Here is a 115,343-nt window from a genome sequence, read left to right on the forward strand (position 1 = left end):
GAACATCGAGCCAACGGCTCAAGATTGGGTCAAGCATTCATGTCTCTCCTTTTACAGCAGGTGGACCAACGCCGATTCAGCTTGCCGGTTTTTCCCAGCGGTACTGCGCCAGTTCCGGGTTCAGCGGGGTACGGGCAAACACGTTAGCGAAATTGCACAGGGTTGCCAGGCTTACGCCCAGGATGACCTCCAGCGCGTGGCCCTTGGTATAGCCGGCCGCGAGAAACGCCTCAAAGCCGGCATCGCTGACATCACCCCGAGTGGCGATCACTTCGCGGGTAAAGGCGGCGAGTGTCTCATAGCGAGTATCAGGCAGCTCACCCAGCCGGCGCAGGGCCTCGATCACGTTCTCGGGCAGCTTGGCCTTGTTGCGCGCAACGGCGGTGTGGCCGGCGACACAGAAATCGCACCCGTGGGTAGTAGCAGCAATCAACTGCACCACTTCGCGGTCGGCCAGGCTCAGTTCGGCCTTGGCATTCAAGCCGGAGACAGTGATATAGGTTTCCAGCGCCGCCGGTGCATTGGCCAACACCGCCAGCAGATTAGGAATGAAACCCGAGGCCTTCTGCGCATTTTCCAGGAAAGGTTTCGCCGCTTCCGGGGCGGTGTCAGGGGTGAGCAACGGTACACGGGACATGGAGTGGTCTCCTGTTGGGTTCGAGTGCGCCAGTCTGTTGGTTCTAAAAAAATCGCTCAATAGGCTAAAGTAGCGATTACTTGCTCTTGAGTCTTTCCATTAGATGAATTCGTCCAGCACTCTTGTCGATTGGTTATTAGATAGCCTTGAACTCAATACCAATTTGTTTCACGTCGGCCGCTACTGCGGTGACTGGCACGCCAGCACGCACAGCCTGGCCCAGGCAAGCTTCCATTTGATCGTGCAGGGCGATTGCTGGCTGCATATCGACGGTGATCCAACGTCCCGGCACCTGAACAATGGTGACGCCGTGTTTCTACTGCGTGACCTGGCCTATCGGTTGTCCGGGGAAAGTATCGCGGCAAGCGCCCAAGAGTGCCCTCGCCGGCCGATGCTGCCCCTCGATAGCAGTGCCATGGATGGCGTGGGCCTGGTTTGCGGCTTCTTCCATTTCCAATCCGGCTTGTCGGCGATGATTGTCGACAGCCTGCCCGCCTGGATCATCCTGCGTGCCGGTGATCCATCGTTGACCGCTGCGCGCAATCTGTTCGAATTGATCCTGCAGGAGTGCGAGCGCCTACCCGCGCCCTCCTCGGCCTTGCTCGAACGTCTTTGCCACTTGTTGTTTTTATATGTACTGCGCCAGCAAGTCATCGACAACACCGAGCTGGGCGGCCTGGCAGCGCTGGGCCGGCAACCGGCATTTGCCGGCCTGCTGGAGCAGCTGATTGCGCGCCCGGCCGAGCCCTGGAGCCTGGAAAGCATGGCGGCGTGCACGGGGTTATCCCGTTCGGCGTTTTTCAAGCGTTTCAGGGAGTTATGCGGGCAGTCGCCGGGGCAGGTATTGCTGGTGATACGTATGCGCCATGCCTGTGGGCTGCTCAAGGCGGACCAGACCGTGGCCGAGGTCTCGCTGGCAGCCGGGTATCAGTCGGTGGCCGCATTTACCCGGGCCTTTAATAAAGTCACCGGGCAGCAACCTGGCGCCTATCGCAGGGCACAAGCCTAACCTTGTAAACCCGTGCCGGGCCGAGCACGCAAGTGCACCAACCAATCCGTGACGGCCGAGCAACTGGCACTGGCCTGGGTATTGGCCCAAGGTGACTACATCATCCCAATCCCCGGGACCAAGCGGCGTACCTACTTGCAAGAGAATGTCGCGGCGGTATCGATCACCCTCAGCAAGGACGAACTGGCTGGGCTGGATGCAATCTTCCCGGCCGATGCAACCGCCGGTTTGCGCTACCCCAAGGAAGTGATGGCCCTGTTGGATATCTAATTTTCAGCGTGCTGATCAACGGCCTGAATACTCCCGTGCGAAGCGCGGGAGCCAGACTATTCTGACAGCTCCCAGTGTAAAAACCCGCCACACAGGAGGTGTGTCATGCACGCGACTGAGCAGCCGATCCGCTTGGAGCAGATCAGTCAGGAACGCTTCATCCAGGCCCCAATCGAAATTGTCTACGACTATGTTACCCAGCCCGACCGCTGGCACGAATGGCACCCCACCTCCCTCAGCGCCGACACCGGCACCCGCGGCTCATTACCGGTCGGCTCGCGCTTTACTGAAGACATCGACCTGCTGGGCATTCGCGTATCCATGAGCTACCGCGTGCAAATTGCCCGCTGCCCCGATGAGTTCAGGACCGTGTTCACCTCACTGGCGGTGGACGGTTGTATCCATTATTTTTTGCAAGCCCATCAGGGTGGCACTCGGTTCAAGCGCGTATTGACGTATGAAACCGAACTGCAACTCGCTACCTTGCACAAACGCATGATCAAACTCTCCGCCATTGCCCTGGACCAGCTCAAGCAGCGGTTGGAAAGCCCAGGCTTCGTATAATTTAGAAACATTACCAGCGCGTATCAGTGTAAAAAGCAGGGAGAATGCGCGGTTTATTGCTGCGCTTTCAGTGAGACCCCTGATGAAAAACCCATTGCGACTGGCCTTGCTCTGCACCCTGCTTGCCACCCCCCTGGCCCAGGCCGCCGAGCTGATTCCCATCGATGTACACCGCGATGCCAATTGCGGTTGCTGCAAAAAATGGATCAGCCATCTGGAAAACAACGGTTTCAAGGTCAACGACCACGTTGAAGCAGACATGAGCGCGGTCAAGCAACGCCTGGGCGTCGCCCCGCGCCTCGGTTCGTGCCATACCGCTGTGATCGACGGCAAGTTCGTCGAAGGCCATGTACCCGCCGAGCAGGTGTTGGCCTTGCGCCAGCGTCATGACCTGCTGGGTCTTGCCGCACCGGGCATGCCTTTGGGCTCGCCGGGTATGGAAGTGGAAGGGCGTAGCGAGGCGTATCAAGTCATCGGTCTGACCCGTGAAGGCAAGGATGTGGTGGTGGCCGACTACCCGGCCCACTGACCGGTGCTGACGGGTTACCTGGGGCTGTTCGTCGCGGCGTTTGGCGCCGCAACGTTATTGCCCCTGCAATCTGAAGCCGTGCTGGTCGGCCTGCTGATCAGCGGGCATTACAACCTGTGGCTGCTGCTGGGTATCGCCACGTTGGGCAACGTGCTGGGGTCGGTGGTCAATTGGCTGCTGGGGCGTTCGGTAGAGCGCTTCAAGGAACGGCGCTGGTTTCCGGTGAGTGCCAAGCAGCTGGATAGAGCCCGCGGGCATTACCTGCGTTGGGGGCATTGGACGCTGTTGCTCAGTTGGGTACCTATCATCGGCGACCCGCTGACCTTGGTGGCCGGGGTGATGCGAGAGCCGTTGTGGCGTTTTTTGCTGCTGGTAACCCTGGCCAAGGGCGTGCGTTATAGCGCGCTGACACTCATTATTCAGTAGCTGACCGCTCGTCGCCACTGTCATTTCTCACAGCTAGACGGTGACCACTCTCTCATATTTGCTGACCCTGTTTGGCACGTTTCTCAAATCAGCCTGAAGGGTCACCACCATGTCCGATAAACGCACAGACAGTCCACCCATCCTGCACCCACCACGCATCGCAGACCTGGAGCCGCCGCCCTACAACGACAACACTGTACGTCCCCTTCCCGAACTTCTGGCTGATGTAGGGGTTGGCATACGCAGCCTCGAAAACCGTTTGCTGATTACCTTCGAGAGCTGGACCACGAAGAACGTCGGCGATTCTTACGAATGGTATATGGGAGATCGGCGTTTTCCGGTCGCCTGGGGGGAAATTGTTGCTGGCGAGGAAACGCAAAGACGCTACCAACTCTCGGTACTACGCGAGCATGTACCGCTAGGTATTGTGTACCCCTGCTATGGCCTGGTCAGGCGTAACGGGTCTGGCACTGAAAGTACATCGGAGGAAGAAACCTGGTTCTTGAAAGATACTCGGCCAGGGGGCGTGGATCAGGACCCAGGACTCCCCTACCATTCGGCGCTGGTCCTTCACCTGCCAGAGGACTTGAGTGGCTCAGATGCCGTACTCGACCCCGAGCGCGCACGTGATGGTGTGCTCATTACCATTGATCACTACCCAGATGCATTTGTAGGGGACACCATCGAGTTGTATTGGAACGGTCGTTTGGTAGAGCTGCAGTTGGACGCGGATCAGGCCGAGGGACTGACGCCTATCGAGGTGTTCGTCCCGTGGGAGGTCATCGAATTGGGCGGTAGCGGTCTGTTGACTATCCGGTTCCGGATCTACGACTTGGTGCTGAACTTCTCAGGGGAAGTGCAGCAGTGGTCTCAGGTCGTAAACCTGAACAGTAACCTGGATCCAGACGCACTCATGCGCCCCCACTTTTTGGTGGATGGAACAGACAATAATAACGTCGATTTCGACCAGTACGCAGAGAGTCACTTCGAACTCGAAGTGGTTGCGCCCACACGGCTCCCGAATGGCTCCCCAACGCCAGCAGGCACTCAGATCGTAGCTACCATCGTGGGTACACGCGAAGATAAAACGAAAGTCACCATCCCATTGCCAGCGTTTGCTGCCCGGCCCGGGCGTTCGGCATATACCACCGTCGAGAACAGCATCCTCGAAGACCTGATCAACGGCTCGATGCAAATCTCCTATACGCTGCAATTCCCGCTAGGCACTGAGATTGGCTATTCCCAAAGTCTGTCTGTCACAGTTTTTGGTACTGTTTCCAACATGCCTGCAGTTGAAATCGAGGAAAACGAAGGCGGCTTGATCGATCCGACCGTCCCCTACCTCAAAGTCAACTTCCCGGCCTTCGTGCCATACAGTCCGAACTATCCCGTCACCTTGCGCTTTGAGGCGCACCGACCCGGCGGCGGCCTAGTGTTTTATGAACAAACCCAGCAGGCCGGCGACCCACCACCACCCACACGCTTTCGGATTGTGACGCCGGCAAATTTCGCACAGTTCGTCGGGCTCGGGCCGATCGACGTCTTTTATCGCGTCAATGACGGTGTGAACACGATACAGGAAGCCGATGTGCTGACGGTGCGCGAATCCGAGCACCTGATAGTAGAAATAGGCGAACGTCGCGCCGACCTGCCTGCGCCGCACATTGAGGGAGTAGATGAAAATGGCAACCTCGATCCGGCCGATGTGATCTTCCAGGTCAATGTCACTCTCCCCTATACCTTCCAACGAGGTGACACCGTCGTGTGGCGCTGGGTAGGCTCTGGGGTGGGTGGCAACACAGGCGACACGATTAACGTCGTGGTAGGAGGAGAGATTTCGTTTCCGGTAGATCGAAATTATGTCGACGTGAATAACAACGGCTCCATTCGCTTGAGCTATTCCCTCATACGCGGCAACACAACACTGCGCTCTGAGACGCTTGACGTGACGGTCGGTAAAGCAATAGGTGAGCTGTTGAGGCCGGAAGTGCTTGAAGCCTCACGAGACCCAGACCTACTAAGGCCGGAGTCCGCAACGACCGGAGCAACGATTGAAGTATCGTTTCTGAACATGTCACCCAGCGACCGGATCCTGGCAGTGTTCAGCGGCGTACCGGGCATTGGCACTTATGAAGAAACCAAGAATGGCAACACCTCAAGAACAGTGCACTTTGACGTACCGAGCGAAGTAGTAGGCGCCAACATTCTTTCCGAAGGCCGCCAGATTCCCGTGCAGTACTTTGTGCTGCGCGGCACGCGGAGAATACCGTCGCCCATACTGGATCTGCTGTTACTGCCCCTGACCACGCTACCGATCCCCACCATCGAAGGGCATGATAACCCGGTATTGGTAATTTCCCAGCTTACTGGCCGGGAGCGCACCCTGATCAATATCTGGCCGTTCATTCACCGGTTTCAGCGGATGTGGATGCGATATGAAGGTATCTACGACGATGGCGCGGATTACATTGAGGATACCTACAGCGAGAACCTGGTAACGCCTGAGGGCGAGAGTCAGGGCATCATGCCACCGACGCCGCCGGATCTGCGCAGACTCAAGGATGGAATGCCGCTGTTCATCGATTTCTGGGCCAGTTTCGATCGTAGCACCAACAAAGCCAATGCAGTGCACTTCCGTCGGCGCACGTACACCATTCAGGCATTATCAGGAGATCTTCCCCACCCGTTTATCAATGGCACCACCGATACAGGGCCGAATGTGACAGTGGACCCGCTGCCCATTCAACACAATACGACGGCAACGGTTCGCTATGACGGTATGAGTAGCCAAGACTTCATCACGCTTGACTGGTTTTTTGCCGACGGCACCTCTTATTCAACCAGCCAGAATGGGCTGGATGGAGGCACGGTAGTGTTCAACCTGACCTCGGCCAAGGTCTTGCACCATAGTGTGAACAGTACCGTGTGCTTGAAGTATTCGGTGGTGAGCAGGGGCGTGGCTGCCCCACGCCCGTCGCAGGTGCAGACGGTGAAAGTCAATACGATTCCGGCCACGGACTTACCGCAGCCACTCATCAACAGTATTATTGATGGAGGCACGCTGAACCTGGGTAGTTTTACCGGCGACGCCAAGGCATCAGTGGATAAGTGGCCTTTGAGCGACAAAGACCAACTAGGGTGGATGATACTCAGCAGCGACGGTATAGAAGATCTACTGGTGATGGAGGGCGAACTGATCAGCGCCACGGAGGCCGCCAATGGTTTGAGAGATAAAGCTGTGCTGCGTAGTTGGTTGGACAGGGTGGCAAATAATAGCCAGGTAACGTTGAGTTTTTACGTGGCCTATAATGGTATCGACGATCAGAGCCGGGCAGTTGAGTTTCCAAAGACGACCTATACCGTCGTCGAGTCTAAACCTCTTATCATTGACACCTCAACCATGTACCTGAATGGCTGGCACTTCAACTCCACAGGCGCATTGCAGATTGCTGATTTTCCTGGAGCCGCACTTACTCGTCAGCCAGCAAGTGGAACGCCTCCTTATTACTATTCAATTCGACCACAAAACTCTCCAGTAGCAGTTGTAGATGCCAATGGAAACGTCAGAAGCAAAAGTAACGGCACCACTCGAGTCTACGTGAGGGACAGTGCGAGTCAAGAGGTCAGCTATCCTGTCACAGTATCAAACTGCTGGTATGTAGTTATATTGGCCGGTGACAAATATCCCTTTGGCCACCACAACTTCAGTGAAAGGGTCCAACCACCGTATACGCAAATCCCGGAAGATAAATGGCCTTCTATCTACACGGCGTATGGCCAGGTACCTATCAGATGGAGTGGCGGGATCCAACCCGCTTGGATAACTCCTGTGGTTCAGGGTGGCAGGTCTAAAACCTATAACATGTATACGGGAGTCAGCCAATCCGCGGGCGTTAACGAAAACATCAGGTACGCTTTGGCCGTACTTCCTTCAATTTCATCAGGGAACTAGCCCCAATGTAAAATAAAAATATCAGGAGAATTAGAGGGGGCAGTTCTATTTAACCGTAGACTGTCCCTTTTTTCAGGGTGAATGGCAGCACTCAGCAAATACTAACAACGTTTCAAAGAGGTCGCGGAAATATATCTAAAGCCAATGGAAAAACCGAAGGTAGTCGCCCTGACATATCGCCTGAAAAGGGCTTTCCAGAACAAATGTTAATTCTCACTTAATCCCATCCAAACAGCATCCGAATACCCTACTCGGAGCTCCGTCCATGCCCCTGGCCCGCATTATCTGCATTGCCGCCCTGCTCACAGCCAACACCGCCCCTGTGCTCGCTGCCACTGAAGGGCCCAGCTACGGCCCTGAACTCCAGGGTTTTCAATACCCCCATCCCGTTGAACATTTCACCTTCCAGTCCCAAGGCAAATCCCTGCAAATGGGCTACATGGACGTGCCTGCCAAAGGCAAAGCCAACGGCCGCAGCGTGGTGCTGATGCACGGCAAGAACTTTTGCGGTGCCACCTGGGAAGGTTCGATCAAGGCCTTGAGCGACGCCGGTTACCGCGTGATCGCGCCGGACCAGGTGGGCTTCTGCACCTCCAGCAAGCCCGATCACTACCAGTACAGCTTCCAGCAATTGGCGGCCAACACCCACCAACTGCTGGAAAAACTCGGCATCCAGAAGGCCACGGTGATCGGCCATTCCACCGGCGGGATGCTTGCCACCCGCTATGCCTTGATGTACCCCGAGCAAACCGAACAGCTTGGACTGGTGAACCCTATCGGCCTGGAAGACTGGAAAGCCCTCGGTGTGCCCTACCAGAGCGTCGACCAGTGGTACCAGCGCGAATTGAAACTGAGCGCCGACGGGGTGCGCAAATATGAACGCGACACCTATTACGTGGGGCGCTGGAAGCCGGAATACGAACGCTGGGTGGATATGCTCGCCGGCCTGAACAAAGGCCCGGGGCATATCCAAGTCGCATGGAACTCGGCATTGATTTACGACATGATCTTCACCCAACCGGTGTACTACGAATTCAAGGATCTGAAGGTGCCCACCCTGTTGCTAATTGGCACCAGCGACACCACAGCCATCGGCAAAGATGTGGCGCCGCCGGCGGTCAAGGCCAGGATTGGCAATTACCAGGTGCTGGGCAAGCAGGTAGCCAAGCTGATTCCCCACGCCACACTGGTGGAATTCCCCGGCCTGGGCCATGCGCCACAGATGGAAGAACCGGAGCAGTTTCATAAAGCGCTGTTGCAGGGTATGAATGCCCTTTGATTTCGAGGCCCATGGCATGTCGATACAGATCGCAGTGATAGATGACTGGCAGAACGTCGCCAGTGACGTGGTGGATTGGTCGGCGCTGGACGGCGTGGGCCAGGTACATTTTCTCCACGACTACCCCGCTGATACGGCGACAATGGTTGAACGCTTGAAGGGCTTCGAGGTGATTTGCGTCATGCGCGAACGGTCCACCTTCGACGAGGCCCTGCTGCGAGAGTTGCCCAAGCTCAAACTGCTGGTCACCGGCGGTATGCGCAATGCTGCCATCGATATTGCCGCCGCCAAGGCCCTGGGTATTCAGGTGTGCGGCACCGACAGCTATAAACACGCGGCGCCGGAACTGACCTGGGCGCTGATCATGGCCTCTACGCGCAATCTGCTGGCCGAAGCCAACTCGCTGCGCGCAGGCGGATGGCAGGTGGGCCTGGGCGGTGACCTGCATGGCAAGACCCTGGGCGTGCTCGGCCTGGGCAGTATCGGCCAGAAAGTCGCGACGTTTGCCCAGGCATTCGGTATGCGGGTGATCGCCTGGAGCGAAAACCTCACGCCGCAACGGGCGGCTGAAGCAGGCGTGACATGGGTCAGCAAGCGCGAGTTGTTTGAACAGGCGGATATCCTCACCATCCATCTGGTGCTCAGTGAGCGCAGCCGTGGGCTGGTGGATGCCCAGGCTCTGGCGTGGATGAAGCCCACGGCGCACCTGGTGAACACCGCGCGCGGGCCGATTGTGGATGAGCAGGCGCTGGTGCAGGCATTGAGCAGTGGCCGCCTGGCCGGGGCGGCGCTGGATGTGTATGCCCAGGAACCGCTGCCGACTGATCATCCATTTCGCCGCTTGCCCAATGTGCTGGCCACGCCACACGTGGGGTATGTGAGTGAGCACAATTACCGGCAGTTCTATCAACAGATGATTGAAGACATTCAGGCCTGGGCCGATGGCGTGCCCATCCGCGTGCTGGGCTGACGCATCAAAAAGGTGCGGCCCTGCCTTCCTGTAGGAGCGAGCTTGCTCGCGAAAATCGTCAACGATAAAGCATGTTTCTTGAATAAACGCGGCGTCTGTGAGTCTTTCGCGAGCAAGCTCGCTCCTACAGAGAACACGCTGCATATCGTTAGATTTATTTTGTCCTACAAAAAACCGCGCTAAACCCTGCAGGCTCTGGGATCTGGCCTAGACTCATGACCGATGGGTCCGTTCCAAAACAAAAACCCCGCAAAAAATCTAAACTTTCCAACTCCGCCTCAGGTCAAGTTTTAGGTAAGGACGTGCACGAGCGTTTCACGCCGAATGCCCGTTCATCCAATCTTTTTCAGCCGACGTTGCAACTGGCATACGCCTTGCCAGCTTGTATAGCGCTGGTGTGCCTGGCCGCAGGATGCGGCCACTTGGAGCTGATGGCAGCGGGCCATTAGCGAACCAACAAATGGGAGTGCATTATGATCAGTGCCGCAGTAGATACTCAGGGAGAGCGTTTTAGTCAGCCGGTAGGGGGGCCAACGTCTTTGGTCGACCTGCCCAACACTGTGCGGCCGATCGTGAGTCAGAATCCGAATCGAAAGAAAGTCTTGTTCGTCACTTCCGAGTTCGCCGACCTGGTGAAAACCGGTGGCCTGGGCGATGTGTCCGCCGCCCTGCCCCGCGCCATGGCGCATTTGCACGATGTGCGGGTGCTGATCCCCGGGTACCCGCAAGTGATGGAAAGCGACAATCCGATTCATATCGTCGGTGAGCTGGGCGGCCACGCGGCGCTGCCGCCTTGCAAGATCGGGCGTATGGACCTGGCGGACGGCCTGGTCATCTATGTGCTGATCTGCCCCGAACTGTATGAGCGTGAAGGCACGCCGTACGGCGCCAATAACGGCCGCGACTGGCCGGATAACCATATTCGCTTCGCCCGCCTGGGCCTGGCCGCCGCCGACATGGCCGCCAACCTGGCACAGATCCATTGGTGCCCCGACCTGGTGCACGCCCATGACTGGCCCGCGGGCCTTGCGCCGGCGTACATGCACTGGCGTGGGTCACGCACGCCAACACTGTTCACCATTCATAACCTGGCCTATCAGGGTGTGGTGAGCCTGGCGTCGACGCCCGAACTAGGCATCCCACCCCACGCCCTGCAGCAGGAAGGCATGGAGTTCTACGGCAAGATGTCGTTCCTCAAGGCGGGCATGGCGTATTCCAGCCACATCACCACCGTGAGCGCCACCTACGCCCAGGAAATCACGACGCCGGAATTCGGCTGTGGCCTGGATGGCTTTCTTGCCAGCAAGACTCAACAAGGTTTGCTCAGCGGTATTCCCAACGGCATCGACGAAAGCTGGGAAACGTCCACCGATACGCACTTGACCCACAATTTCAATATCGGCGACTGGGAAGGCAAGGCGATAAACGCCACCCATGTGCGCGAGCTGTTTGGACTGCACGCGTCCAACGGCCCGCTATTCGCCGTGGTGTCACGCCTGGTTTATCAGAAGGGTCTGGACCTGACTGAAGCGGTCGCCGGCTTTATCGTCGAAAACGGTGGCCAGATCGCGATCATCGGCCGTGGCGAACCCGAAGAGGAACAGGCCATGCGCGAATTGGCGCTGCGCTTCCCGGGCCAGGTGGGTGTGCGCATCGGCTTCAACGAGACCGATGCCCGTCGCATGTTTGCCGGCAGCGACTTCCTGTTGATGCCTTCGCGCTATGAACCTTGCGGCCTGAGCCAGATGTACGCGCAACGCTTTGGTTCGTTGCCGGTGGCGCGTAATACCGGTGGCCTGGCGGACACCATTGAAGATGGCGTCACCGGCTTCCTGTTCAATGAATCGACGGTGCAAAGCTACGAAGAAGCCCTGCGCCGTGCCTTCAAGGTATTCGCCTTCCCCGGCCTGCTCAACGCCATGCGCAGCCGCGCCATGACACAACCGTTCAACTGGTGCCAGGCGGTTGAACCCTACGCCGAGCTCTACGAACAACTGGTGGCCAAGGCCTTGGGGAAACCAACCAAATAGCCACTTGAACCAACCCGGGAGGTCTTCATAGATGCCGTTACGGACTCTGGACACCTGGCCCCACGGCGCAATCATGCTGGACGCGCAACACACGCGTTTTGCCTTGTGGGCGCCAGACGCTTTTTATGTCAGCGTTGAATTGCAACACGGTAAATCCATCACCCTGCTGCCCCAGGCGGATGGCTGGTTCGAAGTCGAAGCAGCCTGCCCTGCCGGCACGCTCTACCGCTTTAACATCGATGGGGAAAACGCGGTTCCCGACCCCGCTTCCAGGGCCCAGGCCCAGGACGTGCACGGTTGGAGTCAAGTGGTCGACCCCAACGCTTACCCATGGCGCCATACCCAGTGGCAAGGCCGCCCTTGGCACACCGCGGTGATCTACGAACTGCATGTGGGCGCCATGGGTGGCTACGCCGAAGTCGAGAAGCACCTGCCACGTCTGGCTGAGCTGGGAATCACTGCGATCGAGTTGATGCCACTGGCGCAGTTCCCCGGTGAACGCAACTGGGGCTATGACGGCGTGCTGCCCTACGCACCGCACGCCGCCTACGGTACGCCCGAACAGCTCAAGCACTTGATCGACACTGCCCATGCCCATGGTTTGGCGGTGATGCTCGATGTGGTCTACAACCACTTCGGGCCCGATGGCAATTACCTGGGCCAGTACGCCACGGGGTTCTTCCAGGAGGACGTGCATACCCCGTGGGGCGCCGGTATCGATTTCGAGCGCCGTGAAGTGCGGGATTTTTTCCTTGATAACGCGCTGATGTGGCTGCTGGAATACCGCTTCGACGGCCTGCGCCTGGATGCGGTACACGCCATCGATAATCCCGGGTTCTTGCAGGAACTGGCACACCGCGTGCGTCAGCAGGTGCACGACGACCGGCACGTCTGGCTAGTGCTGGAGAACGAGCTGAACCAGGCCAGCCTGCTGAAGGAAGATTTCAACGCCCAGTGGAATGATGACTTTCATAACGTGCTGCACGTGCTGCTGACCGGTGAAACCGATGCCTATTACAGCGATTTCGCCGAACAGCCCACCGCCAAACTGGCGCGTTGCCTGGGCGAGGGCTTTATATATCAGGGCGAAACTACCCGCCACGGCCATGCACGCGGCGAACCCAGTGCAGATCTGCCGCCCAGCGCTTTCGTGGCGTTTTTGCAGAACCACGACCAGATCGGCAACCGCGCCCTGGGCGAACGCCTGCACCAACTGTGTTCGCCCCAGGCGCTGAACGCGGCGACGGCTCTATTGCTGCTCAGCCCGATGATCCCGCTGATGTTCATGGGCGATGAGGTGAATGCGGCCGAACCCTTTCTGTTTTTCACCGACCATCACGGCGAACTGGCCGAGGCGGTGCGCGAAGGCCGGCGCAACGAGTTCGCCGATTTCGCGGCGTTTCACGACCCCGAACAACGCGAACGTATTCCCGATCCCAATGCACTGGAAACCTTTGTGCAATCGGCACCCTCTTTCGTCGAGAACGAGCACACCCAGCTCTATCGTCAGCTGTTGAGCCTGCGTCACCAACACCTAGTGCCGCACTTGCCGGGCACTGTGGCCTTGGGCGCGCAGGTGATGGCCGAAGGAGCTGTCACGGCGCGTTGGCGCCTGGGCAACGGCAGCCTGTTGCAAATCGACCTGAACCTGAGTGAACAGCCTCTGGATCACCCCGCGCCACACCCCATCATTTTCCAGACGCCTGCCCAGCAAGGTACGCAGTTACCACCGTTGAGCGCACGCGTTTGCTTATCACCTGCCGGAGAACACTTTTGAGCGAAGCGAACCTGGAACTACTCGCCAGTCGCGCGGGCCTGGCCGTCGATTGGATCGATGCCAACGGTCGCCCGCAACACGTGCAGCCCGAAGCCTTGCGCGCCGTTCTCAAAGGGCTGGGGCACCCGGCCGATACCGACGCCGAGATCGACGCCAGCCTGCAGGAACTGGAGCAGGTGCAACAAGACACGCACCTGCCGCCCTTGATCACCATCGACAGCGGCGCAAGCCTGGACCTGGCGCGCTACTTCGCCCCGGACACCCCGTGTCGCGTCAGCCTGGAAGGTGGTGAAACCCTGGAGCTGCGCCTGGACGGCAATGCGGTGCTGCCCGGGGTGATTGCCCTCGGCTACCACCAGGTGCATATCGATGGGCAAACCTTCACCCTGGCCGTTGCGCCCAGCCACTGCTACAGCGTGGCCGACGCGGTGGACAGCCGCCCCGCTCGCGCCTGGGGCTTGAGCGCCCAGCTGTATGCCTTGCGTCGCCGCGGCGATGGTGGCTTCGGGGACACCCTGGCCCTGGAGCATCTGGTGCGCTCGGCGGCCGAGCGCGGTGCCGACGCGGTGGCGATCAGCCCCATGCACGCAATGTTCAGCGCCGACACCGAACGTTTCAGCCCTTATTCACCGTCCAGCCGCCTGTTTCTCAACAGCCTGTACGCCTCGCCCGCCTGCATCCTTGGCGAGCGTGAAGTGCACGACGCTACCGAGGCCGTCGGCCTGACCGACGAACTGCGGGATTTGGAGCAACTCACGCTGATCGACTGGCCCACCGCCGCCAAGGCCAAGCAACGCCTGCTGCGTGCGCTGTATGAGGACTTCCGCCACGGCGCACATCCGCAACATGCCGACTTCCAGAGCTTCCGCCAGGCCGGCGGCGAGGCCCTGGAAAACCACTGCCGCTTCGAAGCCGTGCAAGCGCAACGTGCCGCCGCCGGCGAAGAGCTCGACTGGCGCCACTGGCCCGAAGACTGGCGCACGCCGCAGAGCCCGGCGCTGGCGCAGTTTGCTGAAGAAAACCGCGATGAGATCGGCTACTTTGCCTTCACCCAATGGTTGATCGCCCGCAGCCTGGCGCGCGCGCAACAGGCCGCCCGTGGCAGCGGCATGGGCATCGGCCTGATTGCCGACCTGGCGGTGGGTGCCGACGGTGGCGGCAGCCAGGCATGGAGTCGCCAGGATGAACTGCTGGCCGACCTCACGGTAGGCGCACCGCCGGATATTCTCAACCGTGCAGGCCAGGGTTGGGGCATCTCCGCCTTCTCCCCGGAAGGTCTCAAGCGCAATGGCTTTCGTGCGTTTATCGAAATGCTGCGGGCCAACTTCGCCCATGCCGGTGGCTTGCGCATCGATCATGTGATGGGCCTGCAACGCCTGTGGGTCATCCCCCTGGGTGCCTCGCCCCGCGAAGGCGCCTACTTGTATTACCCGGTGGACGACCTGCTGCGTTTGCTGGCGCTGGAATCGCACCGCCACCAGGCCATCGTCCTCGGTGAAGACCTGGGTACGGTGCCCGAGGGCCTGCGTGAAAAGCTCAGCGCCCGCTCGATTCTGGGTATGCGCGTATTGCTGTTCGAACAGGACCACGAAGGCCGGTTCACGCCGATTCTTGACTGGCCCGACAACGCCTTGGCCACCACCAGCACCCACGACCTGCCCACGCTCAATGGCTGGTGGCACAGCCGTGATATCGAGTGGAATATCCAGCTCGACCTGATCGACCCTCCCACCGTGGAGCAATGGAGCGAACACCGTCTGCGCGAACGTCATGCACTGCGTCAGGCCTTGAGCCAGGACCCGCAGAACTTTGTCGATGAGATCCGCAACGACACCGATCACGTGATCGACGCCAGCGTGCGCTACCTCGGCCACACCCGTGCGCCACTGGTATTGCTGCCGCTGGAGGACGCGCTGGGCATCGAAGAGCAAGCCAACCTGCCCGGCACCCTCGATACCCACCCCAACTGGCGCCGACGCTTGCCAGGCGAGGCCGCCAGCCTGCTCGACCACGACAGTGCTGCGCGCCGCCTCGAACTGTTGGCCGTGGCGCGCAACCAAGCCTATGAGCGTGACCGATGAACGTACTGCCCCTGCGCGCCACCCAGCGCCTGCAATTTCATAAAGGCTTTACCCTCGATGATGCGGTGCCGCTGGTGCCGTATTTTGCCCGACTGGGCATCAGCCACCTGTATGCCTCGCCGCTCCTGAGCGCCCGCGCCGGCTCCATGCATGGCTACGATGTGGTCGACCCCACTCGCGTCAACCCGGAGTTGGGTGGCGAGGCAGCATTGCGTCGCCTGGTCGCCACCCTGCGTGAACACAACATGGGCCTGATCCTGGATATCGTTTCCAATCACATGGCCGTGGGTGGCGCGGATAACCCCTGGTGGCTGGACCTGCTGGAATGGGGGCGCTTGAGCCCCTACAGCGAGTTTTTCGACATCCAGTGGCACTCGCCCGACCCGTTGCTCAAAGGCCAATTGCTGATGCCGTTCCTGGGCAGCGATTACGGCGAAGCCTTGCAGAGCGGAGCGTTGACGCTCAAGTTCGACGCCGCTCACGGCAGCTTCTACGCCGAGCATTACGAGCATCGCTTCCCGATCTGCCCACGGGACTACGCCTTGATCCTGGGCGGCGATGAGGTGCTCAAACCGCTGGCCGAGCGTTTCGCCGCCCTCGCCTATCACGACGATGCCTACACCGAAGCCGCTAGGCTCAAGCAGGCGCTGACCGAACGCGCCACCGAAGTCTTACCGGCCATCAAGCAACGGCTGGCCGCTTTCGATGGTCGCCAGCCTGAGGGTTTCGAGCGCTTGCATCATCTGCTTGAGCAACAGACCTACCGCCTGGCCAGTTGGCGCACCGCCGCAGACGACATCAACTGGCGGCGCTTCTTCGACGTCAATGAACTGGGCGGCCTGCGCGTGGAGCGCACGGCAGTGTTCGAAGCCACCCACGGCAAGATTTTCGAGCTGATCGGCGCGGGCTTGATCGATGGCCTGCGCATCGACCATATCGACGGCCTGGCCGACCCACGTGGTTATTGCCGCAAACTGCGCCGCCGCGTGGACGCGCTGTCGCCACAGCGCCATTTGCCGATCTTCGTGGAGAAGATCCTCGGCGAAGGCGAAACCCTGCGCGAAGACTGGCAAGTGGACGGCACCACTGGCTACGAATTCATGAATCAACTGTCGTTGCTGCAACACCATCCTGACGGTTTTGCTCCGCTGGCCGACCTGTGGACGCGCCACAGCGAACGGCCCTCGGAGTTTATCGACGAAGCCCGCTTGGCGCGCCAGCAAATCCTCAATGGCTCGTTGGGCGGCGACTTCGAAAGCGTGGCCCAGGCCCTGCTGCAAGTGGCCCGCGATGATGTGATGACCCGCGACCTGACCCTGGGTGCGATCCGTCGGGCCTTGCAGGAGCTGATTGTGCATTTCCCGGTGTACCGCACCTACATCAGTGCCAGGGGCCGCAGCACCGCCGACGACAAGGTGTTCCAGCAGGCCATGGACGGTGCGCGCAGTACCCTTAACGAAGGCGACTGGCCGGTGCTTGAGCACCTGGAAAAATGGTTGGGCGGCCAGCCTTGGCGCAATCGCCCGGTGGGCCGTGAGCGCAAGATCCTCAAACATGCCTGCGTGCGCTTCCAGCAGCTGACATCACCCGCCGCAGCAAAGGCCGTGGAAGACACCGCGTTCTATCGCTCGGCCGTATTGCTGTCGCGTAACGACGTGGGCTTCAGTACCGAACAATTCAGTGCGCCGTTGGCAGATTTTCACCAGGCCAATCAACAGCGCCTGGCTACCTTCCCGAACAATCTGCTGGCCACCGCCACCCATGACCACAAGCGCGGCGAAGACACCCGCGCACGCCTGGCGGTGCTCAGCGAGTGCGCGCCCTGGTATGCCGAACAGGTCGAACACTGGCGCAACCTCGCCGCGCCCTTGCGCGAGGGTACCGACAGCCCTTCGGCGGGTGATGAGCTGATCCTGTATCAGGTGCTGCTCGGCAGTTGGCCGCTGGAGCACAACCCGGACTTTGAGGCTTACCAGCAACGGCTCTGGCAATGGCAACAGAAAGCCCTGCGCGAAGCCAAGTTACAAAGCAGCTGGAGCGCGCCCAACGAAGCCTATGAGCAGGGTGTCGAGCGCTTCCTCAAGCGTCTACTGCTCAGCGAAGCCGGCCAAGCGCTGCGCGATGCGCTCGACAGCGCCGTTCAAGCCATCGCCCCCTCCGGCGCTCTGAACAGCCTGGCGCAAACTTTGCTTCACCTCACCGTGCCGGGTGTACCGGATGTGTACCAGGGCGACGAGTTCTGGGACTTCAGCCTGGTGGATCCGGACAACCGACGCCCGGTGGATTTCGATGCGCGCCAGCGTGCCCTGGATACCCCACCCGACATCGGTGAGCTGTTGTTCAACTGGCGCGATGGGCGTATCAAACAAGCGTTGATCGCCCAGGTGCTGAACGCGCGCAGAGCCTGTCCCGAGCTGTTTCGCAAAGGCAGCTATACGCCGCTCGAAGTGGTGGGTCGGCACGCGGAGCGCGTGGTTGCGTTTTACCGTGAGCACCAGGGCCAACAGCTGTTGGTGGTGGTGCCGCGCTGGCCTTATCCGTTGCTGGAAAACGGTGTATTTCCCCACATCAATGCGCAGGTGTGGGGCGATACCCGGGTGAAATTACCGTTCGCCACCACAACACAAAACTGGAAGGGACTTTTTCAAACAGGCGCAGTCACACCCAACAAGGAGCTGTTGATCAGCGCTGCCCTGGGGGATCTCCCGGTCAATGTCTTTATCAATCCTGATAATCAAGAAAGCTGAACATTTTCTGTGAGGAGTTTGTGATGAGTAAAGAAGACAAACGTATTCGCGAACTGGCGCATCAGATCTGGGAGTCTGAAGGCAAGCCGGACGGTGCGCACGATCGCCACTGGGAGATGGCGCGCAAACTGGCCGAAGCCGAGGCGCTGACGCCCAGCAAGCCCAAGCCTGCCGCCAAGCCGAAAACCGCGCCCAAGGCGGCCGCCAAACCCAATCCGGTAGCCGCCAAGCCCGCGCCGAAAAAACCGACCGCCCCGAAGAAGCCAAAACCACCCGCCCCATGATTTCTCGGGCCTGCAGCCGTTATCCCAGGCTGCAGGCCCTTTTTCGTCCATGTCCTTTGCTGAAACACCGTCAGCACGGCCGCGTTCGGCCCGAGAAAAGACCCCTTGCAGGAGCAACACCATGAGCAGACCCGAGAACACCACAGCGACGCCGGATCATGAACCGTCGCGGATTCGTGAAGGTTTGCCCTTCCCGCTCGGCGCCACCTGGGATGGCCTGGGCGTCAACTTTGCACTGTTTTCGGCCAACGCCACCAAAGTGGAGTTGTGCCTGTTCGATGACACCGGCGAAGTCGAGCTGGAGCGCATCGAACTGCCCGAATACACCGACGAGATCTTCCACGGTTACCTGCCCGACGCCCACCCCGGGCTGATCTACGGCTACCGCGTGTACGGCGCGTACGACCCGGCCAATGGTCATCGCTTCAACCACAACAAGCTGCTGATCGACCCCTACGCCAAGCAACTCGTGGGCGAACTAAAATGGTCGGAGGCGCTGTTCGGCTACACCATCGGCCACCCGGATGACGACCTCAGCTTCGATGAGCGCGACAGCGCACCCTTCGTGCCCAAGTGCAAGGTTATCGACCCGGCACACACCTGGGGCAACGATCAACCCGTACGGGTGCCTTGGGACCGCACGATCATCTATGAAACCCATCTGCGCGGTATCAGCATGCGCCACCCTTCGGTGGGCGAGTCCGTGCGCGGCACCTGCGCCGGCTTGATGGAAGACGACGTGCTCAAACATATCCGCCAGTTGGGCGTCTCTTCGGTCGAGCTGCTGCCGGTGCACGCCTTCGTCAACGACCAGCACTTGCTGGAAAAAGGCATGACCAACTACTGGGGCTACAACAGCATTGCCTTCTTCGCCCCCGACCCGCGCTACCTGGCCAGCGGCAAGATCGCCGAGTTCAAGGAAATGGTCGCGCACCTGCATGAGCAGAAGCTGGAAGTGATTCTGGACGTGGTCTACAACCACACCGCCGAAGGCAACGAGCGCGGCCCGACCCTGTCCATGCGCGGCATCGACAACGCCTCTTACTACCGCCTGATGCCCGACGACAAGCGCTTCTACATCAACGACTCCGGTACCGGCAACACCCTGGACCTGAGCCACCCTTGCGTGCTGCAAATGGTCACCGACTCCCTGCGTTACTGGGCCACCGAGATGCATGTGGACGGTTTCCGCTTCGACTTGGCAACCATTCTGGGCCGCTACCGCGACGGGTTCGACGAACGCCACAGCTTCCTGGTCGCCTGCCGCCAGGATCCAGTGCTGCGCCAGTTGAAAATGATTGCCGAACCCTGGGACTGCGGCCCCGGCGGCTACCAGGTGGGCAACTTCCCGCCAGGCTGGGTGGAATGGAACGACCGCTTCCGCGACACCGTGCGTGCGTTCTGGAAAGGCGACGACGGCCAACTGGCGGATTTTGCCGGGCGCATGACCGCCTCGGGCGAGATGTTCAACCATCGTGGGCGCCGGCCTTACAGCTCGGTGAACTTCATCACCGCCCACGACGGTTTTACCTTGCACGACCTGGTCTCTTACAACGACAAGCACAACGAGGCCAACGACGAAAACAACCAGGACGGCAGCAATAACAACCTGTCGTGGAACCACGGTGTCGAAGGCCCGACCGACGACCCTGAGATCAACGCACTGCGCCTGCGCCAGATGCGCAACTTCTTCGCCACCCTGCTGCTGGCCCAGGGCACTCCGATGATCGTCGCCGGTGACGAGTTCGCCCGCACCCAGCACGGCAACAACAATGCCTACTGCCAGGACAGCGAAATCGGTTGGGTCAACTGGGACCTGGACGATGACGGCAAGGCCCTGCTCAAGTTCGTCAAGCGCTTGATCAAGCTGCGCCTGGCCTACCCGATTCTGCGTCGTGGACGCTTCCTGGTCGGCGACTACAACGAAGACATCGGCGTAAAAGACGTCACCTGGCTGGCGCCCGATGGCAACGAAATGAACACCGAGCAATGGGAAGACAGCCAGGGTCGCTGCCTGGGCATGTTGATGGATGGCCGCGCCCAGGAAACCGGGATCCGCCGGGCGGGTGCCGATGCTACGCTGTTGCTGGTGGTCAATGCCCACCATGACATGGTCAATTTCCGCCTGCCGCCGGTGCCGGAGGGTGAGTTCTGGACGTGCATGCTCGATACCAATGAGCCGGCGATACGCGGCCAGGAGCGTTTTGACTTTGAGCATGAGTACGCCGTGACCGGCCGCTCACTGCTGTTGTTTGAACTGCAGCGTGAAGACGAGGTGTGAGATGGCGTTGCACAGTTTCCTTCAGGGCTACCGGGGCTACGCGGATACATACGCCCTGGGTACGGCACTGAAGGCACTTCAGGAAGAAGGCCTCGATCAACTGCCGCTGCCGGGCAGCGGCGCAACCCTGGCCCGCTTCAGTCGGCTGGCCCAGGTGGCCGGCCATGACTTGCGCCTGTGCAAGTTGTTCGAAGGTCATACCGACGCGCTGGCGATCATGGCCGAACTCGACAGCCCCGCGCCGCCGCTTGGCAGTACGTGGGGCATGTGGGCGGCCGAACCACCCGCAGCCAAGGTGCGCGTACGGCGCGACGGTCAGTGGCTGATCGTCGATGGACGCAAAGCCTGGTGTTCCGGCGCGGCGGTGGTCAGCCACGGCTTGCTGACTGCCTGGGACGAGGATGATCGGCAGCAGCTGGTGGCCGTGGCGATGGATCAACCCGGCGTCACGGTGTCGGACGAGGGTTGGAATGCGGTAGGCATGGCTGCCACCGGTAGCGTTGACGTTCTGTTCAACGCGGCCAGGGGTATCGCGGTGGGCGGGCCGGGTGATTACCTGTCGCGCCCCGGTTTCTGGCAGGGCGGAGTCGGTATCGCCGCGTGCTGGTATGGCGGCGCGCAACGCCTGGGCGAAGCGCTGCGCACCCACTGTGCGCAACGCTCGGAGCCTCATGCGCTGGCCCATTTGGGGGCGGTTGACAGCGCACTGAACAGCGCCGCTTGCGTACTACGCGCCAGCGCCGAGCAGATAGACCGCGAGCCTCGCGCCGATGCCAGGCAACTGGCCCAACAGACACGCGCATGTATTGAAGACACCGTCGAGCAGGTCATGCGTCATGTCGGCCATGCGGTAGGCGCCGGCCCCTACTGCAAAGACCCGCACTTTGCCCGGTTGATGGCAGATTTGCCGGTGTATGTGCGGCAAAGTCATGCCGAACGCGACCTGGCTGCCCTCGGCGAACTGGTCACCGGCGACGACTCGGGACGGTGGCAGTTATGAAACCCAATCCGATTGTCGGCCAGGGCACCCCACTCAATCATTGGCAAACCTCGGCACGGCTGGCCGAGTTGCCGCACATCAGCGCCGCGCAGTTGGTACCGCAGGGGCACCGCGCGGTGATCATCGCACCGCACCCGGACGATGAAGTGCTCGGCAGCGGTGGCCTGCTGCAAGGTCTGGCCGTATTGGAGCGCCCAATCCTGTTGATCTCCGTCACCGACGGCAGCGCCAGCCATCCCGGCTCCAAACGCTGGCCGGTGGCACGCCTGGGCGTGGTGCGCCCGCAGGAGTCGGCCCAGGCTCTGCACCGCCTGGGCCTGCCGTTGCACAGCTTGAAGTGGCTGCGCGGCGGCTTTACCGACAGCAAGGTGGCCGAGCGCGAAGCCCAACTGTGCGAGTTCATCCAGCGTCACCTCAAACCCACCGACATCGTGTTCGCCACCTGGCGCGAGGATGGCCATTGCGACCACGAAGCGGTGGGCCGTGCCAGCGCCAAAGCGGCCCAGGCTGTCGGCGCCACCCTGTGCGAACTGCCGGTGTGGACCTGGCACTGGGCGACTGCCGAAGACCACCGGGTGCCCTGGCATCGGGCGCGCAAGATTGCATTGACGCCCGAGCAAGTGGCACGCAAACGCCACGCGATCCACGCGTTCGCCAGCCAGTTGGAGGGCGACCCGCAGGTCGGCCTGCCGCCGGTGCTGGCACCCTACGTAGTGGAACGCTTGCTGCAACCTTTTGAAGTGGTGTTTGTATGAGTGTGGCCACCCCGTACTTTGATCAACTGTTTGCTGGTAACGACGACCCCTGGGCGTTTCGTCAGCGTTGGTACGAACAACGCAAGCGCGCACTGACCCTGGCCGTGCTGACCCGACCGCGCTATGCCTCGATCTTCGAGCCTGGTTGTGCCAACGGCGAGCTGAGCGCCGAACTGGCGACCCGTTGTGAGCGCCTGCTGTGCTGCGACACCGCTAGCGCCGCCGTGCAACTGGCACAGACGCGCCTGACCGCGTTTGCTCATGCTCATGTAGAACAGCGCCGGCTGCCCCAGGAATGGCCCGCGGGTCAGTTCGAACTGATCGTGTTGAGCGAGCTTTGTTACTACCTTGATGTAAATGATCTGAATCGTCTGATCGATCACGCCCTGGCGGCCTTGACCGATAACGGCCAACTCCTGGCCTGCCACTGGCGCCCGCCCATTGACGGTTGCCCGCAAACCGCCGAACAGGTGCACGCCCTGCTCCAGCACCGACTGGGTATGCCACCGCTGGTACAGCACCATGACAAGGATTTTCTGCTCGATTTGTGGAGCCGCGATGGCACCTCGGTCGCGCGCCATGAGGGGTTGCGATGATCGGCATCTTGATTCCGGTGCACAACGAAGAAGCGCTGCTGGATGACTGCCTGAGGGCTGCGCAGATCGCCGCCAACCATCCGGGGTTGCACGGGGAAACGGTGCAGATCCTGGTAGTGCTCGACAGTTGCAGCGATGCCAGTGCAGCGATCGCCCAGGCGCATGATGTGCAAAGCGTCCAGGTGCAGGCACGCAACGTAGGGCGAGCCCGAGGCGTCGGCGCACGGCACTTGTTGAACCAGGGTGCGCGCTGGATTTCCTGTACCGACGCCGACAGCCGCGTGGCCCCCGACTGGCTGGTGGCTCAACTGGCCCTGGGCTGTGACGCGGTGTGTGGCACCGTGACCGTGGACGCCTGGAGTGAGGGGTTTGACCCCGCGGCGCAGATTCGTTATCACCAGGCTTACCAGGCGCGTGATGGCCATCGGCACATCCATGGCGCCAACCTGGGCGTGAGTGCCAGTGCCTATGTGCAGGCCGGCGGCTTTGAACCGCTGGCGTGCCACGAGGATGTGCAATTGGTGCGTGAACTGGAACGTTGCGGTGCTTCCATTGCCTGGAGCCATGCGCCGCAAGTGGTCACCAGCGCACGCCTGGATTGCCGCGCCCAGGGCGGTTTCGGCGATTACCTGAAAAGCCTGATGATGGTTTCGTAAAAAAACGACAAACCTGTGACACATCCTTGTCTATGCTGAGAGTGCCTTGCATAGCATCCCAGGATTGGAATGCCGTGCACTCACCGCAGCGGAGCCTGCGCTGAAGTCAAGAGCATTACCCACCGACAAGGACGTGACACCCCATGAAGCCTGCCTCCTCAAGCGAAGGCCGTCGCGGCCCCGCGCAAATCTGGAACAGCGCGCCGCAGTTGGCGCAAATCCCCTGCATCGCACTGGCTACCCTGGTGCCGCCCGGTGCCCGGGTTGTGGTGATAGCGCCCCACCCTGGCGATGAAGTCCTGGCGTGCGGCGGTTTGCTGCAACTGCTCAGCACGCGCGAGCATCCGCTGAAATTGATCTCCATTACCGATGGCAGCGCCAGCCATCCAGGCTCCCAGGTGTGGCCGGCCAGGCGCTTGAGCGTGGTGCGCCCCCAGGAAAGCGCCGAGGCCTTGCGCCGCCTCGGTATGCCGTTGCACAGCCTCAAATGGATTCGCGGTGGTTTTTGCGACGACGCGCTAGCTGCCCACGAGCAGCCGATGAGCCAGTTCATTGCGCGCTACTTGCAACCTGGAGACGTGGTGTTTACCACCTGGCGCAATGACGGTAATGACGACCACGATGCAGTCGGTCGGGCGAGTGCAAAAGCTTGTAGCCTGGTGGGCGCGCGACTGTATGAACTGGCGATCTGGGCCTGGCATTGGCCGGCACGCGAGGGTGCGGTGATTCCCTGGCAACGCGCACGCAAGGTGCGCCTGGACACCTGGAGCGTGGCGCGCAAACTGCACGCCGCCCATGCCTATGCCAGCCAATTGGTCGGCGACCCACAGATCGGCTTACCGCCCATGCTCGCCCAAGTGTTGCTTGAGCGTATGCGCGAACCCTACGAGATCGTGTTCACCTAGGCATTGGCTCGTCTATACCTGTCAGGTTTTACAGTGGCGGCCTTTTCGATCTGCAACTAAGGTGCGACAAGTGCTGCGCCAGTTGAGGTGCAGTCGAGAAAGCCATGCCAACCCATTGCATTGCCCGGTGTTTTCAGATGCAGGTAACTCGTAGTCCCTGATCCGTATCGCGTTCGTTGTTGCCATGGTTTTGAACCGCGCCCGCTGTACCGGGCGACGGGACATCATTGTGCTCAAGCGAGGACGGATCATGCGCACACGGATAACTTCTTTGTTGTACTCAGCGATTATTCTGACGGCATCGCCGTTTGCCTCGTATGCAGCGTGCACGGTCAACAACACGCCAGGCAACGACACCTCCAGTTGTGACAGCGCCACCGCGCCGGGCTTTACCGATACCGGCGGCGACGACACCCTCGAACTCACCGCCACGGGTCGAGTAAGCGGGAATGTGATCTTTGGAAGCGGCAATGATCACGTGGTTGTCAACGGCCCGAGCGCGGGCATCGATGGCAACCTCAACCAGGGTGATGGCAATAACATTTTCCAGCTCAACCAGGGCAGTATCACCGGATCCATCAGCCAAGGCGCGGGCGCTGATGTGGTGGAGATTTCCGGGGGCCAGGTAGGCGCTGTCAACCAGGGCTCGGGGATCGACCGTTTTGACATGCGCGGCGGCACCATTGCCTCGCTGGAACAGGGCGACGGCCTGGACGTCTTCAACATGAGAGCAGGCACCATCACCGGCGGCTTCGACGACGGCGACGATGCGACGATGACCGGCGGCACCATCGGCCGGGTCAACATGAAACTCGATGACAACCGGTTCGATATGTCTGGTGGCCGGATCATCGGCAACCTGGTGACCGGCTTCGGCAAAGACACCATCCTGATTTCAAACAACGCGTTCGTGGGCGGCAATATCAGCGTCAGCGGCGGTGACGATCAGGTGATCATTTCCGGTGGTGAGGTTAACGGGCAAGTGTTGCTCAGCTTCGGTAACGATGAATTTATCTGGTCCGGCGGCAACCTGCATTCCTCCGTGTTAATGGGGGCCGGCGACGATACGGCGCTGCTTCAGGGGCTGGTGGCTGAGCAAGTGGCGGCGGCGCAACTGATAGATGGTGGCGTGGGGATTGACGCCTTGACCCTGGACAACACCAAAACCGCTGATCCCGGCCTGTTTGCCAACTGGGAAAGCATTCGCCTGGACAACGGCTCACAAATGAACCTGGGCGGGACGTTGACTCTGGGGGACAGCGAGACTGGCACCGGCGCCCTGCTCATTGATAGCACCAGTTCGCTGCTGGTCAACACGGGCGGGATCAATCCGTTTACCGCCGGCCAGTTGGTCAACGTGACCAACAGCGGCACCCTCGACATGGTCACTGGCAGCACCACCGCCCGTGACACCTTGACCATCAACGGCAATTACACCGGCAACGGCGGGCGTCTGGCGCTGCAAACCGTGTTGGGAGCAGACGACTCGGCCAGCGACAAACTGGTGGTCAGCAGCGGCACACTGCAGGGCAACACCACCCTGTTGATTACCAACCTTGGGGGCGCCGGCGCGGCGACGTTACAAGACGGCATCCAGGTAGTGCAGGCGCTCAATGGCGCCAGCGGGCCTGGCACTGCCTTTACCTTGGGCAATACGGTAACGGCCGGGGCGTTTGACTACTACCTGTTCAAAGGCGCGGGCACGGCTGGAACCGAGCAGAGTTATTACCTGCGCTCCACGATTCCGGGCACACCGCTGCCCGAACCAGAAGGGCCGGTCACGCCAGTGCCTGAGCCGGTGGTTGGAACCCCGCCCCTGCCGTCTAACCCCACTGACAAGGAGGTCCCGATCTATCGCCCCGAAGTACCGCTGTACTCTGTGTTGTTTCCTGCCGCGCAGCAAATCGTGCAGGGCATGCTCGGCACGTATCACGAGCGCATGGGCGATCAGAGCCGGCAACAGCAAACCGGCGTCATGCCGGCAGGTTGGGGCCGGGTCTACGGCAGCAGCAGCCGCCAGAGTCTCGCCGGTGCGGTCAACCCTACGTTGGACGGTTCGCTGACAGGGTTCCAGGTCGGCACCGATGTGTTCGCCAGCCTGCTGGACAACGGCCTGTTGCAGCGCCTTGGGTTCTTTGTCGGTCACAGTCGCCTCAAAGGCAATGTAAAAGGCTTCAACGGCGGCTGGGAGAACAAGGACGCCGGCAAAACCACCTTGCGCGGCGATAGCCTGGGGGTCTACTGGACACTGATCGGCGCCAACCAGGCTTATCTTGACCTGGTGTTGATGGGCACCCGCTTTGATGGCAACAACGAGTCAGCGCGTGGCGTCAAGATGAAAACCCGCGGGCATAACGTTACCGCCTCCGCCGAAGTGGGCTGGCCGTTCGCGCTGAGCGCTCGCTGGATTCTGGAGCCCCAGGCGCAGTTGATCGTCGGCAAAGCCAAGCTCGATAGCCAGAACGACGGTATTTCCGACGTTTCCTATGACGCCGATACCAACGTCACTACGCGCCTGGGTGTGCGCTTGCGCGGCGATTACACCGTCAATGGCCTGCCGCTGCAGCCTTATGTGCGTGCGAATGTCTGGCATTCCAGCGCTGGGGACAACAGTGTGATATTCAACGATGTGACGCGTATAGACACCGAACAGAAATCCACCACGATTGATGCCAGCCTCGGGGCAACCCTGCAAGTTGCCCAGGGCATCAGCCTGTACGGTGAAGTCGGTTATGACCGCAACCTGGACAGCAATAGCTACAACGGCCGCCATGGGACGCTCGGCGTAAGAATGGATTTCTGACCCAGAAACCGCTGTAGGAGCGAGCTTGCTCGCGAAAAACTCACAGACGCCGCGGTCATTCAGCCAACACGCGTTATCGTTGAGATTTTTCGCGAGCAAGCTCGCTCCTACACGGCCATGTAAGACTTTTTCCCAGAGCTTGGATCTGCCACACTGATGCGAATAATTATCAACAGATTTTTTATTTGCCACGGATGGCCTTTGGGAGCTCTCTATCCATGTTCGTGCAACAACGCGCCAGCAACGTTTTTTCACCCAGCCTGATGGCGATGGCTATCTGCCTGACAACCTCGCACGCGGCCCTGGCCGCCGACGCCGAAGCCCCGGCCACCATTGAGCTGGGCGCCACCCAGGTGTCGGGCCAGCAGCTTGGCGCAACCACTGAAGGCAGCGAGTCATACACCACCGGCTCGATGAAGACTGCAACCAAACTGCCGCTGACCCTGCGTGAAACCCCACAAGCTGTCACCGTGATTACGCGCCAGCGCATGGATGACCAGGCCATGACCAGCATCAACGACGTGGTCAACGCCACGCCCGGGTTGTTCCTCAACTACTCCAACGGGCCTGGCCGCCAGAGCTACACCGCTCGCGGTTTCGACATCGACAACCTGATGTATGACGGTATCCCCAGCGGTTACAACGGCGCGTCGGTGGGCGCCCAGCCAAACCTGGCGATGTTCGACCGTGTCGAGGTGGTGCGCGGCGCCACCGGCCTGGTGACCGGCGCGGGCAACCCCTCGGCAGCCATCAACCTGATCCGCAAGCGGCCCCTGGACGAACAGAAAGTCACCCTCACCGGCGCCGCCGGCAGCTGGGATGACTACCGTGGCGAATTCGACGCCTCCAGCCCACTCAACCCCAGTGGTACCTGGCGCGGTCGCGTCGTCACGTCCTACCGCGACGCCAACAGCTTTATCGACAAGGCCGAGCAGGATCACGGCCTGTTCTACGCCGTCACCGAAGCCGACCTGAGCGAAGACACCACTCTCACCCTCGGCTACTCGAACCAGAAGGACAAGACCAACTACTTCTGGGGGGCTTCGATGGTCGGCCTGGATGGCCGTCACCTGGACCTGTCGCGCTCTTACAACCCCGGTACCGGCTGGGAAAACAAAGACCAGGAAATCAATACCGTGTTCGCCGAGTTGCGCCAGCGCCTGGCCAATGACTGGAGCCTGCAGGTCAACGCCAATTATTCCGAACAGGACGCATTGTTCTCAGGCTCCTACCAATCGCGCTGGACGAACAAGACCCTCGCCCGCACGGTGTATCAGGCCCGCTATGATGAAAACCAGGCCGGCGTCGACGCCTTTGCCAGCGGCCCGTTCGAGGCGTTCGGGCGCACTCATGAGCTGGTGGTGGGCGCCAGCAAGCGCATCTACGACATGACCACTCATAACTACAGCCCGTATGAAATGAACTGGCCGATCAATGCCGGCAAACCGAACTTCACCCGCACCAACAACGCTCGTGAAGTCACCACCCAGGACGGTTTCTACCTGACCTCGCGCCTGAGCCTGGCCGACCCGTTGAAGCTGATCCTTGGCGGGCGCCTGGACTGGTATGACTATGACAACCGTGATGGCGACGGCGACTACAAGGTTACCCGCAACCTCACCCGCTACGCCGGCTTGATCTACGAACTGAACGACCAGCACTCGGTGTATGTAAGCTACAGCGACATCTTCACGCCACAGAAAGAGAAGAGCACTGCCGGCACCCCGCTCAAGCCCATCGTCGGCAAGAACTATGAAATCGGCCTCAAGGGCGAATACCTGGGGGGCGCGTTGAATGCGAGCGTGGCGCTGTTCCGCGTTGACCAGGAAAACCGCGCCGTGCAGATCGTTGTGCCGAACTGCCCACAGGCCTCTTGCAACCAGGCCTCGGGGGAAATCCGCAGCCAGGGCATCGACTTCGAACTGCAAGGTGCCTTGACCGAGAACTGGCAAGTCGGCGGTGGCTACACCTACGCGCGAACCCACACCATCAAGGACGACGCCAACCCGCAGAAGGTCAACAAGCAGTTCGACACCGACACCCCCGAACACCTGTTCAAAGTCACCACTCGCTATAACTTCCAGGGCCCGCTGGAAAAACTCCGGGTCGGCGGCAACATCTCCTGGCAGAGCCGCATGTACAACGACATCAAGCTGGCCGATGGCAGCACCTACCGGCTCAAGCAAGGCGGTTACGCCGTCACCGACCTGATGGCCGGCTACCGGGTCAACCAACACCTGGACCTGCAAGTCAATGCCAACAACATCTTCGATCGCCGGTACTACCAGTCCATTTCCAACGATGTGGACTATGGCGGCGATTCCTATGGCAGCCCACGCAACATGATGCTGACCGCCAAGTACAGCTTCTGATTCCAGGCTGTACCGTGGGAGGGCCTGCGCCCTCCCACTCAAGTCCCCTTCCCGCCTGCCGATAACCGATTGCCGGATCTGATCCGGTAAAAAACGCTGCACCTGACTTGCTATCGACCAGCGGCCATCGTGGCACGCCACATGCTTGGTTGCTGGCATCACTACATGGAGTAACCGTGAATGCCCCTTCGCACACGCTTCCAGGAGCACTATCGCAAGGCCGACCGCATTATGCTGGCATTGATCTGGCTGATGTTCCTGTTCTCCCTGGGGTTGGCGTTCTGGCATGACACCTTGCTCCAGGCGCTGATCGTCGGTGGCGGCACCGGCATGGTGCTGACGGCTCTCTACCGTGTCATCGGCGGCACCCGCGTGATGCGTTGCGCACTGGGCGCCGGCTTGATGGTGATGGCGGCGTTGCACATCAATCAGGCACACGGGGTGATCGAATCCCACTTCGGCATTTTCGCGCTGTTGGCGGTGTTGACCTTCTACCGTGACTGGCTGCCGATCCTGGTGGCGGCGCTGACCATCGCCGTGCACCACCTGGTGTTCCATGCGCTGCAGCACCAGGGTTTGCCGGTGTTTGTGATGGAGCATCACGGCGGCTGGACGATGATCTTCGTCCACGCCTTCTATGTGGTGATGGAAACCGTGGCCCTGTTGTACCTGGCGGTCCACAGCCAGGCGGAAGCTGTCGAAAGCCAGGAAATGCTTGAGAAGATGCTCGCTGTAACTTCACAGTTCACCGAGCAAAGCGCGCACGATGAAGACAAGGTGCGCGTGTCCCTGGCCAAGCGCTTCGACCACTTCCTGCAACAACTGACTCACCTGATCGACGGTGTCGCCCGCGACTCCCACGGCCTGGGGCAACTCGGCCAGGAACTGGCCTGCGCCAGTGGCACCCTGGAAAAAGGTGCGCGGCATCAACTGGTGCAGATCGGCGAAATGAACGGTTCGATGCAGCGCATGGAAGACGCCATGGGCCACATTACGGTGCAAGTCGAACAAGCCGTGGAACACGCCGGCCAAGCCAGTCAGCAAATTGTTCGCGGCCAGGAGAGCGTCGGCCGCGCTCAGCTTGAAATCAGCCAGTTGGCCTCACGCATCAACGGCACTGAATCCACCGTGCAATCGTTGGCCGTGCAGGCCGAGCAAATCGGCTCGGTGCTGGAAGTGATCAGCAGCATCGCCAACCAGACCAACCTGCTGGCCCTCAACGCGGCCATCGAAGCCGCCCGCGCCGGCGAGCAAGGCCGCGGGTTTGCCGTGGTCGCCGACGAAGTGCGCAGCCTGGCACAGCGCACCGCCCTCTCCACCCAGGAAATCAAAACCATCATCGAGGGCCTGCAGCATGGCAGCCGCGAGGCCGTCGAAGCCATGCACGCCAGCCGCGAAGGCGTGGAGCGTTGCGTGCAAGACAGCCAATTGGCGGTGCAGATGCTCCGGGCGGTCGGCGAGGACATTGCGCATATCGATCAACTTAATGGCCGCATCGTCGCGACCACCCGCGAGCAGACCTCGGCCAACCTGGAGATCGTCGAGCGCTTGCAGTCGGTGCAGAGCATCGCCCAAAGCACTGCCGACGATGTGGAAACCCTGGCCCGCAGCAGCGAACGCCTGCCGCCGATTGCAGTGCGCCTGGATGCATTGGGGCGCAGGTTTCATCCTTGAATGCGCCGGTACGCTCCCCGTGAGGCTTTTCGCTGCACATCATCGCCTTCCGCTCGCACACAGCGAAACTCCTGCACCGTCTTTCGGTCGATGCTTTCAAGAGACCGATAGCGCCTCAGATGCCTTGTGTGTGCGTGTGTGTGTGTGTAATGAATGCTGCGGAGACAGCCATGAAAGAAGCCTTCAACGATTTGCCCGGCCCCATAAAGCGACAGGCTGACAGACTCCTTCGCGAGATCGAACTCGCGGGGTCGATGATTCTTGCAGTAAAAGGGGGGGCCAAAGCCCAAGGGTTTGTTCTGGGAATAACCTGCTGCAAGGGGCTGACATCCGAGCGCTGTGAGCAACTGGCAAGCCATTTTGACAGCATTGTAGAGCGCAAGCTGAGGTCGCTGACACTCGGGTTTTAGCGTCAGCGGGATGAACTCTGTCGGCACGCAGAGTGGATCAATGCTATCGCTACCCCCGGCCGCGCTTTTAAAGCTGCGAACAACCTCCTACACTGCCGGGAATTTCCCTGCATCTGCGCAGCCTCGCTCTTGTGCCCTACCCTTCAGGATTACAGACATGCGCCTGGCCGATTTCATCCTTGAGCACCTCGAACCGATTCTGCAAGCCTGGGAAGATTTCGCCAGAACCCTCGACACCCCGGGCGAGGACCTCGACAGCGTGGCGCTGCGCGACCATGCCGAGCAGATGTTGCGAGCCATCGTCAGCGACCTGCGAACCAAACAGACCCGCCAAGAGCAAATCGCCAAGGCCCAGGGCCTGGCCCCCGCGGAGGAGCAGGAGACCGCGGCAGAAATCCACGCCATCACGCGGTTGATGGCCGGCTTCACCATCGATCAGATGGTGTCGGAATACCGCGCCCTGCGCACCAGTGTGGTCAGCCAGTGGATGCGCCAGATCAAGGACGGCACGCCGATCAACGTTGACGACATGACCCGTTTCCACGAGGCCATTGACCAGGCCCTCGCCGAGTCCATCGCCAGCTATTCACGCGCGGTCGAGGCATCGCGCAACGTGTTTCTGGGCATCCTCGGCCACGACCTGCGCACGCCGCTCGGCGCGATCCTGCTGGGTGCCGACGTGCTGCGGCGCTCCCAGGATGCAGGCCCCAAGGCGAACAAAGTGGCCAACCAGATCTACACCAGTGTGCGTCGAGCGAGCAAGATCGTCGGCGACTTGCTCGACCTGACCCGCTGCCAGATGGGGCCGGGCATTCCGGTCAGAACGGCCGATATAGATCTCTCACCGCTTTGCCAGCGTGTCGTAGAGGAAATCCGCACGTTTCATCCTGAAGCGATCATCCTGTTCGATTCGAAGACCCAGGCGTCGGGCCAGTTCGACGGCGCCCGAATGGAGCAGGTGTTCTCGAACATCGTCAGCAACGCCGTGCAGCATGGCGACACCACGCGGCCTATCCAGGTCGAGTTGGAGTTACAGGAAGATTTCGCGGTATTTTCCGTGCACAACAGTGGAGAGGCGATACCTGAGGATGTGCTGCCGTTCATCTTCAACCCCATGGGCCGCTTCTCTCAGCGTACTGCCGTCAATCACGGCCCCACAGAGGGCTTGGGCCTGGGCCTGTTCATCGCCTCGGAAATCGTCGCTTCCCATGGCGGATCGATTGAGGTCAGCTCTGATACCGAACACGGCACGGTGTTTCATGTGCGGCTTCCCCTCAATTCGATAGCCTAGGTATCAACACAGCTTCGGCGCGACCCTGAACCGATGGGAAAGGGCAAGCCCTAATACCAGTCAGTTAAGCGAACGAAATGCTCAAAGCAGCGCAGATCAAATGTGGGAGCGGGCTTGCCCGCGAAGACGTCGGCCCAGCAAACATTGGTGTTGACTGACCCACCGCTTTCGCGAGCAAGCCCGCTCCCACAGGAGATCTACGTTTAACTGACCGGCATGGTTATATTCTGAACCCGGTCAACAAGAACAAGTCGATTTGGTTGACGACGCAAGGGCTGGAGCGAGGCCGGCAACTGGTTGATCGGTTGTTTGGAACAAAAACTCAGGTAAAGGACAACCTGTACCGCACCTCCACCAGTGTGACGCCGCCCCTCTCAATCTTGAGTTCGCTGCCTGCGTCCTCGACACAACCGACCCTGCGATAAAAGCGCATGGCCCGTTCATTGCGGGCCAGGACCCAAAGCGTCAGGCAGTCATACCCCTGCTGAACCAACGCCTGCAAGCCCGCGTTCCACAGCGCCAGCCCGACGCCCGTTTGCCAATACCTGGTCAGAACATAGATGGCCATAACCTCCCCTGCATTTGCCCCGGCGGCCTCTTCGTCACGGCTGGCGCCAACGGCTATCCACCCGACAATCTGCTGGTCCACCTCTGCGACCCATACTTCCGGTTCGCCCGCTGTTATCGAGCGACACCAATAGGCTTCGCGCTAAGCCAGGGTGGCTTGCAACCCGTTCAAGTAGTCGGTGGGCATCAGGTCGCGATACGCCTCTTGCCAACTGCTGATATGCACTTGGGCAATGGCGTTTGCGTCGGTGGATAATGCTCTGCGAATCATGCGGGCTCCTTCCATCGTGCACTGAATCTTGTCTTCGCAGTGTGCCTACGGGCCTATGACAAAATCAGTTACGCCGGGGATGAAATAAAGATCTTGCGCTCCGGCACGCAGATGCACTGCCAGCCTCATTGCTGTCACTGCCGACTGCCCCTATCCTCAACGCTCTCGTCCGACCAAACCCGGAGCCGCCATGGACCTCGCCACCCTCGCCCTCTTCTTGCCTGCCTGCTTCGCCCTGAACATGGCGCCTGGCCCCAACAACCTGCTGTCGGTAAGCAACGCCACCCGTTACGGCTACCGTACCTCCTGCCTCGCAGGTCTCGGTCGGTTGCTGGCCTTTGCCGGCATGATCGCCCTCGCCTCCGCCGGGTTGGCGGTGGTGCTGCAAACGTCGGAGTTGTTGTTTTACGGGATCAAGATACTTGGCGCGGCGTACCTGTTTTATCTGGCGTACCAGCTATGGCGTGCGCAACCACAGACAGAGTCACAAACAGCCGCTCACCAGGTCGGCTTATGGGCCCTGGCACGGCAGGAGTTTCTGGTGGCGGCGGGCAACCCGAAAGCCATCCTGATCTTCACCGCTTTCCTGCCGCAGTTCGTGGTACCTGGCCAACCCATCACCGCACAGTTCGCCCTGCTGGGCGCGATGTTCCTGGCCCTGGAATGGATCGCCATCAGCGCCTACGCCTACATGGGCCTGCATATGCGCCGCTGGTTTGCCGAGCCAAGGGGCAAGCGCATCTTCAATCGTTGCTGCGCGGGGCTGTTGTCAGCGGCGGCGGCAGTGTTGTTAACGGCGCGCAGGGCGTAACCCAACCACTGTAGGAGCGAGCTTGCTCGCGAAGGCCGCCAACGTTGGCACGGGGTGCCTGGATAAAAGGTGGCGCTCTTGGGTTTGCGTGAGCACGTTGACGCAGACAGGCATTGACCTAGAATCGCCACCCCAAAAATTCAGCGCGCACAGCGAGAAGGAGCTTAGATGCGACGGGTGATGATTGTGGGTCAACCTGGGTCAGGCAAAAGCACCTTGGCGCGCAAGCTTGGTCAGTGCACGGGTTTGCCGGTCGTTCATATCGACACTATCCACTGGCAGCCAGGGTGGATCGAACGCAGCCGCGACGCGAAGACCCAGCTTTGCCTTGAGGTCGAGGCCCGTGAACGCTGGATATTCGAAGGAGGCCATTCAACCACTTGGGACAACCGGCTGGCCCGCGCAGATCTGTTGATATGGATTGACCGTTCGGCGACGCTCCGATTCTGGCGCGTATTGCTCAGGACGCTGCTCAAACGCGGTCAGACTCGGCCTGACTTGCCGGAGAACTGCCCCGAACGACTGGCGAACCTGCCGGAGTTTTTTAGATTCATGTGGCAGACCAAAGAGTCAGCACGAGTAAAGATGCAACAACTCGTGGAGGCTGCCCCACCCGCCTGCCGTGTGGTTCATCTGCGGTCCAATCGGGACACCCGGATATTTCTTGCGAGCATTGGACGTTCGATTGGCCGGACAACGCCAGATTGATCGTCGGCTGACGGCTTCACTCCGTCGTTAATGTTGCCGCACCCCGCATAAGCGTGGGTGCTCAACATCAATAACATCGCAATGATGCTCCAGGCGGCGTCATTCCTTGGTCAAATCAACCAACGGCGTCTGCCGCACCTCAGTCTCACGCCCATCCTGAATTTCGCTGACCTGCTTCAAAGCCTTATCAACAGCGGCCTTGTCCGCCAACAGGCTGTAGCTGATGCGGAACTGCTTGTGTTCCTTCGGCCCGATTGTCGGCACCAGATTCAGTGGCCGCTGATAACGACGGTTGTAGGAAAAACTCGTCCCTGGCTCCAGCCCCGTGACATAGCCCTGGCCTTGGGTGTCGGTGTTTTTCCAGAGGGAAAACACCGGCAGTGTCTGCGTATTGAAGCCAACCGAAACGCCCAGGCTGCCGGCCTTGTTATGCAGCACGGTCAAGGTATCGCCCTTGGCATCGGCATACGGCACCACGTTGTAGACTGTTTCGTCATAGTCTTTGGTCGGTGCGCGATAGGTTTGCCAGTCGGCCAATTCGCCCTTGGCCTTGTCGTTGAACGGCGACACCTGCTTCACCGGCGCGACAAACCGCGCGCCCTGCTCCAGGAACGGGGTGCTGAAGTTACTGTGATACAGCGCCTGGTATTCCTTCGGATAGTCGCCGTTGTTGGTCAGGGTGTCATTGAGGGCAAACACCACACTGCCGGGTTGAGTGACCAGTTCGGTCGCGACAGAGAAGTCGACCTTCTTGAACGCCTGCTCTTTCAGCTCGCCGCGCAGGGTGATGGCATACGGTGGTTTTTCATCGATATGCAGCGTGACTTTATTCGCAGGAATATTGGCGGCCCGCCCGTGCAGGGTCAGCAGTTCGCCGTTGTCCATGCCAGGGTGGCCGACCCACTCGTAGCCGCAGCGGGTGACCAGCTCGTTGAAACCTTCCAGCCAGCCCAACCCACCGCGGCCATTGAGCTCGATGAACGACGGATTGACCACTTCCTTGACCGGCGAATCCCAACCCATGCGCACATCGCCGACCGAAGCCTGCAACACGTTCATACCGCGAGTCGGCACCACCGAAAGCTTCATCGTGCCGTTATCGATATCAACGATGCTCACCCCCTCCTGCCGACCACCGTGCAAGGTGCGCAGGGTAACGCTGAAGGGCTTGGCGGTTTGTACGCCGAGCTGCTGGCTGGTGATCTGCCAGTTCTGGGCGGCTTTGTCGTTGTCGAGGAGCACGTAATCCCAGGCCATGGCGTGGGAGGTGACGGAGAGTGTGCTTAGGGCAACGAGGAGTTTTAGCGGGGTCATAGCGGTGGCCTTTATTGGAGTTGTGAGGGTTTTATAAACTCGATGAAACGTTTCAGCAAGCTTAAAAAGCGTGATGGTGTGGGGAAATATCAAGAAGGGAATGAGGCTAGTCGGGGGCAGACTGCAGCGAGAATGTGGGGTGAGCGGCGTTCGAGCTTCAGTCCATCCGTGCCGGTTACAACCTTTGCGTTGTTCGTCGGCTGCAACGACGCTGATAGTTTCCCGGTCGCCCATGTGGCGATCAGGTTTGGCGACCTGATTATCGGTAAATCATTGCATTTATCGGAGTTTCAAAAATGGAAAGATATATCCCTCTTACTGGAATCGATCGGGTTCCAACGTCCCTGCTCATTGACTCGCAAGCACCGCTCGATGTGCTGCAAGCGATGGCTGACTATCGCATTCGCACCGTGACTCAAGTATTGGAAAACATCGCTTTTCGGGGTGAAGTGGAGGCTGACTGCGTGGTGCTTTCGGATTTTGCTCAACTACTGGCGATACCGTTGCGGGATGGGTGTGATCTGATGGATGTTATCGCGCGTCGATTGCGGGAGCAGGCTTCGGAGGTAGAAGCGCACTCTACAGCGGTTAGCTAGAAAGGGCTCCGTGCGCTGGAGCAAGGCAGGCCAGCGCGTGGAGGAGAAACTGGTTATTTCTCACGGGCCGTAAACGGCCAGTTCCGGTCTTTTGCGACCGGCTACAATCGACCCAGAGTTGCCTCTCAGAGAGCTAAAGCTGAGGTTGTCACTCGTCAAACAGAGTCCAGCCATGGCAAATGCCGTCAAAGTCTTTTGCCGTAAAAAATAATACAAGTTCCTCGGGGTCAAATTTTGTGTACAGCCAGTGCCCAGGAACAGGGCCTCTCGTTATCACGTATTCCAAGCGGTACTTTTGAACGGCTGCAGAACTGAGAGAAGCTGAATTCAACTCAAATCTGTCACCTTGATTGAGCGCCCATAGCTTTCCAACAAGGCTGTCATCAAGTACCACCTCTTCAGCTGTCTCCATCAGATGCCGTGTATGCAGTTTTTTTTGAAGCCTAACGCTTCTGGCCATGGATCAACCTACCAATAAACAGTCCGAAGATCGGCATGATAATACTGGAACGCGGAGATGACCGCTCTGGGGCTATTTCAGCCGGTTCCGACAGGCAGCTATTGGCCGAAATCCGCCGATCCCCCCCTCCCAACAAATCCAGACCTAAACCCGCACCTCCTCAACCCCCATGCCGCTCCACCAAAAAATCCACAAACGCCCTAACCCGCGCCGGCATCGCCCCTCCCCCCACAAACACCGCATGAATCGGCTCCACATCCCCCGGGTTAAAGTCCTCCAGCAACACCACTAACTCCCCCCGCTTCACCTCCTCCACCACACTAAACGCCCCAATCCGCGCAATTCCTGCCCCCAGCTTTGCCAACTGTGCCAATGCCTCGCCACTGTTGCCCTCAATCGTCCCCGCCACCTTCAACGAAAACTCCCGCCCATCCGCCCTGAACGGCCAATCCGGCGCCGCTCGGCGGAAGTTGAAGCGCAGGCAGTTGTGCTGGAGTAGATCCTGCGGCGTTACCGGGGTGCCATGCCTTGCCAGGTACTCCGGTGAGGCGACGATAACTTGCCCGGTGGAGCCGATATGCCGGGCGGTCAGCGGGCTGTCGGCGAGGGGGCCGAAGCGGATGGCGACGTCGGCCTGGCCGCCGAGGATGTCCACCACCTCATCGCCGAGCATCAGGTCGACGACGATGGCCGGATAGCGGGCGCTGAAGGCGGCGATCAGCGGGACGATGGTCATGCGGCCATGGGCCAGGGCGGCGCTGACTCGCAGGCGGCCGCGTGGGGTGCCTTGGTCGGTGATGGCGTCTTCGACTTCGGCCATGTCTGCGAGGATGCGCCGGGCGCCGCGCAGGTAGGCTTCGCCTTCGGCGGTGAAGGTGATGGCGCGGGTGGTGCGCAGCAGCAGTCGGGTGCCGATGCGCTTTTCGGTGCGAGTGATGATGCGGCTGATGGACGAGGGTGTCAGCCCCAGGGCTCGCGCCGCGCCCGACAGGCTGTCGTGCTCGGCAACCATGGCGAACACTTCCATCTCTCCTGACCGACCGCCGATGTCCATTTGTGCCTCCTGCGCAAAGCTGTAGTTCCCGAGCAAGGGCTACTGCTTGAAAAGGCTGGATTGTAGCATTCGGCACACAGATGAGGAGTCAACCATGCGTATCAATCCACCCCTTGTAGCCTTGTCCATCGGTGCCTTCGGCATCGGGGTCACGGAGTTTGCGCCCATGGGCATGTTGCCCGGTATTGCCGCCGATCTTGGCGTATCCATTCCAGCCGCCGGGCTGCTGGTGAGTGCCTATGCCATGGGCGTGCTGATCGGCGCGCCGATCATGACCCTCGCCACGGCGAGAGTGCCGCGTCGTTATTTGCTGATCGGGCTGATGGCGATTTTTACCCTGGGCAATTTATTGTCGGCGCTGGCCACCAACTACCAGACCTTGATGATCGCAAGGCTGGTGACGTCGCTGAACCACGGGGCGTTTTTCGGCATTGGTTCGATTGTGGCAGCCAGCGTGGTAGCGCCGGAGAAACGCGCGGGAGCGGTCGCGGCGATGTTTCTCGGGCTGACCTTGGCGACCATCGGCGGCGTGCCGCTGGCGACCTGGTTTGGCGAGAACTTTGGTTGGCGCACGGCGTTCTGGGGGATCAGCGGCCTCGGTGCGGTGGTGATGGCGGCGCTGTGGTGGGCGTTGCCGAATGCACCCGCGCCTAAAGGTGGCAGCCTGATGGCGGAAATCCGCGTATTGGGCCGCGGGCCGGTGCTGGCCGCGCTTGCGCTGACCGTGGTGGGCTCCAGTGCGATGTTCACGGTGTTCACTTACATCGCGCCGATTCTGCGCAACGTCACCCACGCCTCGACCAACTTCGTCACCGGGATGCTTGTGCTGTTCGGGATCGGGCTGACCCTGGGCAACGTGTGGGGCGGCAAGTCGGCCGACCGCTCGGTGGACCGTACCTTGATCACCTCGCTGGTGGTGTTGATTGCCGTGCTGCTGGCCTTCTCGGTACTGATGCAATGGCCGCTGCCTGCCGCCGTGTCGATCCTGCTATGGGGTGCCGCCAGTTTTGCGCTGGTACCGCCGTTGCAGATGCGTGTGATGGAGGCCGCCAAGGATGCGCCTAACCTGGCGTCGGCGATGAACATCGGCGCGTTCAATTTTGGCAATGCGATTGGTGCGGCGCTGGGTGGCGCGGTGATCAACGCCGGTCTGGGCTACCCGGCCATTTCCCTGGCCGGTGCAATCATGGCGGGCCTGGGCTTGCTGATGGTGCTGGGTTTGGCCTGGCGCTCGCGGCGTGCGGGTTTACGCACTTGCCGGGAAGCCGTGCAAGCCTGAACAGCAGGCTGGAAAGCCCCACCCAACTGCCTTATAACTACGCCCTTCAGTCAAGGAGACGCGTAATGAAAACCATGGTAGTGGGCGCCAGCAAAGGCCTGGGCAAGGCGCTGATCGAGGGGTTGGGCGAACCCGGGGATACGCTGATCGGTGTATCCCGCAGCCGTCCAGAACAGCTCAACCACAAGGCTGATGTGCAGGTGCGTTGGATCGAAGCCAACCTGGCCGAACCCGCCAAAGCTGCCCAGGCCATTGAAGCCTCGGTGGCCGAGAGTGGGCTGGATACCTTGATCTACAACCTGGGTATCTGGGAAGAATTTGCCTTCGACCCGGCGTACAACTTTTTGGCCGACAGTGATGAGCAGCTCGAAGCCATTGTCACGTGCAACATCACCGCTACCTTGTTGCTGATCAAACGCCTGCTGCCGGTGCTGCTCGACAGCGCCAACCCACGGATCATCCTGACTGGCTCGACCTCCGGCCTGCCGCAAAGTGGCCGCCCGGAGGTGGCCTTCGGTGCCTCCAAGTTTGCGCTGCGCGGGATTGCCGATGCCTTGCGTGAAGGCTATCGGCATCAGCGCCTGGGCGTGACCTGCCTGAACCTGGGCTACCTGAACACCGAAGACCCGTTGAGCACACCGCTCGCAGTGGCGGCGCAACGCGGTGAAGGCCAGTCGATTCCGGTGCATGACGTGGTGCAAGTGGTGCGCATGACGCTGAACTTGTCGCCGGCCAGTTTCGTCAAGGAAATTACCTTGCCGGCGATCCTGGATGAGCGGTTCTGAACGGGGCGGAACGCCCGCGGTTATCGTCTAGACTTCACGCACCTTCCAACCCGAGGAGCCTTGCGATGAACAACAAAAATACGATCTGCCTCTGGTACAACAACGATGCCCTGGAGGCGGCGACCTTCTACGCCAACACCTTTCCCGACAGTAAAGTGGGGAACGTTCACCATGCGCCTGGCGACTACCCGGCCGGCAAGCAGGGCGAAGTGTTGACCGTGGAATTCACCGTGCTGGGTATCCCCTGCGTCGGCCTGAATGGCGGCCAGATGTTCAAGCACAGTGAGGCGTTTTCCTTTCAGGTGTCTACGGATGACCAGGAAGAAACCGATCGCTTGTGGAATGCCATCGTCAACAATGGTGGGCAGGCAAGCGCCTGCGGCTGGTGCAAGGACAAGTGGGGGTTGTCGTGGCAGATCTCGCCACGGGTGTTGGTCGATGCGGTCACCAGCAAAGATCCTGCCGTCGCCAAGCGTGCGTTTGAGGCGATGATGAAAATGACCAAGATTGATATTGCAACCATAGAAGACGCTGTGGCCGGACGTTGATGTGCATGATGTCGATCCGAACTTGAAGGCCGCCACCTTTCATACAGATCACAAACATCCTTATTCGCAAAGGAGATTAAAATAATAAATTCAAAAACTATTTAATATAAAATACTGTGAACTCTTACAGTTATCGCAGGCTTACCGGCCGTGTAGTTTTCAAGTCGTACATATCTCCCCCACGAAGGGGGCCTACTACGACATAAGGAAATGAACATGGCCCACAATCCAATGGGTACGGACCCTAGCGATTCCGAGAACGATCCGATTTTTAACGCCACCACTCAAAAACGCAACGTGGTCGATCCACGCACAGGCCTGTTCGAGGCCTTTATTCCCCTCCCCTCAATCGTCGGTAACGACGGCAGCGGCCCTGTGTTTGAAATGGGGCTTCACTGTGCCCCCACCTTCAATAACCTGTTCGCATTGGGGGATGGCTGTTTTTTTGGGCTAACCACTTATAGCACTGCGCATAACCGTTTAACATTGCACTCCGGCGAAGTACTAAATATAAAAAAAGGTATCGATCCTGACCCACAAAACGATGCCGTTAATGTCTCCTGGTTCAACAACCAACTGACCGTGATGCGCAAGGACACAAGACATGAAGTATTGGAATTGCTGGACAACACAGGCATCTATGTACCAAAAATATTGACAACCTATAATCCCGACCTCAAGGAGTCGAAAAACTTATATTTCACATGGACATCAACGCCCCACGTTATAGAGGGCAAAACGTATTATCAACTTCAATTAACAGGCATCACGGACAGCACCAAGCGAAACCTGCTCAAGATTGAATACACGCCCCCCGCGCCCGATACATCGCCGGCCATTGGGACAGTCAAGATTATGTTCTGGCCTGATGATGCAACTCAAACCCTCACCTACACGTTGGCACTTAAAGATTACGCCCTGCAGTCCGTTACCCTCGGGAATACTCACAAAACCACCTTGGAGTATTTGGACCATCCGGTGTGTGGTTGGCTGTTGAACAAGATCACCAATGTCGACGGACTCCAAGAGGCGGTCGAATATAAAGACAACGGACTGACATTTCCGGACAACCCACAGTTGTCAGCGTTGCCTTGCGTCAGTACTCACACGCTCACCCCAACGGGTGGCGGCACGCCTGTTATTACAACCTATGCGTATGAGCGTCAAGATGAAAAAAAATACCGGACGATCATGGCTGAGGGCGTACCGGCCATTCGCACCACGGTTTATCAATACGACGATGAACATGACGTCAAGACTGAGACGCTCTCCCAAGGTTCTGCCAAAACCCTGACAGCGTATAACATGAGTAAGGATGATGACCTTGATAGTCGTGAAACCCGAGTAACTTACCAACAAGCGAACAGAAGCCGGACAACGACGAACAAGAATACTTTTAACGATAGTTCTGGCCTTATCAAAAACCAACAACAGACCATTACTACCGAGATGGACTATCTACGCTCGTTTACAGACCCGATTTACAATTTTTTGAAACATAGCAACGGTACGCTAAAAGCCCGCGAATTACTAAGCGCAATCGCACGCGCTTCCAAGGAAGAACAAAATGACAAACCGGGCACTCAGTGGGAAACCGCAGACTATACATATGAGAGCCTGTTCCCATCTGCCGCGCTGGATACCAAGTTTGTCGAAACACCCGGTTTACTGGCAATCATCCCTGGGCTGTCCGACTTGATCCCCGGCTTGCGTAATGTTGCCGAGTTCGAACTTCACCGATATGAAATGACCCCCTCGCTGGAGGCCAGACTTTACAGTACGTTGCAATGCAGTTTAGCGACGGATAAATTTGCCGATGCCGCGCTGGTAGGCCAACAGTACGAATACTTCGAGGCTAACGTTACAGAGGAAGGCAATGTCATCGAAGACTTTCGCACCGGACGTGTGAAGAGCATCCGCCGGTCGACATTGGGCAATAAACATTTGGCGCCCCTGGTGAGTGACCCTCTACGTTCGTTCGCCTATGCCTTGGGGGGCGTGGGTAATATCGAACTTACCACCACAACGACCGAAACCGATGAACAAGGTAACAGCCGCACCTCTTCGGAAACCAAGAGCACTCTTGACGGACGCCTCATTCGCCAAGTCGACGTTGATGGCAACCGCACCGAGTACAGCTACAACAATAACGGCCAACTGAGCACTTTGACAGTGTGCGCGCAGAGCACTACCTATCGCCAAGTCACCACCTACACTTACCCGGCCCCCGGGCAGATACAAATGACCACCCCCAATGGGCAAACCCGCTTGAGTCAATACGATGGCCAAGACCGACTGGTCAGTGAATACTTGATCGAAGATGGCCAAAAAAAGCTGATCAAAGCCGTCAGCTACGACCGTATTGGGCGTGAACTACGTACCACCCAGTATGATTACCAGAATATGCCACTCCAACTCCTTGAATGGCAGGAGTTGAAATATGATGACTGGAATCGGGTCAGCGGACGACGCTACAGCAACGGCAGGGAAGATTTCGACCTCAAAGACCCCATCGCACTGACGCTTACACAATGGACCGGCAAGGCAACCGACAAGCACAGAACAATTACCACCTATAACTTGGATGAGACCATCAAGAAGATTGAATGGAGAGGCAAGGAGGGCAACATTTATCAGACCCAGACTGCCACCTATACCCGCGCCAGGCAGATCAAGCAACTGCACACGGATGGTGAACTGGGCGATACAACCATTGATTACGCTTACGATGGCGGTGGCCGTCTGTTGAGCGAAAAACATAGCGAAAAGAACAACGGAATACTGGCCCCCAGCCTGGTCTACACCTATTACTACACTTACCCTAAACACTGGCTGATGACCGAAGCCACCCAGATCGATATCGAATTCTCGAATAACCGCCACATACTGGGCAAACGCACCATCGACAGTTGGGGCCGAGTCACCTCACTCACCCGCGGCAAGTGCACTGAAACCTATACCTATATAGGCGCCAGCTCAGTCCCTGCGTCAACCCAAACCGCCGATGGCACTCTACTCCAACATGAATACATCAAGGAACTTGGCAACCGCTTGGCAAACACCGGCACGACCAACCGCACCGAGCAGCAATCTTACACCTACGCGTATGGGGCACAGAAGATCTCGTCAGCGAGCGAGGGCGAAAAGTTTCTCGAGTACAATCATGACGCCAACCTGTATATAACTAATCAGCATATACAAACTCAGCCCGGTCAAACCAAAGAGACATTTTCCGAGTATTCACACGGTGGACGCCTGCTCACCAATACAGACCCTACAGGTAATAAGACACTGTTCCTTTACAGCGGAGATCAACGCTATGCAGCCAACAATTTCCACTTTACGTGTAGCCATAATTATGACAGTCAGGGACTTTTGAGTAAGGAGCTGATTATTGGTCCTATTAACTCAACCGATCCGAAGGTCACTTTCGATGTGACATATACCTACGACGCAGAACGGCGTGAAACCAGTCGCCGATTTACACTCAGTGGCAAAGTTGATCTCAAAATAGAGAGTGCGTATTACGGCGACGGCAAACTGAAATCGGTGTTCTTGAAACAGGACAACATCGTGCTGGGGTCACGCATCATGGCTTACACGCCGGGTGGGCGACTCAAGTCCTATACCACCACGGGCGTATGGCGACCCAAGACCCCAAAAAACCAGGACATCGACAAGCAAGAGTTCACTTACGATGCATTGGGAAATGTCACCACTTGCGTCACAAGCTTTGGTGGGTTCAAGAACACCACAACCAACAGCAACGATAGTCTGAATGGTTTTCGGTTGGCGACAGTCTACAACAGCCATTCGGACTACCCCGAAGCCGCCACATTGAGGTACGACGCAGCCGGGCGGGTGACACAGGACGCTTCGGGAAAAAAATACACGTATGACTGGCTCGGTCGATTGATCCAGGCCGGGAGTATCCGTTATAGCTATGATCCCTCCGACCGCCTGATGATCCGGGACAACAACGGCGTGCAAACTCAACTCATCTATGACGGGCTAACGGTGTGTGGAGAATATTCGACTGCCAATAACGACAGCAGCCGGGAGCTGAATCCCGGGAGCGAGGGCTGTACGGTTCTACAGATCAAACGCTCGGGCGTGAAAAGAACCCTGTTTGAACTCAGAGACGTCCATGGCACGGTATGGGCCAGCTATGACCTTCAGGCCCAAACTCTCAGGCATCACGCCTATACGGCATACGGCGAGCAATCCCCGGCCGAGACCGATTCCATGCTGGGTTTCAAGGGCGAATTCCTTGATGCCGATACGGGTCAATACGTTTTGGGGGCGGGCGGACAAGGACGCTATTACTCAGCTTCCAGCATGTGTTTCTACACTCCGGACAGCCTCAGCCCTTTCGGGCCAGGTGGCCCTAATCTGTATGCCTACTGCGCCGAGGGTGATCCAGTCAATTTCAGCGACCCCAGCGGACATTTTTCAGTGAATGACGCTTTGTGGAATCAATGGCAGGGCCAAGGGCGCGAGCCTGGACCCATCTCGCTCGGGCCCGATAATCCATTGGGCACCTGGATTTTCGGTGCGATTGGCATATTGGCCGCCATCGTGAGTGGGGGCACATCTTTACTGCTTACGGCTGCGCTGGTCGGGCTCGCGGTCGTGTCATTAGCGGCTAATATCGCGTCGGTGCTTACCCAAGATACCAATCCTGAACTCTCGAGTATTCTCGCCTGGGTATCCTTGGGCACAGGAGTATTGGGAGGCGGGGCCATGCTCGTTAAAAAAGTCGCCTCTCTTGCCCTGTACCTGGGGCGCTCTGGAATCGCGATGGCCAGAAACCTTCTTTCTAGAACCGTCCCGAACTTGATCCCAAGACTTAGACGACTCGGACAATTCAAAGACTATCGTCGCTTGTACGGGGATTTTGCAAATGGCAAGCCCCCATACATGGTCGGGCGGATACCAGGCAAGGCTGTGAAGGCATTGGAAGAAGGAAAGCGGGCCAAAAACTTCTTTACTGCGGCTGAAGCCAACACGGTCGCATTCTTTACCACTGGGACGCTTGGAAATACTGAAGCCTTTGACTCTGATGTGGCTAACCAAATCAATAACACCATTGGCGACTTAACATGGTTACCTTGGGGCTCTTTTATGAAACTTTGGCTGAAGGTTCGATAGCTCGTCCGATAGAGCCATAAAAGCGTCCGGCTATGCCTAGAAATGGCCATAGCCGAACGCCGATGTGGGAGCGCTCGAGCTTTAGCGAGGCCGCGATGGCGGTGGGTCAGGCAACATAAATGCCGACAGTGCCGCCGCCTTCGCAGCCTCGCCAAAGCTCGACAACTACCATATTTGATCTCCACCATCTCCCCTCCTGCGCATCACCCATGCGCCAAAAAAAGTCATGCATCGGACCGCCCGGTTGCGACCCGGGCGATACCGGCCTATGTTTCAAGCCATGCTGTGATTTGCTGTCCCCCACCCTGTGCCCATCCCGTAACCAGGTGACGACATGCCCACCCTATCCCGCCCTGCCGTACTTGAACTGATCGGTAACACGCCGCTGGTCAAGGTCAGCCGCTTCGATACCGGCCCTTGCACGCTGTTTCTAAAGCTTGAATCGCAAAACCCTGGCGGTTCCATCAAGGATCGCATCGGCTTGGCCATGATCGACGCCGCCGAGCGTGATGGGCGCTTGCGTCCTGGGGGTACCATCATCGAAGCCACCGCAGGCAATACCGGCCTGGGCTTGGCGCTGGTAGGCCGGGCCAAGGGGTATCGGGTGGTGCTGGTAGTGCCCGACAAGATGTCCACGGAGAAAGTGCTGCACCTGAAGGCCATGGGCGCCGAAGTACATATCACCCGCTCCGATGTGGGCAAGGGCCACCCGGAGTATTACCAGGACGTGGCGGCACGGCTGGCCAAGGATATTCCGGGCTCGTTCTTTGCTGATCAGTTCAACAACCCGGCCAACCCACTGGCCCACGAAACCAGCACCGCGCCGGAGATCTGGGCGCAGACCCAACATGACGTCGACGCGATTGTGGTCGGCGTCGGCTCGGCCGGCACCCTCACCGGCTTGACGCGTTTTTTCAAGCGTGTGCAGCCCGATCTCACGATGGTACTGGCCGACCCGGTGGGTTCAGTCATGGCCGAATACAGCCGCAGCCGGCAACTTGAAACGCCTGGCTCCTGGGCCGTGGAAGGCATCGGCGAAGACTTCATCCCGTCGATTGCCGATCTGTCCAGCGTGCGCCACGCCTACTCCATCAGCGATGAAGAGAGCTTCGACCACGCCCGCCAATTGCTCAAGGCCGAAGGCATTCTCGGCGGCTCGTCCACCGGCACCCTGCTCGCCGCTGCCCTGCGCTACTGCCGCGAGCAAACCGAGCCCAAGCGCGTGGTGACCTTTGTGTGCGACACCGGCACGCGTTATTTATCGAAGGTTTACAACGACCAATGGATGAACGACGCCGGCCTGCTGCAGTACAAACATTACGGCGACCTGCGCGACCTGATCGCCCGCCGCTTCGAAGACGGCCGTGTGATCAGCGTGAGCCCCGACGACACCCTGCTCACTGCGTTCCAACGCATGCGCCTGGCGGATGTGTCGCAACTGCCGGTGCTGGTAGACGGCCAACAATTGGCGGGCGTGATCGACGAATCGGACATTCTGCTGGGCCTGCACCATGACGCGGCGGACTTTTCCATGACCGTCGCCAGCGCCATGACCGACACCTTGCACACCCTGCCCCCCAGCGCCAGCCTGGCCGAACTGCAGGCAGAACTGGATCGCGGCCTGGTCGCCATTATTGCCGACGCCTCGGGCTTCCATGGCCTGATCACCCGCGTCGACCTGCTTAATCACCTACGGAGATCCCTTGCATGAGTCAGCCCGATAAAAGCGCGTTTGCCACCCGTGTGATCCACGCCGGGCAGTCACCCGACCCGACCACGGGCGCGCTGATGCCGCCGATCTACGCCAACTCCACTTACCTGCAAGACAGCCCCGGTGTGCACAAGGGCTTCGACTACGGCCGCTCCCACAACCCCACGCGTTTTGCCCTGGAGCGCTGCGTGGCCGACCTTGAAGGCGGCAGCCAGGCGTTTGCATTTGCGTCGGGGCTGGCGGCGATTTCCACCGTGCTCGAATTGCTCGATGCCGGTGCGCATATCGTTTCGGGCAATGACCTGTATGGCGGCACCTTCCGGCTGTTCGACAAGGTGCGCCAACGCAGCGCTGGGCACCGTTTCAGCTATATCGACCTGAGCGACTTGTCGGCCTTTGAAGCGTCGTTGCAGGACGACACGCGCATGGTCTGGGTCGAGACCCCGAGCAACCCGCTGCTGAGCCTCACCGACCTGCGCGCCGTCGCACGCATCTGCCGTGCCCGCGGAATTATCTGCGTGGCCGACAACACCTTCGCCAGCCCGTGGATCCAGCGGCCGCTGGAACTGGGTTTCGATATCGTGGTGCACTCCACTACCAAGTATCTGAACGGGCATTCCGATGTGATCGGCGGTATCGCCATTGTCGGTGACAATCCGGACCTGGCCGAACGCCTGGGCTTCCTGCAAAACTCGGTCGGTGCCATTGCCGGGCCGTTCGATGCGTTCCTGACCCTGCGCGGCGTGAAAACCCTGGCGCTGCGCATGGAGCGCCATTGCAGCAATGCCCTGGAGCTGGCCACCTGGCTGGAACAGCAACCGCAAGTGGCGCGAGTGTATTACCCCGGCCTGAAATCCCATCCACAGCACGCGCTGGCCAAGCAGCAAATGCGCGGTTTTGGCGGGATGATTTCGGTGGATTTGAACAGTGACCTGGCCGGTGCCAGGCGCTTTCTGGAGAACGTCAGGATCTTCGCCCTGGCCGAGAGCCTGGGTGGTGTGGAAAGCCTGATCGAACACCCCGCGATCATGACGCACGCGAGCATCCCGGCGGCCACGCGGGCGCAGTTGGGGATTGGTGATGGGCTGGTGCGGTTGTCGGTGGGGGTTGAGGATGTGGAGGATTTGCGAGCGGATTTAGCCCAAGCCTTGGCACACATCTAACGTCAAATATCGAGCAAAATGTGAGAGGGGGCTTGCTCCCGATAGCAGGGTGTCAGTCACTGTATTTGTTGACTGATACACCGCTATCGGGAGCAAGCCCCCTCCCACATTAAATCAACTGCGTAATCAGCCTTGGGTGATGTTGGCTCGTGCACTGTGCAGCTTCTTGTAGCTGTCGATCAAGCGCAGATGCCGGTCCAGCCCTTCGAGCTTCATGCTGGTCGGCGTCAACCCGTAGAACCGAACACTGCCGTCGACCGAGCCGATCACCGCGTCCATGCGCTCATTGCCGAACATGCGCCGGAAGTTGGCCTCGTAGTCGGCCAGCTCCAGGTCGTCATCCAGCTCCATCTCCAGCACCGCGTTCATCGCCTGGTAAAACAGGCCGCGCTCGACAGTGTTGTCGTTGTACTGCAGGAACATCTCCACGCATTCCTTGGCTTCTTCATACTGCTTGAGGGCCAGGAATATCAGCAGTTTCAGCTCAAGGATGGTCAACTGGCCCCACGCGGTGTTGTCGTCGAACTCGATGCCGATCAGGGTGGTGATGTCGGTGTAGTCGTCCAGCTCGCTTTCAATCAGGCGTTCGACCAAGGCTTGCAGCTCGTCCTCGTTGAGGCGATGCAGGTTGAGGATGTCTTCGCGAAAGAACAGCGCCTTGTTGGTGTTATCCCAGATCAGGTCGTCCATCGGGTAGATTTCCGAATAGTCCGGCACCAGGATGCGGCAGGCGGTGGCGCCCAGGTGTTCGTACACCGCCATGTAGCACTCCTTGCCCATGCCTTCAAGAATGCCGAACAGCGTCGCGGCTTCTTGGGCGTTAGAGTCTTCACCGTGGCCCGAGAAGTCCCACTCGACGAACTCGTAATCCGACTGGGCGCTGAAGAAGCGCCACGACACTACGCCGCTGGAGTCGATAAAGTGCTCGACGAAATTGTTCGGCTCGGTCACCGCCTGGCCTTCGAAGGTCGGCTGCGGCAGGTCGTTCAAACCTTCGAAGCTGCGGCCTTGCAGCAGCTCGGTGAGGCTGCGCTCCAGTGCCACTTCCAGGCTCGGGTGCGCACCGAAGGAGGCAAACACGCCACCGGTGCGCGGGTTCATCAAGGTCACGCACATCACCGGAAATTCACCGCCCAGGGATGCATCCTTGACCAGCACCGGGAAACCCTGGGCCTCCAGCCCCTCAATACCGGCGAGGATGCCAGGGTATTTGGCCAACACCTCGGCAGGTACATCCGGCAGGGCGAATTCGCCTTCGATGATTTCGCGCTTCACCGCCCGCTCGAAAATCTCCGACAGGCACTGCACCTGAGCTTCGGCCAGGGTGTTGCCGGCACTCATGCCGTTGCTCAGGTAGAGGTTTTCGATCAGGTTGGACGGGAAATACACCACTTCACCATCGGACTGGCGCACGAACGGCAGCGAGACAATGCCTCGGGCTTCATTGCCCGAGTTGGTGTCGAACAGGTGCGAACCGCGCAACTCGCCCTCGCGGTTGTAGATCTTCAGGCAGTAGGCATCGAGGATTTCACTCGGCAACTCATCGTCCGGGCCCGGCTGAAACCAGCGCTCATCCGGATAATGCACGAACGGCGCATTGGCCAGCTCTTCGCCCCAGAACTGGTCGTTGTAGAAGAAGTTGCAGTTGAGCCGCTCGATAAACTCGCCAAGCGCCGACGCCAGTGCGCCCTCCTTCGTCGCGCCCTTGCCGTTGGTAAAGCACATCGGCGAATGCGCATCGCGCACATGCAGCGACCAGACGTTGGGCACGATATTGCGCCACGAGGCGATCTCGATCTTCATGCCCAGCCCGGCGAGGATGCCGGACATGTTGGCGATGGTCTGCTCCAGCGGCAGGTCCTTGCCAGCAATGTAGGTGCCCGCCTCGGACGTGGAATTGGGCATCAACAACGCCTGGGCGTCGGCGTCGAGATTTTCCACCTGCTCAATCACGAACTCCGGCCCGGCCTGCACCACTTTCTTCACGGTGCAACGGTCGATGGAACGCAGGATGCCCTGGCGGTCCTTGTCCGAGATGTCCGCCGGCAGCTCGACCTGGATCTTGAAAATCTGGTTGTAGCGGTTTTCCGGGTCGACGATGTTGTTCTGCGACAGGCGAATATTCTCCGTGGGAATATTGCGCGTCTGGCAGTACAACTTCACAAAGTACGCCGCACACAACGCCGACGAAGCCAGGAAGTAATCGAATGGCCCCGGTGCCGACCCATCGCCCTTGTAGCGGATGGGCTGGTCGGCAATGACCGTGAAGTCATCGAACTTGGCTTCAAGCCGAAGGTTGTCGAGAAAGTTGACCTTAATTTCCATGCGGGCACACCAGAATAACGAGCTAAACAAATTGGCGGCCATTATGAAGCGTTTCGCCGGGAAGTCTCAGGGTTTTGCGTGTGGGTTGCCGATCGGTGGTAACGTCCAACCGACCTGTAGGAGCGAGCAAGCCCGCTCCCACACTTGAATCGCGATACTCATCCCTACAAGGACAGGCCATGGAACCGATAGCGACGAACGCTGCACTGGTGATCATTGATATGCAGAGAGGCATGGCCGATCCCGCCCTGGGCCGCCGCAACAACCCAGACGCCGAACTGCGCATACAACAGTTGCTCAATGCCTGGCGACAGGCGCAACGCCCGATCGTCCATGTGCGGCATATCTCCCGCTCTCCCGGCTCGGTGTTCTGGCCAGGCCAACCAGGCTGTGAATTCCAGGACACGCTGCAACCCCTGGGTCACGAGCATGTGGTGGAAAAAAATGTACCGGATGCCTTCATCGCCACGGGCCTGGAACGCTGGCTGCACATGCGCTCGATCAAACAACTGGTGATCGTAGGCGTCATCACTAATAACTCAGTGGAGGCCACCGCACGCTCTGGGGGCAACTTGGGGTTCGACGTAATCGTGGCGGCGGATGCCTGTTTTACTTTCGATCAAACCGACTTGTCGGGACGCCTGTGGCTCGCCGAAGACGTGCACGCGTTATCGCTCAGTAACCTCGCGATGGACTATGCCAGGGTGCTCCAAAGCGGTGAAATCCTCACCCATTGTTAACAGAGAGGGCGGACATGAATCAGGGCAAGCGCATTGTGGTCATTGGCGCCGGTATCGTCGGGGCTTCACTGGCCTATCACCTGGCCGGCAAGGGTGCGAAGGTGACGGTGGTCGATGCCGGTGACGTTGCTTGCGGGGTCACGGCTACTTCGTTTGCCTGGATAAACACTACCTGCGACGCACCCGACCCCATCGCCTCATTGCGCAGTGCTGCGATTGACGCGTATCACCGCCTGGAACATGAGTTGCCCGACGTGAAGATACGCTGGACAGGCGCCCTGTGTTACGGCCCAAACATTCAACCCAGGGCGAACTCACGGATCACTCGTGAGCGTATCCAGGCACTTGAGCCGCAGTTGAAAAACCCGCCTGAATACGCTCAGTTCGAAGCCGAGGAAGGCGCACTGGACGCTGTACAAACCACCCATGCGTTAATAGCCGCCGCCCAGGCCCTCGGTGCCAGGCTGCTGACACACAACCCAGTGCTGGGCTTCAGCAGGCAGGGTTCGCAGGTCACCGGCGTTGAAACCCGCCGGGGCGTCATCCATGCCGACAGGGTGGTGCTCGCAGCCGGAACGGGCACGGCAGCACTGACAAGCCTGCTGGGTTTGCCCTTGCCGATAGACGCCTCGCCAGCGATTTTCATCCGCTACAGCGCCCCGCCCGGGATTGTGCACACGCTCATTTCCAACCCTGAAATGGAAGTACGCGAAAGTGCAGAGGGTATTTGGCTGGCAGCCGAAGACTACCTTGGCAACGCCCCGGAACATCAGCCCGCCGCCATCGCCCGCCGCACCGCCCTGGCCATTGCCGGTGAGCTTGAGGGCGTCCCTTCCATCCAGCCACAACTGGCGTGCGTCGGGCTCAGGCCCATCCCCGTCGATGGCCTGCCGATCATTGGCGAGTTGCCGAGTGCCAACGGTGTGTATGTCTGCGTGATGCATCCAGGCGTGACACTTGCGGCCATCGTGGGGCAGTTGGTCAGTGAAGAGATCATGGAGAGCATAACGTCCCCTGCCCTGGCGCCTTGCCGACCCGAGCGCTTTTTCAATCCTGAAAAGAGTTAGACGATTGCGGGCGCTCACGCATTCGATTGATTCCTGTCTCCAGCCGCTGAAACCATCCAACTTAAAAATGCGCGCAATCGCGTGCTGAACATCTCGCACTCGGCGCTTGGGTTGCGTGCTTCAAACAGGAAATAGGCAATGTGTACGCGCATCGAGGGGTAATGCTCTACGAATAGCGCGACGTATTCTTCCAGCGTATGCGGCCACATCCGTGCTTCTTTCGGGCGCAGGGTATGGGTGGCGCGGATCAAGGCCCGCGAAGCTTCCCGCTGCAAGCGATGGCGTATGTGTTCAGTGCTGGCCTGTTCGATGCGCACCAGGTAGCCGGTGAGCGCCTGCTCGAAATCACCATTGACCGCCAAGGCGATAGCCCGGGACGGGCGAAACGCTTCGAAGTGCTGTGACAGGTCTTCGCCCCAGACACAACGGCAATGATGTTTGAGCCAGAAGCCCCAACTGTTTCGGTTTTCATGTGCCAAGACTTGAGCACGATGACCGATGTCGAAATCGATCTTGGTGACTTGCCGATGCCGTTGCTCCAAGGCGATTCGAGCCGCCTCCAATTGCTCAAGCACGGGCGCATCCGGTGGTTCGATCAGTATCAGCGTGAGATCCAAGTCGCAAATCCCGACCTCGGCCTGGCCCCGTGCGACGCTGCCATACAGGTAAATCCCGTGCAGCCCCAACGCGGGCTGGGACAGGGTGGCGCAGATATCCACCAGCACGGGCTTGAATTCGGGTTGTATAGGCGCATCGGCGACGGTGAGGATAAAGCCGTCGGCATCGATACCCGCAGGTTGTTGGGTGCTCATGGCCGATGCACCTTGATCACCAGCCCTTCTTCTTCACTCGGCACGCAGAAGCGGCGAGTGAGCAGGTCGAACTCGGCGTCGGTCGCGGCAAAGTCATGCTCACCCCGGACGTTACGCTCATTCAGGCGGGCGCGGCAGCAGTGGTCTTCGCTGAGCACAATGGCCGCGTGCTCGGCAGCCAGGGTTTTGGCGAGCGTGGACTTGCCGGAGGCGATCTTGCCGCACAACAGATGCAGGGTTGGCATAAAACGATTCCTTGTTGGGGCCAAGCAGGATGAGTCATGGAGCTGGCGTCGTAAACACATCCAGGTACATCTGCCAGGAAACATCTCCACCTCTCAATGAACTTTCTGACAAATGACAGGCTCCTTTCCTATGCGAAGTCAGCGCGCCCTGAGTCCAGGGTGCAGAACGATAAGGAGCCGCCACCGACATGACTACCCTACCCACCTACCCCGTCGTCAGACCTGGCCCGCTGCATGGGACCTTACTGGCCGGCACCGTGCCGTTGTTTCTCGGCGCCTTGCTCAGTGATATCGCCTACGGCCAGAGTTACCAGATCCAATGGGCCAACTTCGCCTCCTGGCTGATCGCCGGGGCGCTGGTGTTCTGTGGTTTTGCCCTGTTGTTTGCGCTGGTCAACCTGGTGCGTGCCGAACACAAGGGCGGGCGCCCCGTGGCGTATTTCCTGCTGTTGCTGGCTACTTGGGTACTCGGGCTGATCAATGCCTTCCAACACGCCAAGGACGCGTACGCCATGATGCCCACCGGCCTGGTGCTGTCGGCGATTGTCACCGCCCTGGCGATCATCGCCACCTGGATCGGCTTGACCAACCTGCGCTCAGGAGCTGCCCGATGAAACCACTCAACACATTGACCGTGCTCAGCGCTGCCCTGTTGCTGAGTGCCTGTGGCGGCGAAGGTGACAAGACCCAGGCCCGCGGCCCCGATCCCAAGCTGCCCGAACAACAAAGCAGCCTGCTGCCGAGCATGAAGATCGCCGAGCCCACGCCTTGGGGCGAACAAAAGCCCAAGGTGCCCGAAGGCTACAGCGTGACCGCCATCGCCACCGACCTGGCAATCCCCCGCCAAACTCTGGTGTTGCCCAACGGCGACATCCTCGTAGCCGAAGGCCGTGGCGGCAGTGCGGCCAAGCTCAAGCCCAAGGACGTGATTGCCAGCGTGATCAAGGCTCAGGGCAACACCAAGGTCAAAGGCGGCAACCGCATTACCCTGCTGCGCGATGCCGACGGCGACGGCACCTATGAACTCAAGACCGTGTTCGCCGACAACCTCAACGCCCCCTATGGCCTGGCATACGCCGACGGCAAACTCTATGTGGCCAACCAGGACGCGCTGGTGCGTTTCGATTACGCCGACGGCCAGACCAAGGCCAGTGCGCCACCGGTCAAAGTCACCGACCTGCCGGCGCAGATCAATCACCACTGGACCAAGTCCTTGGCGGTCAGTGATGACGGGCGCCAGCTGTATGTGGGCATCGGCTCCAACAGCAACATCACCGAACGCGGCATGGAAGTGGAGATTGACCGCGCCATGGTCTGGCAGATCGACGCGGCCACTGGCGCGCACAAACCCTACGCTACCGGGCTACGCAACCCCACGGCACTGACCATCCAACCGGGCTCCGGGCAACTGTGGACGGTGGTCAACGAACGCGATGAACTCGGCCCCGACCTGGTGCCGGACTACCTGACGTCAGTGCGCGAAGGTGCCTTCTACGGTTGGCCCTACAGCTACTGGGGCCAGAACGTCGACCCACGCGCCCAACCGCAGAACCCAGCCAAAGTAGCCTCGGCGATCAAGCCCGATTACAGCCTGGGTTCCCATGTGGCCGCGCTGGGGGTGGACTTTTCCATCCCGGCCATGGGTGAAAAATTCGCCGAGGGTGTGTTCGTCGGCGAGCACGGCAGTTGGAACCGCGACGCGCCGGTGGGCTACAAGGTGATCTTTGTGCCGTTCAGCAATGGCAAGCCGGCGGGCGAGCCTATCGACTTCGCCACCGGCTTTCGTGGTGACGACGGCAAGACCCGTGGGCGCCCGGTGGGCGTGACGGTGGACCCCAAAGGTGCGTTGATCATTGCCGACGACCTGGCCAATACCCTTTGGCGCGTCACCCGTAATAAATAACCGGGTGTGACAGGGGCGGCGACGCCCCTGTCAGTCGTCCTTGTGCAATTGCGCTTCAAGCCAGGCCAGCAACGCAGCCACCTCCCCCCGACTGCTTGCCCCATGCTGCCTGTACACCGAAATAGCCTCCGGCAGAAACACGCTTTCAGCACAGGGGCGCACCAGTGCCCCACTGTCAATCAGCCTGCTGGCGGTGCGACGCCAGCCCATCGCAACACCGTGCCCTTCCACCGCCGCCTGCAACATCAGCGGGTAGCTGTCGAAGGTGGCACTGCGCGCATCTTTGGCCAACACCCGCCCGAACACCTGCAGCCACTCATCCCACTCCATCAAGTGTGGAGGCTCAGAGCTATGGTGCAAAAAGGTGCACGGCTGTAACTCACCGAGCGGTAACGGCTGCTGCGGGCACAGGTAGGCGGGACTGCACACCGGAAACACTTCATCAGAAGCGGTAAACATCAGCGTATGGGCACCACTGGCGCGCCGGGTACTTTGCAGGGCTACATCGAAGTGGCCCTCGAATTGCGTGATGGGCCGCGTGCAGGTCACCACCTGGATCTCGACCTGCGGGTATTGCTGGTGGAAGGTCGACAGGCGCGGCATCAACCAATAAAACGCCTCGCACAACTGGCACAACAGCACCACCCGATTGCGTTGCGGCGCCGTGCGCAGCTGAGCCGCGCCATCACTGATGCTTTGCAACGCGGCACTGACCACCCGCCCCAATTCACGCCCCTCTTGCGTCAGGAACACCGCACGGTTGCGCCGACTAAAGAGTTTCACCCCCAGGTTATCTTCCAGCCCGCGAATCTGCCGGCTGACAGCCGCCTGGGTGATGTGCAGCTCATCGGCCGCCTTGGAAAAACTTTCCAGGCGCGCAGCGGCTTCAAACGGCAACAGGCTGGCGAGGGGCGGTAAGGTTTTGCCAAGTAGATTCATAATCTGAGGTAATGCATCAAGGGCCGAGAACTCGTTTGTAGCACAGCCGTGCGGCTGGGCACCATGGATCCATTACTTCATGGATCAGCCTGATGAGCACTTCCCAAGCTTCAGTCTTTACCGGCGTGATATGCGCGGTGGTCGCCACCCTTGGCTGGGCACTGAACTTCATTGCGCCCTACGTCACCGGGGCCTACAGCCTCTACGATCTGATGGCTGTGCGCTTTCTGATAGCCGGCGGGCTGGGCATCGTCTGGATGATTGTGTGTCGATCGCAACTGCGGATACTCAGCCATGGCCAGTGCCTGCTCGCGGCACTGCTGGGCGCACTGGGTTGCCTGGGCTACGGCGTATGCATTGCAGGCGGCGTGATCGTCGGCGGCCCGGTGCTGACGCCAGCGTTTGTCGGGATGGTCCCGGTGCTGCTGGCGCTGATAGGCAACGCCAGCGATAAAACCCTGCAGTGGCGTCAACTGGTGATGCCGTTGCTCTGTCTCTCGGTGGGGCTGCTACTGGTCAATATCAGCAGTCTGCACCAGCCCTCTTCGGGCAGCGGCTCCTGGTTGGCCGGTCTGTTTTTTTCTTTGGGCGCCGTCGCCTTATGGATGGCGTTCAGCGTGATCAACCAACAGCAACTGGCGCACCTGCCGGCCAAGGTGACAGGTGTGTGGACCGCCCTGATGCTAGTGGGGGCCGGTGCCGCTGCGCTGATCATCCTCCCGTGGCTATACGTGTTGGGCGTGTTGCGGTTGCCCACCCTTGGCGCTGGCTGGAGCCAGGCATGGCCGCTGTATGCCTGGAGCCTGGTGATCGCCGTGATGTCCACCGTCGTCGGCGCCTGGGCCTGGAACGCCGCGACGCGGCGCCTGCCCATGGTATTGAGCGGCCAGTTGATTGCCCTGGAATCACTGTTCGCCAGCCTGCTGGGCTTGTGGTTTCACCAGCGCTGGCCAACGCCCATGGAAACAGCGGGCCTGGCCGCGGTATTGATCGGCGTAGTAATGGCAGTTCGTATCATCTTGGCGGACGTAAAGACCGTCACAACCCACGATGCTTTAGGGGAGATTCAATCATGACCCACGCAAGTGATGCCTTGGCACTGCGCGAAACTTTCGACTTTCACGGGCAGGCGGTGCGCTGGGGCCAACTCGGCACTCAGGGCCCGGCCTTGGTGATGGTGCATGGCACGCCCTTCTCTGCCCATGTGTGGCGACGCATCGCGCCATTGTTCGCCCAGCACTGTCGAGTGTTCTATTACGACCTGCTCGGCTACGGCCAGTCGCAAAAGGCACCGGGGCAGGACGTCTCCCTCGGCGTGCAAAACACCTTGCTGGCCGCACTGCTTGAACATTGGGGCCTGGAACGTCCTCATCTACTCGCCCATGATTTCGGCGGTGCCACGGCACTGCGCACGCATCTGCTGGATGGCTGCGACTACGCCAGCCTCACCTTGATCGATCCCGTTGCCCTGGCGCCCTGGGGTTCGCCGCTGATTCAGCATGTGCGTCAACATGAACGGGGCTTCAGCGATGCGCCGGCATACATCCATGAAGCGATCGTGCGTGCCTATCTTCAGGGCGCCGCTTTCAAGTCGCTGCCTGCCGAGGTATTGCAAGCTTATGTCACGCCATGGACGGGCGAGATTGGCCAGGCCGCCTTTTACCGACAGATCGTGCAAATGGATCAGCGTTATACCGATGCGATAGAAGATCAACTCGCCAGCGTCCGCTGCCCGGTGCTGCTGCTGTGGGGTGAAGAAGACCGGTGGATCCCGCTGGCGCAAGGCGATGCACTTGCTGGCAGATTGGCCGGGGCACGCTACCTGCGTATCCCCCACGCCGGGCATCTGGTACAAGAAGATGCACCAGAAGCCATCGTTGCCGCGCTGATGGCGTTTCTACGGTTGCCTGAAGCGGCCCCTAAAGATCAGTAATTTCCTTGTGACGGGGCACCAATGCCTTCATCACGCTCCAGGCCACCAGGTAAGCCAGGGCGCAGATGGCAAACATGATCATGTAGCCGGTGTGGATGTCGTTGATGGACTTGTAGTAGTCGAACACCCAACCGCCGATCTTGGTCATGACCACACCGCCCAAGCCCCCTGCCATGCCACCAATGCCGACCACCGAGGCCACGGTTTTCTGCGGGAACATATCGGACACGGTGGTGAAGATATTGCACGACCACGCCTGGTGCGCCGAGGCCCCCACGCCAATCAGCAGCACCGGTACCCAGAAGCTCAGGTAACCCAGAGGCTGTGCCAGCAACACCACCAGCGGGAACAGCGCAATCACCAGCATGGCTTTCATACGCCCGTCATAGGGTGCATCGCCGCGCGCCATGAAGTAGCTCGGGAACCAGCCGCCACCGATGCTGCCGACCATGGTCATGCTGTACAGCACCGCCAGCGGCATGACGATATCCGCGCCTTTCATGCCGTACTGCGCCGACAGGTAGGTGGGCAACCAGAACAGGAAAAACCACCACACACCGTCAGTCATGAACTTGCCAAAGGCGAACGCCCACGTCTGGCGGTAAGTCAGCAGTTTGAACCAGGAGACTTTCTTTGCGTTGGCGCCCGTAGGCTCCGGAGTGAAAGGCTGTACGGTCTGATCGCTGCGGATATAGGCCAGTTCTTCAGCGGACAGTCGTTTTTGCTGTTCCGGTTTTTCGTACACGGCGGCCCAGACTGCCACCCACACAAAGCCCAACATGCCAATGACCATAAACGCCGCTTCCCAGCCCCACCAGCCTGCGATCAACGGCACGCAGATCGGCGCCAGGATCGCGCCGACGTTGGCACCGGAGTTGAAGATGCCGGTGGCCAGTGAGCGTTCCTTCTTGGGAAAATATTCAGCGGTGGCCTTGATCGCGATAGGGAAATTACCCGCTTCGCCGATCGCCAACACGGCACGTGACAGCATGAACCCGGCAATCGACACCGGAATCACCGCCAGGCCGACAGCGCTGCTGACCGCCGCAATGCCCTCGCCCATCGGCACCGAAAACGCATGCATGATCGCCCCAGTAGACCAGATGCCGATCGCCACCACATACGCGGCCTTGGTACCGATCTTGTCGACAAACCGCCCGGCAAACAGCATGGCAATCGCGTAGACGAACTGGAACACCGCGGCGATGTTGGCGTAATCGGTGTTGCTCCAGCCAAATTGTGTCGAGAGTTGCGGCGCCAACAGGCTCAGCACCTGACGGTCGAGGTAGTTGACCGTGGTCGCGAAAAACAGCATCGCGCAGATCGTCCAGCGATAGCTGCCGACCGCCTGGCCGACACGATAGGCACTGATGGGCTCGTTCAGATTCATGGCATCACTTTTTTATTTTTGTTAGGTAGGACACATGTAACGTCATATGTCGTCGTACAACTGTGACTTTTATATCGGGACGCCTGCGCAGTGTCAATCTGAACAAGCACCGTTTATCGAGGAATTACGTAAGTACGAAAAACGTCAGGTGCCAGCAGTTGTAGGATGACAAACCCGCAACACCAAGCTGGGAGCTTGGCCAGGTACGTCGTCCAGCAGGCCGAAGGGCTGCATGCCAATCTTCTCCAGTACGCGGATCGACGCGGCATGATCGGGTCGTACCAGACCGAAAACCTCGGGCAAACCCAAGGTTACAAAAGCCAGCTCCAACGCGTCACGGCCCACCTCGGTGGCGTAGCCCTGCCCCCAGGCTTCGACGGCAAAGCGATAACCGAGGTTGATGCGTCGTTGGGTCAGATAGTTAAGCGGTGCAATGCCGCCAAACCCGATGATGTGTTCGGGCGCTTCTTTACGGGCAATCGCCCACCAGCCGTAGCCGTGAGTGGCCCATTGCGCCATCCAGTGAGCCAACAAGCGTTGAGCCGTCGCAAGATCGGGCATGGGCCCGGCCGGGTTGAACAGATTGGTCTGCGGATCACCGAAGATCGCAAACAACCGCTGGACATCGGCCAGTCGTGGTTGGCGGTAGATGAGGCGTGAATAGCGGTTTGGCATACAAATGACGTCTCCATTTGCGGCATGAGCCTGCGAGCGGAGTTTAGCCAATATCGCTATCGTCGCCGCAGTCAGTTAAGCGAACGAAATGCTCAAAGCAGCGACGACCCAATGTGGGAGAGGGCCTGCCCCCGATGGCGGTGAGTCAGTTAATAATAAGCGTCTGGCAGCACTGCTATCGGGGCAAGCCCCCTCCCACATTTAAATTTGGTTGAGGCGTGGATTCGCACGCCGCCGCGAGGGCACTCACACGATATTTTCGCTAATGCGAGAAAAAACACCCGATGCGGTGAATTTTTTCGTGTCCACTTGTATCTGAACTGACAGAGCGGTGCCATCGTAGCGATGGCACCTCCCCGTTCAGCTTTAGAGTGGCCCGCATGAAACTACGGAAAAAACGCGTCAAACCCATCGGCTTGAAAGACATCACCATTGTCGACGACAACAAGATGCGCAAGGCGATCACCGCCGCCGCCCTTGGCAATGCCATGGAATGGTTCGACTTCGGCGTGTATGGCTTTGTCGCCTATGTGCTGGGCAAGGTGTTCTTCCCCGATGCGTCCCCCAGCGTACAAATGATCGCCGCATTGGGTACCTTCTCGGTGCCCTTCCTGATTCGCCCATTGGGCGGTCTGTTCTTCGGTGCCTTGGGAGATAAGTACGGACGGCAAAAAGTCCTCGCTGCCACCATCGTGATCATGTCCCTGAGCACCTTCGCCATCGGCTTGATCCCCGGCTATGCCTCCATTGGCATTTGGGCGCCAATCCTGCTGCTGCTGTGCAAAATGGCCCAGGGCTTCTCGGTAGGCGGCGAATACACCGGTGCGTCAATCTTCGTGGCCGAATACGCCCCGGACCGCAAGCGCGGCTTCCTCGGCAGTTGGCTGGACTTTGGCTCGATTGCCGGTTTCGTCCTCGGCGCGGGTGTGGTGGTACTGATCTCCACCGTGCTCGGCGAAGCGGAATTCGAATCCTGGGGCTGGCGCCTGCCGTTCTTCCTTGCCCTGCCCCTGGGCATCATCGGCCTGTACCTGCGCCACGCACTGGAAGAGACCCCAGCGTTCCAGCAGCACGTCGACAAGCTTGAACAGGGCGACCGCGAAGGCCTGAGCCATGGCCCTAAAGTCTCGTTCAAGGAAATCGCCACCAAACACTGGCGCAGCCTGTTGACCTGCATCGGTATTGTCGCGGCCACCAACGTGACCTACTACATGTTGCTCACGTACATGCCCAGCTACCTGTCGCATAACTTGCACTACGCCGAAAACAGCGGCGTGTTGATCATCATCGCGATCATGGTCGGCATGTTGTTCGTGCAGCCATTCATTGGCTTTGTCAGCGACAAGATCGGCCGCAAGCCGTTCATCATCGCCGGCAGCATCGGCCTGCTGTTTCTGTCGATCCCGGCGTTCATGCTGATCACCAGCGGCAAGACCGGCTTGATCTTCAGCGGCCTGCTGATCCTGGCGATCGTGCTGAACTTCTTTATCGGCGTGATGGCCTCGACCTTGCCAGCAATGTTTCCAACGCACTTGCGCTACAGCGCCCTGGCCAGTGCATTCAACGTCTCGGTGCTGATCGCCGGCGTCACGCCAACCGTCGTCGCCTGGCTGGTGGAAAGCACCAACGACCTGTACATGCCCGCCTATTACCTGATGGTGTTCGCCGTGGTCGGCCTGGTCACGGGCCTGACCATGAAAGAAACCGCCAACAAGCCACTGCGCGGCGCGGCGCCTGCGGCATCCGACATGGAAGAAGCCAAGGAGCTGCTGCAGGAGCATCACGACAACATCGAGCAGAAGATCGAAGACATCGACGCCGAGATTGCCGCGCTGCAAGCCAAGCGTGAAAACCTGGTGCAGCAGCATCCACGGATTAACTAAGACCTGACTGTGCGTGGTCGCGCCAAGCGACCACGCCACTGGAGTGCCCAGCATGGTTTCAAGCGTCACCGCACAATCGTTACTCAGCGCAGACGAACGCGCCGCTATTGCAGAAATCGAAGCGACTACCAACATCCTCAAGCTGGTCACGCGCCTGACCGGGATGAGATTTGCCGGCATTGCCAAATTCACCGACCTGGAATGGGTGGTGTGTTCGGCCTACGACCCTCTGCAAATGGGCATCAATGTCGACGACGTACTCGACCTCGAAACTACCCTGTGCAGTGAGTTCTGCATCGACCCTCAAGCCCTGTTCATCCCGCAGATCAGCCATAACGGCCGCTTTGCCTCGCGCCCGGTGGTCAAGCAATACGCCATCGAAAGCTATGCCGGTGCACCGATCTTTTTACCCGATGGGCGCCTGTTCGGCGCGCTGTGCGCGCTGGACTCACGGGCAATGCTGTTCGATGACCCCAACCTGCCCGAAACCCTGAGCCTGTTTGCGCGGCTGATCGGCTGCATTTTCTACGCTAACCTGGCCCCGGATCAGTAACCCCCGCCCTGCCCCGCAGGGCGACCATGTCGCGCTTGGGTGGCACGCCAAACAAGCGACTGTACTCACGACTGAACTGCGACGGGCTCTCATAGCCCACTTTGAACGCTGCGCTGGACACGTCCTGGTGCTCGTTCAACATCAAGCGCCGCGCCTCATTCAAGCGCAGCCATTTCTGGTACTGCAGCGGGCTCATCGCCGTCAGTTGCCGGAAGTGATGGTGGAAGGTCGCCGCGCTCATTTGCACCCGCGCTGCCAATTCTTCCACGCGTAGCGCCGCATCGAAATTCAATTTTAACCAATCGATAGCCTTGGCAATCCGATAACCCTGCCCGTCCACCGAACAGATCTGGCGCAGGCGGCCAGCCTGGTCGCTTTTCAATAGGCGGTAATGAATCTCACGCTGGATCAACGGGGCGAGCACCGGAATGGCTTCAGGCTCCTCAAGCAACGCGACCAGACGAGCGAATGCGCTGAGCATACCGTCGGTGACCGTACCGATACCCACGCCTTTCAGCACCGCACGCTCTCGGGTTGGCGGCAGATCACCTTGGGCAATCAACTCGGCCAACATGCGCAAGTCCAGTTTGAACGTCAGCCCCAGGCAGGGTTGCTCGGGGCTGGCGACCAGCACCTCCGAGTTGGCCGGAATGTCCAGCGACGTCACCAGAAAGCGCGAGCTGTCGTAGGGGTAACCCTCACCACCGGCCCACAATTGCTTCTGGCCCTGCACCACCAGCACGATGCACGGTTCGACCATGCACACCACAGGCGCGGCCGGTTGTTCACGCCGATAGAACCCCAGCCCGGGAATCGGCATGGGGTAATCGCCGGGCGACGGGGTGCGCGACTCGATGGAGTGCGCGAGGGTTTGCAGGGACGCAGGGTGGATGCTCATAACGGACTCTTTTGCCTCTTTGCGCAACTTTACTCCCGCACGCCTCGCGAGTCCCAGGTATACCGCGAGACTCAGAGGATCAGGCAAGTAATCTGGCGAATCGAACTATGGAGCATGGGGTTTGATCCGGAAAATGCGCAGGCCATTGACGCATTAACGGGTTTACGCCATGTCTGATACACCTACCAAAAGCAGTTGGGGCGCGGTGCTGGCGATGTCGCTCGCCGCGTTCGCCCTGGTCGCCTCCGAATTCATGCCCGTCAGCCTGCTGACACCGTTGGCCGCCGACCTGCACATCACCGAAGGCCAGGCTGGCCAGGGCATTTCCGTATCCGGGGTGTTTGCCCTGCTCACCAGCCTGGTGATCGCCTCGATCGCTACACGGGTGGACCGCAAGCACCTGTTGATGGCGTTGACGCTGCTGATGATTATCTCCGGCACCGTGGTAGCGTTCGCGCCCAATTACCTGGTGTTCATGCTCGGCCGAGCCTTGATTGGCGTGGCGATTGGTGGCTTCTGGTCATTGTCGGCGGCCACGGCGATGCGCCTGGTGCCGCAAGCGCAGATACCGCGGGCCCTTGCCATCGTCAACGGCGGCAACGCGCTGGCAACGGTGATCGCCGCGCCGCTGGGCAGCTTTCTCGGCGGGATCATCGGCTGGCGCGGTGCGTTCTTCTGCGTGGTGCCGGTCGCGGTGGTTGCACTGGTATGGCTGCTCGCCAGCCTGCCCGCGCTGAAAAACCAGGGTGAGGCGAAAACCGCCAATGCCTTGCGCCTGATGAAAAACCCCAAGGTGGCCTTGGGCATGTTCGCCGTCAGCGTGTTCTTCATGGGCCAGTTCATGTTGTTCACCTACCTGCGCCCGTTTCTGGAAAGCGTCACGCGGGTTGAGGTTTCTACGCTGTCGTTGATGCTGTTGGTGCTTGGCCTGGCAGGCCTGGCCGGTACGTTTTTGATTGAACGTTTCCTCAAGCACAACCTGTACCCGACACTGATTGCCATCCCGCTGATCATGGCAGGCCTCGCACTTGCGCTGGTGGAATGGGGCCATTCAACGATCATAACCACGCTATTGCTCGGCAGTTGGGGCCTGGTGGCAACCGCCGCACCTGTGGGCTGGTGGACGTGGCTGGCGCAGACCTTGCCCGATGACGCCGAAGCCGGCGGCGGATTGATGGTGGCTATCATCCAATTGGCGATTGCTGCCGGCGCCACCGTCGGCGGCGTGGCGTTCGACCTGAGCGGCTACCAGGCCACCTTTGAACTCAGTGCCGGCTTGCTGGTAGTCGCCACCCTGCTCGCCTGCCTGACGTCACGCCGTGCTGTGCAAGCTCGTGTTATCAGCGGTGCTACCTGAAAAAATGACTCGGCGTCTTGCCAAACTGTTTCTTGAACATGCTGGTAAAGGCGCTGGGGCTTTCGTAACCCAGTTCAAATGCCACGTCGATAATCTTCTGCCCTACCGCTATGCGCTCCAGCGCCAGCAGCAGCCGCGCCTGCTGGCGCCATTGGCCGAAGGTCATGCCGGTTTCCTTGCGAAACAGGCGCTGAATGGTGGTTTGATCCAACCCCAGACGTGCGCTCCAATCGGCGACGGTGGAGGCATCCCCCGGTTCGTCCTGCAACGCCAGGCAAATCTGGCTGAGGCGCGGGTCGGCAGGCTGCGGCAGGGACAACGGCAAGTCCGGTAGGATCGCCAGTTCGTCGAGGATCAGGTGCATGATCCTGGTATCGCGTGAGTCCTCGGCATACGGCGGCTTCAGGCTGACCGAGGCCTTGATCAGTTCACTCAACAGCGGCGAAACCGTCACCGTCTTCGGCTCGGCTGGCAGGTTCGGGAAGCTGTCCGGGCGCACGAACACGCTGCGCATCTTCAACGTGCCCACGCATCGCAGCGAATGGACTTGCCCGCACGGCATCCAGAAGCCACGGTTGGGTGGCACCGTCCATTGATTCAGCGCCGAATACACCACCATCACCCCGCCAATGGCATAGAGCAGTTGATGCTTGTTGTGGCTGTGTTCCGGGATCACCCAGTTTTCCGGATAATCGGTGGCCGAGCTGATGACGGCCCAATCGCCTTCATCGATCTCTTGGAGAAATTTGTCTAGGGATTTGATTGTTTCGCCCTTTTTGCGATGGTTTATGCCCGAATTTCGCGAGACAGGCATTTTCTTCGAATTTAGCATAGCTTTCGAAACAATTAGAAATGGCTGCCAGCTAAAGTACTGTCTGCCCCTGTTCGCTGCCTTGTATGGAATGCCCGCATGTCGAGCCTCACCGCGACACCCGCCGCTGCCACCACGACACCCCAGGTAAGCCCTCTGGTCATGCGCGTCCTCGGCGCCTGCGCCCTGGCGCATATGATCAATGACCTGATCCAGGCCGTGCTGCCGTCGATCTACCCGATGCTCAAGGCCAACTACGGCCTGAGCTTCACCCAGGTCGGCCTGATCACCCTGACCTTCCAGTTGACCGCCTCCCTGCTGCAACCGTGGATCGGCTATCACACCGACCGCCACCCCAAGCCCTGGCTGCTGCCGGCGGGCATGGTGTGCACCTTGATCGGTATTTTGATGCTGGCGTTTGTCGGCAACTTCCCGGCAATTCTGCTCGCGGCGGGGCTGGTGGGTGTCGGCTCGTCGACCTTCCATCCGGAAACCTCGCGGGTCGCACGCCTGGCGTCCGGTGGGCGCTATGGCCTGGCGCAGTCGACCTTCCAGGTCGGCGGCAACACCGGCAGCGCGTTCGGCCCTTTGCTGGCGGCAGCGATCATCATTCCCTACGGCCAGACCCATATCGCCTGGTTCGGCCTGTTTGCGGTGTTCGCGATCCTGGTGCTGTATGGCTTGAGCCGCTGGTACCGTCACCATCTCAATCTGTTCAAGCTCAAACAGGGCAGCCAGGCGACCCATGGCTTGTCCAAAGGCCGTGTGACTTTCGCCCTGGTGGTTCTGGCCGTGCTGGTGTTCTCCAAGTATTGGTACATGACCAGCCTGACCAGCTACTTCACCTTCTACCTGATTGAAAAATTCCAGCTGTCGGTGGCCAGCTCGCAGATGTACCTGTTCCTGTTCCTTGGCGCGGTGGCGGTCGGCACCTTCGCCGGGGGCCCGATCGGCGACAAGATCGGCCGCAAGAAAGTCATCTGGTTCTCGATCCTCGGCGCCGCGCCGTTCACCCTCGCCCTGCCCTACGTCGACCTGTTCTGGACCGCCGTACTCAGCGTGGTCATCGGTTTCATCATCGCCTCGGCGTTCTCGGCCATTGTGGTGTTTGCCCAGGAACTGGTGCCGGGCAACGTGGGCATGATCGCTGGGATATTCTTCGGCCTGATGTTCGGTTTCAGCGGGATTGGCGCGGCGTTGCTGGGGTTGCTTGCCGATAACCACGGGATCGAATACGTCTACAAACTGTGCTCGTTCTTGCCGTTGGTGGGCATCTTGACGGTACTGCTGCCTTCGACCAAAGGCGTTTGAACGAAGGCAGGTGAGTATTTACCTGATCAAACTGTGGGAGGGACTTGCGCCCGGTAAGCATAGGTATCTTCACAACTTTGGTGCGACGCCGAAACTGTGGGAGGGGGCTTGCTCCCGATGGCGGCCTCAGGGCCGATCAGGATGCTGGGTCAGACCGAGTACATATCCGTTATTTAGGTCACGGCCACGGTTGGTTCCGCTTTTACAGCGGGTCACTTTGGAAAAAAAAGAGCCCCAAAGTAACCAAAGGGCTCTTGCCCCACCACTCGGCACCTCGCCTGGGCTCGGTGTGCCCGTAATCCGACAGGGATTTGGGGGGCCGCCTCAGATCAAAAGCAGATCAAGATCAAGAGCGGCTCGCTTCGCATCGTGGTTACTGTCGTTGGCATCTACCGTCAGGTGCGTCGCGAGAACCCATTAACGACGATATACAGCAGCGGCCCTACCGACACGAACACCGCCGTCAACAGGAAATACGGGATCAACGACGCCACGGAGCGCCCTCGTCCGCGCGCGTCCCGGTACATCCACACACACGCCAGCACCGCCATCAAATACAGGTCAATCACCACCTGTGCGGTATCAGGCCGCGACATCAGCTCGCGTCCAAATGCCAGCAGTGATTGCTCGGCCGTGAGCATCGCCGCCGCCGTGTAGAGGGTAAATCCCAGCAGGGCAACCAGAGCAATATAGGGTCTGTGCATGGTCTCTTCCTTGAAGCGCAATGGTAGTCATCGCGGCCACCTTAGCTGGTTTTGTGAAATATCTGTACGTAGACTGCCGCCATCCCCCCACGTGAAGGCGGCGAAAAAACGTGATGCAAGTTACTGAAGTCTCCATTGCCCAATTGCGCGCTGCGCTTGAAGCCGGGCAGACCACGGCCGTTGAACTGGTCCAGGCATACCTGGCACGGATCGATGCCTACGATGGCCCGCAGACAGCTACGGCGCTGAACGCCGTGGTGGTGCGCAACCCTGACGCCCTGAAAGAAGCCGAGGCGTCGGATGCGCGCCGCGCCAAGGGCCAGACCCTGGGACCGTTGGAGGGTATTCCCTACACGGCCAAGGACAGTTACCTGGTCAAAGGTCTGACGGCCGCATCCGGCAGCCCGGCGTTTGCCAAACTGGTGGCCCAGCGCGATGCCTTCACCATTGAGCGTCTGCGTGCCGGTGGCGCGATCTGCCTGGGCAAGACCAACATGCCGCCGATGGCCAATGGCGGTATGCAGCGTGGCGTGTATGGCCGCGCCGAAAGCCCTTACAACGCCGACTACCTGACCGCGCCATTTGCGTCCGGTTCTTCCAACGGCGCGGGCACTGCCACCGCCGCCAGCTTTGCAGCGTTTGGCCTGGCTGAAGAAACCTGGTCGAGTGGCCGCGGCCCGGCCTCCAACAATGGTTTGTGTGCCTACACGCCTTCCCGTGGGGTGATTTCGGTACGCGGCAATTGGCCATTGACCCCGACGATGGACGTCGTGGTGCCATATGCGCGCACCATGGCCGACCTGTTGGAAGTGCTCGACGTCGTGGTGGCCGAAGACCCCGACAAGCGCGGCGACCTGTGGCGCCTGCAACCCTGGGTGCCGATCCCCAGCGTCACCTCGGTGCGCCCGACCTCATACGCCGCACTGGCCACCAGCAGCGAAAGCCTTGCCGGCAAGCGCTTTGGCGTGCCGCGCATGTACATCAATGCCGACCCCGACGCCGGCACCAGCGAAAAACCCGGTATCGGCGGGCCCACCGGGCAAAGGATCAATACCCGCGCCACGGTGATCGAGTTGTGGCAAGCCGCCCGCCAGGCGCTGGAGGCCGCCGGCGCCGAAGTGATCGAGGTGGATTTCCCGCTGGTATCCAACTGCGAAGGCGACCGCCCCGGCGCGCCAACGGTGTTTACCCGTGGCCTGGTGTCCAAGGAGTTCCTCCACGACGAACTGTGGGAGCTGTCTGCCTGGGCCTTCGATGACTTCCTGCGCGCCAACAACGATCCGGCGCTCAACCGCCTGGCGGATGTGGACGGACCAAAGATCTTCCCCCACGACCCCGGCACCCTGCCCAACCGTGAAGACGACCTCGCCGCCGGCATGGATGAATACGTGCGCATGGCCCAACGCGGCATCACACCGTGGGACCAGATCGGTACCGTGCCCGATGGCCTGCGTGGCCTGGAAGCAACCCGACGCCTGGATCTGGAAGACTGGATGGACAACCTCGGCCTCGACGCCGTGCTGTTCCCGACCGTAGCCGATGTAGGCCCGGCCGATGCCGACGTGAACGAAGCGTCTGCCGACATCGCCTGGAGCAACGGCGTGTGGGTGGCCAACGGTAACCTCGCGATTCGCCACCTGGGCGTGCCCACCGTCACCGTGCCGATGGGCGTGATGGCGGATATCGGTATGCCGGTGGGGCTGACGTTTGCCGGGCGTGCTTATGATGATTCGGCGCTGCTGCGCTTTGCCGCAGCGTTTGAAGCCACCGGCAGCAAACGCGTGATACCGCCACGCACACCACCGCTGCCCAGCGAATAAAAGCAATTCAAATATGGGAGGGTATCTACACAACTTTGCAGTCGCCAACAGTAACCACGATGCGAAGCGAGCCGCTCTTGATCTTGCTCTTGATCTTGCTCTTGATCTGCTTTTGATCTTAAGCGCCCCGTCAAACCACGCTGGCCGGAATTCGACAGGGATTTGGGGGGTAAACCGGCAGGGATGCCGGTTTAGCCGCCCCGCGCCATGGATGGCGCGTGGCGGCGCCCCCCCCAAATCCATGTCGGATTACGGGCACACCGAGCCGAAGCGAGGTGCCGAGTGGTGGGGCAAGAGCGTTTGGGTTACTTTTGCGCTTTTCAAAAGTGACCCGCTGTAAAAGCGGAACCAATAGTGGTCGTTACCGCAGCAATGGATATGTACTCGGCCTGATCCAACATCCTGGTCGGCCCTGAGGCCGCCATCGGGAGCAAGCCCCCTCCTACATTTTGCTGTATTTGCAATCAAGCACCGTGGCTTAGGGCAGCGTCACCTCGCGACGCTGCCACTCGTCCACCACATCACCCATAGTCTTGGGGACGCCATTGAGAATCCACGCCATAAAGGGGCGGTTGAACTTGAACGTCGGCCCGCACTGTTCACGCATGAAACGGCGCACGTTCTGAGTGTTTTTATAGCCCGGGGTCACCGGTGTCCCACGGGTGAGAGGGTCGCTGTGCCAGTCAAAAGCCATTTTTACCTCGGCTATGGGGTGCTGGTTACCACTCTAACCTCGAATCATCTCAGCCCATTTCAAAATTTCACTTTCCTTCCCTGCCGAAATTATTGCATGGTTGTACGACGACATACCTCGTCGTATCCACCCAACAAAAACAAGGAACACCCATGCCCAACCTCAAAGTGCTGATCGGCTTCCTGTGCCTGTTTTCCGGCTACGTCGCCGCCGCCCCTGCTGAAAAGGAAGTGGCCCAGGCAGTCGACCAGCTGACCCAAGCCATGTTGCATCTGGACGTCAAGCAACTTCACGCGCTGACATCCGACACGCTCACCTACGGCCACTCCAGCGGCAAAGTGCAGAACAAGGCGCAATTTATCGCCGACCTGCAAACCCACACCAGCGCCTTCAAGACTCTGGAAATGCAGAACCAGACCATCACCCTTAATGGCGATACCGCCCTGGTGCGCAACCACTTCCATGCCCTGGCGGTTAACAGTGGTGTGGACACGCCAACCGATATCGACAACTTCCAGGTCTGGCAGAAGCAACACGGCAAGTGGTTGCTGATAGGGCGCCAGGCTTACAAATACTGAGCACAGCTCACCACGCCACCACTTTGCGTATCGTCTCCAGGGCCCCACGCAACTGCGCCATCGGCACCGATCCCAGGGCCACGCGCAGTGCGTGGGGCACCTGGGCCGAGACTGCGAACGGTTCGGCGGTGGACACGCAAATGCCTTCGCGCTGCAAGGTCATGACGACTTGATCGGCGCGAGCCTCTTCTGCCAACGGCAGCCACAAAAAATACGATGACGGATGGCTGACATACCGCACGCCCGTCAGCACTTGGGCTGCCAGTGCCTGGCGGGCTTGGGCATCCGCGCGTTTTTGCGCCTCCAGTTGCGCCACCGTACCGTCTTCGAGCCAGGCCACTGCAATGGCACTCATCACGCCTGGCACGCTCCAGGTGGTGGCCATGATCGTACGTTCCAACCTGCTCACCCAAGCTGAAGGCGCCGCGATAAACCCTATGCGCAAACCGGCGGCGACATTCTTGGACAGCCCACCCACATACACCGTGCGCTCCGGGGCCAGTGCCGCCAACGGCGCAGGTGCATCTTCGGCGAGAAACGCATAGGCGCCATCCTCGACGATCATCAGGTTGTGCTGCCGGGCAATCGCCACCAAACGCTTGCGCTGCTCCAGGCTCAGTACCCAGCCCAGCGGGTTATGCAGGGTTGGCATGCTGTATACCGCACGTACCGGGCGCTGGCGACACAGGCTATGCAGATGGTCCAGGTCCGGGCCGGCCGTGGTCACCGGGATGGCGACGATTTCCAGGTGCAGGGTTTCGGCCAGCGCCTTGAAGCCCGGATAAGTCAGCGCATCCACCGCGATCACATCCCCAGGCTTGAGCAACGTCATCAGGGTCACCGCCAAGCCGTGCTGGGCGCCGCTGACCACCAGTACCTGCTCGGCGGACACCGTGAGTCCTCGATTCAACAAGTGCCGGGCCATGGCGGCGCGCTCATGCACGCGCCCTGCATGGGGCTGGTAACGCAGCAGTGCCTCCAGATCGCCCGACAACGCCAACTGGCGCAACGCCGTGCGCAACAGCTCGGCCTGCCCAGGCAAGGACGGGTAGTTGAAATTCAGGTCGAGCAGGCCCGGCGCCACCGTCATCTGCCCGCTGCCCTGCCCCGGCGGCAAGGTGATTTCACGCACGAAGGTACCGCGACCGGTCTCGCCACTGACCAGGCCCATGGCTTCCAACTCGCTGTACACCCGGCTCGCGGTGACCAGCGCCAAGCCGTGTTCAGCGGCCAACTGGCGATGAGTAGGCAAGCGCGTGCCGGCAGGCATTCGTCCACTGCGGATGGCCTCGGCGAAGGTATCGACCAGCGATTTGTAGCGCGCACGGGGCATCGGGATGTATCCATGACAATTTTTTGATTGTCCTAATCTTCAGCCCTAGGATGAGCCGCACGCAACCCCACTTTCGGACATACCGTCATGGAACGCATCGCCCGCTTCGGCACCCTGGATGTCAGCACTCAGGGTTGGATCAACGGTTTTATCGGCGTGGTGATTTTCAGCGGATCGCTGCCGGCCACGCGCCTGGCGGTCATGGAGTTCGACCCGGTGTTCCTGACCATGATCCGCGCCACCCTCGCCGCCCTGCTGGGGGGCTGCCTGTTGTGGCTATTCAAGCAAAAACGCCCCACCCGTCAGCAATGGGCGCCCTTGGTGATCGTCGCTCTGGGCGTGGTGATCGGCTTCCCACTGCTCACCGCCTTGGCCCTGCAATACGTGACCTCGGCCCACTCCATCGTCTTCATCGGCCTGCTGCCCCTGGCCACGGCGGTATTTGGCGTGCTGCGTGGCGGCGAGCGACCCAAGCCAGTGTTCTGGTTGTTTTCCATCCTGGGCAGCCTGTTGGTGATGGGTTACGCCTTTGCCCAAGGCTTGAGCGCCGCCCCTGCAGGCGACTTGTTGATGCTGTTGGCGGTGCTGGTCTGCGGCCTGGGTTATGCCGAAGGCGCCAAGCTGTCGCGCAGCCTGGGTGGCTGGCAGGTGATTTGTTGGGCGCTGGTGGTGTCGCTGCCGCTGGTGGCACCGTTGAGCCTGCTGCTGGCGCCTTCGACCCTCAGCGGCATTAGCCTGCCGGCGTGGCTGAGCCTGGGGTACGTGGCGCTGTTCAGCATGTTGATCGGCTTTGTGTTCTGGTACCGCGGCTTGGCCCAGGGCGGCATTGCCGCAGTCGGCCAGTTGCAGCTGCTGCAACCTTTCTTCGGCCTGGCGCTGGCCGCGGGCCTGCTGCATGAGCAGGTCAGCCTGGGCATGGTGCTGGTGACGTTCGCGGTGATCGGCTGCGTGGCCGGGGCGAAGAAGTTTGCCCGCTGACGCGTGGCCTGCTAAACAGGGAAGTCGCCTGAACAATAACAAGGACTTTGCATGACCACCGCTTCTCTCCAAGACATCACCGCGCCAGAAGGCATCTGCTACGGCTGCGGCAGCAGCAACCCCCATGGCCTGCATATCAAGAGCCGCTGGGCCGAAGATGGCGTACACGTGGTCGCCGAGCATCAACCCGAAGCCAAATATAGCGGCTGGCCAGACCTGGTCTACGGCGGCCTGATCGCCATGCTGGTGGATTGCCATTCCAACTGGACCGCCATGGCCTACCACTACCGCGCCGAACAGCGCGAACCCGGCAGCCTGCCGCGCATCGACTGCGTCACCGGCAACCTGGGGATCAAATTCATCAAGCCCACACCGATGGGCGTGCCACTGACCCTGCGCGCACGGGTCGAAGGCGACATCGGGCGCAAAAGCCGCGTGGTCTGCGAGGTGTACGCCGGTGACGTGCTCACGGCCATCGGCGATTCAGTTTTCGTACGCGTCGACACCGGGCAATTGGCCGCGGCCGCCCATGGTCGCGAGGCGTGATCCTGGTCTACAGTGACTGCAACCGCTGATCGAGGACTGCACCCATGCCCCGTCTTACCGCCAAGGACTTTGCTCCCGAACTGCTGGAACTCTACGACGGCTACGCCCACGGCAAGATCAACCGCCGCGAGTTTCTCGACCGTGCCGCGCTGTTCACCTTGGGCGGCCTCACCGCCTCGGCGCTGCTGGCAGCCCTGAGCCCCAACTACGCCCTGGCCGAACAGGTCAAATTCACCGATCCGGATATCGTCGCCGACTACGTCACCTACCCTTCGCCCAAGGGCAACGGCACGGTGCGCGGTTACCTGGTGCGCCCGTCCAAGGCTGCGGCAAAACTGCCCGCCGTGGTGGTGGTGCATGAAAACCGTGGCCTGAATCCGTATATCGAAGACGTGGCCCGGCGCCTGGCCAAAGCCGGCTTCATTGCCCTGGCACCCGATGGCCTGACGTCCGTGGGCGGCTACCCCGGCAACGATGAAAAAGGCGTGGCGCTGCAACAGACTGTCGACCCGACCAAACTGATGAACGACTTCTTCGCCGCCATCGAATGGCTGATGCACCACGACAGCAGTACCGGCAAAGTCGGCATCACCGGCTTCTGTTACGGCGGCGGCGTGACCAACGCGGCGGCGGTGGCCTACCCGGAACTGGGCGCTGCGGTGTCGTTCTACGGGCGCCAACCCGAGGCCAAAGACGTGCCGCGCATCAAGTCACCGATCATGTTGCATTTCGGGGAACTGGATACGCGGATCAATGAGGGTTGGCCGGCGTATGAGCAGGCGTTGAAAGCTGCGGGCACGACGTATGAGGCTTACATCTACAAAGGCGCCAACCACGGTTTTCACAACGATTCGACACCGCGGTATGACGAGGCAGCAGCCAACCTGGCGTGGGAGCGCACCCTGGGCTGGTTCCGCAAATACCTCGCCTAACCGCCGCCTTCCACATTCTTATTCAATACACGTCTGCAACCACCCCTTGAACGCCAACATCGCGGGTGTCTCGTTGCGTGACTGCAAACGGGTCAACCAATAACTGCCGGTCGTGATCCCCACATCGAACGGCTGGCGGATCACATCGCTTTCCAACTGGCGTGAAAACATCAACGCTGGCGCCAGGGCCACACCGCTGCCTTGCAGGGCGGCCTCCATCATCGCCAGCGAAGAGTCGAACACGATACTGCGCGGCACCAGGGTGTCTGCCGGCAACCCGGCAGCCTGCAACCAAAGGCTCCATTCATCGGCACGGTAAGAGCGCAGCAAGGTGTGCTTCAACACGTCGGCCGGGCTGTGCAATTGCTCGGCAATCTGCGGCACGCACAACACCGTCAGCGGGGCTTCCAGCAAAGGGCAGGCCTCGGTGCCATGCCAGGCGCCTGCGCCAAACCGAATGGCGTAATCCAGGCCCTCGGCAGCGACATCAACGCGGTTGTTGTGAGTGGACAGGCGCAAATCAATAAACGGATAGCGGCTGTGGAAATCCGCCAAACGAGGCAATAGCCAGCCCACGGCGAAGGTGCCGACCGCGCCCACTGTCAGCACCTCGCGGTAGTGACCGCCCTCGAACTGGCCCAGGGTGTGGGCAATACGGTCGAAGGCTTCACGCAACACCGGCAACAGGGTTTCGCCTTCGCGAGTGAGCATCAGGCCGCGTGGCAGGCGCTTGAACAGCGTGACATTGAGCTGCGCTTCGAGGCTTTTGACTTGATGGCTGACTGCGGCTTGGGTCACGCATAGCTCGATGGCCGCGCGGGTAAAGCTCAAATGGCGCGCCGAGGCTTCAAAAGCGCGCAGGGCATTGAGGGGCAGATGGGAACGCAACAAGGCTTACCCCAATTTTTCTAATGGCTGGTGCGAGATATCATCGTTTGCTCCGGGTATAAAATCCACCTAGATTTGCCACGCCTGCGCAGGCTCTGATCATCATTGCCACTTTTACATGGAAGCGAATCACCATGAAATATCAGCCAAAGTACCTGGTTTCAGCTTTGCTGCTCGTATCCGGCGGCTGTATGGCCGCCACCGATATACGCCAGGTCGTGGACAGCAACGTCAAACCCTTGATGCAACAGCAAGGCATCCCCGGCCTTGCAGTCGCGGTGGTGAACCAGGGCAAGGTGCAATACTTTAATTACGGCGTAGCCGCCAAGGACACCCAGGCCGCGGTCACTCAAAACACGCTGTTCGAAATCGGCTCGGTAAGTAAAACCTTCACCGCTACCCTTGGTGGTTATGCCCAGGCCATCGGCAAGCTCAAGCTGTCGGACACAGCCAGCCAGTACTTGCCGTCCCTGGCCGGCAGCGCGTTCGATCGCATCAGCCTGCTGCAACTGGCGACCTATACCCCTGGCGGCTTGCCGCTGCAATTTCCGGATGCAGCCGACAGTGCATCGACCATGCTGGGCTACTTCCAGCATTGGAAGCCGACTTACGCTGCGGGTGAACAACGCTTGTACTCCAACCCCAGCATCGGCCTGTTCGGCTACCTGACCGCGCAAAGCCTGGGCCAGCCGTTCAACGTTGCCATGGAGAAGACGCTGCTGCCCAAGCTAGGGTTGACCAACACCTATGTCAGCGTGCGCACGGACAAAGCCAGCCAATATGCCCAAGGCTATGACAAGCAGCAAAAACCTGTGCGCGTCAGCCCCGGCGCGCTGGACAGTGAAGCCTACGGGCTCAAGACCACCAGCCAGGACCTCGCCCGCTATGTCATTGCGAACATGCACCCGCAAACCCTGGAACAGCCCGTGCAACAGGCCATCGCCGCCACCCACGCTGGCTACTACACCGTGAACGGCATGACCCAGGGCCTGGGCTGGGAGCGCTACCCCTACCCCATCACCCTGCAAGCGTTGATCGACGGTAACTCAACACCGATGGCAATGGAGCCGCACAAGGTCACCTGGCTCAACCCGGCCCAGGCGCAGCCGGCCAACGTGTTGTACAACAAGACCGGCTCTACCGGTGGCTTTGGTGCGTATGTGGCGTATGTGCCGAGCAAGGATATGGGCGTGGTGATTCTGGCCAACAAGAACTACCCGAATGCCGAGCGGGTAAAAGTGGCCCATGCGATCTTGAGTGCGATGGATCAGTAAGGCCGAAACAATCAACAAATGTGGGAGGGGGCAATCCCTCCCACCTTACATCCCCAGCCAATGCGGCAGCGCAAGGGAAATGAACGGCAAGTAAGTCACCATGATCAGGAACACCAGCAAAATCATCAGCCACGGCATCGCCGCGCGAATGGTCTGCCCCAATGTCAGCCCGGTCACCGCCGAGGTCACGAACAGGTTCAACCCCACCGGCGGGTGCACCAGGCCGATTTCCATATTCACCACCATCACGATCCCCAGATGAATCGGGTCAATCCCGAGCTTCATCGCGATCGGGAAGAAGATCGGCGCCAGGATCAGCACGATGGCCGACGGTTCCATAAAGCTGCCGGCAATCAGCAGCACCACGTTGACCATGATCAGAAAACCAATCGGCGTCAGCCCTTCGGAGATCACCCACGCAGTGATTTCCTGGGGGATCTGCTCCGTGGTCAGCACATGGGCAAACAGCATGGCGTTGGCGATGATGAACATCAGCATGATCGACAAGCGCCCCGACTCCAGCAGCACCTTGGGGCAGTCGCGCAGCGTCATGTCCTTGTAGATGAACAGCGCGACAAACGCCGAGTACACCGCCGCCACCGCTGCGGCTTCAGTCGGGGTGAACATGCCGCTGTAGATACCGCCGAGGATGATCACCAACAGCAACAGGCCCCAGAACGCCCGGCGTGCGCAACTGAGCCACTCGCGGAACGTCGCCCGTGGTTGCGCGGGTAGCTTCTTGATACGCGCGACGATGTAGATCGCGATCATCAACATCAGGCCCAGCAACAGTCCCGGGATCACCCCAGCCATGAACAGCTTGCCCACTGAGGTTTCGGTCGCCGCCGAATACACCACCATCACAATCGAAGGCGGAATCAGGATACCCAAGGTCCCGGCGTTGCAGATGATCCCCGCACCAAACTCCTTCGGATAACCGGAACGCACCATGCCTGCCACGGCAATCGAGCCCACCGCCGCCACCGTGGCCGGTGACGAGCCGGACAGCGCGGCAAACAACATGCAGGCCAGCACCGCTGCAATCGCCAGACCGCCACGGATATGACCGACACAGGCATTGGCAAAGTCGATCAGCCGCTGAGCCACGCCACCAGTGGTCATAAAGGCACCGGACAGTAGGAAGAACGGGATCGCCAGGAAGGTATAGGCGTCGCTGGTTTCAAACAGCTTGATCGCCAGGGAGCTCACCGAGTCCTGGCTGAACATCAGGATCGACACCGCGCCGGACAGCCCCAGGGAAATCGCAATCGGCACGCCAAGGAACATGAACACGAACAACAGCAGAAACAGACAGAGCACGGCCATCAGTGACGCTCCTCATGGCTGCCGGCCAACTTGCTGGCCTCCCCGGCCTCATCGGCCAATCCCAACCCGACCTGGCGGTGGGTAAAAATGCGGTAGAAAATTTCCAGGTAGCGAATCAATACCAAGGCAAAACCGATAGGCACGATCACCACGATGTCACCGACGTCGATACCGAACTGGTCAAGGTCCTCGGCACCGATATGTGCGGTCATTACCGCACTCACCCACTTGTAGCTGGCGACCATGAACAGGCCGGCGTAGGCCAGGCAGCACAGGCAGGCGAGCATCCCGAGCAAGCGTTGTACCGGGCGTTTGGTCAACCTGACCAGCGCGTCCACGCCCAGGTGGCCGGCGGTGCGTACTCCGTAGGAAATGCCGAAGAAAATCAACCAGCCGAACATGGCCTTGGTCAGCGCCACGCTCCAGGTCATGTCCTGGGCCCAAGTCATGGTGGCGTCGCCTACCGCGTTGAAAAAGTCGCTGCTCAAGGCCCACTTGTCGGCCAGGGAAAAGAACAGGGTGTAGATGTTATTGAGCATGACGTAGACGAATGTCACCAGGGTCATGGCGGCCAGCAGGAAGGCAATAAAGCCTTCCTCCAGGTGCTCCCAGACGCGCCTTAGCGTTTGCATGGCAAAACCTCGCGAGGCAAATGAAATACCAGGGTGGAACTTGCCCAAATGTAGGAGGGGGCTTGCTCCCGATAGCAATGTGTCAGCTTGCAGATCTGTCTCTGATCCACCGCTATCGGGAGCAAGCCGCCTCCCACATTGGATCTCAGTACACCCTGGGATTATTGGTTGGAAGCGTCCGCTGCCTTGATCAGCTCAGCCCCGATCTGGCCTTCGAACTTCTGCCACACCGGGCGCATGGCTTCGCGCCAGAGCGTGCGTTGCTCGGGGGTAAGTTCGATGATCTCGCTGGTCTTGGCATCGATGATCTTCTGCCTGGCCGACTGGTTCAGCGCTTCGGCCTGCTTGTTCACCTCGACAGTGACTTCGGCCATGATCTGCTCCAGCGTGCTGCGGACATCCGGCGCCAGGCCGTTCCAGAACTTGGCGTTGGTGATCACCATGTAGTCGATCAGGCCATGGTTGGACTCGGTGAAATACTTCTGCACCTCGTTGACCTTCTGGCTTTCATAGTTCGACCAGGTGTTCTCGGTGCCATTCACGGTGCCGGTCTGCAAGCCCTGGTAAACCTCGGCAAAGCTCATCTTGCGCGGGTTGGCGCGGATCGCCTTGAACTGCTCTTCAAGCACGCTGGAGGCTTGCACGCGAAACTTCAGGCCACGGGCGTCCTTGGGTTCGTGCAGGGCCTTGTTGGCGGAGAGTTGCTTGAGGCCGTTGTGCCAATAGGCCAGGCCGAGAATGTTCTTGTCCTGCATTGCAGTCAGCAGTTGCTTGCCCTGGGCGGCCTGGAAACGGTCGACGGCAGCCAGGTCGTTGAACAGGAACGGCAGGTCGTAGATCTGCACCTGTTTGGTGTACTGCTCGAACTTGGCCAGGGACGGCGCCAGCATCTGCACGTCACCCAACAGCAACGCTTCCATTTCCTTGCCATCGCCGAACAGCGACGAGTTGGGGTACACCTCGACCTTGACCTTGCCGGGCAGGCGTTCTTCGGCGAGCTTCTTGAACAGCAGCGCGCCCTGGCCTTTGGGCGTGTTCTCGGCCACCACGTGGGCGAACTTGATCACAATCGGGTCAGCCGCCTGGGCCAGGCCCGCGGCGAACAAGGTGGCGGCGCACAGCAGCGCCCGAGAGAGCTTGAGCATGGGAAATCACCTTCTTATTGTTGTGTTGTAAGGCAAAGTGCCTGATGTGCTGCATATTGAGAATTTCGAATTTTAGATACCTGCGTTCGGCCTGGCCGAACACCAACCTCAAGGAGCATGTCGATCCTGTGGGAAGGCTTATCCAGTCAGGGTTGGGCAGCCAGCAGTCTTTGTGCCCGCAGCAACACCGGCGCATCCAACATCTGCCCATCAATCTGATAGGCCCCTGCCCCATGGGCACTCGCCTCCACTACCCGCTTGGCCCAGGCCAGGTCTTCAGCGCTGGGCGCCAACGCCTGATGAATCACCGGAACCTGCTTGGGATGGATACACAACGCCCCGGCAAAACCCATTTCATAGGCGTGCCGGATCGAACTGCGCAGGCCCTCAGGGTCGTCGATGGCCGGATGTACGCCGTCCAGCGGTGCCACCAGATCGGCGGCGCGCGAATGCACGATCAGTGACAGGCGCGCCTGGTCGAGGGCAAACTCAGCAGCGCGGGAATGGCTGCTCAGGTTCAGATCCAGGGCCAGGTCCAAGCCACCGAACGACAGCCGCTCTACCAGCGGAGCATGGGCAATCTCGGCCACCGCCAACAAGCCGCGAGCGCTTTCGATGATCGGCCAGATGGGTTTGCCGGTGGCAGCCACTACGGCGACCTGGGCTGCGCTCTCGACCTTGGGGAGCAGCACACCCGCGACATTTGCATGAGCCTTGCAGAACGCCACATCCTCAAAATGCTCGACGTGTTCCGGCGCATTGATGCGCACCCACACCTGAGCCTCGGGGTGGGCCTGCAGGAACATCCCCAGATTGTCCCGGGCCTGGCGCTTGAGCGGCTCTTCCACGGCGTCTTCAAAATCCACAATGACTGCGTCGGCGCCGCTGGCCAAGGCTTTGGCGAACCGCTCCGGGCGGCTGCCCGGCACAAACAACGCTGAACGAACTAAAGGCTTTGGCATCGCACACTTCCTGATCAGATAACGCCGCGCGCACGCAGGCTGTCGATGGCTTCACCGGAATAACCCAGCTGGTCGAGAATGCCCTGGCTGTGTTGCCCCAGTGCCGGCACACCATCCATGCGCGGGGTAAACGCGGCGTTACGCGCTGGTGGCAGCAGCGAGGGCAACGGCCCGGCCGGGCTGTCGACTTCACGCCAACTGTCGCGGGCCTTGAGTTGAGGGTGGGCCCATACGCCTTGCATATCGTTGACCCGCGCGCTGGCGATCTGCGCATCCTCCAGACGCTGAATCACCGCCTCGGCGTCCAACCGGGCAAAACTGTCCACGATAATCTGGCGCAGCGCCTCGCGGTTGGCCGAACGCTTGAAGTTGGCGCTGAAACGTTCGTCCGTCGCCAGCGCCGGGGTGAGCAGTACCTTGTCGCAGAACGCCGCCCACTCGCGCTCATTCTGCAACCCGAGCATCACCGTGCCGCCATCACCAGTGGGAAACGGCCCATAGGGGTAAATCGTTGAATGTGCTGCGCCCGCACGCGGGGGCGGCGGCGCGCCGTCGAAGGCGTAATACATCGGGTAGCCCATCCACTCCACCAGGCTTTCCAACATGCTCACATCGATACGGCTGCCCTTGCCGGTCGTGCCCCGCAGCAGCAACGCCGAAAGAATGCCGCTGTAGGCATACATGCCCGCGGAGATATCCGCGATGGAGCAGCCGGCCTTGGCCATCTGCTCATCACCCGGGCCGCCAGTCACCGACAGGAAGCCGCCTTCGCTCTGGATCAGCAGGTCGTAGGCTTTCTTTTTCTCGTAGGGCCCGCCTTCGCCATAGCCGGAGATATCGCAGACGATCAGCCTTGGAAAACGTTGATGCAGTGCCTCGAACGACAAGCCCATGCGCGCCGCCGCGCCGGGTGCAAGGTTTTGCACCAGCACATCGGCATCGGCCAGCAGCGCTTCAAGGATGGCGCCCGCCTCGCCCTGCTTGAGGTCCAGGGTCAGGCTTTCCTTTGAACGGTTGGTCCAGACGAAATGCGATGCCAGGCCGCGCACGCGTTCGTCATAACCTCGGGCAAAGTCACCGGCACCGGGGCGCTCGACCTTGATCACGCGGGCGCCGAGATCGGCCAATTGGCGGGTACAGAATGGCGCGGCAATCGCGTGTTCCAGGCTGACAACCGTGATGCCGTCCAGCGGTCGTTGATTACTCATGACAAATCCCTCAAAGCCAATGGGCCATGGACACGGTGTTACGCAGGTTCCATACCTGCTCGATCAGGCCACTGGCCTGGGCGGGGGTACGGGCGCCGCTGAAGTGAGTCAGGCGCTGGAACTTATCCGCCAGTTCGGCGCGGCTCAAGGTGTTGCCCGGGTCGCCCTTGGGCTCGTCGATGGCGCCGTGCAGCGTGCGGCCATCGGTGGTGGTGACGGTGACGCGGCCCAGCCAGCGTTGCGGGTAGGCAGCATCGACCTCGGGGTCGAGGGTCATGCTGACCTTGTCGCGAAACGCCGCGACCGCAGGGTCGGTCAACGCCAGCTGATGGAACTCGGGCAACCCGGCTTTGCCATGCACAGCGATCAGGCCAAGCACGGTGCCCATGGAGAATTTGGCCTGGTGCACGGTGGCCGGCACCGTCACCCGGCCGAGCACATCGATGGCGCCTTGATGCACGCGGGTTTCCACTCGGGAGATTTGCGCCGCGCTCAAGCCTTCACGCTGCATCACGTCCAGTAGCGCATCCGCAGCGGGATGGGTGTGGCGGCAGGAGGCGTGGAACTTGAACGAGGTTTCCACCAGCGCCCAGCGGCTACCCAAATCAGCGGACAACTTGCTAGGTTCTGAATCACTCGACATGCCCGCCGCCAAGCCTTGATCGCCTTCAAGGATATTGCGCGCACCGGTCAATCCATCGGCTGTCAGGTAAGCTGCCAGCAAGCCATCCGCTGCGGCTTTGGCCGTGTGCAGTTGCTTGGAGTCGGCGGCATCGCGCAAGAACTCCCACAGCCCTGCCGCTTGAGTGCCGGCACTGCCGAGCAGGTTGATGAACTGTTCCTGGTTGAAGTCGAGCAATTTGCCCACGGCGACCGCCGCCGCCAGGGTGCCGACGGTGGCCGTGGTGTGGAAGATGCGGTAGTGCGAGCGGCCCAGGAACTCGCCGATGCGAATCCCGGCCTCATAACCGGCCACCGCAGCCAGCAACAGATCGCGACCCGATTTGCCCAGGTCCTGGGCGGCCGCCAGCGCGGCGGGAAACACCACCGTGGCCGGGTGCAGCACCGAACTGTTGTGCAGGTCATCCTGCTCCACCAGGTGCGACGATGCCGCATTGACCAGTGCCGCAAAATACGCGCTGCTGCTGGCGCCGCTGACGATCACCTGGGCCGGGCCGCTGCTCGGCCCCATCTTCTGCGCATAGCGCTCGAACAGGGGAATCGGGTGTGCGCTCTGGCTGGCCAGCGCCGAGGCGAGCCAATCCAGATACAGCTCCTCGATGCGATCCAGTACGTGCTCGGGCAACTGCGAGTAGGTCAGATCAGCGAGGAATTGGCACAGGGCTTGGGTATGACGCATGCTCAGGCCCTCAGAAACTGCGTGGCAGTTCGAGCAGGTGCTCGGCCACGTAGGACAGGATCAGGTTGGTGGAAATCGGCGCCACCTGGTACAGGCGCGTCTCGCGGAATTTGCGTTCCACGTCGTATTCGCAGGCAAAACCAAAGCCACCGTGGGTTTGCAGGCAAGCGTTGGCTGCCTCCCACGACGCCTTGGCCGCCAGGTACTTGGCCATGTTGGCGCTGGCCCCGGCGTTCTTGCCGCTGTCGTATTCCTCGCAGGCACGCCAGCGCATCAAGTCGGCCGCTTCGATCTCGATATGCGCTTCGGCAATCGGGAATTGCACGCCCTGGTTCTGCCCGATTGGCCGGCCAAACACCACGCGGTCGCGAGCATAGGCGCTGGCCTTTTCGATAAACCAGCGGCCGTCGCCGATGCACTCGGCGGCGATCAGGGTGCGCTCGGCATTGAGGCCATCGAGGATGTATTTGAAGCCCTTGCCCTCTTCGCCAATCAGGCTGTCGGCCGGCAATTCCAGGTTGTCGAAGAACAGTTCGTTGGTCTCATGGTTGACCATATTGGCGATGGGCTGCACGGTCAGGCCGTTACCGATGGCCTCGCGCAGGTCGACCAGGAAGATCGACATGCCTTCGGACTTTTTCTTCACCTCGGCCAAGGGTGTAGTGCGCGCCAGCAAGATCATCAGGTCGGAATGCTGCACTCGCGAGATCCAGACTTTCTGGCCGTTGATCACGTACTTGTCGCCGCGTTTGATCGCGGTGGTCTTGATCTTGGTGGTGTCAGTGCCCGTGGTGGGCTCGGTGACGCCCATTGATTGCAGACGCAGTTCACCGCTGGCCAGCTTGGGCAGGTAGAAGCGCTTTTGCGCCTCACTGCCGTGACGCAACAGGGTGAACATGTTGTACATCTGGCCATGCACGGTGCCGGAGTTACCGCCGCAACGGTTGACCTCTTCGAGGATCACCGACGCTTCGGCCAGGCCCAGGCCGGAACCGCCATACTCTTCGGGGATCATTGCCGACAGCCAGCCGGCATCGGTCAGGGCCTTGACGAAGGCTTCGGGGAAGCCTTCGTCTTCGTCGATCCTGCGCCAGTAGGCGGCATCGAACTCGGCGCACAAGGCGCGCACGCCTTCGCGGATGGCATTGAGTTCTTCGTTGTCATTGGGGTTCATGCGCGGCTCTCCGCCTGTTGTTCTTGGGTTATTCGAAATGCACCTGGGCGGTCTGCGCCAGACCTTCAGCGTTGCCGGCCCAAAGTTCTGCGACGCCGGTTGCGCTGATGCGCCCGCCTACTTCAAACGGCTGCGGTGCAATCAACGGGCGCACGCCGCGATAGATGAAACGGCGCAGCGTGGCTTCAGGGTGCGCCCGGCAGAACGCGCGCAGGCTCAAGGTAGCGATCAGTGGGCCATGCACCACCAAGCCGCTGTAGCCTTCAGTGGCGGTGACATAGGGATAGTCGTAATGGATGCGGTGGCCGTTGAAGGTCACGGCGCTGTAGCGGAACAATAGGGTTGGTGTCGGTTCCACCGCTTCTGTCCATTCGCCCCGGACCAGGGCATCGCCGCTGCCGGGTTTGGGCGGCGTGGGCTCGCGATAGACGATGTCCTGTTCCTCGCGGATCGCCAGGCGCCCGGCCTGGGAATAGTCGTGGCGCACCGTGACAAACAACAGCGAACCGGTGCGACCGGTCTTTTCTTCGACCTGAGTGATGGTCGACACGCGGGTCGCCGCCTCGCCGGCTCGCAGCGGGTGCACAAACTCGATACGCCCACCGGCCCACATGCGATTACGGTTATCGGCCGGTGGCAAGAACCCGCCGCGAGCCGGGTGGCCATCGCTGCCCAGGGCCGACTCCGGCAGCGGGTCCTGGAAAAAGCACCATTGCCACAATGCGGGTACGGCTGCACCGTCGGCAGGCCCCCCTTCACCGAACGTGGCGGCGATGCGCTTGAGCAGGTTATGGCTCAGGTGATCGTGGGCAGTCTCGCTTCGGCCGATCCAATCAGTGGCGCTCATCGGGTGCAGATCCTCAGGCAGTGGGTGTCTGCTGCCGATCATGCAAGGGCCTGCCCGTTCTGAGAATTTGCATTTCAATAAACCAGCGTTCGGTTATGCTGAACGCTGCCACCCTGTACCGGGAGTCTTGCATGCACTTTGATCTCGCCGACCTGCGCCTGTTTATCCATATCGCCGAATCCCCCAGCCTGACCCAGGGCGCCAAGCGCGCGTTTCTGTCGCCGGCCGCCGCGAGTGCGCGGATCAAGGCCCTGGAAGGTCAGCTCGACACCCGCCTGTTGTACCGCGACAGCCGTGGCGTGGAGATCACCCCGGCGGGCGAGCGCCTGTTGCACCATGCGCGATTGATCATGCGTCAGGTGGACTACCTGAAAAGCGAGTTCACCCAATACGGCGTGGACTCAGCCGGGCATATCCGCATCTTCGCCAACACCACGGCGGTCACCGAGTTCTTGCCGGAAGTGCTGGCGGGCTTTTTGTCCCAGCGCCCAGGCGTGACCGTCGACCTGCAGGAGCGCCTGTCTCGGGACATCGTGCGCGGCGTACTCGATGGCACCAGCGACATGGGCATTATTGCCGGTCCCGTGGAAGCTGCTGGCTTGCAGGTGCTGCATTTCAGTACGGATGAATTGGTGCTGATGGTGCCCGTCGGGCATCCCTTGGCCGATCAGCCTTCGGTCACCCTCGAACAAACCCTCGCCTACCAGCATATCGGCCTGCATGAAGGCAGCACGCTGCTGAGTTTCCTGCGCGAACACGTCGAGCGCCTGGGCAAGCAGTTGTCGCTGCGCATCCAGGTGTCGAGCTTCGAGGCGATCTGCCGGATGGTCGAGGCCGGCGTGGGCATCGGGATCATTCCCGAGTCCGCCGCCCAGCGCCACAGCCGCACCATGCAGTTGGTGACGGTGAAGCTGGACGAGCCTTGGGCGATTCGCGAGCGCAGCATTCTGGTGCGCGAGTTGGAGGCATTGCCGGGGACCATTCGGGCACTGATCGCCACATTGATGCCCTGATCCTGTAGGCGCGAGCAAGTTCGCTCCTACAGTTGGCCGTTAACAGTCTTTGACAGTTTCCCGACAAAGCACTCAAAGATTCTCAGCCCCCGCCGCCCTAGCATTTCAGCATCCAAATCATCATTCGGGTGCTCTTGATGTTTCGCAGACTGCGCGGTATTCCGCTATTGGGTTGCCTGCTGAGCAGTATCGGTTGCCACTCGCAACCGCCTGCTCCGCCGCCGATTCAAAAAGGCGATTACGGCGCGATCATCCGTTACCTGCAAACACGCATACCCCGGGAGATGGTCCGGGAAAATGTGGCAGGCTTGTCGATTGCCCTGGTCAATGGCCAGGAGTTGATCTGGGCCCGTGGCTTTGGCCTGGCCGACAAGGCCCAGGGCGTGCCGGTTACGCCCAACACGGCGTTTCGCGCCGGGGGGATTTCCAAACTGATCACCGCCACAGCGGCGCTGCAGTTGGTGGAGCAACAGCGCCTGGCACTGGATGCACCGATCCAGCAAACCCTGCGTGAATTTTACGTACGCTCGCGCTTTCATGACGACCAGGCCGAAGCAGATCGCGCCATCACGTTACGGCGTTTGCTCAGCCATCAATCCGGCCTGCCCAGTGAGCACCTGCGTGACCTGCACAGCACCTATGCCATGGGGCAGATGCCGATGCGCGTGTCGGGCGTATGGCTGAGCAGCCCGCCCGGTTTTCAGGTGGCTTATTCCAACCTCGGCTATTCGCTGGTGGGTGCCGCCATCGAGCGCAGCAGCGGCAAAAGCTTCGAAGCCCAGCTACAAAGCAGCCTCTTGACCCCCTTGCACATGAACCAGGCCAGTTTCCTCGGCACCGGCGCGCAATTGAGCTTTCGCGCCCTGGGTTATGAGGACGGCAACACCAGCACCGACGCGCAGGTACGCGACCTTGCCGCCGGTGGCCTGTGGGCCAGCCCCAAGGATCTGAGTCACTACGTGCAGATGTTGTTTGCCAAAGGCACCTACAAGGGCAACCGCGTGCTGGGCAGCGCTTCAATAGATCAAATGTTCACCCAGCAAAACACCGGCAACGCCTTGGATTTTGACTGCCAGATGGGCCTGGGCTGGTTTCTGGCGCCATGCGGTGACGAGCCGATTGCCCCCGGTGTGCGTACTTACCAGCACAGCGGCGGCGGCGATGATTTCGCCGCCCAGGTGACTCTGCTGCCGGACCAGCAACTGGCCGTGATCATCATGGCCAACGACAGCAATGCCGAAGAGATGGTGGTGTCGCTGTCCATCGACAGCCTGCGCCTGATGCTTGAGGCACAAACCGGCGAGCGCCCCTGCGCCGACGACTGCCAGGCTCCCAGCCACGGTCTGAAACTGCGCCACGTGCCAGCGGCCGTCGACCGCAAGCGCCTGGCCGGGTTCTACGCGACCCCCTGGGGCGTATTCCGTATCAAGGATGACCGTGAGCGCCTGGCTGGCGAACTGGCCGGCTACACCTTCGACTTGTTGCGCGATGACCAGGGCTGGCTGCGTGCGCAGAAAAAGGTCCTGGGTTTTTGGCTCAAGGACCTGGGCGACCTGGGTCGCATCCAGCTTGATGTAGTGACGGTACAAGGCCGGCAGATGCTCACGGCCCGCAGCCACGGCCAACGCATTGCTATCGGTGAGCGCATCGAGCCGCCGACCCTGTCTACGGCTTGGGCCGACACCATCGGCACCTATCAGGTACTCAACAGCCATGAACCCGACGCACCGTTGAGCGGCATCAGTGTGCGCCTGGAAGACGGCTTCCTGGTGATACGCGGCCAATTGCACGACGAGCCTCTGACTGACTACATCCTGCTGCCGGTCGACAACGCCCACGCGGTACTCGCCGGCACCGGCTATGGCCTGGGCGACACCGTCAGCCGCCAGGTCAACGGGCTGAGCGCTTCGGGTTATTCCTTCAAACGCACCCAGTCCCCCCACACACCCTTGAATTTCTAACCTGGAGAAACACCTGATGCACGCAAAAAACCTGTGCCTGTCAGTGACCTCACTGTGCCTGCTTGCCGCCGCCGACACGGCGCTTGCCGAAGACTGGCAATACAGCCTCAAGGCCGGCATAGCCAACGCCCCCCGCTACAGTGGCAGCGACGAACGCATGACGGCGCCTGTGCTGGGCGGCAAAATCATCAGCCCTTGGGGCGTCTTCCTCGACACTGATACGGGCCTGGGCTGGGGTTATGAAGGCAATGCCTTGAGCTTCAGCGCATACGTTGGCGCAAGCGATTCGCGCAAGGATAAAAACGAAAGCATGCATGCCGGCTCCAAACGCCTCAAAGGCATGGGCGAGATCAAGTCACGCCCGCAATTGGGGGTGAGTGCCGCCTACAACCTCGGCGGTGTGATCATTGGCGCCACCCTGGAACATGCGCTTGAAGAAGATAAACACAAGGACACCGGCAAGGCTTTTACCCATCTGGAGTTGAGCCTGGGGACCAATCTCTATGAAGGCCGTTACGGTTCCGTCGATACCGCCATCAACAGCCACTTTGGTGACCGCGACTACCTGCAGACCTGGTACGGCGTGACCACCGGCCAAGCCGCGCGCAGCCGCTTCAAGGCATACAAGGCCAGCGGCGGCAATATCAGCAATGGCATGAACCTTACGTGGAGCTTGCCAATCAGCGAGCACACACAGTTCTCGACGCTGCTGGATGTGCAGTACCTGGCGGATAAAGCGGGCAAGAGCCCGATTGTGGAGCGCCGCTTGCAGACGTCGGTGATGGGGATGGTGGAATACACCTTCTGATTCAAGTTGGTAACCCAATCAAAATGTGGGAGGGGCAGTGCAGTATTCAAAAGGTGTTACTCGCCATACGCCCAGGTCATCCGAAACGACGCCCCGCCCCACTCCGAATCCAGCACTTCCACGTGCCCGCCATGCCACTGGCTGACGCGTTTGACCAATGCCAGGCCCAAGCCAAACCCTCCAGTACGGCGGTCGCGGCTGGCATCGAGGCGCAGGAACGGTTCGAAGATCTTGATGCGGCCCTCCAGCGGCACGCCTGGGCCATCGTCATTGACCCGTACTTCATAGCCGTTGCCGAACTTGACCAGCGACACTTCCACGCGGCGATCGGCATAACGGATGGCGTTACGCAGCAGGTTGATCACCGCGCGCGCCATAAAGCGTGGCTCGATGCGGATAAAGTCGACCTCACAGGTACGCAGCGATAACTGCACCCCCTGTGCTTCGGCCTCCAGGGCCACACTGCCGATCACGCTGTCGAGCCAGCTGTGGGCTTCGATGTTCTCGCGGGTGACCTGGGTGGCACCGCGCTCCAGGCTGGCGTAGGTCAACAGTTCGGAAACCATTTCTTCCAGCTCGCCGAGGTCGGCGTACATATCGGCAATCAACTCGCTGCTCTGGCGTGGATCGATCTGCTGGCGCAGTTGATCAAGTTCAAACGACAAGCGCGCAATCGGCGTGCGCAATTCGTGAGATACGGCGTTGGTGAGTTCGCGCTGGTTGGCGATCAGGCTCTCGATGCGCTCGGCCATCTGGTTGAAGTGCCCTGCCAGTTCGCGAACGGTGGAGCGCCTTGGCAACAGGATGCGTGAGCCGAGGTCATTGTCACCAAAACGTTGCGCCGCCAGGCGGATATGCTCCAGGTCACGCCAGTGCGGGCGTACCCAGAAATACAGGACGATGGCCAGGCCTGCGCCCAGAAAGCCATAAGCCCACAAATACAGCCATTTGGGTTCTTCCGGCAGCTGGATCTCAAGTAATTGCGGGCCGCCGTCAATCGCTGACAGGAACTTCATAAAATCCTCGCGTACCACCACTTGGTCACTCGCCAGGAGTTTCTGTTCGCGCTCGCTCAGGTGCTGGGCGTCGCGCTGCACCAGTTTCAGGCGCAAGCCATAATGCGGTTGCAGCTCAGCCAGGCGTGCCTGGCGCGCCTCTCCCTGTACCGGTCGCAATTGTTCCACCAGGGCCCACGCCGGGCCGCGCAAGGCTTCACGGTTATAGGTCTCGTTGGACTCGGGCATGTACGCGTCCAGGCCATAGTTGACCAGCCAGACCGACCCGGCCAGGCCGAGCGCGAGGATCACATAGAGGCGCAGATACAAGCGCAGCATCTAAACCTCCCACGCGAACGGATTGAACAGGTAACCCTTGCCCCAGATGGTTTTGATGCACACCGGCTCGCGTGGGTTGTCGTTGAGCTTGCCGCGCAATTTGCTGATGTAGACGTCAACGCTGCGATTGAGGCCATCAAAGGCAATACCACGCATACGGTTGAGGATGTCATCGCGCGAGAGGATCTTGCCCGAGCTGCTGGCCAGTAACCACAGCAACTCGAACTCCATGGTCGTCAGATCGATGGTCTGACCGCCCAGGCTGACGACCCGGCAGCTGCGATCAATCGACAAGCGGCCGAACTCCAGGGCACCCCGCGCCGCGGGCTCGGGCACCTGGCGGCGCTGCAACGCACGCAAACGTGCAAGCAGCACCGGCGGCTTGATCGGCTTGATCACGTAATCGTCAGCCCCAGACTCAAGGCCCAGGATATGGTCCAGATCGTCTTCCTTGGCCGTCAGGATCACGATGGGCGTGTCTGACACATTGCGAATTTCGCGGCAAACATGCAGCCCGCTCTGGCCTGGCAGCATCAAATCGAGCACGACAATCCTGGGTTTGAAGTCCAGGAACGCTGCCAGGGCTTCATCGCCCCGGTGCACGACACGCACCTCAAAACCATGCTGCGACAGGAACTGCGCGATCAGCCCTGCCAGCTTTTCATCGTCCTCAACGAGCAGGACCTTGCCCAGACCCAGGTTTTCCATAAGTTCTCAGTGTAGAAACGCAGATTGAAGTGCGCGCATTATAGGTGGCAAGCAGGCGCACAGAAGCAGCTGGCCAGTACGAGCTGATGAAGCTTCATGCTTTTAAGAGTTTTTAACAAATAGCCTGCAATCTTTAACGCCATTCTCAAGGAGTTGTATGCGCAAGGATTATCTGGCGTTCTTCGTTTCGCTGTTCCTCTCGCGGCTGGCCGACCAGATCCTGCTGTTCATCGTGCCGCTGATCGTGTTCCAGACCACTCAAAGCGTGTCGTGGGCGGGCCTGGCGTTTTTTGTCGAATCGCTGCCGCGCTATCTGGCATTTCCGGTGTGCGGAGCCTTGTGCGACAGGTTTTCACCCGTACGCATTCTGCATATCAGCCAGGTGTATCGCGCGCTGGCCTGCGTGGTGGCGGTGGCGCTGTATGGGCTGTTCGACGGGATCCATTGGCTGGTGATGCTGTCCGCGTTGTGCGGGGTATTGACCACTCAGGGCATCATGGCGCGGGAGGTGGTGATGCCGCATGTCTTCCAGCATTACACCTACGCCAAGACCTTGTCCTATTCGCAGATTGCCGACCAGAGTGGCCTGGTGCTCGGGCCGTTGCTGGCAGCGTTGATGCTGCAGGTTTGGGCCTGGCCCTGGGTGGTGCTGGCCATCGCCGCACTGTTTGTTCTCGCTGACCTGGCAATGCTGATCTGGCAGCGCAACACCACGGTGAGCCTGCAAAGCCATGGGCAGCACCCGGGTATCTGGCTGCAACCGCTGCGCACCGCGTTTGGCCACATCCGCAACCTGGTGGAACTCAAGCGCATCATCATTCTGGCAGTCGGCGTGAACCTGATTATCGGGGTCACACTGGCCACCTCGGCCGCCATGGTTACCGGCCAATACGCCGCCGACAAGGATGCCTACGCCCTGCTGCAAGCCGCCGGCGCGCTGGTCACCATCGGGATTCTGTTTTACCTGGCACGCTCATCACTGCCGTTGAAAGTAATGGGTGGGCTGTCGTATTCGATGATTGCAGTCGGCGCGCTGATCACCGCCGTCAGCCCCGGTGTGTGGGCGTATGCCGTGGGCTTCCTGCTGGTGACGGGCTTCGACAAGATGTTCAACGTGTACCTGCGCAGCACCCGTCAAAAAGTGATTCCGGTGCAGGATTTCGGCAAGACGGTAGGCGTGATCACCTTGCTCAACAACCTGCCGCAGCCGTTGGCGGGCTTGATGATCGCCGGGCTGGCAGCGCCGTTGGGCACGCATACGGTGATCCTGCTGCTCGCCGGGATCACCGCCTTGATCGGCGTGGCGGTGGCCTCAGGCTGGCACGCCACTGTGAAAGCGGAACTCGATGTCGGGTGATTCGATCAGCTCCTTCTCGGCCGCCCTCACCCGCTCGATCACCTGGGCGATGTCCTTGGCGTCGCCGTACTGGTAGGCCAGCTTCAAGTAACCCTGGAAGTGCCGCGCCTCGCTTTTGAGCAAACCGAAGTAGAACTTGCCGAGCTCTTCGTCCAAATGCGGCACCAATGCTTCGAAACGCTCGCAGCTGCGTGCTTCGATAAAGGCGCCGACCACCAGGGTGTCCACCAGCTTGACCGGCTCGTGGCTGCGCACCACCTTGCGCAAACCCGAGGCATAACGGCCCGCGTGCAGTTGGCGCAGTTCAACCTTGCGCTTTTTCATCAGGCGCATGACTTGCTCGTGGTGCACCAGTTCTTCGCGGGCCAGGCGCGACATCATATTGATCAGGTCAACATGGCCGTGGTACTTGGCCATCAGGCTCAGGGCGGTGCTGGCGGCTTTGAATTCGCAGTTCTTGTGGTCGATCAGCAGGGTTTCCTGATCGGCCAGAGCGGCCTGGACCCAGGCGTCGGGGGTGCGGCAGCCGAGGAATTCGTGGATTTCGGGCAGGTTCATCGGGCTCACGGGCAAAGGATCACAAAAGGGCGCCGATTATACCGACCCCGCCGCAGACCACCAGCCACCGGCCTTGATGTGCATCAACATGACGTCTGGCGGGCAGCAACTATAGTTGTTGCATGCCCCTTCCTGGAGATCCCGATCATGCAAGCCATCCGCAGCATCCTGGTGGTCATCGAGCCCGAGCATTCGGAAAGCCTGGCCCTCAAGCGTGGCAAGCTGATTGCCGGGGTGACCGACGCACATCTGCACTTGCTGGTCTGCGACAAGAAACACGAGCATTCGGCGCTGTTGAGCGTGCTCAAGGAAGGTTTAAGGAACGACGGCTACAGCGTCTCCACCGAACAGGCGTGGAACGACAGCCTGCATGACACCATTATCGAGGTGCAGCAAGCCGAAGGCTGCGGCCTGGTGATCAAACAGCATTTTCCCGACAGCCCGCTGAAAAAAGCCCTGTTGACGCCGGCGGACTGGAAGCTGCTGCGCTATTGCCCGACGCCGGTGCTGCTGGTCAAGACCGCCACGCCATGGGCCGACGGGGTGATTCTGGCGGCCATCGATGTGGGCAACACCGACGGCGAACACCGCTCGTTGCACAATTCGATCATCGACCACGGGTTTGATATAGCCAGCCTGGCCAAGGCGCAGCTGCATGTGATCAGCGCCCACCCGTCGCCGATGCTGTCGGCAGCCGACCCGACCTTCCAGCTCAAGGAAACCATCGAGGCGCGCTATCGCGAACAATGCAAGGCATTCCAGGACGAGTTCGACGTGGACGACAGGCACCTGCATATCAAGGAAGGCCCGGCCGATGTGCTGATCCCGCATATGGCCCATCAGCTGCACGCGGCGGTGACCATCATCGGCACCGTGGCCCGCACCGGGATTTCGGGGGCGTTGATCGGTAATACGGCGGAGGTGGTGCTCGATGCGGTGGAAAGCGATGTACTGGTGCTCAAGCCGCAGACGTTGATGGATCATCTGCAAGAACTGGCAACCAAGCCCTGAAGAACAATAGAGGGCAAAATGTGGGAGGGGGCTTGCTCCCGATAGCAGTGGGTCAGTGAAGGATGGGCTGACTGACACACTGCTATCGGGAGCAAGCCCCCTCCCACATTTGGATGCATGCTGTCAGGTAGACAGCGCATCTCTCAGGAACCCCGGGGCGATATAGCGCTGGTAATGCGCCTCGGACAAGATAAAGAACTCCCGATCAATCGCATCGCGCAGGTCCGGCAAGGGCCAATCGCGAAACTCCGGCAACAGCACCATGCCGTACGCCTCAAGGTTATTGATCACCCGCGCCCCGCGTGCGATCAACTGGTAGGCCCAGCAATACTCGGACTGGTGCGGCACGAAGCGGATCTTGCGTTGCTCCAACTGCCCGCGCAGGGTCTTGGGGTCAAACACCTCCACTTTGCCGGCCATCACCTGCACCAGCAGTTGCTCAAGCCTGAGCCAGACTGCGCGCTTTTCTTCTTCTTTATAGCCGTTCCACTGGATCACCTCGTGGTGGAAGCGCTTGCAGCCGCGGCACACGAGGTCGCCGTAGACCGTGGAGCAGAGGCCGACGCAGGGGGTCTTGATGGTTTGGTTGGACATGGGCGACAACACGCAAATCAGCGAAACAGTGCGCCATGTTAGCCCTTTGTCTAAGGTTGATCACCCAGCAAACTTGGCCAGGCAACTTACCTTTAGATTTTTTTTGCCGTAGAATCACCCGGCCTTGTAAGGCGCCAATAATCCGCTGGAAGCTGTTTTCAAAGCGTCACGAGCACAGTCGTTCCTTCAGAACGGTGTTGGCGTGGTTTCGACCCGGTAGGTCAGAGCCCACGCCAACCCTCATCAGCTCCGTTCTGCAGGCGTAAAACTTTGAAAGCAGCTTCTGTAAAGGAATGCCGGCAGCGCTGGCTTTGCGGCCCAAAAAGCCCCTGAGCGCATGCGTGCCGTTCATTTCTGGATGAGCGTCCCGTGGGACCACTGATGAGGGTAATAACTGTGCTTGAAGCCTACCGCAAACATATCGAAGAGCGTGCAGCACTGGGTATCGTTCCCCAGCCGCTTAACGCCGAACAAACCGCAGGCCTGGTCGAGCTGCTGAAAAATCCTCCGGCTGGCGAAGAAGAATTCCTCGTTGACCTGATCACCAACCGCATTCCACCAGGCGTTGACGAAGCTGCCTACGTCAAGGCCGGTTTCCTGTCTGCCCTGGCCAAGGGCGAAGCCACTTCCCCCCTGATCGACAAGAAACGCGCTGTTGAACTGCTCGGCACCATGCAAGGCGGCTACAACATCGTGACGTTGGTCGAGCTGCTGGACGACGCCACCCTGGCGCCCGTCGCGGCCGCCCAACTCAAGCACACCCTGCTGATGTTCGATGCGTTCCACGACGTCGCCGAAAAAGCCCGCAACGGCAACGAACACGCCAAAGGCGTGATCCAGTCCTGGGCTGACGGCGAGTGGTTCCGCAACCGCCCTACCCTGGCCGACAAGATCAGCCTGCGCGTGTTCAAGGTCACCGGCGAAACCAACACCGACGACCTGTCGCCTGCGCCGGACGCCTGGTCCCGCCCTGACATCCCGCTGCACGCCCTGGCCATGCTGAAAATGGCTCGTGAAGGCATCGTGCCGGACGAGCAAGGCAAGACCGGCCCGATGAAGCAGATCGAAGAAATGCGCGGCCAAGGCTTCCCGATCGCCTACGTCGGTGACGTGGTCGGTACCGGTTCGTCGCGTAAGTCGGCCACCAACTCGGTACTGTGGTTCTTCGGTGACGACGTGCCTTACGTGCCGAACAAGCGTGCCGGCGGTTTCTGCTTCGGCAGCAAGATCGCTCCGATCTTCTACAACACCATGGAAGATGCTGGCGCATTGCCAATCGAATTCGACGTCACCAACATGAACATGGGCGACGTGATCGACCTGTACCCTCATGCTGGCAAAGTCTGCAAACACGGCACCGACGAAGTCCTGACCACCTTCGAAATGAAGACTCCGGTACTGTTGGACGAAGTTCGCGCCGGCGGCCGTATCCCGCTGATCATCGGTCGCGGCCTGACCGACAAGGCCCGCGCCGAACTGGGCCTGGGCCCTACCGACCTGTTCAAGCTGCCTGAAGCGCCTGTCGACACCGGCAAGGGCTTCACCCTGGCACAGAAGATGGTCGGCAAGGCGTGCGGCCTGCCAGAAGGCAAAGGCGTTCGTCCTGGTACCTACTGCGAGCCGAAGATGACCACCGTGGGCTCCCAGGACACCACCGGTCCAATGACCCGTGACGAACTGAAAGACCTGGCGTGCCTGGGCTTCTCGACCGACCTGGTGATGCAGTCGTTCTGCCACACCGCGGCGTACCCGAAGCCGATCGACGTGACCACCCACCACACCCTGCCTGACTTCATCATGACCCGTGGCGGTGTATCGCTGCGTCCGGGCGACGGCATCATCCACAGCTGGCTCAACCGTATGCTGCTGCCGGACACCGTCGGTACCGGTGGCGACTCCCACACCCGTTTCCCGATGGGCATCTCGTTCCCGGCCGGTTCCGGTCTGGTCGCGTTCGCCGCAGCCACTGGCGTAATGCCACTGGACATGCCGGAATCGATCCTGGTGCGCTTCAAAGGCAAGATGAAGCCTGGCATCACCCTGCGTGACCTGGTTCATGCCATTCCTTACTACGCGATCCAGGCTGGCCTGCTGACCGTAGAGAAGAAAGGCAAGAAAAACGCCTTCTCCGGCCGCATCCTGGAAATCGAAGGCCTGAACGATCTGACGCTGGAACAGGCTTTCGAGCTGTCCGACGCCTCGGCTGAACGTTCGGCTGCCGGTTGCACCATCAAGCTGTCCAAAGAGTCCGTTACCGAGTACCTGAACTCCAACATCACCCTGCTGCGCTGGATGATCGGTGAAGGCTACGGCGATGCCCGCACCCTGGAACGTCGCGCCCAAGCGATGGAAGCCTGGGTTGCCAACCCGGAACTGATGGAAGCCGATGCCGACGCCGAATACGCCGAAATCATCGAGATCGACCTGTCGGAAATCAACGAGCCGATCCTCTGCGCCCCTAACGACCCGGACGATGCCCGTCTGTTGTCCAGCGTTGCCGGTGAGAAGATCGACGAAGTGTTCATCGGTTCGTGCATGACCAACATCGGTCACTTCCGCGCTGCCGGTAAGCTGCTGGAGCAGGTCAAGGGCCAGCTGCCGACTCGTCTGTGGCTGTCGCCGCCGACCAAGATGGACGCTCACCAGTTGACCGAAGAAGGCTACTACGGCATCTACGGCAAGGCTGGCGCACGCATGGAAATGCCGGGCTGCTCGCTGTGCATGGGTAACCAGGCACGTGTAGAACCGAACTCCACCGTCGTGTCGACGTCGACCCGTAACTTCCCGAACCGCCTGGGTGACGGTGCAAACGTCTACCTGGCATCGGCCGAACTGGCGGCAGTGGCCTCTACCCTGGGTCGCCTGCCGACTGTCGAAGAGTACATGGGCTACGCAGCGAAACTGGACACCATGGCCAGTGACGTCTACCGCTACCTGAACTTCGACCAGATCGCCGAGTTCCGCAAGATCGCAGCAAGCGCCAACATCCCGGTGATTCAAGCTTAAGGGTGTGTTGATGTGAAAGACGCCGCGTATCGCAAGATACGCGGCGTTTTTTTATGCCTGGAACTAACCTTTACTGCCAACACAAAACCAATGTGGGAGCTGGCTTGCCTGCGATAGCGGTGTATCAGTCATGAATGTAATGACTGACACATAGCTATCGCAGGCAAGCCAGCTCCCACACTTTTAGAGCTGTGCAGTCAGATAGACCGCATCAGGGCTCAGGCAACCAGCGAATACACCAATGCCGTAATCGCCACCAGGCCGACGGCGGTGACAAACACATTCGATGCCTGCCCACGGTACTTGGCCATGGCCGGCACCTTGCGGATCGCATACATCGGCATCAGGAACAGGATCGACGCAATCACCGGCCCACCCAGGGTCTCGATCATACCGAGGATGCTTGGGTTAAGCGTGGCGACGATCCAGCACACCACCAGCATGAAGGCGGCGGTCATGCGGTCCAGGGTCTTCGGTGCCGGGCGGCGACCGGTCTTGACCACCAGCCCCTTGAGACCCTCGCTGGCACCGATGTAGTGGCCCAGGAACGACTTGGCAATCGCCACGAACGCAATCAACGGGGCGGCAAAGGCGATGGTCGGGTTGTCGAAGTGGTTGGCCAGGTACGACAGGATCGACAGGTTCTGCGCTTTCGCCTCGGCCAGTTGCGCGGGCGACAGGGTCAGCACGCAACTGAACACGAAGAACAGCACCATCGCCACCATCAGCAAGTGAGCGCGGGACAGGATCTGCGAACTGCGCTCCTCGGCGTGTGCGCCGTACTGACGCTTCTGGTCAACCGCAAAGGCCGAGATGATCGGCGAATGGTTGAACGAGAACACCATCACCGGAATCGCCAGCCACAGCGTATTGAGCAGCGCCGACGGTGCCGGCACCTCGCTGGCAGTGCTGAGAATGCCGCCATTCCAGTGCGGCACCAGGTACACGGCCAGGAACAGCAAGGCGACGATAAACGGATACACCATCAGGCTCATGGCCTTGACGATCACTTGCTCACCGCAGCGCACCACGGCCAGCAGGCCGAGGATCAGCACAAACGCCAGGATCGCACGAGGCGGCGGCATGATGTGCAGTTGGTGTTCCATGAAGCTGCTCACGGTATTGGTCAGTGCCACGCTGTAGATCAGCAGGATCGGGAAGATCGCGAAGAAATACAGCAAGGTGATCAACGCACCCGCCTTGATACCGAAATGCTCTTCGACCACGTCGGTGATGTCTGAGCCTTCACGGCCAGACAGCACGAAACGGGTCAGCCCACGGTGGGCAAAGAACGTCATCGGGAACGCCAGTAACGCCAGGATCACCAGCGGCCAGAAGCCCCCCAGGCCCGCGTTGATTGGCAGAAACAAAGTACCGGCGCCAATGGCGGTACCGAATAGCCCGAGCATCCAGGTGGTGTCCTGGCGGCTCCAGCTTGTGAGGGTTGCAGGTGTCGTTGCATAGCGTTCGTCGACGCTATTGGCCTGATCATTCATCCGGTCGGATCTCCGCATTCACATGGCCAGCACGAGTCAGAAAAACCTGACAGGCAGCGCCCTGGCCGTAACAAGGGCCGGATTGTCCGGGATTCTCTTGAATAAGCAAAGACTTAGATGAGGAACGGTAATGCAGTGCAAAGGCTGGAAGGCAGCCCATGGGGCGGCTCAGTTGATTCAACGCCAGATGTCCACCGCCTTTACCCACCTCACGAACGCCCCTGCCAGCGGGGCATTGGGAGGGTCGATCACGCAAGGCCGACGAAGCTTTGTTTAAATAAACCCAGTCACTCAAAGTTCGCCAGTGGGGAGCCGCTGACAGAGACCCAATATCAATTAAAGTTAAACACCTTCACATATAAGAAAGTTCTTACATACAGTTAATCAACGCCTCTCGATTGAAACTCTAATGATTGCGGCATTTGTTGCAAGGGTTTTCCCAGGCATTGAGAGCCCCTTCTATCACGTTTATATTCCAGTCCAGTTCAAAAAAACAAAAGCATCTAAACCCACCACAGCAGAATTAAAAACCTCACTCATCAGGAGCGACTAGATGAACAAACACAACCTTATTTTCTCCCTGATACTTGCCACCGGAATACTCAGCCCATTGGCCAGCCAAGCACAACCGGCAGTAGAAAACTCAGACGCAAGTGCCCTGGGTACATCCCCCCGCTGGCTGACGACAAAAGTTTATATAGAAGGCGCCCCGGAGATCGACGTAAAGGACAAGTACCCAGGTGTCGTTGGAATATCAGTGTGGGACCCTGAACGTAATCGCTACGAATTTTTCTACACCGATACCGGGCTATCAAAATATGACAACGGCGGCGGCGGTTACTTCATGGTAACGGGTGACAAGAAAAACCATATCCTGATACCGGATAAAGGTGCAACGAAAACCATCGTCAGAAAACTTGAGACGTTGAACAATCAGGAATTCACTTATTCTCGTGAAGTGCCGCGCGACATGATCGACGCCAACCCTCTTGTTCGAATACATGTGGTTCATGCGCCCTATACCGGATCAGTCAAAACCACCCCCACCCACTAACCCTCAACACTCATCCCACGAGTAGCGACAATACTCATAAAAGGCCTCACTCAATGAAAACACTATTAAAGCCTTTACTGGCGTCTGTTTTATTGCTCTCTACCCTTGTTTCAGGCGGCCTTCATGCGCAGGCTTCCACGTCAGGAAAACCTGTCGCCATCAGCGCTGACAATGCGGTCATGTTGACCGTCTTCCTCAAACATGACCAATCTCGCAACTTGAACGAAATAAGAACAAAACTCACCGAACAGGAACTCTTTAAAGTATTCCCTCCTGAAGGGGTAGAGATTGTCAGTTGGAACATCGCCATGGGGATCGGTCACGTCATCGTTCTACGCTTCCCCGCCTCGCGCCTGCGGGAAGTCAATCTCGCCATCGAACGCTCTGCATGGGGCCCCTTCAGGACGGAGTTCTTTCCTACCTACGATTACATGGACATCGTAGCGGCCGAACAGAGCAAGGTGCGCAAGCCCGTACCCGCTAAATAATTCGCACGCGTGCAAACAGCGTCTCCCACTCGCCGAGACGCTGGCACTTTTCGCAAAATCAGTGGCGCTTTCTCTGCGCCCTCAGCATTTCACACAACACAAATGCAGCATAATCCGAGCATCGAACTCACCGGAGAGCTGCCCCATGCCCACCACCGTTCTAGTCCTGGTTGAAACCATCAACGAATACCTGCAAATCATCGAAAGCAATGACTTTCACGTGATCCTGGCGCCGACGCCCGCAGAACGGGCCCAGGCGATCAAGGCCCACGCAGGGCAGATCAAGGCCGTGCTGACCCGCGGGCCGCTGGGGCTGTATGCCGAGGAAATCGCCGCGCTTCCATTGCTGGAGATCATCTGCGTGATCGGTGCCGGCTACGAACACGTGGATCTGCAAGCGGCAAGCAACCGTGGGATCGTGGTCACCAACGGTGCCGGCGTGAACGCCCCCTCGGTGGCCGATCACGCCATGGCGCTGCTGCTCTCGCTGGTGCGCGGGATTCCCCAGACCGATGCCGCCGTGCGGCGCAGCGAATGGCCGAAGGTCATGCGCCCTTCCCTGGCCGGCAAGCAACTGGGAATTCTCGGGCTCGGTGCCGTGGGGATGGAAATCGCCAGGCGCGCCGCCCTCGGCTTCGGCATGGAGGTGAGCTATCACAACCGCCAACCCCGCGATGACGTGGATTACACCTACTGTTCAACGGCCGTCGAACTGGCGCGCACCTCGGACTTCCTGATCCTGGCCACGCCAGGTGGGGCCAGCACTCGCCATCTGATCGATAAACATGCGCTGGATGCGTTGGGCCCCAATGGCTATCTGGTGAACATTGGCCGCGGCAGCGTGGTGGTGACCGCTGACCTCGTGGCTGCCCTGGAGCAACGGCGTATCGGCGGCGCCGCGCTGGATGTATTCGACGACGAACCCAAGGTGCCCGACGCCCTCAAGCGCCTGAGCAATACCGTCCTGACCTCCCATGTGGCCGGCCTGTCACCGGAGGCGGCCCATGACACCGTGCAGCGGGTGGCCGACAACCTGGTGGAATACTTCGCCGGCCGTCCGGTGCTCACGCCGGTTGCACTGCCAGCGCCCGCAAAATGACCGATCAGGCACGCTGATCACCCTTCAACACGCTAACCTATTAAGCCGCCCCGACCTTGTCGCTGGGCGGCGGTGCGCATTAGATTAGGAAATAGTCCAAGGCCTTTAGAATAAGCAGAAGGGATAAGCATGGCGCTGAACGACCAATCGACCCAGATTCGCCCCGGCGAAGAACTTGATGCCAGCCTGATCGATCCCTACCTCAAGGCCCACATTCCGGGCTTGAACGGCACGCCTGCGATCAGTCAGTTCCCCGGCGGCGCATCGAACCTGACCTACCTGCTGGAATATCCAGGCCAGGAATTCGTGCTGCGTCGCCCGCCGTTTGGCCACAAGGCCAAGTCCGCCCACGACATGGGCCGCGAATACCGCATTCTCAACCAGCTCAAAGATGGTTTTCCGTATTGCCCCAAGGCATACGTGCACTGCACCGATGAATCAGTGATCGGTGCCGAGTTCTATGTGATGGAACGGGTCAACGGCATCATCCTGCGCTCTGACCTGCCGCCCGAACTGGGCCTGGACGCGGCCAAGACTCAAGCGCTGTGCAAAAGCTTTATCGACAAGTTCGTCGAACTGCATCAAGTCGACTACAGCGCCTGCGGCCTGGCCGACCTGGGCAAGCCTGAAGGCTACGTGGCGCGGCAGATTCGTGGCTGGGGCGAGCGCTACGAAAAAGCCCTGACCCCTGATGCGCCAAAATGGGAAGCGGTACGCGCCTGGCTCAACGACAAAATGCCAGCCGATTCGCCCACGTCCAGCATCGTGCATAACGACTACCGCTTCGATAACGTGATCCTCGACCCCCACAACCCGATGCAGATCATCGGCGTGCTGGATTGGGAACTGACCACCCTGGGCGACCCGCTGATGGACCTGGGCAACACCCTCGCCTACTGGATCGAAGCCGCAGATCCGGCGCCGGTGCAACTGATGCGGCGCCAGCCGAGCAACGCCCCGGGGATGCTCACCCGCCGTCAGTTTGTCGACTACTACGCCGAGCGCTCGGGGCTTGCGATCGACAATTTCGATTTCTATTACACCTACGGCCTGTTCCGGCTGGCCGGCATCGTGCAGCAGATCTACTACCGCTTTTTCCACGGCCAGACCCAGGACAAACGCTTTGCGCAGTTCATCCACATGAACAAGCTGCTGGAGCAAATGAGCCTGAATGTCATTGGCAAATCAGCGCTCTGATCGCAACCACAAGGAACCCTTATGTCCAAGACCAACCTGTTTGACCTTGACGGCAAGATCGCCTTCGTTTCCGGCGCCAGCCGTGGTATCGGCGAGGCCATTGCCAAGCTGCTGGCCCAGCAAGGCGCCCACGTGATCGTCTCCAGCCGCAAGCTGGAAGGTTGCCAGCACGTCGCCGACGCGATCATTGCCGACGGCGGCAAGGCCACGGCGATTGCCTGCCATATCGGTGAAATGGAGCAGATTACCCAGGTGTTCGCCGGCATCCGCGAACAGTTCGGCCGCCTGGATATTCTGGTCAACAACGCCGCGACCAACCCGCAGTTCTGCAACGTGCTGGATACCGACCTTGGCGCATTCCAGAAGACGGTCGACGTGAATATCCGCGGTTACTTCTTCATGTCGGTGGAAGCCGGCAAGCTGATGCGCGAGAACGGCGGCGGCAGCATCATCAACGTGGCGTCGATCAACGGCATTTCGCCGGGCGTGTTCCAGGGCATCTACTCGGTCACCAAGGCTGCCGTGATCAACATGACCAAGGTGTTCGCCAAGGAATGCGCGGCATTCGGCATCCGTTGCAACGCACTGCTGCCGGGCCTGACTGATACCAAATTCGCCTCGGCGCTGGTCAAGAACGATTCGATCCTGAAAGTGGCCCTGGCACAGATCCCCCTCAAGCGCGTCGCCGACCCCAGCGAAATGGCCGGCGCGGTGTTGTATCTGGCCAGCGATGCGTCGAGCTACACCACCGGTGTGTCGTTGAATGTAGACGGCGGCTTCCTGTCCTGACACTGCCTGGTTTCTTCAGATCGATTTGCGCGTAACCTTGGCGCGGATCGATCTGTCTCCAGGATGAAACATGGAACTGCACCTCGTCATCAATGGCCGCAAGGACCTGGCTGCCCAGCTTTATCAGCAACTGCGCGAAGCTATCGCCACCGGGCGACTGTCGGCGGGTACGCAACTGCCACCGAGCCGACTGCTCGCCGAACAACTGGGCGTATCGCGCAAGACGGTGTCGGATACCTACACCACCCTCACGTACGAAGGCCTGCTGATCGGCAAGATCGGCCGCGGCACTTTCGTCAATGCGTGGGCGCCCCAACCCGATCGCGTGCAAACCGCCACCGACCTGGCCTGCGCCGCCAACCTGGGCAAGTGGGCAGCACTGCCCTCGCCCATGGGCCACCCTTCCCGTGAGGGCATCCTGCGCTACGAATTTATCGGCGGCGCGACTGCACGCAACCAGTTCCCTCAGGACGAATGGCGACGCTGCACCCAGGATGCGCTGCGCCGTATCGCCCAGAACAGTGGTTTCTACAGCCAACCGGAAGGGTTACCGGCATTGCGCGAGGCCATCGCCGGGCATATCGCGTTTTCCCGAGGGGTCAAATGCCGCGCCAGCGATATCGTGGTCACCAATGGCGCGCAGCAGGCGCTGGACCTGATTGCCCGCGTGGTGCTGGAACCCGGCAGCATGGTCGCGATGGAAGACCCAGGCTATAGCCCCGCGCGCCAAATGTTCGTAGCGATGGGCGCCAGCGTCGCCAGCGTGGCCGTCGACGAACAGGGCCTCCAGGTCGATCAGATCCCCGATGGCACCCGTCTGATCTACGTAACCCCGTCCCACCAGTTCCCCCTCGGCATGCCGATGAGTCAGAGGCGCCGCCAGGCACTGCTGGACCGCGCAATCGAGCTGGGTGCGATCATCATCGAAGACGACTACGACAGCGAATTTCGCTACGAAGGGCGCGCCACCGACTCCCTGCAAAGCCTGGACACCCGAGGCGTGGTCACCTACGTCGGGACCTTTTCCAAAACCCTGTTGCCCGAGTTGCGCCTGGGCTACGCGGTGCTGCCGCCAGCGATCTATGGCGCGGTGCTCAAGGCCAAGCAGTTGACCGACCAGCACAGCTCTACCCTGCCGCAGTGGGCATTGGCCAAGTTCATCAGCGAAGGCTACCTGCTCAAGCATATTCGCCGTTGCCACAGCATCTATGCGGGGCGTCGCGAACGAATACTGCAGCGTCTGGCGGGCGATCTGTCACCGTGGTTCGAGGCGGTTCCGACGGTGGCGGGCTTTCACCTGGCGGCATTGTGCAAGGTAGCGTTGAATATCCCATTGCTGATAGAACAGGCGCGTCAGGTCGAGGTGGGGTTGTACCCCCTGGACGTATTCTTCCACGACGTGCCATTACGCTCGGGGCTGATTTTCGGCTTCGGCGCCATCGAGACCCTGGACATCGACCCGGCGCTGGACAAGGTGCGCGATATTCTCCGGCAGATTGGCTAAGGGGTTTTCCGGTGTATTGGTCATTGGTGGCGTACAGGCTACGGCGTAGGGTGAAGAGGTCTCGAACTACGCGGAATCCTGATCATGAAACGATTGCTCGCCACCACACTGATGCTCACCTCCCTCAGCGCATTTGCCCACGACCCGGTATACAACCAGGAAACGCTCAAGGTGCTGCAGGAGCACCCCTTGACCAACGTGCCCGGCAAGAAAACCATCATGCTCACCGTTGACTACGCCCCCGGCCAGGCCACCGTGCCCCATAGCCACACCGGCACTGCGGTGGCTTATGTGCTGCAAGGCGCGATCACCTCGCGGGTCAATGATGAAAAGGCGATCACCTACAAAGCCGGGCAATCGTTCTACGAACCGGCCGGCTCGCGGCATTTTGAGTCAAGCAATGCCAGCCAGACCCAACCGGCCAGGCTGCTGGTGGTGATGGTGCTGGATGACAAGGCTGAGGTACTCACCCCGCTTCCCAAATAATCAGCAACACCACAAAACCCATGTGGGAGCTGGCTTGCCTGCTCCCACAGTTTTAACCGTGTCTGGTCAGGGACGTTTGAATAGGTCGCGCTGGTGTTCAATGCGCAGCCGGCACTCGCAACCCTCCAGATGATCATTGACCATCCCCATCGCCTGCATCAACGCATACATCGTGGTCGGGCCGACGAAGGTCCAGCCGCGTTTCTTCAGGGCCTTGGACAAGCGCATCGAAGCCGCTGAGGTCGGATTGGCCGTCCAGTAAGCCATGTCCACCACTGCCGGCCGCTCTTCTGCGGCGGGCTCGAACGCCCACAGCCAGCGCGCCAGCGAGCCGGTCTCCTCCACAAGTTCACAGGCCCGGCGTGCGTTGTTGATGGCCGAGATGATCTTTGCCCGATTGCGCACGATGCTTGGCTCGCTCATCAACCGCTCAATGTCCGCTTCGCCGTACTGCGCCACCCGGCGAAAATCAAAACCCTCGAACGCCTGCCGAAAGTTATCGCGCTTGCGCAGAATGGTGATCCACGCCATCCCCGCCTGAAACCCCTCCAGGCAGATCTTCTCGTACAACGCGATGTCATCCGCCACCGGCACACCCCACTCGTGGTCGTGGTAATGCAGGTACGCAGGCGCTGCAGTGCGCCAGGCGCAATACATGCGCCCTGCTTCGTCGGTTGTAAGCCCTGATTGGTCCATCCATCACCTCGTATGCCCAAGGCGATGATACGCAAAAAAAATTAATCCCCGTCAACCGCTCAAGCACCGTACTTACCGACCAACTGGTCAGACCGGGACCTGCCAACCGCTGAATATTTACTTGTTGTTTGAAAAAAACCAAGCGTAGACTGGCCGCGCACTGGACTTACCGGTAAGACCACAACAATTAAGCCCTGGAACCACCAGGGCACCGAATAGAGATCCCTCCCATGCTCAGATGGTGCTCGCGTTCGATTTTCCTGCAAGTCGTGATTGGCCTGATGCTCGGCATCGCCTGCGGCCTGGCCCTTCCCGAATTTTCCTCACAACTCAAACCCCTGGGCGACGGCTTTATCAAGCTGATCAAAATGCTGATCGGCCTGATCGTGTTCTGTGTCGTGGTCAGCGGTATTTCCGGCGCCGGCGATTTGAAGAAGGTCGGGCGTATCGGGCTCAAGTCGGTGATCTACTTTGAAGTGCTGACCACCGTCGCCCTGGTGCTTGGCCTGATCATGGCCTTCAGCACCGGCATCGGCAGCGGCGCCAATATTCATCTTGAGCAACTCTCTTCCGCCGGCTTGAATGAGCTGGCCGACAAGGGCCAACACATCAAGGGCACCAGCCAGTTCCTGATGGACCTGATTCCCAACTCGGTGATCGGTGCGTTTGCCGATAACAACGTGTTACAGGTGCTGCTGTTCTCGGTGCTGTTCGGCAGTGCGCTGAACCTGGTGGGCGAAGCGGCCAGCGGTATCTCGCGGCTGATCAATGAGCTTAGCCATGTGATCTTCCGCATCATGGGCATGATCGTGCGCCTGGCGCCGATTGGCGTATTCGGTGCCATCGCGTTCACCACCAGCACCTACGGCCTGGACTCGCTGCAACACCTGGGCAGCCTGGTTGGGCTGTTCTACCTGACGTGCTTTGCCTTTGTCGCGCTGATCCTCGGGCTGGTAATGCGCTTGTCCGGCCTGCGGATGCTGCCGCTGCTCAAGTACCTGCGCGAAGAGCTGCTGATCGTGATGGGCACCGCTTCGTCCGACGCTGTGCTGCCGCAGATCATGCGCAAGCTGGAACATTTGGGCATTGGCAGTTCCACCGTGGGTTTGGTAATTCCCACCGGGTACTCGTTCAACCTCGACGGTTTCTCGATCTACCTGACCCTGGCCATCGTGTTTATCGCCAACGCCACCGGTACACCGCTGTCGATGACCGACTTGCTGACCATCCTCCTGGTATCGTTGATCACCTCCAAAGGCGCCCACGGCATTCCGGGCTCGGCATTGGTGATTCTAGCGGCGACACTCACGGCGATCCCGGCAATTCCGGTGGTGGGCCTGGTGTTGGTGCTGGCGGTGGACTGGTTCATGGGGATCGGTCGTGCGCTGACCAACCTGATCGGCAACTGCGTGGCTACAGTGGCGATTGCTCGCTGGGAAAAAGATATCGATATCCAGCGTGCCAACAAGGTGCTCGACGGCCAGCAGGGCTATGCCTTTCAGGCCAAGAAGCCGGTGCTGCCGGCGCATCAGGAGTTCTAGGACAACACCCATCCAATGTGGGAGCTGGCTTGCCTGCGATAGCGGTGAGTCAGCGTCAAATGTAGTGCCTGACACTCAGTCATCGCAGGCAAGCCAGCTCCCACATTGGCCCTTTGCCAGACTGAATACTGTATGAGCAACATCAAGGAGCCTTCGACGTGATCAGCACCTCAACCGTCGTCAATTCAGTGGTAGAAAAACTGCGCGCCGCCTTGGCGCGAGGCCAGTGGCGCCGCGGTGAAATGCTGCCAGGCCAGCGTGAGCTGGCCGAGCAACTGGGTATCAGCCGCCCGAGCCTGCGTGAAGCGGTGATCGTGCTGGAGACCTTGGGCCTGGTGCGTTCCATGCCGGGCAAAGGTGTGGTGGTACTGGAAACCAGCGTCAGCGAGCCGCAGTCGAACGACGCGGTGGCCGACGCCAGCCTGGAAGACATCCTGCAACTGCGCTATACCCTCGAACCCTTCATCGTCGGCCTGGTCGCCCAATCCATCAGCAGCAAGGAAATCGGCCAACTGCGCCTGACGCTGATGGACATGCGCGAAGCCCTGGATGCCGGCGACGCCGAGGCGGGCATGAACGCCTACATCGACTTTCACGAAGAACTGTTTGCCCTGACCTCCAACCCGATCTTCCAGAACGTGGTGCAGCAAACCAGCACCGCGCTCAAACAAAGCGCCCAGGTATTGCGCAACTCCCCTGAACACCTGGCCGAACGCCTGCAAGAGAACGAAGCCGTGGTACGCGCCATCCGCAACAAGAACAGCGCCCTGGCCAGTGCCGAAATGCGTCGGCACATCCTGCAGGAAGGCTTGCGCATGGGCATTCGCTTGAATATCCCGGATGACCATCTGGGCAGCTGAATAATTGGAGACCGGCCATGAACGTCCACGCCCTGCAACGTGACCCTCTGCCCTGCCTGCGCCTGGTGTCGGGCAAGAAGCCTTCGGTTGACGACATCTACCCGCGCTTGTTCGACGCGATCCTTGAGCAACGCATTGCGCCCGCCAGCCGCTTCACCGAAGAAGGCCTGGGCGAACTCTTTGGCGTGAGCCGCAGCGTGATTCGCCGGGTGCTCGCCAAGCTGTCCCATCAGCAAGTGGTCATCCTGCGCCCCAACCAGCGCGCCCAGGTCGCCGCGCCGGATGCCCAGCACACACGGCAGATTCTTGAAGCACGGCGCCTGACCGAAATGACCGTGGTGCAACTGGCCTGCGCCCAGGCCACAGCGATGCAAATCCGCCAACTGCGCGAGCTGATTGCGCAGGAGCGCGACGCCATTGAGCGTGACCAGCGTGGGCCGGCGATCCGGTTTTCTGGGGAGTTTCATCTGCAACTGGCGCACATGGCAGGCAATGCGCCGTTGGCACAGTTTCTCAACAGCCTGGTGCCGTTGACGTCGTTGATCATTGCGCAATTTGAAACGAAGGCCTGCACGTATTGTGCGTGGCAGGAGCATATGGCGATTGTGGATGCCGTGGAACAGCGCGACGCCCACACGGCTGTCGTCCTGATGACCCAGCACCTGGATCACCTGGAAACCCGGCTACTCAAACACCACTGATTCCGAATGAAGTTCAAACTGTGGGAGCTGGCTTGCCTGCGATAGCGGTGTACCAGTGACTCGATTATTAACTGACCCACCGCTATCGCAGGCAAGCCAGCTCCCACATTGATCGCATTCCAGATCAAATAAAAAGCCCCCGCATCTCACGATGCGGGGGCTTTTGGTTTACCGAAGCATCAAGCCGGCTGCAACACCGACTGACCACTCAACGCCAGGTCCAGCAACTCACGATTGGCCACCGCGTACATGGCGTAGTCCGTGCCAACCGCAGCACGAATTTCCACCATCATGGCACGCCAGCGATCAGCCATGTCCTGATGCTGTTCAAGCCACAGGGCCACGCGGGCTTCCATGTCTTGTGGCGCGTCGGCCATTTGCAGTACCGAAATGGTAATCGCCCGTTGCTGCCAGTCCACGTCATCGCGGAAGGCTTCACGGGCCTGGGCCTGCCAGTTGTTGGCCACAGGAAGATCGCTGATCTGCTGCAGGTACCACGGCAGGTCCAGGGCGCTGCCGACGGCGAAGTAGGCTTTGGCCACTTCGGCGGCGTCATGCCCGGTCACGTCGGCGGCTTCGATGATCGGCAGCAAGGTGTACAGGTGGGTAGTGCCTGCAACCATGCGTGCCAACAATTCCGGTACGCCGGCCTGGGTGTAGGCCTGGTAACGGTTCTGCCAGCCTTCACGGGTCGGACCTTCCAGCAGTTCGTCGAGCTTGAGGCCCAACGCCGCCAGGTGCGGACCGAAGTGCGCTGTGTCACGACCGGCGTCCTGTTCGTTGCGACGGCTGCGCAGGAACCAGCGCGTAGCACGACGGCCCAGGCGCATCAGCTCGTCCATCAGCTCCAGTTGCACGTCGGCCGACACCTGGTGGTCCAGGGCTTCGATCTGACGGAACCAGTGCGGCAGGTGGAAGATATCGCGCACGATCACATAGGCACCGGCGACGTTCGCCGGGCTCATGCCGGTCGACTCTTTGAGTCGCTGCACGAAGGTGATGCCCATGTGGTTGACCAGGTCGTTGGCGATCTGGGTGCTGACGATCTCGCGCTTGAGGCGATGGCGACGCATGGCTTCGGAGAACTTGGCCACCAGGCTCGGTGGGAACGCGGTCTCCATGTCACGGGTCAGGTATTCGTCATCCGGCACCAGGGATTTGAGCAGCGCTTCCTTGAGGTCGATCTTGCTGTACGAAATCAGCACCGACAACTCCGGACGGGTCAAGCCCTTGCCGGTCGAAGCGCGCTCGGTGAGCTGCTCTTCGGTCGGCAGGTACTCGATGGCGCGGTCCAGCTTGCCACGGCCTTCCAGGTCACTCATCAGGCGTTTGTACTCGGCGGCGCGCTCGTAAGCCTTGCGTGCGGCCAGGGACAGGGCCTGGGTCTGCTTGTAGTTGTTGCCCAACACCAGGTGGCCGACTTCGTCGGTCATGCTCGCCAGCAACTGGTTGCGCTGCTTGTCGGTCATGTCACCGGCCTGCACCACTTCGTTGAGCAGGATCTTGATGTTCACTTCGTGGTCGGAGCAGTCCACGCCACCGGCGTTGTCGATGAAGTCGGTGTTGGAACCGCCGCCATTGAGGCCGAATTCCACACGGCCCAGTTGGGTCATGCCGAGGTTACCGCCCTCGCCCACCACCTTGCAGCGCAGCTCGTTGCCGTTGACACGCAGCGCGTCGTTGGCCTTGTCGCCCACGTCGGCATGGCTTTCGGTGCTGGCCTTGACGTAGGTACCGATACCGCCGTTCCACAACAGGTCCACCGGCGCCTTGAGCAAGGCGTTGAGCAGTTCGGTCGGGGTCAGCTTGTCGGCCTGGATGTCGAAACGCTCTTTCATCTGTGGCGAGATGGCGATGCTCTTGGCGCTTCGCGAGAAGATACCGCCGCCTTCAGACATGATGCTGGTGTCGTAGTCGGTCCAGGACGAACGCGGCAGCTCGAACATGCGCTGGCGCTCGACGAAGCTGGTGGCCGGGTTCGGGTTCGGGTCGATGAAGATGTGCAGGTGGTTGAAGGCCGCCACCAGTTGCAGCTTGTCGGACATCAGCAAACCGTTACCGAACACGTCACCGGCCATATCGCCGACGCCCACTACGGTGATGCTGTCTTCCTGCACGTTGATGCCGCGCTCACGGAAGTGACGCTGCACACCGACCCACGCGCCCTTGGCGGTGATGCCCATTTTCTTGTGGTCGTAACCGGCAGAACCGCCGGAAGCGAACGCGTCACCCAGCCAGAAACCGTAGTCGATAGCGATGCCGTTGGCGATGTCGGAGAAGGTTGCAGTGCCCTTGTCCGCCGCCACCACCAGGTAGGGGTCATCGTCGTCATGGCGCACGACGTTGGCCGGTGGCACCAGGGCGCCGTCCTTCAGGTTGTCGGTAATGTCCAACAGGCCGGAAATGAAGATGCGGTAGCAGGCGATGCCCTCGGCCGCGATCTCGTCCCGGCTGCCGCCCAATGGCAGGCGACGCGGCAGGAAGCCGCCCTTGGCGCCCACCGGCACGATCACCGAGTTTTTCACTTGCTGGGCTTTTACCAGGCCGAGCACTTCGGTACGGAAGTCTTCTTCACGGTCGGACCAGCGCAGGCCGCCGCGAGCGACGTTGCCGAAGCGCAGATGCACGCCTTCAACACGGGGCGAGTACACGAAGATTTCAAACTTCGGCACCGGCTTGGGCAGCTCGGGGATCGCGTGCGGGTTGAACTTGAAGCTGAAGTACGACTTGTTCTGGCCGTTGGCGTCAGTCTGGTAGAAGTTGGTACGCAGGGTCGCCTTGATCAGGTCCAGGTAGCGACGCAGGATACGGTCTTCGTTGAGCACCTGAACGTCGTCCAGGGCGGTGAGGATCGCTTGTTCCAGGCGTTGCTGCTTGTCTTCCAGGTCGTCGGCGGTGAGCTTGCGCGCCAGGTAGAAGCGGGTCTTGAACAACCGGGTCAACTCGCGGGCGATGTCGGTGTGGTTGTTCAGGGTGCTGGCGATATAGCCCAGGTCGAAGCCCAGGCGGATCTGCTTGAGGTAGCGAGCATAAGCACGCAGCAACGCGACGTCGCGCCATGGCAGGCCGGCGGTCAATACCAGGCGGTTGAACGCATCGTTCTCGGCATCGCCATGCACGATGTGCACGAATGCGTCCTGCAGGGTGTCGTTGAGCTGCTGGATATCCAGGTTCACGCCTTCGGCGGCGATGAATGCAAAGTCATGGATCCAGAACTCACGGCCATTGGCATGGCGCAGGCGATACGGAAACTCGCCCAGCACGCGCAGGCCGAGGTTTTCCAGGATCGGCAGCACGTCGGACAGCGCCAGCGGGGTGTCAGCGTGATAGAGTTTGCAATGCAGTTCGCGCTGACCGGAGACCTGGCCCAGCGGCTGATAGAAGCTCATCACCAGCGGGTTGGCTTCGGTGAGGCTGTTCAGATGCTGCATGTCGACCACGGCCGAATGCGCGGCGAAACGCTCGCGGTAGCCGGCCGGGAAGCCTTTGGGGAAGTCCGCCAGCACGTTGGTGCCGTGGGCTTCGCCGAAACTCTCCACCACCAGACTGGCGTAGTCGTCCTGCCAGCTGCGGCAGGCTTGCACCACTTCTTTTTCCAGTTGCAGCGGGTCGATGTCCAGGCGGTTCTTCGGGTCGACCCGCAGAATCAGTTGCACACGGGCCAGCACGGACTCGGAGAAGAAGGTCCAGAACTCGCAGTCCGAAGCCTTGAGGCGATCCATCAGCACTTGCTGGATCTTCTGACGCACTTCGGTGGAATAGATATCGCGCGGCACATAGGCCAGGCAGTAGCAGAAACGACCGTACGGATCTTTGCGCAGGAACACGCGGATCTTGTTGCGTTCCTGGATCTGCACGATCGACATCACGGTGCTGAACAGCTCGTCGACCGGGGTCTGGAACAGGTCGTCACGGGGCAGCACTTCAACCACTTGGGCCAGTTCCTTGCCCAGATGCGCCTTGGCCTGGAAGCCCGAGCGACGCTCGATTTCCGCTACCTTGCGGCGAATGTACGGGATCACTCGCACGCTTTCGCCGTACACCGAGGAGGTGTAGAGGCCCATGAAGCGGTGTTCCTTGATGACCTTGCCGTCGGCACTGATCTCGCGGATCGACACGTAGT

Annotated in this window: 97 protein-coding genes and 2 pseudogenes (2 of these 99 only partly in view); 66 read left to right on the plus strand and 33 right to left on the minus strand. The window is 60.1% G+C overall.

All coding sequences use genetic code 11. The features are described 5' to 3' along the window. On the minus strand, positions 1-37 hold the start of the coding sequence (locus tag LJX92_RS13810; protein ID WP_032875625.1) for an acyl-CoA dehydrogenase family protein. It extends 1,025 nt beyond the left edge of the window; 37 of the gene's 1,062 nt are visible here — the first part of the coding sequence; it begins with the start codon at positions 35-37; its stop codon lies beyond the left edge, outside the window. Positions 38-76: 39 nt separating this feature from the next. Beyond that, complete coding sequence (locus LJX92_RS13815) at positions 77-637, minus strand: carboxymuconolactone decarboxylase family protein (protein ID WP_032875627.1); 561 nt, start codon at positions 635-637, stop codon at positions 77-79. A gap of 103 nt (positions 638-740) precedes the next feature. Between LJX92_RS13815 and LJX92_RS13820 the strand changes: the two genes are divergently transcribed. The 25 genes and pseudogenes from LJX92_RS13820 (at position 741) to LJX92_RS27125 (ending at position 33,723) form a co-directional block, all read left to right on the plus strand. Then, positions 741-1,646 carry an AraC family transcriptional regulator gene (locus LJX92_RS13820; protein ID WP_228308409.1) on the plus strand — a complete coding sequence of 302 codons (906 nt, stop codon included), beginning with the start codon at positions 741-743 and terminating at the stop codon, positions 1,644-1,646. 39 nt (positions 1,647-1,685) lie between these two features. After that, positions 1,686-1,916, plus strand: a pseudogene (locus LJX92_RS13825) (aldo/keto reductase); the annotation flags it as partial. A 105-nt stretch (positions 1,917-2,021) separates the two neighbouring features. Then, a complete protein-coding gene (locus LJX92_RS13830; protein ID WP_032875636.1) occupies positions 2,022-2,480 on the plus strand; it encodes an SRPBCC family protein in 459 nt (152 codons plus the stop codon). A gap of 82 nt (positions 2,481-2,562) precedes the next feature. Next, complete coding sequence (locus LJX92_RS13835; RefSeq protein ID WP_032875638.1) at positions 2,563-3,009, plus strand: DUF411 domain-containing protein; 447 nt, start codon at positions 2,563-2,565, stop codon at positions 3,007-3,009. Between the two features lie 3 nt (positions 3,010-3,012). Further along, positions 3,013-3,435, plus strand: coding sequence for a YqaA family protein (locus tag LJX92_RS13840; protein WP_148854357.1), 423 nt, complete (start codon positions 3,013-3,015; stop codon positions 3,433-3,435). Between the two features lie 109 nt (positions 3,436-3,544). Then, the gene (locus tag LJX92_RS13845) at positions 3,545-7,387 is read left to right on the plus strand and encodes a hypothetical protein (protein WP_228308411.1); all 3,843 of its coding nucleotides are present in this window, start codon (positions 3,545-3,547) and stop codon (positions 7,385-7,387) included. Between the two features lie 265 nt (positions 7,388-7,652). Then, positions 7,653-8,666 (plus strand): alpha/beta fold hydrolase, encoded by a 1,014-nt coding sequence (locus tag LJX92_RS13850; protein WP_148853968.1) that lies wholly within the window; start codon positions 7,653-7,655, stop codon positions 8,664-8,666. 16 nt (positions 8,667-8,682) lie between these two features. Further along, positions 8,683-9,636, plus strand: a complete 954-nt coding sequence (locus LJX92_RS13855) for a D-2-hydroxyacid dehydrogenase family protein (protein ID WP_228308412.1) — start codon at positions 8,683-8,685, stop codon at positions 9,634-9,636. Between the two features lie 473 nt (positions 9,637-10,109). Further along, positions 10,110-11,666 carry a glycogen synthase GlgA gene (glgA, locus tag LJX92_RS13860; RefSeq protein ID WP_081883347.1) on the plus strand — a complete coding sequence of 519 codons (1,557 nt, stop codon included), beginning with the start codon at positions 10,110-10,112 and terminating at the stop codon, positions 11,664-11,666. Positions 11,667-11,697: 31 nt separating this feature from the next. Further along, positions 11,698-13,443, plus strand: a complete 1,746-nt coding sequence (gene treZ / locus LJX92_RS13865; RefSeq protein ID WP_032880941.1) for a malto-oligosyltrehalose trehalohydrolase — start codon at positions 11,698-11,700, stop codon at positions 13,441-13,443. Continuing rightward, positions 13,440-15,524, plus strand: coding sequence for a 4-alpha-glucanotransferase (gene malQ / locus LJX92_RS13870; RefSeq protein WP_228308413.1), 2,085 nt, complete (start codon positions 13,440-13,442; stop codon positions 15,522-15,524). The genes treZ and malQ overlap by 4 nt, the downstream gene beginning before the upstream one ends. Then, the gene (locus LJX92_RS13875) at positions 15,521-18,271 is read left to right on the plus strand and encodes a malto-oligosyltrehalose synthase (RefSeq protein ID WP_228308414.1); all 2,751 of its coding nucleotides are present in this window, start codon (positions 15,521-15,523) and stop codon (positions 18,269-18,271) included. The genes malQ and LJX92_RS13875 overlap by 4 nt, the downstream gene beginning before the upstream one ends. 23 nt (positions 18,272-18,294) lie before the next feature. Beyond that, complete coding sequence (locus LJX92_RS13880) at positions 18,295-18,555, plus strand: DUF2934 domain-containing protein (protein WP_228308415.1); 261 nt, start codon at positions 18,295-18,297, stop codon at positions 18,553-18,555. Between the two features lie 121 nt (positions 18,556-18,676). Then, positions 18,677-20,836, plus strand: coding sequence for a glycogen debranching protein GlgX (gene glgX / locus LJX92_RS13885; protein WP_148853963.1), 2,160 nt, complete (start codon positions 18,677-18,679; stop codon positions 20,834-20,836). Between the two features lies 1 nt (position 20,837). Further along, the gene (locus LJX92_RS13890; RefSeq protein WP_228308416.1) at positions 20,838-21,836 is read left to right on the plus strand and encodes an acyl-CoA dehydrogenase family protein; all 999 of its coding nucleotides are present in this window, start codon (positions 20,838-20,840) and stop codon (positions 21,834-21,836) included. Then, positions 21,833-22,591 carry a PIG-L deacetylase family protein gene (locus LJX92_RS13895; RefSeq protein ID WP_032880935.1) on the plus strand — a complete coding sequence of 253 codons (759 nt, stop codon included), beginning with the start codon at positions 21,833-21,835 and terminating at the stop codon, positions 22,589-22,591. The genes LJX92_RS13890 and LJX92_RS13895 overlap by 4 nt, the downstream gene beginning before the upstream one ends. Next, positions 22,588-23,187 (plus strand): SAM-dependent methyltransferase, encoded by a 600-nt coding sequence (locus LJX92_RS13900; protein WP_228308417.1) that lies wholly within the window; start codon positions 22,588-22,590, stop codon positions 23,185-23,187. Before LJX92_RS13895 ends, LJX92_RS13900 begins: the two co-directional genes overlap by 4 nt. Continuing rightward, positions 23,184-23,843, plus strand: coding sequence for a glycosyltransferase (locus tag LJX92_RS13905; RefSeq protein WP_032880931.1), 660 nt, complete (start codon positions 23,184-23,186; stop codon positions 23,841-23,843). The genes LJX92_RS13900 and LJX92_RS13905 overlap by 4 nt, the downstream gene beginning before the upstream one ends. Before the next feature lie 143 nt (positions 23,844-23,986). Further along, positions 23,987-24,748 carry a PIG-L deacetylase family protein gene (locus LJX92_RS13910; RefSeq protein WP_032880929.1) on the plus strand — a complete coding sequence of 254 codons (762 nt, stop codon included), beginning with the start codon at positions 23,987-23,989 and terminating at the stop codon, positions 24,746-24,748. 250 nt (positions 24,749-24,998) lie between these two features. Beyond that, positions 24,999-27,551 carry an autotransporter outer membrane beta-barrel domain-containing protein gene (locus tag LJX92_RS13915; RefSeq protein WP_228308418.1) on the plus strand — a complete coding sequence of 851 codons (2,553 nt, stop codon included), beginning with the start codon at positions 24,999-25,001 and terminating at the stop codon, positions 27,549-27,551. A gap of 218 nt (positions 27,552-27,769) precedes the next feature. After that, positions 27,770-29,923, plus strand: a complete 2,154-nt coding sequence (locus LJX92_RS13920; protein ID WP_228308419.1) for a TonB-dependent siderophore receptor — start codon at positions 27,770-27,772, stop codon at positions 29,921-29,923. Positions 29,924-30,103: 180 nt separating this feature from the next. Next, positions 30,104-31,597: a methyl-accepting chemotaxis protein gene (locus LJX92_RS27015; RefSeq protein ID WP_228308420.1), complete on the plus strand. Its 1,494-nt coding sequence runs from the start codon at positions 30,104-30,106 to the stop codon at positions 31,595-31,597. A gap of 170 nt (positions 31,598-31,767) precedes the next feature. Further along, positions 31,768-32,007 carry a hypothetical protein gene (locus tag LJX92_RS13930; protein ID WP_032880922.1) on the plus strand — a complete coding sequence of 80 codons (240 nt, stop codon included), beginning with the start codon at positions 31,768-31,770 and terminating at the stop codon, positions 32,005-32,007. Between the two features lie 157 nt (positions 32,008-32,164). Further along, positions 32,165-33,298 carry a sensor histidine kinase gene (locus LJX92_RS13935; protein ID WP_032880919.1) on the plus strand — a complete coding sequence of 378 codons (1,134 nt, stop codon included), beginning with the start codon at positions 32,165-32,167 and terminating at the stop codon, positions 33,296-33,298. A 227-nt stretch (positions 33,299-33,525) separates the two neighbouring features. Continuing rightward, positions 33,526-33,723 (plus strand): hypothetical protein, encoded by a 198-nt coding sequence (locus LJX92_RS27125; protein ID WP_416309144.1) that lies wholly within the window; start codon positions 33,526-33,528, stop codon positions 33,721-33,723. Here LJX92_RS27125 and LJX92_RS13940 read toward each other — a convergent pair. Then, a pseudogene (locus tag LJX92_RS13940) lies at positions 33,633-34,136 on the minus strand (GNAT family N-acetyltransferase); the annotation flags it as partial. The gene LJX92_RS27125 and the pseudogene LJX92_RS13940 overlap by 91 nt on opposite strands. Before the next feature lie 190 nt (positions 34,137-34,326). On the opposite strand from LJX92_RS13940, the gene LJX92_RS13945 reads away from it, so the two are divergent. After that, positions 34,327-34,947: a LysE family translocator gene (locus LJX92_RS13945; protein WP_032880916.1), complete on the plus strand. Its 621-nt coding sequence runs from the start codon at positions 34,327-34,329 to the stop codon at positions 34,945-34,947. Positions 34,948-35,115: 168 nt separating this feature from the next. Next, a complete protein-coding gene (locus LJX92_RS13950; protein ID WP_078821267.1) occupies positions 35,116-35,655 on the plus strand; it encodes an AAA family ATPase in 540 nt (179 codons plus the stop codon). A gap of 99 nt (positions 35,656-35,754) precedes the next feature. Here the strand turns inward: LJX92_RS13950 and LJX92_RS13955 are convergent, their stop codons facing one another. After that, the gene (locus LJX92_RS13955) at positions 35,755-36,969 is read right to left on the minus strand and encodes an aldose 1-epimerase family protein (RefSeq protein WP_228308421.1); all 1,215 of its coding nucleotides are present in this window, start codon (positions 36,967-36,969) and stop codon (positions 35,755-35,757) included. Between the two features lie 296 nt (positions 36,970-37,265). On the opposite strand from LJX92_RS13955, the gene LJX92_RS13960 reads away from it, so the two are divergent. Next, positions 37,266-37,565, plus strand: coding sequence for a hypothetical protein (locus LJX92_RS13960; RefSeq protein WP_228308422.1), 300 nt, complete (start codon positions 37,266-37,268; stop codon positions 37,563-37,565). A 148-nt stretch (positions 37,566-37,713) separates the two neighbouring features. Here LJX92_RS13960 and LJX92_RS13965 read toward each other — a convergent pair whose 3' ends face one another. Together LJX92_RS13965 and LJX92_RS13970 are read right to left on the minus strand one after the other, a co-directional pair. Beyond that, the gene (locus LJX92_RS13965; protein WP_103735028.1) at positions 37,714-38,025 is read right to left on the minus strand and encodes a hypothetical protein; all 312 of its coding nucleotides are present in this window, start codon (positions 38,023-38,025) and stop codon (positions 37,714-37,716) included. Between the two features lie 160 nt (positions 38,026-38,185). Next, complete coding sequence (locus tag LJX92_RS13970) at positions 38,186-39,079, minus strand: LysR family transcriptional regulator (protein ID WP_228308423.1); 894 nt, start codon at positions 39,077-39,079, stop codon at positions 38,186-38,188. Positions 39,080-39,173: 94 nt separating this feature from the next. Here LJX92_RS13970 and LJX92_RS13975 point away from each other — a divergent pair, with 94 nt between their 5' ends. The 6 genes from LJX92_RS13975 (at position 39,174) to LJX92_RS14000 (ending at position 49,716) form a co-directional block, all read left to right on the plus strand. Then, the gene (locus tag LJX92_RS13975) at positions 39,174-40,358 is read left to right on the plus strand and encodes an MFS transporter (protein ID WP_078821260.1); all 1,185 of its coding nucleotides are present in this window, start codon (positions 39,174-39,176) and stop codon (positions 40,356-40,358) included. Between the two features lie 65 nt (positions 40,359-40,423). Further along, positions 40,424-41,143, plus strand: a complete 720-nt coding sequence (locus tag LJX92_RS13980; protein WP_228308424.1) for an SDR family NAD(P)-dependent oxidoreductase — start codon at positions 40,424-40,426, stop codon at positions 41,141-41,143. Positions 41,144-41,208: 65 nt separating this feature from the next. Then, positions 41,209-41,691, plus strand: coding sequence for a VOC family protein (locus LJX92_RS13985; RefSeq protein WP_032880904.1), 483 nt, complete (start codon positions 41,209-41,211; stop codon positions 41,689-41,691). A 216-nt stretch (positions 41,692-41,907) separates the two neighbouring features. After that, entirely contained in the window at positions 41,908-46,842 is a 4,935-nt protein-coding gene (locus LJX92_RS13990) for an RHS repeat domain-containing protein (RefSeq protein WP_228308425.1), read from the plus strand. Positions 46,843-47,176: 334 nt separating this feature from the next. Further along, a complete protein-coding gene (locus LJX92_RS13995) occupies positions 47,177-48,553 on the plus strand; it encodes a pyridoxal-phosphate dependent enzyme (protein ID WP_005787970.1) in 1,377 nt (458 codons plus the stop codon). Continuing rightward, positions 48,550-49,716: a cystathionine gamma-synthase gene (locus LJX92_RS14000; RefSeq protein WP_032880897.1), complete on the plus strand. Its 1,167-nt coding sequence runs from the start codon at positions 48,550-48,552 to the stop codon at positions 49,714-49,716. The genes LJX92_RS13995 and LJX92_RS14000 overlap by 4 nt, the downstream gene beginning before the upstream one ends. Before the next feature lie 126 nt (positions 49,717-49,842). Here the strand turns inward: LJX92_RS14000 and LJX92_RS14005 are convergent, their stop codons facing one another. Next, on the minus strand, positions 49,843-52,041 hold the full coding sequence (locus tag LJX92_RS14005; protein WP_228308426.1) for an OsmC domain/YcaO domain-containing protein: 2,199 nt from the start codon (positions 52,039-52,041) through the stop codon (positions 49,843-49,845). A gap of 179 nt (positions 52,042-52,220) precedes the next feature. On the opposite strand from LJX92_RS14005, the gene LJX92_RS14010 reads away from it, so the two are divergent. Together LJX92_RS14010 and LJX92_RS14015 are read left to right on the plus strand one after the other, a co-directional pair. Next, on the plus strand, positions 52,221-52,781 hold the full coding sequence (locus tag LJX92_RS14010; RefSeq protein WP_103735020.1) for a cysteine hydrolase family protein: 561 nt from the start codon (positions 52,221-52,223) through the stop codon (positions 52,779-52,781). Positions 52,782-52,795: 14 nt separating this feature from the next. After that, on the plus strand, positions 52,796-53,848 hold the full coding sequence (locus LJX92_RS14015; RefSeq protein WP_228308427.1) for an NAD(P)/FAD-dependent oxidoreductase: 1,053 nt from the start codon (positions 52,796-52,798) through the stop codon (positions 53,846-53,848). Positions 53,849-53,862: 14 nt separating this feature from the next. Here the strand turns inward: LJX92_RS14015 and LJX92_RS14020 are convergent, their stop codons facing one another. Together LJX92_RS14020 and LJX92_RS14025 are read right to left on the minus strand one after the other, a co-directional pair. Then, positions 53,863-54,660: a nucleotidyltransferase domain-containing protein gene (locus LJX92_RS14020; RefSeq protein ID WP_228308428.1), complete on the minus strand. Its 798-nt coding sequence runs from the start codon at positions 54,658-54,660 to the stop codon at positions 53,863-53,865. Further along, the gene (locus tag LJX92_RS14025; protein WP_228308429.1) at positions 54,657-54,905 is read right to left on the minus strand and encodes an AAA family ATPase; all 249 of its coding nucleotides are present in this window, start codon (positions 54,903-54,905) and stop codon (positions 54,657-54,659) included. Before LJX92_RS14025 ends, LJX92_RS14020 begins: the two co-directional genes overlap by 4 nt. A 188-nt stretch (positions 54,906-55,093) precedes the next feature. Between LJX92_RS14025 and LJX92_RS14030 the strand changes: the two genes are divergently transcribed. Together LJX92_RS14030 and LJX92_RS14035 are read left to right on the plus strand one after the other, a co-directional pair. Beyond that, positions 55,094-55,519, plus strand: coding sequence for a DUF2231 domain-containing protein (locus LJX92_RS14030; RefSeq protein WP_005787957.1), 426 nt, complete (start codon positions 55,094-55,096; stop codon positions 55,517-55,519). Then, on the plus strand, positions 55,516-56,808 hold the full coding sequence (locus LJX92_RS14035) for a PQQ-dependent sugar dehydrogenase (RefSeq protein ID WP_032880887.1): 1,293 nt from the start codon (positions 55,516-55,518) through the stop codon (positions 56,806-56,808). Before LJX92_RS14030 ends, LJX92_RS14035 begins: the two co-directional genes overlap by 4 nt. 30 nt (positions 56,809-56,838) lie before the next feature. Here LJX92_RS14035 and LJX92_RS14040 read toward each other — a convergent pair whose 3' ends face one another. Next, a complete protein-coding gene (locus LJX92_RS14040; RefSeq protein WP_148853947.1) occupies positions 56,839-57,747 on the minus strand; it encodes a LysR substrate-binding domain-containing protein in 909 nt (302 codons plus the stop codon). Between the two features lie 92 nt (positions 57,748-57,839). Here LJX92_RS14040 and LJX92_RS14045 point away from each other — a divergent pair, with 92 nt between their 5' ends. Next, positions 57,840-58,823: a DMT family transporter gene (locus LJX92_RS14045; RefSeq protein WP_228308430.1), complete on the plus strand. Its 984-nt coding sequence runs from the start codon at positions 57,840-57,842 to the stop codon at positions 58,821-58,823. Then, positions 58,820-59,680, plus strand: coding sequence for an alpha/beta fold hydrolase (locus LJX92_RS14050; RefSeq protein WP_032880883.1), 861 nt, complete (start codon positions 58,820-58,822; stop codon positions 59,678-59,680). Before LJX92_RS14045 ends, LJX92_RS14050 begins: the two co-directional genes overlap by 4 nt. Here LJX92_RS14050 and LJX92_RS14055 read toward each other — a convergent pair. Both LJX92_RS14055 and LJX92_RS14060 read right to left on the minus strand, forming a co-directional pair. Beyond that, positions 59,667-61,070 carry an MFS transporter gene (locus LJX92_RS14055; protein ID WP_032880882.1) on the minus strand — a complete coding sequence of 468 codons (1,404 nt, stop codon included), beginning with the start codon at positions 61,068-61,070 and terminating at the stop codon, positions 59,667-59,669. The two genes, LJX92_RS14050 and LJX92_RS14055, sit on opposite strands and share 14 nt — an antisense overlap. A gap of 144 nt (positions 61,071-61,214) precedes the next feature. Beyond that, a complete protein-coding gene (locus tag LJX92_RS14060) occupies positions 61,215-61,745 on the minus strand; it encodes a GNAT family N-acetyltransferase (protein ID WP_032880880.1) in 531 nt (176 codons plus the stop codon). Positions 61,746-62,125: 380 nt separating this feature from the next. On the opposite strand from LJX92_RS14060, the gene proP reads away from it, so the two are divergent. Both proP and LJX92_RS14070 read left to right on the plus strand, forming a co-directional pair. Continuing rightward, positions 62,126-63,628: a glycine betaine/L-proline transporter ProP gene (proP, locus tag LJX92_RS14065; RefSeq protein WP_005787944.1), complete on the plus strand. Its 1,503-nt coding sequence runs from the start codon at positions 62,126-62,128 to the stop codon at positions 63,626-63,628. Positions 63,629-63,680: 52 nt separating this feature from the next. Beyond that, complete coding sequence (locus LJX92_RS14070) at positions 63,681-64,181, plus strand: GAF domain-containing protein (RefSeq protein ID WP_032880879.1); 501 nt, start codon at positions 63,681-63,683, stop codon at positions 64,179-64,181. On the opposite strand, the gene LJX92_RS14075 is transcribed toward LJX92_RS14070, so the two are convergent. Next, positions 64,159-65,079, minus strand: a complete 921-nt coding sequence (locus LJX92_RS14075) for an AraC family transcriptional regulator (protein WP_223018875.1) — start codon at positions 65,077-65,079, stop codon at positions 64,159-64,161. The two genes, LJX92_RS14070 and LJX92_RS14075, sit on opposite strands and share 23 nt — an antisense overlap. Positions 65,080-65,248: 169 nt before the next feature. On the opposite strand from LJX92_RS14075, the gene LJX92_RS14080 reads away from it, so the two are divergent. Next, a complete protein-coding gene (locus LJX92_RS14080; RefSeq protein WP_228308431.1) occupies positions 65,249-66,436 on the plus strand; it encodes an MFS transporter in 1,188 nt (395 codons plus the stop codon). On the opposite strand, the gene LJX92_RS14085 is transcribed toward LJX92_RS14080, so the two are convergent. Further along, complete coding sequence (locus LJX92_RS14085) at positions 66,429-67,250, minus strand: AraC family transcriptional regulator (protein ID WP_032880875.1); 822 nt, start codon at positions 67,248-67,250, stop codon at positions 66,429-66,431. The two genes, LJX92_RS14080 and LJX92_RS14085, sit on opposite strands and share 8 nt — an antisense overlap. A gap of 96 nt (positions 67,251-67,346) precedes the next feature. On the opposite strand from LJX92_RS14085, the gene LJX92_RS14090 reads away from it, so the two are divergent. Continuing rightward, a complete protein-coding gene (locus LJX92_RS14090) occupies positions 67,347-68,558 on the plus strand; it encodes an MFS transporter (RefSeq protein WP_078821240.1) in 1,212 nt (403 codons plus the stop codon). Positions 68,559-68,953: 395 nt separating this feature from the next. On the opposite strand, the gene LJX92_RS14095 is transcribed toward LJX92_RS14090, so the two are convergent. Further along, entirely contained in the window at positions 68,954-69,262 is a 309-nt protein-coding gene (locus tag LJX92_RS14095; protein ID WP_228308432.1) for a DUF2834 domain-containing protein, read from the minus strand. Between the two features lie 110 nt (positions 69,263-69,372). Here LJX92_RS14095 and LJX92_RS14100 point away from each other — a divergent pair, with 110 nt between their 5' ends. Beyond that, positions 69,373-71,082, plus strand: coding sequence for an amidase (locus LJX92_RS14100; protein WP_032880872.1), 1,710 nt, complete (start codon positions 69,373-69,375; stop codon positions 71,080-71,082). 478 nt (positions 71,083-71,560) lie between these two features. On the opposite strand, the gene LJX92_RS14105 is transcribed toward LJX92_RS14100, so the two are convergent. Continuing rightward, positions 71,561-71,776, minus strand: a complete 216-nt coding sequence (locus tag LJX92_RS14105; RefSeq protein WP_032880871.1) for a DUF6434 domain-containing protein — start codon at positions 71,774-71,776, stop codon at positions 71,561-71,563. A 152-nt stretch (positions 71,777-71,928) separates the two neighbouring features. Here LJX92_RS14105 and LJX92_RS14110 point away from each other — a divergent pair, with 152 nt between their 5' ends. After that, entirely contained in the window at positions 71,929-72,354 is a 426-nt protein-coding gene (locus LJX92_RS14110) for a nuclear transport factor 2 family protein (RefSeq protein WP_032880870.1), read from the plus strand. A 7-nt stretch (positions 72,355-72,361) separates the two neighbouring features. Here LJX92_RS14110 and LJX92_RS14115 read toward each other — a convergent pair whose 3' ends face one another. Then, on the minus strand, positions 72,362-73,687 hold the full coding sequence (locus LJX92_RS14115) for a PLP-dependent aminotransferase family protein (RefSeq protein ID WP_228308433.1): 1,326 nt from the start codon (positions 73,685-73,687) through the stop codon (positions 72,362-72,364). Between the two features lie 87 nt (positions 73,688-73,774). Between LJX92_RS14115 and LJX92_RS14120 the strand changes: the two genes are divergently transcribed. The 3 genes from LJX92_RS14120 to yghX are packed head-to-tail and all read left to right on the plus strand — an operon-like array spanning position 73,775 to position 76,143. Continuing rightward, positions 73,775-74,665, plus strand: a complete 891-nt coding sequence (locus tag LJX92_RS14120) for a DMT family transporter (protein WP_078821236.1) — start codon at positions 73,775-73,777, stop codon at positions 74,663-74,665. Positions 74,666-74,716: 51 nt separating this feature from the next. Then, entirely contained in the window at positions 74,717-75,211 is a 495-nt protein-coding gene (locus tag LJX92_RS14125; protein ID WP_103735007.1) for a PaaI family thioesterase, read from the plus strand. A gap of 44 nt (positions 75,212-75,255) precedes the next feature. Further along, entirely contained in the window at positions 75,256-76,143 is an 888-nt protein-coding gene (yghX, locus tag LJX92_RS14130) for a YghX family hydrolase (protein ID WP_228308434.1), read from the plus strand. An 18-nt stretch (positions 76,144-76,161) separates the two neighbouring features. On the opposite strand, the gene LJX92_RS14135 is transcribed toward yghX, so the two are convergent. Next, the gene (locus LJX92_RS14135) at positions 76,162-77,034 is read right to left on the minus strand and encodes a LysR family transcriptional regulator (protein WP_148853937.1); all 873 of its coding nucleotides are present in this window, start codon (positions 77,032-77,034) and stop codon (positions 76,162-76,164) included. A 131-nt stretch (positions 77,035-77,165) separates the two neighbouring features. On the opposite strand from LJX92_RS14135, the gene ampC reads away from it, so the two are divergent. Beyond that, the gene (ampC, locus tag LJX92_RS14140) at positions 77,166-78,305 is read left to right on the plus strand and encodes a class C beta-lactamase (RefSeq protein WP_032880862.1); all 1,140 of its coding nucleotides are present in this window, start codon (positions 77,166-77,168) and stop codon (positions 78,303-78,305) included. 45 nt (positions 78,306-78,350) lie between these two features. Here the strand turns inward: ampC and dctM are convergent, their stop codons facing one another. The 8 genes from dctM to LJX92_RS14180 all read right to left on the minus strand — a co-directional run bounded on the left by dctM (position 78,351) and on the right by LJX92_RS14180 (position 86,959). Next, positions 78,351-79,631, minus strand: coding sequence for a C4-dicarboxylate TRAP transporter large permease protein DctM (gene dctM / locus LJX92_RS14145; protein ID WP_032880861.1), 1,281 nt, complete (start codon positions 79,629-79,631; stop codon positions 78,351-78,353). Further along, complete coding sequence (locus LJX92_RS14150; RefSeq protein WP_032880859.1) at positions 79,631-80,263, minus strand: TRAP transporter small permease; 633 nt, start codon at positions 80,261-80,263, stop codon at positions 79,631-79,633. Before LJX92_RS14150 ends, dctM begins: the two co-directional genes overlap by 1 nt. Positions 80,264-80,424: 161 nt before the next feature. Then, complete coding sequence (locus LJX92_RS14155; RefSeq protein WP_005787905.1) at positions 80,425-81,408, minus strand: TRAP transporter substrate-binding protein; 984 nt, start codon at positions 81,406-81,408, stop codon at positions 80,425-80,427. 146 nt (positions 81,409-81,554) lie between these two features. Further along, entirely contained in the window at positions 81,555-82,370 is an 816-nt protein-coding gene (locus LJX92_RS14160) for an HpcH/HpaI aldolase/citrate lyase family protein (protein ID WP_228308435.1), read from the minus strand. 14 nt (positions 82,371-82,384) lie between these two features. Further along, on the minus strand, positions 82,385-83,578 hold the full coding sequence (locus LJX92_RS14165; protein ID WP_223018867.1) for a CaiB/BaiF CoA transferase family protein: 1,194 nt from the start codon (positions 83,576-83,578) through the stop codon (positions 82,385-82,387). Between the two features lie 10 nt (positions 83,579-83,588). Then, positions 83,589-84,938: an MmgE/PrpD family protein gene (locus tag LJX92_RS14170; RefSeq protein ID WP_228308436.1), complete on the minus strand. Its 1,350-nt coding sequence runs from the start codon at positions 84,936-84,938 to the stop codon at positions 83,589-83,591. A 10-nt stretch (positions 84,939-84,948) separates the two neighbouring features. After that, positions 84,949-86,112: an acyl-CoA dehydrogenase family protein gene (locus LJX92_RS14175; protein WP_228308437.1), complete on the minus strand. Its 1,164-nt coding sequence runs from the start codon at positions 86,110-86,112 to the stop codon at positions 84,949-84,951. 28 nt (positions 86,113-86,140) lie between these two features. Beyond that, entirely contained in the window at positions 86,141-86,959 is an 819-nt protein-coding gene (locus LJX92_RS14180; protein ID WP_228308438.1) for an FAS1-like dehydratase domain-containing protein, read from the minus strand. A gap of 131 nt (positions 86,960-87,090) precedes the next feature. On the opposite strand from LJX92_RS14180, the gene LJX92_RS14185 reads away from it, so the two are divergent. The 3 genes from LJX92_RS14185 to LJX92_RS14195 all read left to right on the plus strand — a co-directional run bounded on the left by LJX92_RS14185 (position 87,091) and on the right by LJX92_RS14195 (position 90,741). Then, positions 87,091-87,972, plus strand: a complete 882-nt coding sequence (locus tag LJX92_RS14185) for a LysR family transcriptional regulator (protein WP_032880850.1) — start codon at positions 87,091-87,093, stop codon at positions 87,970-87,972. A gap of 137 nt (positions 87,973-88,109) precedes the next feature. Further along, a complete protein-coding gene (locus LJX92_RS14190; RefSeq protein ID WP_228308439.1) occupies positions 88,110-89,933 on the plus strand; it encodes a serine hydrolase domain-containing protein in 1,824 nt (607 codons plus the stop codon). Between the two features lie 16 nt (positions 89,934-89,949). Further along, the gene (locus tag LJX92_RS14195; RefSeq protein WP_078821230.1) at positions 89,950-90,741 is read left to right on the plus strand and encodes a MipA/OmpV family protein; all 792 of its coding nucleotides are present in this window, start codon (positions 89,950-89,952) and stop codon (positions 90,739-90,741) included. Between the two features lie 56 nt (positions 90,742-90,797). On the opposite strand, the gene LJX92_RS14200 is transcribed toward LJX92_RS14195, so the two are convergent. Then, positions 90,798-92,075 carry an ATP-binding protein gene (locus LJX92_RS14200; RefSeq protein WP_032880846.1) on the minus strand — a complete coding sequence of 426 codons (1,278 nt, stop codon included), beginning with the start codon at positions 92,073-92,075 and terminating at the stop codon, positions 90,798-90,800. Beyond that, on the minus strand, positions 92,076-92,783 hold the full coding sequence (locus LJX92_RS14205; protein WP_032880845.1) for a response regulator: 708 nt from the start codon (positions 92,781-92,783) through the stop codon (positions 92,076-92,078). Positions 92,784-92,940: 157 nt separating this feature from the next. Between LJX92_RS14205 and LJX92_RS14210 the strand changes: the two genes are divergently transcribed. Further along, a complete protein-coding gene (locus LJX92_RS14210; RefSeq protein WP_228308440.1) occupies positions 92,941-94,140 on the plus strand; it encodes an MFS transporter in 1,200 nt (399 codons plus the stop codon). Here LJX92_RS14210 and LJX92_RS14215 read toward each other — a convergent pair. Next, complete coding sequence (locus LJX92_RS14215) at positions 94,096-94,698, minus strand: tRNA-(ms[2]io[6]A)-hydroxylase (RefSeq protein WP_228308441.1); 603 nt, start codon at positions 94,696-94,698, stop codon at positions 94,096-94,098. The genes LJX92_RS14210 and LJX92_RS14215 overlap by 45 nt on opposite strands. Positions 94,699-94,845: 147 nt before the next feature. On the opposite strand from LJX92_RS14215, the gene LJX92_RS14220 reads away from it, so the two are divergent. Further along, positions 94,846-95,709 (plus strand): universal stress protein, encoded by an 864-nt coding sequence (locus LJX92_RS14220; protein WP_228308442.1) that lies wholly within the window; start codon positions 94,846-94,848, stop codon positions 95,707-95,709. Positions 95,710-95,832: 123 nt separating this feature from the next. Here the strand turns inward: LJX92_RS14220 and LJX92_RS14225 are convergent, their stop codons facing one another. Then, on the minus strand, positions 95,833-96,303 hold the full coding sequence (locus tag LJX92_RS14225) for a DUF1289 domain-containing protein (RefSeq protein WP_228308443.1): 471 nt from the start codon (positions 96,301-96,303) through the stop codon (positions 95,833-95,835). Between the two features lie 396 nt (positions 96,304-96,699). Here LJX92_RS14225 and acnB point away from each other — a divergent pair, with 396 nt between their 5' ends. Then, the gene (gene acnB, locus LJX92_RS14230) at positions 96,700-99,309 is read left to right on the plus strand and encodes a bifunctional aconitate hydratase 2/2-methylisocitrate dehydratase (RefSeq protein WP_005787883.1); all 2,610 of its coding nucleotides are present in this window, start codon (positions 96,700-96,702) and stop codon (positions 99,307-99,309) included. Between the two features lie 218 nt (positions 99,310-99,527). Here acnB and LJX92_RS14235 read toward each other — a convergent pair whose 3' ends face one another. Then, positions 99,528-100,805: a serine/threonine transporter gene (locus LJX92_RS14235; RefSeq protein ID WP_005787881.1), complete on the minus strand. Its 1,278-nt coding sequence runs from the start codon at positions 100,803-100,805 to the stop codon at positions 99,528-99,530. A 553-nt stretch (positions 100,806-101,358) separates the two neighbouring features. Between LJX92_RS14235 and LJX92_RS14240 the strand changes: the two genes are divergently transcribed. The 7 genes from LJX92_RS14240 (at position 101,359) to LJX92_RS14270 (ending at position 107,422) form a co-directional block, all read left to right on the plus strand. Next, the gene (locus LJX92_RS14240) at positions 101,359-101,859 is read left to right on the plus strand and encodes a DUF4822 domain-containing protein (RefSeq protein WP_032880841.1); all 501 of its coding nucleotides are present in this window, start codon (positions 101,359-101,361) and stop codon (positions 101,857-101,859) included. A 53-nt stretch (positions 101,860-101,912) separates the two neighbouring features. Beyond that, on the plus strand, positions 101,913-102,347 hold the full coding sequence (locus LJX92_RS14245) for a hypothetical protein (protein WP_032880840.1): 435 nt from the start codon (positions 101,913-101,915) through the stop codon (positions 102,345-102,347). A gap of 145 nt (positions 102,348-102,492) precedes the next feature. Then, positions 102,493-103,446, plus strand: a complete 954-nt coding sequence (locus tag LJX92_RS14250) for a 2-hydroxyacid dehydrogenase (RefSeq protein WP_032880839.1) — start codon at positions 102,493-102,495, stop codon at positions 103,444-103,446. A 129-nt stretch (positions 103,447-103,575) separates the two neighbouring features. Continuing rightward, complete coding sequence (locus LJX92_RS14255) at positions 103,576-104,643, plus strand: phosphotransferase family protein (protein WP_032880838.1); 1,068 nt, start codon at positions 103,576-103,578, stop codon at positions 104,641-104,643. A gap of 21 nt (positions 104,644-104,664) precedes the next feature. Further along, on the plus strand, positions 104,665-105,432 hold the full coding sequence (locus LJX92_RS14260; protein ID WP_032880837.1) for an SDR family oxidoreductase: 768 nt from the start codon (positions 104,665-104,667) through the stop codon (positions 105,430-105,432). A gap of 70 nt (positions 105,433-105,502) precedes the next feature. Next, on the plus strand, positions 105,503-106,936 hold the full coding sequence (locus LJX92_RS14265; RefSeq protein WP_228308444.1) for a PLP-dependent aminotransferase family protein: 1,434 nt from the start codon (positions 105,503-105,505) through the stop codon (positions 106,934-106,936). 84 nt (positions 106,937-107,020) lie between these two features. Next, positions 107,021-107,422 carry a cupin domain-containing protein gene (locus LJX92_RS14270; protein ID WP_078821220.1) on the plus strand — a complete coding sequence of 134 codons (402 nt, stop codon included), beginning with the start codon at positions 107,021-107,023 and terminating at the stop codon, positions 107,420-107,422. Positions 107,423-107,488: 66 nt separating this feature from the next. Here LJX92_RS14270 and LJX92_RS14275 read toward each other — a convergent pair whose 3' ends face one another. Further along, positions 107,489-108,118, minus strand: a complete 630-nt coding sequence (locus tag LJX92_RS14275; RefSeq protein ID WP_228308445.1) for a DNA-3-methyladenine glycosylase I — start codon at positions 108,116-108,118, stop codon at positions 107,489-107,491. Positions 108,119-108,333: 215 nt separating this feature from the next. Here LJX92_RS14275 and LJX92_RS14280 point away from each other — a divergent pair, with 215 nt between their 5' ends. The 3 genes from LJX92_RS14280 to LJX92_RS14290 all read left to right on the plus strand — a co-directional run bounded on the left by LJX92_RS14280 (position 108,334) and on the right by LJX92_RS14290 (position 111,220). Beyond that, positions 108,334-109,659, plus strand: coding sequence for a C4-dicarboxylate transporter DctA (locus LJX92_RS14280; protein WP_177327440.1), 1,326 nt, complete (start codon positions 108,334-108,336; stop codon positions 109,657-109,659). A 158-nt stretch (positions 109,660-109,817) separates the two neighbouring features. After that, positions 109,818-110,519 carry a FadR/GntR family transcriptional regulator gene (locus tag LJX92_RS14285; RefSeq protein WP_005787865.1) on the plus strand — a complete coding sequence of 234 codons (702 nt, stop codon included), beginning with the start codon at positions 109,818-109,820 and terminating at the stop codon, positions 110,517-110,519. Positions 110,520-110,536: 17 nt separating this feature from the next. Further along, positions 110,537-111,220: a GntR family transcriptional regulator gene (locus LJX92_RS14290; protein WP_228308446.1), complete on the plus strand. Its 684-nt coding sequence runs from the start codon at positions 110,537-110,539 to the stop codon at positions 111,218-111,220. A 179-nt stretch (positions 111,221-111,399) separates the two neighbouring features. Here the strand turns inward: LJX92_RS14290 and LJX92_RS14295 are convergent, their stop codons facing one another. Beyond that, positions 111,400-115,343: the 3' portion of an NAD-glutamate dehydrogenase gene (locus LJX92_RS14295; RefSeq protein WP_032880832.1), read on the minus strand. The gene runs 925 nt beyond the window's last position; 3,944 of the gene's 4,869 nt are visible here — the last part of the coding sequence; its start codon lies beyond the right edge, outside the window; its stop codon occupies positions 111,400-111,402.

It is taken from the genome of Pseudomonas sp. HN8-3, from assembly GCF_020790195.1.
Lineage (GTDB): Bacteria > Pseudomonadota > Gammaproteobacteria > Pseudomonadales > Pseudomonadaceae > Aquipseudomonas > Aquipseudomonas synxantha_A.

Excerpts from the sequence above, each read along its gene's own strand:
- LJX92_RS13815 (WP_032875627.1), bottom strand. The coding sequence starts at position 637 with ATGTCCCGTGTACCGTTGCTCACCCCTGACACCGCCCCGGAAGCGGCG.
- LJX92_RS13820 (WP_228308409.1), top strand. The coding sequence starts at position 741 with ATGAATTCGTCCAGCACTCTTGTCGATTGGTTATTAGATAGCCTTGAA.
- LJX92_RS13830 (WP_032875636.1), top strand. The coding sequence starts at position 2,022 with ATGCACGCGACTGAGCAGCCGATCCGCTTGGAGCAGATCAGTCAGGAA.
- LJX92_RS13835 (WP_032875638.1), top strand. The coding sequence starts at position 2,563 with ATGAAAAACCCATTGCGACTGGCCTTGCTCTGCACCCTGCTTGCCACC.
- LJX92_RS13845 (WP_228308411.1), top strand. The coding sequence starts at position 3,545 with ATGTCCGATAAACGCACAGACAGTCCACCCATCCTGCACCCACCACGC.
- LJX92_RS13850 (WP_148853968.1), top strand. The coding sequence starts at position 7,653 with ATGCCCCTGGCCCGCATTATCTGCATTGCCGCCCTGCTCACAGCCAAC.
- LJX92_RS13855 (WP_228308412.1), top strand. The coding sequence starts at position 8,683 with ATGTCGATACAGATCGCAGTGATAGATGACTGGCAGAACGTCGCCAGT.
- glgA (WP_081883347.1), top strand. The coding sequence starts at position 10,110 with ATGATCAGTGCCGCAGTAGATACTCAGGGAGAGCGTTTTAGTCAGCCG.
- treZ (WP_032880941.1), top strand. The coding sequence starts at position 11,698 with ATGCCGTTACGGACTCTGGACACCTGGCCCCACGGCGCAATCATGCTG.
- LJX92_RS13875 (WP_228308414.1), top strand. The coding sequence starts at position 15,521 with ATGAACGTACTGCCCCTGCGCGCCACCCAGCGCCTGCAATTTCATAAA.
- LJX92_RS13880 (WP_228308415.1), top strand. The coding sequence starts at position 18,295 with ATGAGTAAAGAAGACAAACGTATTCGCGAACTGGCGCATCAGATCTGG.
- glgX (WP_148853963.1), top strand. The coding sequence starts at position 18,677 with ATGAGCAGACCCGAGAACACCACAGCGACGCCGGATCATGAACCGTCG.
- LJX92_RS13890 (WP_228308416.1), top strand. The coding sequence starts at position 20,838 with ATGGCGTTGCACAGTTTCCTTCAGGGCTACCGGGGCTACGCGGATACA.
- LJX92_RS13895 (WP_032880935.1), top strand. The coding sequence starts at position 21,833 with ATGAAACCCAATCCGATTGTCGGCCAGGGCACCCCACTCAATCATTGG.
- LJX92_RS13900 (WP_228308417.1), top strand. The coding sequence starts at position 22,588 with ATGAGTGTGGCCACCCCGTACTTTGATCAACTGTTTGCTGGTAACGAC.
- LJX92_RS13905 (WP_032880931.1), top strand. The coding sequence starts at position 23,184 with ATGATCGGCATCTTGATTCCGGTGCACAACGAAGAAGCGCTGCTGGAT.
- LJX92_RS13910 (WP_032880929.1), top strand. The coding sequence starts at position 23,987 with ATGAAGCCTGCCTCCTCAAGCGAAGGCCGTCGCGGCCCCGCGCAAATC.
- LJX92_RS13915 (WP_228308418.1), top strand. The coding sequence starts at position 24,999 with ATGCGCACACGGATAACTTCTTTGTTGTACTCAGCGATTATTCTGACG.
- LJX92_RS13920 (WP_228308419.1), top strand. The coding sequence starts at position 27,770 with ATGTTCGTGCAACAACGCGCCAGCAACGTTTTTTCACCCAGCCTGATG.
- LJX92_RS27015 (WP_228308420.1), top strand. The coding sequence starts at position 30,104 with ATGCCCCTTCGCACACGCTTCCAGGAGCACTATCGCAAGGCCGACCGC.
- LJX92_RS13930 (WP_032880922.1), top strand. The coding sequence starts at position 31,768 with ATGAAAGAAGCCTTCAACGATTTGCCCGGCCCCATAAAGCGACAGGCT.
- LJX92_RS13935 (WP_032880919.1), top strand. The coding sequence starts at position 32,165 with ATGCGCCTGGCCGATTTCATCCTTGAGCACCTCGAACCGATTCTGCAA.
- LJX92_RS13945 (WP_032880916.1), top strand. The coding sequence starts at position 34,327 with ATGGACCTCGCCACCCTCGCCCTCTTCTTGCCTGCCTGCTTCGCCCTG.
- LJX92_RS13950 (WP_078821267.1), top strand. The coding sequence starts at position 35,116 with ATGCGACGGGTGATGATTGTGGGTCAACCTGGGTCAGGCAAAAGCACC.
- LJX92_RS13955 (WP_228308421.1), bottom strand. The coding sequence starts at position 36,969 with ATGACCCCGCTAAAACTCCTCGTTGCCCTAAGCACACTCTCCGTCACC.
- LJX92_RS13960 (WP_228308422.1), top strand. The coding sequence starts at position 37,266 with ATGGAAAGATATATCCCTCTTACTGGAATCGATCGGGTTCCAACGTCC.
- LJX92_RS13965 (WP_103735028.1), bottom strand. The coding sequence starts at position 38,025 with ATGGCCAGAAGCGTTAGGCTTCAAAAAAAACTGCATACACGGCATCTG.
- LJX92_RS13970 (WP_228308423.1), bottom strand. The coding sequence starts at position 39,079 with ATGGACATCGGCGGTCGGTCAGGAGAGATGGAAGTGTTCGCCATGGTT.
- LJX92_RS13975 (WP_078821260.1), top strand. The coding sequence starts at position 39,174 with ATGCGTATCAATCCACCCCTTGTAGCCTTGTCCATCGGTGCCTTCGGC.
- LJX92_RS13980 (WP_228308424.1), top strand. The coding sequence starts at position 40,424 with ATGAAAACCATGGTAGTGGGCGCCAGCAAAGGCCTGGGCAAGGCGCTG.
- LJX92_RS13985 (WP_032880904.1), top strand. The coding sequence starts at position 41,209 with ATGAACAACAAAAATACGATCTGCCTCTGGTACAACAACGATGCCCTG.
- LJX92_RS13990 (WP_228308425.1), top strand. The coding sequence starts at position 41,908 with ATGGCCCACAATCCAATGGGTACGGACCCTAGCGATTCCGAGAACGAT.
- LJX92_RS13995 (WP_005787970.1), top strand. The coding sequence starts at position 47,177 with ATGCCCACCCTATCCCGCCCTGCCGTACTTGAACTGATCGGTAACACG.
- LJX92_RS14000 (WP_032880897.1), top strand. The coding sequence starts at position 48,550 with ATGAGTCAGCCCGATAAAAGCGCGTTTGCCACCCGTGTGATCCACGCC.
- LJX92_RS14005 (WP_228308426.1), bottom strand. The coding sequence starts at position 52,041 with ATGGAAATTAAGGTCAACTTTCTCGACAACCTTCGGCTTGAAGCCAAG.
- LJX92_RS14010 (WP_103735020.1), top strand. The coding sequence starts at position 52,221 with ATGGAACCGATAGCGACGAACGCTGCACTGGTGATCATTGATATGCAG.
- LJX92_RS14015 (WP_228308427.1), top strand. The coding sequence starts at position 52,796 with ATGAATCAGGGCAAGCGCATTGTGGTCATTGGCGCCGGTATCGTCGGG.
- LJX92_RS14020 (WP_228308428.1), bottom strand. The coding sequence starts at position 54,660 with ATGAGCACCCAACAACCTGCGGGTATCGATGCCGACGGCTTTATCCTC.
- LJX92_RS14025 (WP_228308429.1), bottom strand. The coding sequence starts at position 54,905 with ATGCCAACCCTGCATCTGTTGTGCGGCAAGATCGCCTCCGGCAAGTCC.
- LJX92_RS14030 (WP_005787957.1), top strand. The coding sequence starts at position 55,094 with ATGACTACCCTACCCACCTACCCCGTCGTCAGACCTGGCCCGCTGCAT.
- LJX92_RS14035 (WP_032880887.1), top strand. The coding sequence starts at position 55,516 with ATGAAACCACTCAACACATTGACCGTGCTCAGCGCTGCCCTGTTGCTG.
- LJX92_RS14040 (WP_148853947.1), bottom strand. The coding sequence starts at position 57,747 with ATGAATCTACTTGGCAAAACCTTACCGCCCCTCGCCAGCCTGTTGCCG.
- LJX92_RS14045 (WP_228308430.1), top strand. The coding sequence starts at position 57,840 with ATGAGCACTTCCCAAGCTTCAGTCTTTACCGGCGTGATATGCGCGGTG.
- LJX92_RS14050 (WP_032880883.1), top strand. The coding sequence starts at position 58,820 with ATGACCCACGCAAGTGATGCCTTGGCACTGCGCGAAACTTTCGACTTT.
- LJX92_RS14055 (WP_032880882.1), bottom strand. The coding sequence starts at position 61,070 with ATGAATCTGAACGAGCCCATCAGTGCCTATCGTGTCGGCCAGGCGGTC.
- LJX92_RS14060 (WP_032880880.1), bottom strand. The coding sequence starts at position 61,745 with ATGCCAAACCGCTATTCACGCCTCATCTACCGCCAACCACGACTGGCC.
- proP (WP_005787944.1), top strand. The coding sequence starts at position 62,126 with ATGAAACTACGGAAAAAACGCGTCAAACCCATCGGCTTGAAAGACATC.
- LJX92_RS14070 (WP_032880879.1), top strand. The coding sequence starts at position 63,681 with ATGGTTTCAAGCGTCACCGCACAATCGTTACTCAGCGCAGACGAACGC.
- LJX92_RS14075 (WP_223018875.1), bottom strand. The coding sequence starts at position 65,079 with ATGAGCATCCACCCTGCGTCCCTGCAAACCCTCGCGCACTCCATCGAG.
- LJX92_RS14080 (WP_228308431.1), top strand. The coding sequence starts at position 65,249 with ATGTCTGATACACCTACCAAAAGCAGTTGGGGCGCGGTGCTGGCGATG.
- LJX92_RS14085 (WP_032880875.1), bottom strand. The coding sequence starts at position 67,250 with ATGCCTGTCTCGCGAAATTCGGGCATAAACCATCGCAAAAAGGGCGAA.
- LJX92_RS14090 (WP_078821240.1), top strand. The coding sequence starts at position 67,347 with ATGTCGAGCCTCACCGCGACACCCGCCGCTGCCACCACGACACCCCAG.
- LJX92_RS14095 (WP_228308432.1), bottom strand. The coding sequence starts at position 69,262 with ATGCACAGACCCTATATTGCTCTGGTTGCCCTGCTGGGATTTACCCTC.
- LJX92_RS14105 (WP_032880871.1), bottom strand. The coding sequence starts at position 71,776 with ATGGCTTTTGACTGGCACAGCGACCCTCTCACCCGTGGGACACCGGTG.
- LJX92_RS14110 (WP_032880870.1), top strand. The coding sequence starts at position 71,929 with ATGCCCAACCTCAAAGTGCTGATCGGCTTCCTGTGCCTGTTTTCCGGC.
- LJX92_RS14115 (WP_228308433.1), bottom strand. The coding sequence starts at position 73,687 with ATGCCCCGTGCGCGCTACAAATCGCTGGTCGATACCTTCGCCGAGGCC.
- LJX92_RS14120 (WP_078821236.1), top strand. The coding sequence starts at position 73,775 with ATGGAACGCATCGCCCGCTTCGGCACCCTGGATGTCAGCACTCAGGGT.
- LJX92_RS14125 (WP_103735007.1), top strand. The coding sequence starts at position 74,717 with ATGACCACCGCTTCTCTCCAAGACATCACCGCGCCAGAAGGCATCTGC.
- yghX (WP_228308434.1), top strand. The coding sequence starts at position 75,256 with ATGCCCCGTCTTACCGCCAAGGACTTTGCTCCCGAACTGCTGGAACTC.
- ampC (WP_032880862.1), top strand. The coding sequence starts at position 77,166 with ATGAAATATCAGCCAAAGTACCTGGTTTCAGCTTTGCTGCTCGTATCC.
- dctM (WP_032880861.1), bottom strand. The coding sequence starts at position 79,631 with ATGGCCGTGCTCTGTCTGTTTCTGCTGTTGTTCGTGTTCATGTTCCTT.
- LJX92_RS14150 (WP_032880859.1), bottom strand. The coding sequence starts at position 80,263 with ATGCAAACGCTAAGGCGCGTCTGGGAGCACCTGGAGGAAGGCTTTATT.
- LJX92_RS14155 (WP_005787905.1), bottom strand. The coding sequence starts at position 81,408 with ATGCTCAAGCTCTCTCGGGCGCTGCTGTGCGCCGCCACCTTGTTCGCC.
- LJX92_RS14160 (WP_228308435.1), bottom strand. The coding sequence starts at position 82,370 with ATGCCAAAGCCTTTAGTTCGTTCAGCGTTGTTTGTGCCGGGCAGCCGC.
- LJX92_RS14165 (WP_223018867.1), bottom strand. The coding sequence starts at position 83,578 with ATGAGTAATCAACGACCGCTGGACGGCATCACGGTTGTCAGCCTGGAA.
- LJX92_RS14170 (WP_228308436.1), bottom strand. The coding sequence starts at position 84,938 with ATGCGTCATACCCAAGCCCTGTGCCAATTCCTCGCTGATCTGACCTAC.
- LJX92_RS14175 (WP_228308437.1), bottom strand. The coding sequence starts at position 86,112 with ATGAACCCCAATGACAACGAAGAACTCAATGCCATCCGCGAAGGCGTG.
- LJX92_RS14180 (WP_228308438.1), bottom strand. The coding sequence starts at position 86,959 with ATGAGCGCCACTGATTGGATCGGCCGAAGCGAGACTGCCCACGATCAC.
- LJX92_RS14185 (WP_032880850.1), top strand. The coding sequence starts at position 87,091 with ATGCACTTTGATCTCGCCGACCTGCGCCTGTTTATCCATATCGCCGAA.
- LJX92_RS14190 (WP_228308439.1), top strand. The coding sequence starts at position 88,110 with ATGTTTCGCAGACTGCGCGGTATTCCGCTATTGGGTTGCCTGCTGAGC.
- LJX92_RS14195 (WP_078821230.1), top strand. The coding sequence starts at position 89,950 with ATGCACGCAAAAAACCTGTGCCTGTCAGTGACCTCACTGTGCCTGCTT.
- LJX92_RS14200 (WP_032880846.1), bottom strand. The coding sequence starts at position 92,075 with ATGCTGCGCTTGTATCTGCGCCTCTATGTGATCCTCGCGCTCGGCCTG.
- LJX92_RS14205 (WP_032880845.1), bottom strand. The coding sequence starts at position 92,783 with ATGGAAAACCTGGGTCTGGGCAAGGTCCTGCTCGTTGAGGACGATGAA.
- LJX92_RS14210 (WP_228308440.1), top strand. The coding sequence starts at position 92,941 with ATGCGCAAGGATTATCTGGCGTTCTTCGTTTCGCTGTTCCTCTCGCGG.
- LJX92_RS14215 (WP_228308441.1), bottom strand. The coding sequence starts at position 94,698 with ATGAACCTGCCCGAAATCCACGAATTCCTCGGCTGCCGCACCCCCGAC.
- LJX92_RS14220 (WP_228308442.1), top strand. The coding sequence starts at position 94,846 with ATGCAAGCCATCCGCAGCATCCTGGTGGTCATCGAGCCCGAGCATTCG.
- LJX92_RS14225 (WP_228308443.1), bottom strand. The coding sequence starts at position 96,303 with ATGTCCAACCAAACCATCAAGACCCCCTGCGTCGGCCTCTGCTCCACG.
- LJX92_RS14235 (WP_005787881.1), bottom strand. The coding sequence starts at position 100,805 with ATGAATGATCAGGCCAATAGCGTCGACGAACGCTATGCAACGACACCT.
- LJX92_RS14240 (WP_032880841.1), top strand. The coding sequence starts at position 101,359 with ATGAACAAACACAACCTTATTTTCTCCCTGATACTTGCCACCGGAATA.
- LJX92_RS14245 (WP_032880840.1), top strand. The coding sequence starts at position 101,913 with ATGAAAACACTATTAAAGCCTTTACTGGCGTCTGTTTTATTGCTCTCT.
- LJX92_RS14250 (WP_032880839.1), top strand. The coding sequence starts at position 102,493 with ATGCCCACCACCGTTCTAGTCCTGGTTGAAACCATCAACGAATACCTG.
- LJX92_RS14255 (WP_032880838.1), top strand. The coding sequence starts at position 103,576 with ATGGCGCTGAACGACCAATCGACCCAGATTCGCCCCGGCGAAGAACTT.
- LJX92_RS14260 (WP_032880837.1), top strand. The coding sequence starts at position 104,665 with ATGTCCAAGACCAACCTGTTTGACCTTGACGGCAAGATCGCCTTCGTT.
- LJX92_RS14265 (WP_228308444.1), top strand. The coding sequence starts at position 105,503 with ATGGAACTGCACCTCGTCATCAATGGCCGCAAGGACCTGGCTGCCCAG.
- LJX92_RS14270 (WP_078821220.1), top strand. The coding sequence starts at position 107,021 with ATGAAACGATTGCTCGCCACCACACTGATGCTCACCTCCCTCAGCGCA.
- LJX92_RS14275 (WP_228308445.1), bottom strand. The coding sequence starts at position 108,118 with ATGGACCAATCAGGGCTTACAACCGACGAAGCAGGGCGCATGTATTGC.
- LJX92_RS14290 (WP_228308446.1), top strand. The coding sequence starts at position 110,537 with ATGAACGTCCACGCCCTGCAACGTGACCCTCTGCCCTGCCTGCGCCTG.